This is a genomic window from Sphingopyxis sp., from assembly GCF_965227415.1.
GTDB lineage: Bacteria > Pseudomonadota > Alphaproteobacteria > Sphingomonadales > Sphingomonadaceae > Sphingopyxis.
The window spans coordinates 2,023,308-2,136,439 of sequence record NZ_OZ245749.1; the positions used below are offsets into that span (position 1 = coordinate 2,023,308).

At 63.1% G+C, this 113,132-nt stretch carries 103 protein-coding genes and 4 pseudogenes (1 of these 107 only partly in view); 45 read left to right on the forward strand and 62 right to left on the reverse strand.

Going from position 1 to position 113,132, the window contains the following annotated elements:
- The 5 genes from ACO055_RS09935 to ACO055_RS09955 all read right to left on the reverse strand — a co-directional run.
- Nucleotides 1-936, reverse strand: the 5' portion of a protein-coding gene (locus tag ACO055_RS09935; RefSeq protein WP_058814412.1) for an alpha/beta hydrolase. 6 nt of this gene lie to the left of the window's left edge; 936 of the gene's 942 nt are visible here — the first part of the coding sequence; its start codon is at nucleotides 934-936; its stop codon lies beyond the left edge, outside the window.
- Nucleotides 937-947: 11 nt separating this feature from the next.
- Nucleotides 948-2,120, reverse strand: coding sequence for a serine hydrolase domain-containing protein (locus ACO055_RS09940; RefSeq protein WP_054586760.1), 1,173 nt, complete (start codon nucleotides 2,118-2,120; stop codon nucleotides 948-950).
- Nucleotides 2,117-3,028: an ROK family protein gene (locus ACO055_RS09945; RefSeq protein ID WP_231732801.1), complete on the reverse strand. Its 912-nt coding sequence runs from the start codon at nucleotides 3,026-3,028 to the stop codon at nucleotides 2,117-2,119. The genes ACO055_RS09940 and ACO055_RS09945 overlap by 4 nt, the downstream gene beginning before the upstream one ends.
- An 11-nt stretch (nucleotides 3,029-3,039) precedes the next feature.
- Entirely contained in the window at nucleotides 3,040-4,146 is a 1,107-nt protein-coding gene (locus ACO055_RS09950) for a glycoside hydrolase family 68 protein (protein ID WP_234715714.1), read from the reverse strand.
- A gap of 98 nt (nucleotides 4,147-4,244) precedes the next feature.
- The gene (locus ACO055_RS09955; protein ID WP_054586758.1) at nucleotides 4,245-6,368 is read right to left on the reverse strand and encodes a TonB-dependent receptor; all 2,124 of its coding nucleotides are present in this window, start codon (nucleotides 6,366-6,368) and stop codon (nucleotides 4,245-4,247) included.
- Nucleotides 6,369-6,497: 129 nt separating this feature from the next.
- On the opposite strand from ACO055_RS09955, the gene ACO055_RS09960 reads away from it, so the two are divergent.
- The 3 genes and pseudogenes from ACO055_RS09960 to ACO055_RS09970 all read left to right on the forward strand — a co-directional run bounded on the left by ACO055_RS09960 (nucleotide 6,498) and on the right by ACO055_RS09970 (nucleotide 9,047).
- Entirely contained in the window at nucleotides 6,498-7,967 is a 1,470-nt protein-coding gene (locus tag ACO055_RS09960) for an MFS transporter (protein ID WP_054586757.1), read from the forward strand.
- Nucleotides 7,968-8,054: 87 nt separating this feature from the next.
- Nucleotides 8,055-8,129 (forward strand): annotated as a pseudogene (locus ACO055_RS09965) (LacI family DNA-binding transcriptional regulator); the annotation flags it as partial.
- A gap of 54 nt (nucleotides 8,130-8,183) precedes the next feature.
- Nucleotides 8,184-9,047: a substrate-binding domain-containing protein gene (locus ACO055_RS09970; RefSeq protein ID WP_411342304.1), complete on the forward strand. Its 864-nt coding sequence runs from the start codon at nucleotides 8,184-8,186 to the stop codon at nucleotides 9,045-9,047.
- A 207-nt stretch (nucleotides 9,048-9,254) separates the two neighbouring features.
- On the opposite strand, the gene ACO055_RS09975 is transcribed toward ACO055_RS09970, so the two are convergent.
- The 6 genes from ACO055_RS09975 to ACO055_RS10000 all read right to left on the reverse strand — a co-directional run bounded on the left by ACO055_RS09975 (nucleotide 9,255) and on the right by ACO055_RS10000 (nucleotide 16,370).
- The gene (locus ACO055_RS09975) at nucleotides 9,255-10,130 is read right to left on the reverse strand and encodes a hypothetical protein (protein WP_422062373.1); all 876 of its coding nucleotides are present in this window, start codon (nucleotides 10,128-10,130) and stop codon (nucleotides 9,255-9,257) included.
- A gap of 86 nt (nucleotides 10,131-10,216) precedes the next feature.
- The gene (locus tag ACO055_RS09980; RefSeq protein WP_422062374.1) at nucleotides 10,217-11,269 is read right to left on the reverse strand and encodes a hypothetical protein; all 1,053 of its coding nucleotides are present in this window, start codon (nucleotides 11,267-11,269) and stop codon (nucleotides 10,217-10,219) included.
- 11 nt (nucleotides 11,270-11,280) lie between these two features.
- A complete protein-coding gene (locus tag ACO055_RS09985) occupies nucleotides 11,281-13,248 on the reverse strand; it encodes a hypothetical protein (RefSeq protein WP_422062375.1) in 1,968 nt (655 codons plus the stop codon).
- On the reverse strand, nucleotides 13,248-14,498 hold the full coding sequence (locus tag ACO055_RS09990; protein ID WP_422062450.1) for a metallophosphoesterase family protein: 1,251 nt from the start codon (nucleotides 14,496-14,498) through the stop codon (nucleotides 13,248-13,250). The genes ACO055_RS09985 and ACO055_RS09990 overlap by 1 nt, the downstream gene beginning before the upstream one ends.
- Nucleotides 14,499-14,913: 415 nt before the next feature.
- Nucleotides 14,914-16,071, reverse strand: coding sequence for an ImmA/IrrE family metallo-endopeptidase (locus tag ACO055_RS09995; protein ID WP_422062376.1), 1,158 nt, complete (start codon nucleotides 16,069-16,071; stop codon nucleotides 14,914-14,916).
- Nucleotides 16,068-16,370, reverse strand: coding sequence for a hypothetical protein (locus ACO055_RS10000; protein ID WP_422062377.1), 303 nt, complete (start codon nucleotides 16,368-16,370; stop codon nucleotides 16,068-16,070). Before ACO055_RS10000 ends, ACO055_RS09995 begins: the two co-directional genes overlap by 4 nt.
- A gap of 138 nt (nucleotides 16,371-16,508) precedes the next feature.
- On the opposite strand from ACO055_RS10000, the gene ACO055_RS10005 reads away from it, so the two are divergent.
- Genes ACO055_RS10005 through ACO055_RS10015 form a run of 3 tightly spaced genes read left to right on the forward strand, consistent with a single transcriptional unit; the run spans nucleotide 16,509 to nucleotide 19,332 of the window.
- Complete coding sequence (locus ACO055_RS10005) at nucleotides 16,509-17,600, forward strand: multiubiquitin domain-containing protein (protein WP_422062378.1); 1,092 nt, start codon at nucleotides 16,509-16,511, stop codon at nucleotides 17,598-17,600.
- Nucleotides 17,597-18,970, forward strand: a complete 1,374-nt coding sequence (locus ACO055_RS10010; RefSeq protein ID WP_422062379.1) for a ThiF family adenylyltransferase — start codon at nucleotides 17,597-17,599, stop codon at nucleotides 18,968-18,970. The genes ACO055_RS10005 and ACO055_RS10010 overlap by 4 nt, the downstream gene beginning before the upstream one ends.
- Nucleotides 18,967-19,332: a DUF6527 family protein gene (locus tag ACO055_RS10015; RefSeq protein WP_422062380.1), complete on the forward strand. Its 366-nt coding sequence runs from the start codon at nucleotides 18,967-18,969 to the stop codon at nucleotides 19,330-19,332. Before ACO055_RS10010 ends, ACO055_RS10015 begins: the two co-directional genes overlap by 4 nt.
- 224 nt (nucleotides 19,333-19,556) lie before the next feature.
- Here ACO055_RS10015 and ACO055_RS10020 read toward each other — a convergent pair whose 3' ends face one another.
- From ACO055_RS10020 to ACO055_RS10060, 9 genes are all read right to left on the reverse strand, one after another.
- The gene (locus ACO055_RS10020) at nucleotides 19,557-20,396 is read right to left on the reverse strand and encodes an NYN domain-containing protein (RefSeq protein ID WP_054586724.1); all 840 of its coding nucleotides are present in this window, start codon (nucleotides 20,394-20,396) and stop codon (nucleotides 19,557-19,559) included.
- Nucleotides 20,393-21,316 carry a nucleotidyltransferase and HEPN domain-containing protein gene (locus ACO055_RS10025; protein WP_054586723.1) on the reverse strand — a complete coding sequence of 308 codons (924 nt, stop codon included), beginning with the start codon at nucleotides 21,314-21,316 and terminating at the stop codon, nucleotides 20,393-20,395. Before ACO055_RS10025 ends, ACO055_RS10020 begins: the two co-directional genes overlap by 4 nt.
- 65 nt (nucleotides 21,317-21,381) lie before the next feature.
- Nucleotides 21,382-22,323 (reverse strand): DUF2493 domain-containing protein, encoded by a 942-nt coding sequence (locus tag ACO055_RS10030; protein ID WP_422062381.1) that lies wholly within the window; start codon nucleotides 22,321-22,323, stop codon nucleotides 21,382-21,384.
- A 551-nt stretch (nucleotides 22,324-22,874) separates the two neighbouring features.
- On the reverse strand, nucleotides 22,875-24,131 hold the full coding sequence (locus ACO055_RS10035; protein WP_054586720.1) for a type II toxin-antitoxin system HipA family toxin: 1,257 nt from the start codon (nucleotides 24,129-24,131) through the stop codon (nucleotides 22,875-22,877).
- A complete protein-coding gene (locus ACO055_RS10040) occupies nucleotides 24,128-24,346 on the reverse strand; it encodes a type II toxin-antitoxin system Y4mF family antitoxin (protein ID WP_054586719.1) in 219 nt (72 codons plus the stop codon). The genes ACO055_RS10035 and ACO055_RS10040 overlap by 4 nt, the downstream gene beginning before the upstream one ends.
- A gap of 255 nt (nucleotides 24,347-24,601) precedes the next feature.
- Nucleotides 24,602-25,630: a DUF7146 domain-containing protein gene (locus tag ACO055_RS10045; protein WP_422062382.1), complete on the reverse strand. Its 1,029-nt coding sequence runs from the start codon at nucleotides 25,628-25,630 to the stop codon at nucleotides 24,602-24,604.
- Between the two features lie 200 nt (nucleotides 25,631-25,830).
- On the reverse strand, nucleotides 25,831-27,963 hold the full coding sequence (locus ACO055_RS10050) for a ParB/RepB/Spo0J family partition protein (protein WP_422062383.1): 2,133 nt from the start codon (nucleotides 27,961-27,963) through the stop codon (nucleotides 25,831-25,833).
- 118 nt (nucleotides 27,964-28,081) lie between these two features.
- The gene (locus ACO055_RS10055; RefSeq protein ID WP_054586717.1) at nucleotides 28,082-28,483 is read right to left on the reverse strand and encodes a DUF2958 domain-containing protein; all 402 of its coding nucleotides are present in this window, start codon (nucleotides 28,481-28,483) and stop codon (nucleotides 28,082-28,084) included.
- Complete coding sequence (locus tag ACO055_RS10060; RefSeq protein WP_088473845.1) at nucleotides 28,480-29,478, reverse strand: ArdC family protein; 999 nt, start codon at nucleotides 29,476-29,478, stop codon at nucleotides 28,480-28,482. Before ACO055_RS10060 ends, ACO055_RS10055 begins: the two co-directional genes overlap by 4 nt.
- A gap of 186 nt (nucleotides 29,479-29,664) precedes the next feature.
- On the opposite strand from ACO055_RS10060, the gene ACO055_RS10065 reads away from it, so the two are divergent.
- The 13 genes from ACO055_RS10065 (at nucleotide 29,665) to ACO055_RS10125 (ending at nucleotide 41,667) form a co-directional block, all read left to right on the forward strand.
- The gene (locus tag ACO055_RS10065) at nucleotides 29,665-29,856 is read left to right on the forward strand and encodes a DUF6771 family protein (protein ID WP_054586716.1); all 192 of its coding nucleotides are present in this window, start codon (nucleotides 29,665-29,667) and stop codon (nucleotides 29,854-29,856) included.
- 1 nt (nucleotide 29,857) lies between these two features.
- The gene (locus ACO055_RS10070) at nucleotides 29,858-30,187 is read left to right on the forward strand and encodes a hypothetical protein (RefSeq protein WP_054586715.1); all 330 of its coding nucleotides are present in this window, start codon (nucleotides 29,858-29,860) and stop codon (nucleotides 30,185-30,187) included.
- A gap of 12 nt (nucleotides 30,188-30,199) precedes the next feature.
- Nucleotides 30,200-30,712 carry a DUF159 family protein gene (locus ACO055_RS10075; protein ID WP_054586714.1) on the forward strand — a complete coding sequence of 171 codons (513 nt, stop codon included), beginning with the start codon at nucleotides 30,200-30,202 and terminating at the stop codon, nucleotides 30,710-30,712.
- A 27-nt stretch (nucleotides 30,713-30,739) separates the two neighbouring features.
- Complete coding sequence (locus ACO055_RS10080) at nucleotides 30,740-31,384, forward strand: SOS response-associated peptidase (RefSeq protein ID WP_088473844.1); 645 nt, start codon at nucleotides 30,740-30,742, stop codon at nucleotides 31,382-31,384.
- A gap of 235 nt (nucleotides 31,385-31,619) precedes the next feature.
- Nucleotides 31,620-31,745 carry a hypothetical protein gene (locus ACO055_RS10085; RefSeq protein ID WP_275541966.1) on the forward strand — a complete coding sequence of 42 codons (126 nt, stop codon included), beginning with the start codon at nucleotides 31,620-31,622 and terminating at the stop codon, nucleotides 31,743-31,745.
- A gap of 277 nt (nucleotides 31,746-32,022) precedes the next feature.
- Complete coding sequence (locus tag ACO055_RS10090) at nucleotides 32,023-32,781, forward strand: helix-turn-helix transcriptional regulator (protein WP_084758121.1); 759 nt, start codon at nucleotides 32,023-32,025, stop codon at nucleotides 32,779-32,781.
- Nucleotides 32,782-32,879: 98 nt separating this feature from the next.
- Nucleotides 32,880-33,503, forward strand: a complete 624-nt coding sequence (locus ACO055_RS10095) for an acyl-homoserine-lactone synthase (RefSeq protein WP_054586711.1) — start codon at nucleotides 32,880-32,882, stop codon at nucleotides 33,501-33,503.
- Nucleotides 33,500-34,378: a phytanoyl-CoA dioxygenase family protein gene (locus tag ACO055_RS10100; RefSeq protein WP_088473842.1), complete on the forward strand. Its 879-nt coding sequence runs from the start codon at nucleotides 33,500-33,502 to the stop codon at nucleotides 34,376-34,378. Before ACO055_RS10095 ends, ACO055_RS10100 begins: the two co-directional genes overlap by 4 nt.
- A complete protein-coding gene (locus ACO055_RS10105) occupies nucleotides 34,375-34,986 on the forward strand; it encodes a GntR family transcriptional regulator (RefSeq protein ID WP_054586709.1) in 612 nt (203 codons plus the stop codon). The genes ACO055_RS10100 and ACO055_RS10105 overlap by 4 nt, the downstream gene beginning before the upstream one ends.
- A 157-nt stretch (nucleotides 34,987-35,143) precedes the next feature.
- Nucleotides 35,144-35,848 carry an RNA polymerase sigma factor gene (locus tag ACO055_RS10110; protein WP_088473841.1) on the forward strand — a complete coding sequence of 235 codons (705 nt, stop codon included), beginning with the start codon at nucleotides 35,144-35,146 and terminating at the stop codon, nucleotides 35,846-35,848.
- Nucleotides 35,845-36,834: a FecR family protein gene (locus ACO055_RS10115; RefSeq protein WP_088473840.1), complete on the forward strand. Its 990-nt coding sequence runs from the start codon at nucleotides 35,845-35,847 to the stop codon at nucleotides 36,832-36,834. Before ACO055_RS10110 ends, ACO055_RS10115 begins: the two co-directional genes overlap by 4 nt.
- Nucleotides 36,835-36,934: 100 nt before the next feature.
- On the forward strand, nucleotides 36,935-39,466 hold the full coding sequence (locus tag ACO055_RS10120; RefSeq protein WP_054586707.1) for a TonB-dependent receptor: 2,532 nt from the start codon (nucleotides 36,935-36,937) through the stop codon (nucleotides 39,464-39,466).
- A gap of 11 nt (nucleotides 39,467-39,477) precedes the next feature.
- A complete protein-coding gene (locus ACO055_RS10125) occupies nucleotides 39,478-41,667 on the forward strand; it encodes a prolyl oligopeptidase family serine peptidase (RefSeq protein WP_158213707.1) in 2,190 nt (729 codons plus the stop codon).
- Here ACO055_RS10125 and ACO055_RS10130 read toward each other — a convergent pair.
- Genes ACO055_RS10130 through ACO055_RS10140 form a run of 3 tightly spaced genes read right to left on the reverse strand, consistent with a single transcriptional unit; the run spans nucleotide 41,664 to nucleotide 44,222 of the window.
- Nucleotides 41,664-43,376: an asparagine synthase-related protein gene (locus ACO055_RS10130; RefSeq protein ID WP_054586705.1), complete on the reverse strand. Its 1,713-nt coding sequence runs from the start codon at nucleotides 43,374-43,376 to the stop codon at nucleotides 41,664-41,666. The genes ACO055_RS10125 and ACO055_RS10130 overlap by 4 nt on opposite strands.
- Complete coding sequence (locus ACO055_RS10135) at nucleotides 43,376-44,137, reverse strand: lasso peptide biosynthesis B2 protein (protein ID WP_422058788.1); 762 nt, start codon at nucleotides 44,135-44,137, stop codon at nucleotides 43,376-43,378. The genes ACO055_RS10130 and ACO055_RS10135 overlap by 1 nt, the downstream gene beginning before the upstream one ends.
- Nucleotides 44,082-44,222, reverse strand: coding sequence for a hypothetical protein (locus ACO055_RS10140; RefSeq protein ID WP_158213705.1), 141 nt, complete (start codon nucleotides 44,220-44,222; stop codon nucleotides 44,082-44,084). The genes ACO055_RS10135 and ACO055_RS10140 overlap by 56 nt, the downstream gene beginning before the upstream one ends.
- 441 nt (nucleotides 44,223-44,663) lie before the next feature.
- Here ACO055_RS10140 and ACO055_RS10145 point away from each other — a divergent pair.
- Nucleotides 44,664-44,837, forward strand: a pseudogene (locus tag ACO055_RS10145) (NAD-dependent oxidoreductase); the annotation flags it as partial.
- A 310-nt stretch (nucleotides 44,838-45,147) separates the two neighbouring features.
- On the opposite strand, the gene ACO055_RS10150 reads toward ACO055_RS10145, so the two are convergent.
- Both ACO055_RS10150 and ACO055_RS10155 read right to left on the reverse strand, forming a co-directional pair.
- Nucleotides 45,148-46,320 (reverse strand): CaiB/BaiF CoA transferase family protein, encoded by a 1,173-nt coding sequence (locus tag ACO055_RS10150; protein WP_231732804.1) that lies wholly within the window; start codon nucleotides 46,318-46,320, stop codon nucleotides 45,148-45,150.
- Nucleotides 46,321-46,454: 134 nt separating this feature from the next.
- Nucleotides 46,455-47,612, reverse strand: coding sequence for an acyl-CoA dehydrogenase family protein (locus ACO055_RS10155; RefSeq protein WP_088473838.1), 1,158 nt, complete (start codon nucleotides 47,610-47,612; stop codon nucleotides 46,455-46,457).
- A 274-nt stretch (nucleotides 47,613-47,886) separates the two neighbouring features.
- Here ACO055_RS10155 and ACO055_RS10160 point away from each other — a divergent pair, with 274 nt between their 5' ends.
- On the forward strand, nucleotides 47,887-48,534 hold the full coding sequence (locus ACO055_RS10160) for a TetR family transcriptional regulator (RefSeq protein ID WP_054586702.1): 648 nt from the start codon (nucleotides 47,887-47,889) through the stop codon (nucleotides 48,532-48,534).
- Nucleotides 48,535-48,661: 127 nt separating this feature from the next.
- Here the strand turns inward: ACO055_RS10160 and ACO055_RS10165 are convergent, their stop codons facing one another.
- On the reverse strand, nucleotides 48,662-50,077 hold the full coding sequence (locus tag ACO055_RS10165; protein WP_088473837.1) for an aldehyde dehydrogenase family protein: 1,416 nt from the start codon (nucleotides 50,075-50,077) through the stop codon (nucleotides 48,662-48,664).
- Nucleotides 50,078-50,294: 217 nt separating this feature from the next.
- On the opposite strand from ACO055_RS10165, the gene ACO055_RS10170 reads away from it, so the two are divergent.
- Nucleotides 50,295-51,545, forward strand: a complete 1,251-nt coding sequence (locus ACO055_RS10170) for an acetyl-CoA C-acetyltransferase (protein WP_054586700.1) — start codon at nucleotides 50,295-50,297, stop codon at nucleotides 51,543-51,545.
- A gap of 67 nt (nucleotides 51,546-51,612) precedes the next feature.
- Here the strand turns inward: ACO055_RS10170 and ACO055_RS10175 are convergent, their stop codons facing one another.
- On the reverse strand, nucleotides 51,613-51,990 hold the full coding sequence (locus tag ACO055_RS10175; RefSeq protein ID WP_054586699.1) for an EthD domain-containing protein: 378 nt from the start codon (nucleotides 51,988-51,990) through the stop codon (nucleotides 51,613-51,615).
- A gap of 85 nt (nucleotides 51,991-52,075) precedes the next feature.
- On the opposite strand from ACO055_RS10175, the gene ACO055_RS10180 reads away from it, so the two are divergent.
- Nucleotides 52,076-53,089, forward strand: coding sequence for an NADP-dependent oxidoreductase (locus ACO055_RS10180; protein ID WP_422058789.1), 1,014 nt, complete (start codon nucleotides 52,076-52,078; stop codon nucleotides 53,087-53,089).
- A gap of 38 nt (nucleotides 53,090-53,127) precedes the next feature.
- Here ACO055_RS10180 and ACO055_RS10185 read toward each other — a convergent pair whose 3' ends face one another.
- Nucleotides 53,128-53,925, reverse strand: coding sequence for an enoyl-CoA hydratase/isomerase family protein (locus ACO055_RS10185; RefSeq protein ID WP_422058790.1), 798 nt, complete (start codon nucleotides 53,923-53,925; stop codon nucleotides 53,128-53,130).
- Between the two features lie 236 nt (nucleotides 53,926-54,161).
- On the opposite strand from ACO055_RS10185, the gene ACO055_RS10190 reads away from it, so the two are divergent.
- Nucleotides 54,162-54,959 (forward strand): tyrosine-protein phosphatase, encoded by a 798-nt coding sequence (locus ACO055_RS10190; protein ID WP_054586696.1) that lies wholly within the window; start codon nucleotides 54,162-54,164, stop codon nucleotides 54,957-54,959.
- Nucleotides 54,960-54,970: 11 nt separating this feature from the next.
- Here the strand turns inward: ACO055_RS10190 and ACO055_RS10195 are convergent.
- Nucleotides 54,971-55,778 (reverse strand): annotated as a pseudogene (locus ACO055_RS10195) (SDR family oxidoreductase).
- A 166-nt stretch (nucleotides 55,779-55,944) separates the two neighbouring features.
- Between ACO055_RS10195 and ACO055_RS10200 the strand changes: the two are divergent.
- Genes ACO055_RS10200 through ACO055_RS10210 form a run of 3 tightly spaced genes read left to right on the forward strand, consistent with a single transcriptional unit; the run spans nucleotide 55,945 to nucleotide 59,385 of the window.
- Nucleotides 55,945-57,051, forward strand: coding sequence for an NAD(P)-dependent alcohol dehydrogenase (locus tag ACO055_RS10200; RefSeq protein WP_058537079.1), 1,107 nt, complete (start codon nucleotides 55,945-55,947; stop codon nucleotides 57,049-57,051).
- Nucleotides 57,052-57,064: 13 nt separating this feature from the next.
- Nucleotides 57,065-58,615, forward strand: coding sequence for an acyl-CoA synthetase (locus tag ACO055_RS10205; protein ID WP_058537080.1), 1,551 nt, complete (start codon nucleotides 57,065-57,067; stop codon nucleotides 58,613-58,615).
- A complete protein-coding gene (locus ACO055_RS10210) occupies nucleotides 58,612-59,385 on the forward strand; it encodes an SDR family NAD(P)-dependent oxidoreductase (protein WP_058537081.1) in 774 nt (257 codons plus the stop codon). Before ACO055_RS10205 ends, ACO055_RS10210 begins: the two co-directional genes overlap by 4 nt.
- A gap of 56 nt (nucleotides 59,386-59,441) precedes the next feature.
- Here the strand turns inward: ACO055_RS10210 and ACO055_RS10215 are convergent, their stop codons facing one another.
- Together ACO055_RS10215 and ACO055_RS10220 are read right to left on the reverse strand one after the other, a co-directional pair.
- Complete coding sequence (locus ACO055_RS10215) at nucleotides 59,442-60,218, reverse strand: SDR family NAD(P)-dependent oxidoreductase (RefSeq protein ID WP_054586691.1); 777 nt, start codon at nucleotides 60,216-60,218, stop codon at nucleotides 59,442-59,444.
- Nucleotides 60,219-60,251: 33 nt separating this feature from the next.
- Entirely contained in the window at nucleotides 60,252-62,579 is a 2,328-nt protein-coding gene (locus ACO055_RS10220) for an enoyl-CoA hydratase-related protein (protein ID WP_058537082.1), read from the reverse strand.
- Between the two features lie 204 nt (nucleotides 62,580-62,783).
- Here ACO055_RS10220 and ACO055_RS10225 point away from each other — a divergent pair, with 204 nt between their 5' ends.
- Nucleotides 62,784-63,287, forward strand: coding sequence for a DUF3237 domain-containing protein (locus ACO055_RS10225; protein ID WP_054586689.1), 504 nt, complete (start codon nucleotides 62,784-62,786; stop codon nucleotides 63,285-63,287).
- A gap of 6 nt (nucleotides 63,288-63,293) precedes the next feature.
- Here ACO055_RS10225 and ACO055_RS10230 read toward each other — a convergent pair whose 3' ends face one another.
- The 10 genes from ACO055_RS10230 to ACO055_RS10275 form a co-directional block, all read right to left on the reverse strand.
- On the reverse strand, nucleotides 63,294-64,763 hold the full coding sequence (locus ACO055_RS10230; RefSeq protein ID WP_054586688.1) for a coniferyl aldehyde dehydrogenase: 1,470 nt from the start codon (nucleotides 64,761-64,763) through the stop codon (nucleotides 63,294-63,296).
- 52 nt (nucleotides 64,764-64,815) lie between these two features.
- Nucleotides 64,816-65,922, reverse strand: coding sequence for an acyl-CoA dehydrogenase family protein (locus ACO055_RS10235; RefSeq protein ID WP_158258025.1), 1,107 nt, complete (start codon nucleotides 65,920-65,922; stop codon nucleotides 64,816-64,818).
- Nucleotides 65,923-65,932: 10 nt separating this feature from the next.
- A complete protein-coding gene (locus tag ACO055_RS10240) occupies nucleotides 65,933-67,144 on the reverse strand; it encodes an acyl-CoA dehydrogenase family protein (protein ID WP_105998668.1) in 1,212 nt (403 codons plus the stop codon).
- Nucleotides 67,141-68,130 carry an NAD(P)H-dependent flavin oxidoreductase gene (locus tag ACO055_RS10245; RefSeq protein WP_105998669.1) on the reverse strand — a complete coding sequence of 330 codons (990 nt, stop codon included), beginning with the start codon at nucleotides 68,128-68,130 and terminating at the stop codon, nucleotides 67,141-67,143. The genes ACO055_RS10240 and ACO055_RS10245 overlap by 4 nt, the downstream gene beginning before the upstream one ends.
- Nucleotides 68,131-68,195: 65 nt before the next feature.
- Complete coding sequence (locus tag ACO055_RS10250) at nucleotides 68,196-69,488, reverse strand: cytochrome P450 (RefSeq protein WP_054586684.1); 1,293 nt, start codon at nucleotides 69,486-69,488, stop codon at nucleotides 68,196-68,198.
- A 41-nt stretch (nucleotides 69,489-69,529) separates the two neighbouring features.
- Nucleotides 69,530-70,282 (reverse strand): enoyl-CoA hydratase/isomerase family protein, encoded by a 753-nt coding sequence (locus ACO055_RS10255; protein WP_054586683.1) that lies wholly within the window; start codon nucleotides 70,280-70,282, stop codon nucleotides 69,530-69,532.
- A 218-nt stretch (nucleotides 70,283-70,500) separates the two neighbouring features.
- On the reverse strand, nucleotides 70,501-71,538 hold the full coding sequence (locus ACO055_RS10260) for an alcohol dehydrogenase family protein (RefSeq protein WP_054586682.1): 1,038 nt from the start codon (nucleotides 71,536-71,538) through the stop codon (nucleotides 70,501-70,503).
- Nucleotides 71,539-71,547: 9 nt separating this feature from the next.
- Nucleotides 71,548-72,771: an acyl-CoA dehydrogenase family protein gene (locus ACO055_RS10265; protein WP_088473821.1), complete on the reverse strand. Its 1,224-nt coding sequence runs from the start codon at nucleotides 72,769-72,771 to the stop codon at nucleotides 71,548-71,550.
- Between the two features lie 25 nt (nucleotides 72,772-72,796).
- Complete coding sequence (locus ACO055_RS10270; protein ID WP_054590045.1) at nucleotides 72,797-73,534, reverse strand: SDR family NAD(P)-dependent oxidoreductase; 738 nt, start codon at nucleotides 73,532-73,534, stop codon at nucleotides 72,797-72,799.
- A 12-nt stretch (nucleotides 73,535-73,546) separates the two neighbouring features.
- Entirely contained in the window at nucleotides 73,547-74,572 is a 1,026-nt protein-coding gene (locus ACO055_RS10275; RefSeq protein ID WP_231732605.1) for a phosphotransferase family protein, read from the reverse strand.
- A 112-nt stretch (nucleotides 74,573-74,684) separates the two neighbouring features.
- On the opposite strand from ACO055_RS10275, the gene ACO055_RS10280 reads away from it, so the two are divergent.
- Together ACO055_RS10280 and ACO055_RS10285 are read left to right on the forward strand one after the other, a co-directional pair.
- Nucleotides 74,685-75,533, forward strand: coding sequence for an SDR family NAD(P)-dependent oxidoreductase (locus ACO055_RS10280; protein WP_422058791.1), 849 nt, complete (start codon nucleotides 74,685-74,687; stop codon nucleotides 75,531-75,533).
- A gap of 209 nt (nucleotides 75,534-75,742) precedes the next feature.
- Nucleotides 75,743-77,506, forward strand: a complete 1,764-nt coding sequence (locus tag ACO055_RS10285; protein ID WP_422058792.1) for an N-acyl-D-amino-acid deacylase family protein — start codon at nucleotides 75,743-75,745, stop codon at nucleotides 77,504-77,506.
- 97 nt (nucleotides 77,507-77,603) lie between these two features.
- Here ACO055_RS10285 and ACO055_RS10290 read toward each other — a convergent pair whose 3' ends face one another.
- The 5 genes from ACO055_RS10290 to ACO055_RS10310 all read right to left on the reverse strand — a co-directional run bounded on the left by ACO055_RS10290 (nucleotide 77,604) and on the right by ACO055_RS10310 (nucleotide 83,207).
- Entirely contained in the window at nucleotides 77,604-78,068 is a 465-nt protein-coding gene (locus ACO055_RS10290) for an Lrp/AsnC family transcriptional regulator (protein ID WP_422058793.1), read from the reverse strand.
- On the reverse strand, nucleotides 78,065-78,532 hold the full coding sequence (locus ACO055_RS10295; RefSeq protein ID WP_054586677.1) for an Lrp/AsnC family transcriptional regulator: 468 nt from the start codon (nucleotides 78,530-78,532) through the stop codon (nucleotides 78,065-78,067). The genes ACO055_RS10290 and ACO055_RS10295 overlap by 4 nt, the downstream gene beginning before the upstream one ends.
- A gap of 135 nt (nucleotides 78,533-78,667) precedes the next feature.
- A complete protein-coding gene (locus tag ACO055_RS10300) occupies nucleotides 78,668-79,708 on the reverse strand; it encodes a phosphotransferase family protein (RefSeq protein WP_422062451.1) in 1,041 nt (346 codons plus the stop codon).
- Nucleotides 79,709-79,755: 47 nt separating this feature from the next.
- A complete protein-coding gene (locus ACO055_RS10305; RefSeq protein WP_422058794.1) occupies nucleotides 79,756-82,209 on the reverse strand; it encodes a TonB-dependent receptor in 2,454 nt (817 codons plus the stop codon).
- Nucleotides 82,210-82,649: 440 nt separating this feature from the next.
- On the reverse strand, nucleotides 82,650-83,207 hold the full coding sequence (locus ACO055_RS10310) for a TetR family transcriptional regulator (RefSeq protein ID WP_054586674.1): 558 nt from the start codon (nucleotides 83,205-83,207) through the stop codon (nucleotides 82,650-82,652).
- 535 nt (nucleotides 83,208-83,742) lie between these two features.
- On the opposite strand from ACO055_RS10310, the gene ACO055_RS10315 reads away from it, so the two are divergent.
- Nucleotides 83,743-84,750: a DUF7064 domain-containing protein gene (locus tag ACO055_RS10315; protein WP_058801215.1), complete on the forward strand. Its 1,008-nt coding sequence runs from the start codon at nucleotides 83,743-83,745 to the stop codon at nucleotides 84,748-84,750.
- A 122-nt stretch (nucleotides 84,751-84,872) separates the two neighbouring features.
- On the opposite strand, the gene ACO055_RS10320 is transcribed toward ACO055_RS10315, so the two are convergent.
- Entirely contained in the window at nucleotides 84,873-86,009 is a 1,137-nt protein-coding gene (locus ACO055_RS10320) for a phosphotransferase family protein (protein ID WP_054586672.1), read from the reverse strand.
- A gap of 383 nt (nucleotides 86,010-86,392) precedes the next feature.
- Here ACO055_RS10320 and ACO055_RS10325 point away from each other — a divergent pair, with 383 nt between their 5' ends.
- From ACO055_RS10325 to ACO055_RS10335, 3 genes are read left to right on the forward strand one after another with little or no spacing between them, the layout of a single operon-like run.
- A complete protein-coding gene (locus ACO055_RS10325) occupies nucleotides 86,393-87,400 on the forward strand; it encodes a DUF7065 domain-containing protein (protein WP_058537098.1) in 1,008 nt (335 codons plus the stop codon).
- On the forward strand, nucleotides 87,397-88,527 hold the full coding sequence (locus ACO055_RS10330) for a phosphotransferase family protein (RefSeq protein WP_158213699.1): 1,131 nt from the start codon (nucleotides 87,397-87,399) through the stop codon (nucleotides 88,525-88,527). Before ACO055_RS10325 ends, ACO055_RS10330 begins: the two co-directional genes overlap by 4 nt.
- A gap of 39 nt (nucleotides 88,528-88,566) precedes the next feature.
- Nucleotides 88,567-89,568: a DUF7064 domain-containing protein gene (locus ACO055_RS10335; protein WP_054586669.1), complete on the forward strand. Its 1,002-nt coding sequence runs from the start codon at nucleotides 88,567-88,569 to the stop codon at nucleotides 89,566-89,568.
- Between the two features lie 198 nt (nucleotides 89,569-89,766).
- Here the strand turns inward: ACO055_RS10335 and ACO055_RS10340 are convergent, their stop codons facing one another.
- Both ACO055_RS10340 and ACO055_RS10345 read right to left on the reverse strand, forming a co-directional pair.
- Nucleotides 89,767-90,864 (reverse strand): phosphotransferase family protein, encoded by a 1,098-nt coding sequence (locus ACO055_RS10340; protein WP_058537101.1) that lies wholly within the window; start codon nucleotides 90,862-90,864, stop codon nucleotides 89,767-89,769.
- A gap of 67 nt (nucleotides 90,865-90,931) precedes the next feature.
- Nucleotides 90,932-93,127 carry a TonB-dependent receptor gene (locus tag ACO055_RS10345; protein WP_422058795.1) on the reverse strand — a complete coding sequence of 732 codons (2,196 nt, stop codon included), beginning with the start codon at nucleotides 93,125-93,127 and terminating at the stop codon, nucleotides 90,932-90,934.
- Nucleotides 93,128-93,491: 364 nt separating this feature from the next.
- Here ACO055_RS10345 and ACO055_RS10350 point away from each other — a divergent pair, with 364 nt between their 5' ends.
- Both ACO055_RS10350 and ACO055_RS10355 read left to right on the forward strand, forming a co-directional pair.
- On the forward strand, nucleotides 93,492-93,737 hold the full coding sequence (locus tag ACO055_RS10350; RefSeq protein WP_144036800.1) for a hypothetical protein: 246 nt from the start codon (nucleotides 93,492-93,494) through the stop codon (nucleotides 93,735-93,737).
- 10 nt (nucleotides 93,738-93,747) lie between these two features.
- Nucleotides 93,748-93,945: an ATP-binding protein gene (locus ACO055_RS10355; RefSeq protein WP_419722572.1), complete on the forward strand. Its 198-nt coding sequence runs from the start codon at nucleotides 93,748-93,750 to the stop codon at nucleotides 93,943-93,945.
- Between the two features lie 96 nt (nucleotides 93,946-94,041).
- On the opposite strand, the pseudogene ACO055_RS10360 reads toward ACO055_RS10355, so the two are convergent.
- Nucleotides 94,042-94,359: pseudogene (locus ACO055_RS10360) on the reverse strand (ATP-binding protein); the annotation flags it as partial.
- A 241-nt stretch (nucleotides 94,360-94,600) separates the two neighbouring features.
- On the opposite strand from ACO055_RS10360, the gene ACO055_RS10365 reads away from it, so the two are divergent.
- A complete protein-coding gene (locus tag ACO055_RS10365; RefSeq protein WP_422058796.1) occupies nucleotides 94,601-96,649 on the forward strand; it encodes a transglycosylase domain-containing protein in 2,049 nt (682 codons plus the stop codon).
- Between the two features lie 115 nt (nucleotides 96,650-96,764).
- Here ACO055_RS10365 and ACO055_RS10370 read toward each other — a convergent pair whose 3' ends face one another.
- Nucleotides 96,765-97,097, reverse strand: coding sequence for a hypothetical protein (locus ACO055_RS10370; RefSeq protein ID WP_422058797.1), 333 nt, complete (start codon nucleotides 97,095-97,097; stop codon nucleotides 96,765-96,767).
- Between the two features lie 83 nt (nucleotides 97,098-97,180).
- On the opposite strand from ACO055_RS10370, the gene ACO055_RS10375 reads away from it, so the two are divergent.
- Together ACO055_RS10375 and ACO055_RS10380 are read left to right on the forward strand one after the other, a co-directional pair.
- Nucleotides 97,181-98,107, forward strand: coding sequence for a LysR family transcriptional regulator (locus ACO055_RS10375; RefSeq protein WP_422058798.1), 927 nt, complete (start codon nucleotides 97,181-97,183; stop codon nucleotides 98,105-98,107).
- Nucleotides 98,108-98,220: 113 nt separating this feature from the next.
- Nucleotides 98,221-98,988: a sulfite exporter TauE/SafE family protein gene (locus ACO055_RS10380; protein ID WP_422058799.1), complete on the forward strand. Its 768-nt coding sequence runs from the start codon at nucleotides 98,221-98,223 to the stop codon at nucleotides 98,986-98,988.
- 164 nt (nucleotides 98,989-99,152) lie between these two features.
- Here the strand turns inward: ACO055_RS10380 and ACO055_RS10385 are convergent, their stop codons facing one another.
- Nucleotides 99,153-99,704, reverse strand: a complete 552-nt coding sequence (locus tag ACO055_RS10385) for a hypothetical protein (RefSeq protein ID WP_422058800.1) — start codon at nucleotides 99,702-99,704, stop codon at nucleotides 99,153-99,155.
- Nucleotides 99,705-99,898: 194 nt separating this feature from the next.
- On the opposite strand from ACO055_RS10385, the gene ACO055_RS10390 reads away from it, so the two are divergent.
- Nucleotides 99,899-101,035 carry a beta-ketoacyl-ACP synthase III gene (locus ACO055_RS10390; protein ID WP_422058801.1) on the forward strand — a complete coding sequence of 379 codons (1,137 nt, stop codon included), beginning with the start codon at nucleotides 99,899-99,901 and terminating at the stop codon, nucleotides 101,033-101,035.
- 4 nt (nucleotides 101,036-101,039) lie between these two features.
- Here ACO055_RS10390 and ACO055_RS10395 read toward each other — a convergent pair whose 3' ends face one another.
- The 5 genes from ACO055_RS10395 to hisB form a co-directional block, all read right to left on the reverse strand.
- Entirely contained in the window at nucleotides 101,040-102,116 is a 1,077-nt protein-coding gene (locus tag ACO055_RS10395) for a calcium:proton antiporter (protein WP_422058802.1), read from the reverse strand.
- A gap of 60 nt (nucleotides 102,117-102,176) precedes the next feature.
- A complete protein-coding gene (gene hisF, locus ACO055_RS10400; RefSeq protein ID WP_422058803.1) occupies nucleotides 102,177-102,941 on the reverse strand; it encodes an imidazole glycerol phosphate synthase subunit HisF in 765 nt (254 codons plus the stop codon).
- Nucleotides 102,938-103,663: a 1-(5-phosphoribosyl)-5-[(5-phosphoribosylamino)methylideneamino]imidazole-4-carboxamide isomerase gene (hisA, locus tag ACO055_RS10405; RefSeq protein WP_422062452.1), complete on the reverse strand. Its 726-nt coding sequence runs from the start codon at nucleotides 103,661-103,663 to the stop codon at nucleotides 102,938-102,940. The genes hisF and hisA overlap by 4 nt, the downstream gene beginning before the upstream one ends.
- Before the next feature lie 8 nt (nucleotides 103,664-103,671).
- Nucleotides 103,672-104,277 carry an imidazole glycerol phosphate synthase subunit HisH gene (hisH, locus tag ACO055_RS10410; RefSeq protein ID WP_422058804.1) on the reverse strand — a complete coding sequence of 202 codons (606 nt, stop codon included), beginning with the start codon at nucleotides 104,275-104,277 and terminating at the stop codon, nucleotides 103,672-103,674.
- Between the two features lie 109 nt (nucleotides 104,278-104,386).
- Nucleotides 104,387-104,974, reverse strand: coding sequence for an imidazoleglycerol-phosphate dehydratase HisB (gene hisB / locus ACO055_RS10415; protein WP_422058805.1), 588 nt, complete (start codon nucleotides 104,972-104,974; stop codon nucleotides 104,387-104,389).
- 107 nt (nucleotides 104,975-105,081) lie between these two features.
- On the opposite strand from hisB, the gene ACO055_RS10420 reads away from it, so the two are divergent.
- From ACO055_RS10420 to ACO055_RS10435, 4 genes are read left to right on the forward strand one after another with little or no spacing between them, the layout of a single operon-like run.
- A complete protein-coding gene (locus ACO055_RS10420) occupies nucleotides 105,082-105,561 on the forward strand; it encodes an SspB family protein (protein ID WP_422058806.1) in 480 nt (159 codons plus the stop codon).
- 4 nt (nucleotides 105,562-105,565) lie between these two features.
- Nucleotides 105,566-105,877: a hypothetical protein gene (locus ACO055_RS10425; protein ID WP_422058807.1), complete on the forward strand. Its 312-nt coding sequence runs from the start codon at nucleotides 105,566-105,568 to the stop codon at nucleotides 105,875-105,877.
- Nucleotides 105,874-107,268, forward strand: coding sequence for a class II fumarate hydratase (gene fumC / locus ACO055_RS10430; RefSeq protein ID WP_422058808.1), 1,395 nt, complete (start codon nucleotides 105,874-105,876; stop codon nucleotides 107,266-107,268). Before ACO055_RS10425 ends, fumC begins: the two co-directional genes overlap by 4 nt.
- Before the next feature lie 53 nt (nucleotides 107,269-107,321).
- Entirely contained in the window at nucleotides 107,322-107,699 is a 378-nt protein-coding gene (locus tag ACO055_RS10435; protein WP_422058809.1) for a hypothetical protein, read from the forward strand.
- Nucleotides 107,700-107,710: 11 nt separating this feature from the next.
- Here the strand turns inward: ACO055_RS10435 and ACO055_RS10440 are convergent, their stop codons facing one another.
- A complete protein-coding gene (locus ACO055_RS10440) occupies nucleotides 107,711-108,274 on the reverse strand; it encodes a DUF2585 domain-containing protein (protein WP_422058810.1) in 564 nt (187 codons plus the stop codon).
- Nucleotides 108,275-108,320: 46 nt separating this feature from the next.
- Here ACO055_RS10440 and gmk point away from each other — a divergent pair, with 46 nt between their 5' ends.
- Nucleotides 108,321-108,983 (forward strand): guanylate kinase, encoded by a 663-nt coding sequence (gmk, locus tag ACO055_RS10445; protein ID WP_422058811.1) that lies wholly within the window; start codon nucleotides 108,321-108,323, stop codon nucleotides 108,981-108,983.
- A gap of 113 nt (nucleotides 108,984-109,096) precedes the next feature.
- Here gmk and ACO055_RS10450 read toward each other — a convergent pair whose 3' ends face one another.
- From ACO055_RS10450 to ACO055_RS10465, 4 genes are all read right to left on the reverse strand, one after another.
- Complete coding sequence (locus ACO055_RS10450) at nucleotides 109,097-109,534, reverse strand: acyl-CoA thioesterase (RefSeq protein WP_422058812.1); 438 nt, start codon at nucleotides 109,532-109,534, stop codon at nucleotides 109,097-109,099.
- A 1-nt stretch (nucleotide 109,535) separates the two neighbouring features.
- Nucleotides 109,536-110,318, reverse strand: coding sequence for an SDR family NAD(P)-dependent oxidoreductase (locus ACO055_RS10455; protein ID WP_422058813.1), 783 nt, complete (start codon nucleotides 110,316-110,318; stop codon nucleotides 109,536-109,538).
- A 115-nt stretch (nucleotides 110,319-110,433) separates the two neighbouring features.
- Nucleotides 110,434-111,603 (reverse strand): acetyl-CoA C-acetyltransferase, encoded by a 1,170-nt coding sequence (locus ACO055_RS10460; protein WP_422058814.1) that lies wholly within the window; start codon nucleotides 111,601-111,603, stop codon nucleotides 110,434-110,436.
- A gap of 203 nt (nucleotides 111,604-111,806) precedes the next feature.
- Nucleotides 111,807-112,961: an acyl-CoA dehydrogenase family protein gene (locus tag ACO055_RS10465; protein ID WP_422058815.1), complete on the reverse strand. Its 1,155-nt coding sequence runs from the start codon at nucleotides 112,959-112,961 to the stop codon at nucleotides 111,807-111,809.
- Nucleotides 112,962-113,132 lie beyond the last annotated feature (171 nt).

Below are 113,132 nucleotides of genomic sequence, written 5' to 3' on the forward strand. Positions count from 1 at the left end.
ATTCGCCAGCAAAGCTTGCAGCCGCGCGACGACCTCATCGGTCGCCTCGGCGGCAGCCGGTATGATCCCGGCAAAATGCACGAAACCATGCGTCAGATGATCGAACTCCAGGAGTTCGGAGCGAACCCCCGCATCTCGCAGGCGTCCGGCGTAGGCAACGGCCTCGTCGCGCAGCGGATCGACCGATAGGACGACCGTCAACGCACGCGGCAAGCGCGAGAGATCGTCTGCCTTGAGAGGCGAAAGGCGCGGATCGGCGGTGTCGGCGCCCTGCGCATAATCGGCGACACACACCGTCAGACTCGCGCGGCGGAGCGTCGGATCAGCGTCGCGAACGCGGGACGGATAGTCATTCTCGCCGGCGTCGAGGTCGACGGCCGGGTAGAGCAGGAGCTGTGCATCAAAGGGCCGTCCCTCTTGGGGCTCGTCGCGCATAGCGATGCAGATTGCGGCCGCTAGATTGCCGCCGGCGCTATCGCCGCCGATGATCGCTGGCAAACTATCACCGCCGAGGGACGACCGATTGGCGGCAATCCAGCGCGCGGCCGCGAGGCTGTCGTCAAATCCCGCCGGGAAGGGATGCTCGGGGGCGAGACGATAGCTGCTGGCCACCACCACCATCGAGAGATCCCGGCATAGCCGGCGGATGGTATGATCGACGGTGTCGAGGTCGCCGATGGCCCAGCCGCCGCCGTGAATATAGTGCAGCGTCCCCGTCGGCTCGGTCGATGGACGGTAAATCCGGAGTGGGACCTTGGCGTCGCGCGTTTCGATCTGCCGGTCTTCGATCGAAGCAACGTCTATGCGGCCGCCCGGCCCAACGATCATCGGGATCATCGCGGCAGCCTGCGCCCGAAGCGTCGGATAGTCGACGGGCCCCGGCGGCACGGAAGGCAGTTGGTCGACAAGTTGCTGCAATACTGGGTCGAGCGCCACGATAAACTCCGTCAATAAGTTGGAATGGAAAGGCCGAGGATGCGCGCCAGCGCATCGACGACGCGGTACACTTGTGGGTCCCTGACGCCGGGTTGGCCGGTGCGGTTGCGGACATAGGCAAAGCTGACACCCGAGGATGGGTGGGCAAAGGCGAGCGAGCCCCCCGCCCCGTCATGGCCGAACGATCCCTCGCCGAGCATCGGCTGGATCGCCCATGGCAGCATGAGGCCCGCGCCCCAGGTCGGACCGGCGAAGTCCTGACCGAAAGGCGTTCCCGAAGACACGGTACGACAGGCGTCGCGAAGGCAATCCTCCGAAACAAGCGGAGCCTGACCGACGCTACCGATCGCCTTCGAATAGAGCCGCGCGAGCGAGCGCGCGTCGGCGACACCATTTGCGCCCGCCAGTTCGACGCGCTGCACGGCGGGATCGTTCATGGCGTCGGCGAGACCGCTCATCCGCGCGGGGAAAAGGCCATTCAGCGATATCGCGCGCGCTGCGATCGATGACGGGTCAAGTTCGGGCGTGTCATATTCGGCCGGAACCTCGACGGCGGCAATGGGCGACTGCGCGTCGCCGCTGCGGCCAATCTGTATGTTGAGTTCCAACGGCCCAGCAAGATTGGCGCGGAACCATTCTCCGATGGTCTGGCCGGTCACCCGCCGCATCAGTTCCGACGTGATCCAGCCCACGGTGATCGCATGATAGGCGTGTGCCGTGCCCGGTTCGAACAGCGGAGCTTCCGCCGCAAGCCTTGCTGCCATCGCGGCTATATCGGCCAGGCCTGCGATCGTGATCGGTCCGCTTATCAGGGGAACGCCAGCCTGATGTGCGAGCGCCTTGCGGACACTGATATCGCCCTTGCCGTGCGCCGCGAACTCGGGCCAGTAGTGCGCGAGCGGCAGATCGAGATCGATCCTGCCGTTCGAGACCTGCGACAGGACGCACAGTGCCGATATTCCCTTGGTGACCGAGAAAACGGGGACGGCGGTATTGCGATACCAGGGGGTTTGATCGCTGGCATCTGCCGAGCCGCCCCAGAGATCGAGCACCGGCTGGCCGTCACGATAGATGGCGCAGGCGGCCCCGCGTTCGCCGCCCTCCTGGAAGTTCGCTTCGAATGCGTCGCGGCACGCCGCGAATTGCGGATCGACGGTGCCCTGAATTTGGGAACGGTTGGTCAAAATTTTCCCTCCTTGGTTCGGGCATCGATCAACACGGCTTCGCCGAGCGCGACGGCGCCAAGCGGCCCGGCCCGGTCTCCGAGCGCCGGAAGCGTGACCAGATCTTCGGCCGCGTCGCCCGGGACGAAGGGAAGATAGCCAGCCAGGTCCGCGACGACATGCTGCCAGGCGCGTTCGAGCAGAAAGGAGCGGCCCATGCCGATCCCGCCGCCTATCAGGATTTTCTGCGGGCTCGTTACCAGCAGAAGAGCACCGATCAGCTGGGCCAGGTCGTGCGCGACAAACGACCAGCGCGGATCATCTGCCCGTATTTCCTCGCCCGCCCTGCCGAACCGCGCCTGCAGCGCAGGACCCGACAACAGGCCCTCGATGCAGTCGCCATGAAACGGGCAGCTACCCGAAAACTCGTCGCCGTTTGCGCGCCGCAATCGGAGATGCCCGATCTCGGGATGGAGCGCCCCGTGCACGGGGCGCCCTCCGAGCAGCAAGCCCCCGCCGACGCCGGTGCCGAGCGTCAGATAGCAGAGGCTGTCGAGGCCCTGTCCAGCGCCCCAGCGCCATTCGGCAAGGGCCGCGGCATTGACGTCGGTATCGATACGCCACGGGCAATCCGCGACCGCGCCCAGCGCACCCGCGATATCGGCTCCGCTCCAGCCTGCCTTGGGCGTGGCGAGCATTGTGCCAAAATCCGTTGCACCCGGATCAAGCCGCAGCGGACCGAAAGAAGCTATTCCGAGCGCGGCAAATCCTTCGCGCCGCTTCCACCCTTCGAGCGTGTCGACGAGGGCGCCGAGCGTTTCATTTGGCGTCGTCGTCGCAAATCGCGCGCTCGCCAGAATCTCGCTCCCGCGGGCAAGGACAGCCAGCGCTTTCGTCCCCCCCAGTTCGATGCCGGCGATTGTCTTCATAGGGACCATAGCTATCGCGCGATCCCTGCCTTGTCGCCTGCCAGCCACAGATGAACGAACGGCGCAAACGCGCCGCCGAAGTTCCGGTCATCGCCGCCGCTCCAGTCATCGACAAAGCTCGTGACGGACAAGTCGGGCAGTACGAACCAGCTATAGGCCTGCGCCGGCGCGGCTTCGGGATTGGCGAACACCAGCCCGCTACCATTGACCGGGCGCCAGCCCTCGAAGAGCGCGGGGGATACCATTGCGTAGAGCCCGGTCGGGCCGGCAGGCCCCGACGGCGCAAAAACATGACGCTGCGTCGACCAGAAGAGATAATAAAGGCCGGCGTGGAAAATGATGTGCGGTCGCTCGAGTTCGTTGTTGAGCGTGTCTGCGCTGACGATCGGCGGAAGGAGGGTCCAGCCCTGCTCGCCGCATTGTCGGCGAACAATTCCGATGACGCCGTTATATTCGGACCGCGAGCGCGCCTGCGATCCCGCGAACAGCAGATAATCATCGCCTCCCGCCGGATCACGGAAGAAGGCCGGATCGCGGAACGCCTTGATCTTCCCGACCTCGCTCGGGCCGCCGCAGGTGGACATATAATGCTCGAGGTCGATCGGGACGATTTCTTCCAGCTCGCGCCAATCGCCAAGCCTGGGTGCCTCGCCCGACAGGTCGAGCGTCGCCAACGCTGAAAATAAACGCTGCTCGAAGGTCAAAATCTGCTCGCCGCGACGCCCGGTAGCGGTAAAATATAGGGCGACGGTCGCAAGGTCCGCGGAAGCGACGGCCGACCCCGACCATTCGCGGCTACCGGGTGAAAAGCCGTCTGGCATGGCCGGCCCGAGGTGCCGCCATCCTTCCGCGCTGTGCAGCAGCAGGTGGATGCGTGCATGCCCGTGGCGCTCGTCCGGGTCGGCGAAGCGCGGCGCGCCGAGTGCCATCCACAGCTGCCTGCCACCGGCCAGGATGATCGGCTTTCCGGCCTCGTCCTGCACAGGCCAGGCGTCCCAGACGCCGAGATCGGGAGCGATCGGTGCGAAATCTTCCTCGCTGAGCAGCGGCGCCCGCAGAACGGGCGCTGCGTCGATCGCCTCGATATGATCACCCGTCCAGCGAGCCGGAACCATCATGATAATTTCACTCTCAAATATTCGAAAACCGGACGGACGCGCCGTCGAACATCGGAATCAAATGAGGGGGCGAGCGCCGCTGCGCTCGCCCCTCCTGATCAATCGATGGTGGTGCGCAAGCGCAGGCCGATGGTGCGCGGATAAGGTCCGGCGAGCAGCAGACTGTTGCGAACGAAAGACGGACCGCGTTCGTCGGCGAGATTCTCGCCGAAGATCGAAAGTTCCCAGCGGTCCGTGCGGATTCCCGCACTGGCATTGTAGAGCGAGTAGGGCCGGACGACATAGCCGTCGTACATGACCCGGCTGCTGGTGCGGCTGGCCGCACCGTTGAGGAAGAAGCGCAGGTCGCCGCTGCCGAGCGGCCGCTCGAAATCGGCATCGAGACGATAATTATACTTCGCTGTGCTCGAGAGGCGCTCGCCATTGGCGACGTTGGGAAGCGAGGCGGTGACGGCGGGATAGATGTCGCGGAATTCGCTGTCGTTCCAGTTGGCGACCGCGCCGAGATTGAGGCCATCGATCGGGGTGCGCCACCGCGCTTCGAGATCGACCCCCGTCGTGCGGGCTTTGCCGACGTTCGCGAACGCGGAAACGCCGAACGGCGTGAGACCGAATTGCAGATCCTTGAAGTCGATGCGGTAGACGTTGAGCCCGAGCTGGACGCGGCCGTCGGCGAGCTTCGCCTTGATGCCCGCCTCATAGTTGGTGAGCGTATCGGGAGCGAGCGCGATCGAGGACGGAATTCCCGAGGCCTCGACCAGCGAGGCCTGGAACGGCGTCTGGGTAATGCCGCTCCGGAATCCCGTGCTGACCGTCACGAAGGCGGTCAGATCGTCGGTCGGGAACCAGGAAAGGTTCGCGCGCCACGTCACCTTGTCGGGTTTGGTTTGCCCCGAGCCCGTGCCGGTCAGGATCGAGTCCGCATCGAAGCGTCGATTGTCCTTGTAATAGCGGATGCCGACCAGCGGCACGAGCTTGCCGCCGAACAGATCGTAGCTGATTTCGCCGAAAGCGGAATAGTTGCGGGTCCGCGTATCGTTGAACCCACTGATGGTGAGCGCGGTCAAGTTGGCATCGAAGCTGAAGAGCGCCTTAGCATTCTGGTAGAAACCGCCGACCAGCCAGTGGAACGGACCATCGCCGTTCGAGCGAAGCTGGATTTCCTGCGCGAAGCTGCGCGCATCATAACCGTTGAAGAGCGCGCCGGTGCCGAGCGGTCCGAAGGTCTGTCCGGTCAGATAGCCATATTCGGCATCGAGATAGCTGGTCGAACTGCTGAGGATCGCGGCGCCGGCGTCATATTCGACCGACACGCTGTAGAGATCGAAATTCCCGTTCTCATATCCGCGCGTGGTTCCGCTGAACCACTGCTGGGCAGGCTCAAGCTGGTTGATGCTCTGCGTATAATTCTGGCGCGGTTCCCAGTGCGCGGCCTGCGCCCGGATGCGCAGCGCGTCGGTCGGCTGCCAGAGCAGGACCGCCCGCACGTCGCGGTTGGTGACGTCGTTGGCATTCTTGAACGACGGCCCACCGGTCGCCGGCGTCTCGCTGAAGATATCGACATAGCCGGCACGCTTGTCATAGCCGCCGCTGATGCGGATCGCGAGCCGATCCTTGATCAGCGGCACCGAGATCGCTGCCGACACCCCGTAGTTCAGCGCGCTCGCATCATCCATCTTCGCGATCGTCGCCTCGCCGCGCATCTCGAAATTGTCGAGATCGGGCTCGCGCGTATGGTAGATGATCGTGCCCCCTGCCGAACCCTGCCCATAGAGTGTACCCTGCGGCCCGCGCAGGACCTCGATGCGGTCGATATCGATGAAGCGGAGCGGCGGCGCGATCGGCGAATTGGGAATCGCGAAGGGAACGTCGTCGATATAGTAGCCGATCGGCGAGTCGCCGATGCCGCCCGCGGCTCCCACGCCGCGCAGCGAGAAGGTCTTGATCACCGAGCCGACCTGTTCGCCCGGCGAAGCACCCGGGATCGAGTTCACAAGATCGGTCGTCTCGCGGATTCCGCGCTCTTCGAGCTGCTCGCCGCTGAAGGCCTGGATCGCGAGCGGCGTGTCGATCAGCGACTGCGAGCCCTGGCGCGACGCCGTCACGACGATGTCGCTGTCACTGCTTTCCGTCGTGGAAGCTGCATCTTGCGCCATCACCGGAGTGATCAATGCGATATGTGCAATGCCGGTAAAGGCGGCGGCGGTCAGGCGGCGTGTCATAGGTCCTCTCCCCATAAGCTGCGAATCCGCGATGGAATACGCAATCGATTGCGTGCGGTTTACGCAATCGATTGCGCAGTTGTCAACTCTCTGTTACCCGGCGGCAACGAATGTAGGTGGAGAGCACGCATGACAGGACCGACCGACCTTCCGAAAGGCGCCAAAGTCGGCACTTCGACGAAGCTTTATTACGGGAGCGGTCAAGCCGTCGACGCCATCGTCCAGGCGATCGTCAACACCTTCCTCCTCTTCTATCTCACCGCCGTATGCGGGATGTCGGGGGCTGCCGCCGGCAGCATTTTCCTGATCTCGCTTGGCGTCGACGGGTTGCTCGATCCGTTCATCGGGCGGCTCTCGGACAATTGGCGGTCGCGCTGGGGCCGCCGCCTCCCCTTCATGACGATCGCGCTTCCGCCCATGATGATCGCCTCGGCGCTGCTGTTCACGCTCCCCGCCAATCTCGCCGGCGGCGCCCTCTTCGCTTATGTGCTGGCGCTCAACATCGTCCTGCGTGTCGGCCTGTCGGTTTTCGCGCTCCCTCATTCGGCGCTGACCGCCGAACTCAGCGACGATTATGGCGAGCGCTCGATTATCAGCACCTACCGGGCCCTGTTCATCGTGCTGGGCACCGCGGCCGCGCTTCTCCCCGCCTTCGGCTTCCTGTTCGCCGAAGACGGCGCGCTCCAGACCCGGCCGCCCTACCAGTGGCTCGGGCTCATGACCGCCTGCCTGATCGGCGGGTTCGGGTCGGTCTGCGTGGGGGGGATCTTCAAGACCGTGCGCAGGCTGCCGATGCCGCCCGGCGAGGCGACGGGCACCGGCTTCCTGTCGGACATGGCACAGCTGTTTCGCAATCCGTCCTTCGTGCCGATGTTCGGCGGCGCGGTGCTGGTGCTGGTCGGCCAGGGCGCGACGACGGCGCTCAACCTTCACGCGTACCGCTATTTCTGGGAGCTGCCGACCGCCTATATGCAGCTGCCGCTGCTCGTTCTGCCGCTCGGCATGCTGCTCGGAACCCTCGCCGCAGGCCTCTTGCTGCGGCGCATCGAAAAGCGCGACGGCGTCGTCGGCGCGATCACGCTGCTCGGCGTCTACCAGATCGTCATCACACTGCTCGCCGTCACCGGCGTCATTCCCGCGGGGTCGATGATCGCGGTCGTTCTCGTCGCGATCAGCGGCTTGCTCTTCGGCGGCTGCGGCGCGCTCTGCTTCGTCTGCTTCTACTCGATGATCGCCGACGCGGTCGATGAGCATGATCACCTCTTCGGCGTGCGCCGCGAGGCCCTCTATGCCGCGGCGCTGATGGTCGGAGCCAAGGCTGCCACCGGTCTCGGTGCCTTCCTTTCCGGACTCGGTCTCCAACTCATCGGGTTCGTGGCGCCGGCGAAAGCGAGCGGGATCGTCCCGCCGGATATCGCCACGTCGGTGGGTCTCCTATGGGGCCTCGGCGGCGCGCTGGTCGTGCTCGCGGCCATCCCCTTTCTTCGGCGATACAGGATCGATCGGTCGCATCATGCGGCGGTCCTCGAAAGCCTTGCGGCGCGCAACGCCGATCACAACACGGCACCGAATTTGACGCCGGACCTTGCGCAGGCCTGATCGGCGGTGCAATCGATGGCGTAACGCAGACGGGCGAGTGGAATGGAACTGGAAAAGGTGCGCCCAAAGTCGGGCCGGGCAGTCAAGATGACGGACATTGCGCGGATCGCGGGGGTATCCTCGTCGACCGTGTCGCGGGCGCTTGCCGATCATCCCACCATTCCCGAGGCGACGCGAAATACGATCCAGGCGCTGGCGAGAGAGCATGGCTATGTCGTGAACCGCGCCGCGCGGAACCTGCGCCAGAGCCAGACGCAGACGATCGCCGTCGCGGTCCCGCTTGGCCACGAGCGCGAGCAGCTGATTTCAGACCCCTTCTTCCTGCGCCTGTTCGGACATCTCGCCGACGAGATTTCGCAGCGGCGCTACGACATCCTGCTCGTGCGCGAGCCCTCGCCCGACGCGCATTGGCTAGGGCGCCTCGTTCAGTCGCAGCGCGCCGACGGCTTCATCATCGTCGGGCAGAGCGACCAGCATCAGGCCCTTAACCTTGCGGCCCGCGACTACCGCCCGCTGGTCGTCTTCGGTTCAGAACTGCCAGATCAAATCTATTGCTCCGTCGGCTCCGACAATTTCGAGGGCGGCCGGCTTGCCACGGACCATTTGCTCCGATCCGGCCGCAGGCGCATCCTGTTCCTCGGTCCCGCCGAACTGCCGCAGATCGACCTCCGGCTGGACGGTTACCGGCAGGCGATCGGCGATCATGGCCTGTCGGTCGACGAGAGCTTCGTCCTGCCCGCGCATTTTACGGGACCCTCGGCCCATGACGCGGTGCGCGATCTTCTCGCGCGGGGGGTGGAATTCGACGGCATCTTTGCGGCCTCTGACGGCATCGCGCTGTCCGCGATCCGCGCGCTTGAGAGTGCAGGCATGCGCTGCCCTGACGACATCTCCGTCGTGGGTTTCGACGACAGCGATCTCGCCTCGCAATCCCATCCGGCGCTAACCACCATTCGGCAAGATGTCCCCGGTATCGCGGCGACGATCGTCGATCATCTGTTTCGACGGCTGGAAGGGGAAGGCACCTATTCGTCGACGCTGCCGGTGAGCCTCATCCTCCGGGAATCCGCTCCCGGCTGAAAACACAGATGGCCGTTTGCGGTCAGTCAGCTTCGGATCGCAGTCACACGATAGCTGCCGTTCGTTGCCCGACAAAGTACGGTCGGCAGCCTTATGCGCCCGAACCCCTCTATTCCCGCATTCAGAGGGGCGTCAAAAGCCGGCATACGATCAGCCCCCTCCGACAAAAGGGAGATGCCGTGTCGCTTAAATAACCATCGCCTGAACTCAGAAAATCGCTTTGCCCGGCTTCCTGTGCCGTTGCTGCGTGATGCTCACAGACATCTGCGAACCAGCACCGGCCCGCTTGTTATGCCGAATATTCTCTTCGAGCGTATTTACCGCAATATCCCATGTTCCCGCTGGCGCCAAAGCTTCTAAGCTGAAGTCATTGGCGACGAGAGCCGCAACCATTCCCGGATATCGGCGAGCATGGAAATCCCATGTTGTGAGCGCTTTCGCCCGAACTAACGGTTCTGGGTGAGTCCGCATTAGGCGGTAGATATCGGAGAGGTAACGCACCCCTTCCGGCAGAGCTGGGGAATGATCGCTGACTATCCGATTGGGGAAGGGATATCCGTCACCGGACGCCTCGTGCAGATATTCTAAGGGGCGACTTAAATAGACAAACGAGAAGTCGTCGGTGAAGGGTGCAACCTTGAAAAACCGATTGTACGGCAGACATGAGGAATGGAGCGCGAGGCCAATCAAAGGCAGCCGCTTTTCCGACTGGTAAGCGTCGATAAGGGCTTTTCCATAGAAGGCATCCAGATTCTCAAGCTGATAGTGATTGAACTCTCCAGCGATCAGGACAGCCCGGAACCATATGTCCTGCCCCACCAAGCGGCTGTAAAGATCTTCTGCCGCCTCTGTTAAATACCAGACATAGAAATTGCGGTCTTCGTCATTGCGCGCTTCGACGGGGTTGTAGACCAGCACCGTATCCGAAAACACGATGGTCTTGAATGCCTTATCCCGATGTACATTGAGCTTGTTCAAGATCGCATAGGTACGAGCGACCGAACGGGGATCGCTCTTCGTCATTTCGGAGAAACCGAGAATGTCGATGTACAGCAGAAATCGCGTTGGGGCAGGCTCAGTCATCTTAGCTCACCATCATCGACTTGGTCCTCAAACTCATTAATTTCTACGACCCGTCGCCGCTATGAGGGTTGGTTGTGCCGCTAGTTTCAATCCGCGCCATCGAGCGGGCGCCCAGGGCCAGAACTCAGGTCGTCGACTACGTAGGTCCAACTTTTGCCAAGCGAAGGTGTATCCGTTTCGACATACCTCTCGGGCACGCGACAAACGAGCGTGAAATGTGGCCTGAGCAGTGCTGCGATACCGATGCCAAGCGCATGCGGTTTCGTGCCGAGGCTCAGTCCCACATCGTTGAAACGGGTATCGCTATCGAGCACGGCAATTGCCGAACCGCTTGTCTCAACAACCCCCCCAGCAGGCGTCCGGACCAGTTCTTCGGGCGGCACGTCGAGATTGCTGGCCAGAGCATAGGCCTCGCTATCGCTACGTTCCTCGTAATCCGCTGTGAACCCCGGATTGGGCGTGATCAGAACGTGGCGTTCCGCCTCGTAAGTGCGAATGAATTTCCGCGCCTGAAACGTCTCGAAGCCGATCGAAGCTATGATGCGGATCTTGCGGTCCGGGTTGAGTTCCCCTTCTAAATAGGGGACCGGAAATGAGGCCCACTCGCCATGCGTGAAGGAATGATCTGGAGCCAGTACCGTATTGGCCTGCGACGGCGCGTATTTACCCTCAGAGTAAAAGAATGCGATCGAGCGAACGGCGCCAGCTTTTACCGAGAACCCGAGGATCAGAAGCATATAGTATTTCGGAAGGCATGTCATATCGACAACCAGGTCGATAGGCCGCTGCAATCGGGCCTTTGTAGCCAAAATGAAGCCTATCAGAGCGTCCCGCCAGCCGAAGAAATCCCGAACTGAACCCCCCGGCAGGTCATAAAAATGACGGGCCTTTTGCCGAGCGTGCAGCAACAGTATATCGTCATGAACTTGCCGTCGACCAGACTCTCCAATTTCGTCAAAACGGACAACGGCGGCGGTTTCGAAATCACCTGCCTCGGCGGCGCATATCTCGGTGCAGCGACGTTCCCAGCTCGAAACCAGTAACAGCGCGTCGCCGCGCAGCTTGCTTTCCGCAGTTGGCCGGCAAATCTCGGAAATCGCGAGATGGCCGCGGCGCGAGAGGAGTTCTGGAATAGACATTGTCATTGAATTCAAAGCAGCTTGGGATGATCTGTAGGAATATCACGTGAGATGCGCTGGTAGGCCCGATCAACCAGAGCATCGAGCGTTTCCGCCGATCCTTCACACATCTCGGCAAACTCGGCCATCGGCATGCGTAGTAGGCCATATGGCCCGCGATAGGAGAAACCAAACTCGGGAGCAAAACGGCGATGGAGGTGAAAGGCCAGTTCATGCGCATCATCGTCGTCATTCTGGTCCGGCCTGGCCGGACGCAAAAGCCCGTCGGCTTCGCAGCGGCGCAGGACGCGGGTGATGAAGGCACGGCGTCCCGGAGGCCCACCTTTGTCCTGGTCTAACGCCGACAAGTCAAAGATGAAGTTTCCGCGCTCGGGCGTCGCAAGCGTAGATTCCGCGTTGGGGTTGGACTGCAGTTGCGCTGTCAACTTACCAATAAACTCAACGGCACGGGTCGCCTCCGCCCAGTCGCGTTCGATGATGTTGCGAATGCCGTCGAGCTTGGCGCGGCTCGAGTTCCGTACTCCGACGCGCTGCACATCTTGCGACAGGGGCGTCTCACGCTGCTGGAGATCGGCAACGGCCCGGATCTCCTTTCGGCGCAGCGCCTCGTCATAGATCGACCCGATCAACTCGAGATAGTCGCGGATGCAGAGATTGCTGAGAGATACGATCGTCCGAGCTCCAACATAGGGGATATTGGTGATTCGGAACTCAGCGAAAATCGTGAGCATCGCCGCGACATTCTTGCGGCGCAGATATGCCTGGAGGTTGGCTTCGCGCTCGTCTGCAAGCCGGTGCCCAAGTTTCTCGAGAACGTAGGTCTCGAAGATGGGCGGCACATGGTTGCGCCCCTTTCGGAGGTCGCTGGCACGCGCACGCTCGACAAGCTGCGCAAATTCTGCCGACAACGAGTGAGCGGCTTGATTGGCCAGCAGGGCATTGATCGACACCTTGCCGAGGAGGTCGTCGAGTCCGAAAAAATCACGCGGCAGTTCCGAAAGCGGAACGCTTCGCAAGCCAGGATCCGAATAATAGATGCGCAGCAGACTGACGCCTTCACAGAGCCGGTAAAACTCGGTGCTACCCATATCGTCGAGCAGGAGCTGGGTGCGGTCGGCGTCGCTAAGGGTCTGACTATAATGAACTGTATTGGTTGAATCATAGTCGACCGAGACATAGCTCACGACCCAGAAGAGAGGATTGCGGGTGCTTCTTACCAGTGAATTGAGGAAGCGCTGTTGAGCCGGTTGCAACGTTTCGCAATCGTCGATGCAAATCTTGAGATGGAAGCCGGCGGAGCAGCTACCTTCGGCCGTGCATGCAAGGTCGCGCAGCGCGGAGGCAAGCTCATTGATGAAGACGCCGGGCTGGGTTTCGAGCGAGATCGCGAGGGCATCGTGCACCTGCCCCCGCGTGATCAAGACGTTGAGGCGCTGATGGAGGCGGCGAAAAACAACGGAAAGCCCGTCAAGACCTTGGCAGCCTTCGTCTCCAACCGCTCGTGCCAGCGGCGGATAACGGCCAAGGATCGCGTTCACCAACGCGTCCTCGTCATCCGTGGAGTAGCTGAAGCGCTGAGTGGCTCGCAGCGAGCTTATCGCCTCGCAGATGAGCTGGGCCCCCACGAACTCGATCAATTGCGAAAATATCTCATAGCCGACCAGCTCCGGCGCTGGGCTGTCCGGAAAGCAGAGCGTCCAATCAATCAGCCCGATCGCGGAAGTAAGGAAGTCCGGCAGGCGAAAATAGACCGCCACATAGTCAGGCGGATTCGAGCCGAGCTGATCGCGTACTGTGGGATTGTATAGCCGCTCCCTCCAGTTCACCGCCTTCAGAAGGCTGGTCTTTCCGCTACCGCGGGTACCTGCGACATAGACAGACTTCAGCCCTTCGAGCAGTTGAACGTTCGGGGACAACCAGATCAATGGATGATCGTGGTGTTCGAACCGAGTGGGACGGAAGGGATTGGGCGGCGTCATCAGATGCTCCTCGTGACACGCCAATGAATGCTGGGCCGATCGTAATTCGGAATCTCGAGTGCGCCCAACCACCGAAGCTCAGTAAGCGCGTCATCGAGCTCTCCAGACGGCCAGCCGAGTTGCACCAGTAAATCGCCGCGCGTAGTTACCTTGTCAGGATCGAGGATCTTCATCAATTCGCGCGCCTGCGCCGTGGCGAGACGCAGTCCCTCAGCCGCGGTCCAGGCAGGTATAACGCTTGAGGCGGCAATGCGGCACTGACTTCCGTCGAGGCGATGAGCGATTACGCGGCAGCCGAGCGGAACAGAGTCGCGACTGAAGGCAATTTCGATGACATTATAGCCGTCGCGAAAAAGCGGAGCGGAGATGGAGATAATTGCCGACCGTGTTCGATCGGGAACCCGGATCACCTCGATCGGACTAGTGTGGAGATGTCCGTGCAGATAGATGATGGGCCGATCAAGATTCAGCAGAGCCGTCCGTATTGCGCCGCCATTGATAAGCTCGGAATATGGCGCGATACGAGGCATGGCTTGCGGAAGCAAATTATGGTGCGCGCAGATCACAGGCAGCACCGTCTCTCCCAGATTCGATAGGATTGCATCGAGCATCGCAATGGTGTGCTCATCTATGGCCGGGGTATCGATCTGCTCATACAGCTCTTCAAGTTCGTCGCTCGTGCCGCCCTCGGCCATAAGCTTCCGGATCGCTGGCCCGGCATGTTTCTCGACTATGCTTCCAAGCAGGCGCAGTTGGCCACATCCGCGGCAGCTATTCACGCCGAATATGCGGACCTCGGAGGCATCATCCCCACGCAAGACCGATTCGCAGGGTGCCAATATGCTTGCAGGTGCAAATCCCGCTGCGCCCAGCACGTCATTTATATTCTCGAAGCGGACGTCAGTATCCGGGTCCAAGCGACGATCGACATCGTGGTTGCCAATGATAAGTTTGCAATCGGGATGGCCGGCAGCGGGCCAAGCCTCGGCGAATAGGCGCCGAATATAACGCGCACAATCGCCCAGCGCGGCAGCGTCGCCGCGTGTGGTAAAATCGCCCATGAATGTCACAAAATCGACGGCGCCAGTATCGAGGAGATGGCTCAGGCTTCGGAAGACGGCTTGAAGCGGCGCGGTACCGATGGAGTCGCGTAATGCGGCCGGGAAGCCCGGGTCTTTAGCGTCTACCGGAGATGCGAAGTTCTCAGCGTCAGAGTAATGAATATCGCCAACTTGGACGACGCGAAACACACGCAATTAGAAATGCTCCCCCCGAAGTATTGCGTACTGATGTAGAGCGCCGCTCACGTTTCCGCTAGTGGAGAAACTTTCAACCACCGACCAGTCGTCCACCATCGCGCTAGGGCGCACAAAGGCGGAATGAATATCCTAAACTACGCTAAATCAGGGAAGCGACATAATCGGACCGAACCCATGTTGCGCGCCACCCTTATAGTCTCGGCGATGCTCACGGCCCAACGGATGGCGCAGCCCTGCTTCGACGCACTTCGCCCAAGTGCGGGCGCTTGCCCCGCAAGTACAAGCCTAGCCGGTTACAAACTTTCCGGTTCCCGGGACCAAAAATCGAGCGGACGTGCCGAAGCGTTCCAGAGCACTCGCCGTCCGAGCAAATGGAGCTTATGCTGTGATCTTAGGATGAACCAGATTAGGTTCTACTTTGCAGGTAAATCCTCACCTCTCCGCGGCCTAGCATCTTCGAGAAGCGGCGATACTCATTGTGTTCTCGCTGCCATCTACCTGCCACAATAGCGGGATGGATATTCGCTGCCGCTGCGAGATCGTTGATATCTTCGCTGTCCATACTGCGCGACACACTCTTCGACCACAATTCAGGCGGTATAAGCGCATTCTGCGCAAATGCGTCGGCCTCATCCTCGATTTGATCCGAACTCTTCAGTTCGAGGTCATCGAGAATGAGCGGCGTCGCGTCGCTGAGATGGTGTGAGACGTGGCAGAATTCGTGCAGGAGGGTGAACCAGAAATTATCGACCCTGTCGTACCGCAGCGTCATGGCGATGACGTCAATGCCGTCGTCCCGGCACATCGCGGCGCCATCGAGATAGGTGCCCGGCAGATGCTCGAGGGTCACAAGGACAACGCCCCATTTGCGGAGCAATTCGCGGGCGCGCGCAGGACCATCGGAAGCTGTGCTCAGCTGCGCGAGCGTCCGGGCGGCGTCGGCGCCGCGCTGCTTCTTCTTCGGCTTCGCGATGTCAACTTGATCGGCGAGATGGCGCACGGCCGCAAGCCAGGCGGTAAGCGCCGCTTGATCCGTCTTGGCGTTTGTTCGCTGTGTCCGCGACTTGCGCAGGAATGCGGCCGCTTTTTGTGGGCCGACCATGCGCTTCATGAACGCGGCGTAAGTCTCCTTCGCCTTCATCAGACCCAGGCTGCGTAGCCGTTGCAGGGCGGGCACTGACGGCTCCTTGGGCTCTGCGGCCGGCTCGGGTTCGTCTTGCTGGATCAGCGCATCGGCAGGTATACCGAGATGGCGGTGGAGTGCACGGATCATGTCCAGTGACAATGGCCGCGCGCCCGAAAGCACCTCGGACACGCGCGATCGCGAGCCGATAAAGGGTTCAAGATCGCGCGGTTTCAGCCCGGCCTGTTCCATCCGAAAGCGAATGGCCGCGAGCGGTGTCGGCGCTTCCATGGGATAATTGCGGCGCTCGAAATCCTCCGTGACAAGCGCCAGCATGTCGATATCGTCGCGCGAAGCCTTGTCGGTTTTGTCCCATAGTTTCGCGAGGCGCGCTCTGGCCTTGCGGTAGTCGGCATCGGTCCGGATCGGCGAAACGCTCACGTCTTTTTTCCCGGCCTCACTGCAATCGCCGAATCAAGATCCGAGGCAGTCCCAGCAAATTCCACCACGGCAACATCCTTTCCATAGCTGATAGCAATCGCTGCGCAATGGCAGCCGTCGAGATCGACGATGAGGCGCCCGCGCAGGAAACGCGCCGCGGGAAACGCGGCGCGGCAATCTTCGTCCGACTGCCAGGTGGCCGCTTCAAGCTCTGCGGCCAACGCATGCACCGCATCGCGCAGATTGCATGCAGCGCCTTGCGTCAACGTCAACAGCTCGGGTCTGCCAATCAGCCTCATCGGCGCCTCGCATAGCCGGGAACGAATTGCAAGCAAAATAGCTCCCAAATTGGGATCAACAATAACTGTTGCGAATCGGCACGGGATAGCAGATGATCATCTCGTTCCCATTTCGGGATATAGATGGAGCATCGACAGATGAACAGCGTGAACACCTCTCTCGGCACCTTGATCCGCATCGCCGGCGCGGACCTTGAATTTCGTTCGGTCCACATCGGCGACAACACGCCGACCGGGCACCAGATCGCCCATTTGTCGGGCAGCAAGCCGCCCGACGATGTCGTCGTCCTGCGGATGCTCGACGACGGCGGTCTGGACCTTGTCCGCCCCGACGAAGTGGTTGATGTCAGCGACGGCCAGGCGCGTTTTGTCGTCGGCATCGCCGACCATGTCGCGTTCGCGAAGGTCGATGGCGAGCGGCACCAGTGGCTCGGCGGCGTGATCAGCGGCACCGCGCTGCGCCGCCTCGCCGCAGTGCCCGACGACCACGCGATCCTCCTGGAACGGGTGGACCAGCCCGACAAGGAGATCGCCCCCGACGATCTCGTCAATCTTGATCGCGAAGGCATCGAATCCTTCATCACCCGCAAAAAGAGCTGGAAGCTCAACGTGCACGGTGTCGTGGTCGAATTCGGGACGCCGAGCGTCAAGGTGCGTGACGCCTTGATTGAGGCCAAGTTCGATCCCTCGAAGCCGTGGCAGATTTTCCTGAAGGTCGCGGGCCAGCCGAAGGTCGAAGTGACCCTCGATCAGGAAATCGACCTGACCACGCCGGGCATCGAAAAGTTGCGCCTGATGCCCCGTGCGGTCGACAATGGCGAGGCGCCCGGCGCGCCTCGCCGCACCTTCGCGCTGCTCGAGGAGGATGTGGCGTATCTTGACGGCCTTGCGCTTCGCTGGGAGACGGTCGTCGAAAAGGGACGGCGCTGGCTGGTAATCCGCGACTATCCCTTGCCGCCCGGCTACAGCGTCCCGACGAGCGACCTCGCGCTGGAACTCCCCGAGACCTATCCGCAAGCGCAGATCTACGGCTTCTACGCTTACCCCCCGCTCGCCTTGGCCAGCGGGCGGGCCATTGCCAACACGCAACTGAATGGCGTGATCGACGGCAAGCCCTATGTCGGCTGGTCGCGCTATCGCCCCGGCCAGCCCTGGAACCCGGACGTCGACAACGTGGTGAGCCAGTTCGCGCTGGTCGAAGCCGCACTGCTGAAGGAAGCCGGCGAATGATACCGCGCACCACCTTGGCGATGGCGGGCGTGCACCATGCCGCCCTGCAGCAGCATCTCTTTCCGGGCGACGGTCTCGAAGCGGCAGCGATCCTGCTTTGCGCAAAAGGCGCCGGGCATCGCAGCCGCTACATCGTGCGCGACATTCTGCCCGTGCCGCATGCGGATTGCTTTGAGCGCACGCCCGTTTTCGTTTCCTGGCCGGGCGCGTGGATCGAACAGGCGATCGACCGAGGCGAGAAAGACAATCTGTCGATCGTGCTGGCGCATTCCCATCCGGGCGGATTGCGCGAATTTTCGGCGCAGGACGACGCCAGCGACCAAGCGGTCATCGCATCCCTTTTCCAGGCTTATGGCCGCACGCACGGATCGGCGCTGATGGTGCCGGATGGCGCCATGACGGCTCGCCTCTACGAGCCCGACATGACGGTCCGTCCGATCGACCTCGTAGCCGTGGCCGGCGATAACCTCGCCTTTCACTGGCCCGGCGCCGGGCGGCGGCCCGCTGCATTCACAAGCGGCATGACGGCGGAACTCGGGCGGCTCACCGCAGTGGTGATCGGCGTCTCGGGAACCGGATCCATCGTCGCCGAACAGGCGGCGCGGCTGGGTTTCGGACGCGTCATTCTGATCGATTTCGACAAGGTCGAGCGCCGCAACCTCAATCGCATCCTCCATTCCACGCTCGCCGACGCCGCGGCAGAACTGCTTAAAGTGGCTGGCGCGGCGCGCGCCATCACCGAGTACCGCGGCGAAGGCGTCGCAATTCCGATAGCCGCTTCGATCAACACCCGCGACGCTGTGCTCGCGGCCGCTCAAGGCGATGTGCTTTTCAGCTGCGTCGACACGCTTCTCGCACGCCAGATCGCCGATCTGATGGCGTCTAGCTTCGTCATGCCCCTGTTCGACATGGGGGTCACGATCCCGGCGCGTAGCACAGACGGGGAGGAGGTATCGATCATCGATGCCGTCGGCCGTGTCGACTATGTCCAGCCCGGCGGCTCGACGCTCCAGTCCCGCGGTGTCTACACTCCCGCCAGCGTCCGCGCTGAGTATCTCGCCGACGCCGACCCCGCAGCGCATGCGGTCGAACTCGCCGCCGGATATTTCGACGGGGCAGCCGAAGAAGCTCCTGCCGTGATCTCGCTCAACATGCGTGCCGCGTCCGCCGCGATGAACGAGTTCATCCTTCGGGCCTACCCGTTCCGCCTCGACCCCAATCGCGGCTTCGCCCGCACCAAGTTCAGCCTGGCCGGCGGCGACGAGGATCATTTCTCGGAGGATTATTTCGAAGCGGGCTCCGTCAAGCTACTGGGCCGCGGCGGCCAAGAACCGCTTCTGAACATTCCGGCTCTCGGACCGTTGCCATGACCGGCTGGCGCTGGTGGTCCACGCTCCGCGCGCGGTTTCGCCAGCTGTGGCGGAAAGCGGCGAACCGCAGCGACCCGCATTGGGAAACCCAATGGCTCAATGCTGACATCCTTCCGGACCGGCTCCCCATTCGAACGGTCGTCGTCACGCAGGACGATGGCGAGGCCTGGAGCGTCGGCATGACATGTCCATGCGGCTGCGGCGACGCGATCGAACTCGCCCTGTTCCCCGAAGCCGAACAGCGCTGGCGGCTGAGCGTCGACGCCAAGGGTCGGCCCTCGATCTCGCCGTCGGTTTGGCGACGTACAGGCTGCCGGTCGCATTTCTGGCTCCGAGAAGGCCGCATCTTCTGGTGTCGGTAACCGAAAAGATGGAAACAATACGCAGCAAACCATCGCTCCAATGGCCGATCCCGCGGCACGCCCGTCAACGCGACGTGCAATCGTTCCCGCGGTAAATTGATATCGCGAAAGACCTGCCACATGATGGTTTGGAACGACTGCTATCAGGAAGGGATCAAGGATTGTTCGAGCGTCCGACATCGGGCGCGAAGCGGCCATGTCGCCAAGCAGCTGCAAGATCGCGACTATTGGGATGCCGGTCTCGCCGCTCGGTCTCTGTTTCTCTTGTCGGCGACAAAGCTCTGGCCGCCCTCACCCTTGACGATCTCGAACAGCCCAGTCGCCTCGAAGAGCGCTGGAAAGTTCTTGGCCCCATAATTTCTTGGGTCGATCGGCGCCTGCCGCTTAACTGCGCTACCGGCCGAGGACATCGACGCCCATCCGTCGTCGCGCGCCGACGCCTCGACCGCTCCGCGGAGAATCGTCACCAGTTTGGTGTCCTGCGCGAGTTTCTTGTTGGTCGCCTTAGCGGGCGGCGTACCAGCCTTGGCCGGCTCTTTCGCTTTTGGCGCCTTCGCTACGGCTGGCTCGGCTGGTGTGGTCGGCGCGTCGATGCCTTCGAGGTTGTCGAGATAGAGGAAAGTCGTGCAGGCGTTGACAAAAGGGCTTGGGGTTTTGCGTTCGCCGAAACCGTAGACTTCATGGCCGTTGGCCCGGAGCTGCATGACGAGAGGTGTGAAGTCGGCATCGCTCGACGCGAGGCAGAAGGCGTCGAGCTTTTGCGTGTACAGAAGTTCCATCGCGTCTATCACCAAGGCGATGTCGGTGGCATTCTTTCCGGTGGAATAGTTGAACTGCTGGATCGGCCGGATCGCAAATTCGTGAAGCTTGTCCTTCCAGCCCTTGAGGCTGTCGCTTGCCCAGTTGCCATAGGCGCGCCGAATATTCGCGGTTCCATATTTTGATAGTTCAGCCAGCATGGCTGCGATCTTATTGTGGGAGACATTGTCGGCGTCGATCAGCAATGCGATCTTGCGATCCGCGACTACGCGAGCGCGATCAGATCCATCAGGCGTATCGGTCATCGGCGTAGCGCCTCCTCCAATGCCGCGATCCGCTCCGAGCAGATAGCAAGCACTGCGCGGCCAAGTTCCACGACACGGTCCGACAGCCAGAGCAGGTCTTCACCGCTGATCCTATAATGCTTCGAATAGCGCGCCTTCACATAGGCCTCTTTCAGCTTTTCAAAGCGGGCCCGATCGGCCTTCAAGTCACGTGGCCATGCATCGACGAGACGCATGTCGATCCGCTCTGCCTGCGTCCGGAGAAATCCGAGGTTGTGCACGTGCGGTGTGTAGAAAGTGCAAACCAACAACGCGCAGTGGTAGAGAAATTCCGCAGCTTGGTGGGTATCGAAGGCGGACTCCCGATAACGGCCTTGGCCGCGGGTATAATTCGCGGTGTCTAATCTTCCAGCCGCTGCCGGATACCACTCGTCGAAATACTCCCGCGCCATCGCCAGCGCCTGCTCGGGCGTCTTCGGCTTCGGCTGGTGCAATTCCTTGTCGTCATATTCGTAGAGCGCGATCCCGTCGCGCGCGACGTCCATGAAGAAATAGCGCCCGTGCGCGAGCCCGTCGTTCACCTCCTGTAGCGTGTGGACGATGAAGTTCACCGGCGTGTGCAGCGTCTTGTCGATCGCGAGCTCGCGGGTCAGCCGGTCGTCGAGCTTGGCCCAGAAGTCGACCTTGTCGGTCAGCCTCTTGTCGTTGACGATGATAAGGAGATCGAAGTCCGAGCGATAGCCCTTGGCGGTGTGCGGCTCGTCGACCCAGCCGCCGCGCGCATAGCTGCCGTAGAGGATGATCTTGTCGATCCGCCCCTTCTTCTTCCAGCTCATGGTCCCGAGCGCCAAGGCATCCTCGAATTCTTCGAAGATGATCGCCTTCACGCGCTCGAGCTCGCGCTGCTTGTTGGCCGGGAGATGATCGAGATCGGTACGCATCGCTCGTTCCTTCTGTGGTCACATGCTCGCCCGATGGCAAGCGCGGTCAGGTCCAATTCGGCACCTCATGGTGCCTCGCGGATACGGAAATCCCAGACCGGGATGCCGAACGCGCGCGCCTTGTCGACGAGATTGTCCTGGATGCCGGTGCCCGAGAAAACGATGAGCCCGGCGGGCATGGCGTCGATCAGCCGCTCGTTGCGCTTGAAGGGCGCGGCCTTTTTGTCGCGGTTCCAGTCGGGGCGGAACGCGACCTGCGGAACCTTGCGCGCGTCGGCCCAGCAGGCGGCGGCGCGCTCGGCGCCGGTCAGGGTCGCGCCGTGGAGAAGGACCATGTCGGCATGGCGGGCATGCACCCGGTCGAGCGCCGACCAGATATGCTGATGATCGTTGCAGGAAGGACCGCCCGAAAAAGCGATGCGCGTGCCCTCGGGGATCAAAGCCCTGGCCTTTTCGCGGAGCCTCTTGTCCATGAAGTCGCGGCTGTCGATCACCGCCGCGGTCATCGTCTGGTGACGGATGCGCGAACCGGTGCGCGGGACCCAGGCTTTGCGGGCATGGATGCGATATTGCTCGGCGGCGCATTCGCGGAAAAATTCCATCGCGTCGCGCCGCTCGATGAGGGTGATGCCTTCGGCGATCGCACGCTCGAGTTCGACCGAGCGGATTTCGCTGCCGTCCTGGCCGCGCTGGAGTTCGCGCTGCGCCGCCTCGTTGCGGTCGAGGTCGCGTTCGATGCGGGTGCCTGCGCCATGGAAGAGATTGACGACGCCCCAGAGCAGATCCTCGAGATCGGGTTCGATCCGTGTATCAACAAGACAGCCCGCGAGCGCATCGAAGATGTCGGCGACGGCACCGCTCGCGAGCCGATCGTCGGGAAGGGGGCGACCGTCGGGTTCGTCCTCGAAGGGGCGATAACCATGGAGCTGCATTTCCTCGAGAAGATGCGCGCTCGCGCCGGGTTCGAAGGACGTGTCGGGATAGGGATGGTCGGCATCGTCGGTCATGGCGCTTGGTCTCCGGTTGCGGCCGCGCCTTTCGCGGCCTTCGCGGCGACGCCTCGCGGCACGCGGGGCGGGCCCGCACCGCAAGGGGGCGAGCCCCCGCGCGGCCGAAGCGCCAGCGGAGGATGGCGGCCGAAGGCTATTTTGTTTCGCGATGCAAAGGGGCGCGAGCCCCGGCGGAAAATAGCCGCCCGGCAAGACATTGCGGCGCCCGCCCCCGCGTGCCGCAGTCGCCCTCCAGCGAAGGCCGAAGGCGCGGTCCGGCACAGGGCGATCATGCCGCTACCATGATGTCCCCGATCGCGGCGCCGTCACCGTTCCCGGCGATCGGCAGGCTTCGGGTGATCGGCGGGAAAGGGGCCATGATGGCGGGACGATGATTGCGATGATCGCGGTGATCGCGGTGATCGCGATTATATGGCGATGCCGTGATCGCGCGATGATGCCGATGATCAAAGCGACGTCGACCCTCATGAGCGCGAGCATTCGCTGCTATGGAGTGGATCGTCCGGACAGCCGGAAGTCGTCTTCAAGAGCTCGCTGCGCGCGCCCGGCTAGAGCGCGCCGCCGATCCTGTCGGCGCGCGCGGCGACGAGTGCGGCGAGGTTGTCCAGCACCGACGCTTCGCAGCCCTCTGCGGCAAGGGTCGCGGCAACAGCGGGCGCAGCGTCGCGTATACGGCCTGCGAGTGTGTATACGCGGCGGCGGACGAAGGGGACGCCAAGCTGCATGTCGGCAGCGAAGCGCGCCCATGCGTCCGCATCGAGATTTTCGAGCTGGTTCGCGCGTCCGATGGGCATGGCGAAGCGGGTCGCCACTTCGGGATAATAAGCGGTGACCATCAGGTCGTAGAGCGGTGCCAGATGCGTCGCCGCGTCGCCTTCATCATCTGCGTAGAGAAGGCTGAAATTCTTGCCATGCGCGTCGGCGTTGCCGATGACCGCATTGAAGATGGCGGCGTCGAGCAGACGCAGCAGGTCGCGCGCGGGCGTCGTGCAGGTCCGGCGGACGAGGTCGAAGCAGGCGGCAAAGCCCGGCCCGCCCTCGATCGCATATTTATTCTCGGGCGCGATACCGAGCGCCTGGCAGAAGTCTTCCTGGTGGATACGGCGAATGATGCCGCCCTCAAGGCGCCGGTCGAAGCGTTCGACGAGGAGGTAGGCGATCGCGCCCGCCCGCCGCGGCTCGACCCGGGCAACGTCAAGATCGACCGCCGCCGCGAGACGCATCGCGAAGGCCTCGGTTTCGACGCTATTCTCGAAGCGGGCGATCGCGGGCTTGACGATATGTGTCGTCGGCTGCCCCGGCGGCGGCAAGGCCGGCGCGCCATCGACCAATATGACGGGAAGCTTCGGCTGCGCGCCGGCGAGCGACATGCGGATGCCCTCGTCGCCGACGAGAAAGGGACGGCGCGGAAGCTCTTCCAGAAGCGCCGCCAGCGCGTCCTGATCGAGAGCTTCGGGTGCCGCGGCCGACGGCGCGGGCACCGCCTCCGCTTCCGGCAGAATGACGAGCGCACCGGCGACATCGCCGCCAAGGGCGTCGAGCAGCGCATAGTCATTCTGCCGCGAGACGCCCGCGGCCCGGGCGGCGGCCTCGCGCTGCCCCTCGTCGGGGAGAAGGCCAGCGAAAAAGGGCCGGGTTTGGGCGCGGGTAAAGGCCCCCTCTTGCCGGGGAAGCGATGCCGAAATGGAGCGAAACGCCGGATCGGCGAGCCATTCGTCGTCATAGCGGAACAACATGGTGCCCTCGCCATTGCGGGCCAGATTGCCGACCCGCACGCCATCCCAATAAATGATGAGGACACTCATCCCGTCAGGCCTTCGCTACGCGTGGTCAGCGCAACGACGATGCCGAGCGCGTCGAGGACATGCAGCACCTTGCCGACCTGGAGAGTCGGCTTGCCGGCTTCGAGATCGACGATGAAGCGGATGCCGACGCCCGCCGCGCCCGCGAGTTCGTCTTGGCGGAGCCCTGCCCGCTTGCGCACGCGGCGCACCATCTGCCCTATGCTACCGATATCCATAAATCTTCCCGTTCGGGAATTTTGTAGCAGAGGAGGACCGTCTCTTCAAGTAATTTTACCGATCGGGAATATTATGACTTTGAAAGCGAATGGGGCCTATATAATTCCCGATCGGGAATATCGCACCGCCCCATCTCCGCGAGCCGGCTTCGAGCTGACGGCTCACGCCCGGCAGGCCGATCGATCGCACGACACACAGGAAGGTTGCTACCTAGAGGCGTTGCCACCCCGAGGCAGACGGCCGCAAGGACGGGATCATGTCAGAAGCCCCCTATCCTCGGGCGCGAGTTGCTCCCTCACGCCGACAACAAGGCCCATGATACCAACCGCCATGAGGTCCTCGTTGAAATCGCCGTGGCGCGGATCGAGCGGCAGGACCGCGACGCCTGCCGAGGCCGCGCGTGCGCCGAGCGTTGCCAACGCAGCCGCCCCAGCCGGGTCCCTGTCGCGGGCGACATAGAGGCGGCGCAGCGATTCCGGAAATTCGATGGCAGCGAGATGTGCCGCCGACAGCCCCGCGATCATCGGCATTTCGGGCAGCGCTTCGCGCAGCGACAGGATGGTTTCGATACCCTCGCCGGCAGCCATGACCTCGCCGGCAGCGCCGAAGCGAACGCCGTGCCCGAGAAGATGGCCCAAGGCGCGGCGCGGATCGGCGACGGGCGCCTTGCCGCCCGAAGGCGCCAGCCAGGTGCGATGGACACCGACGACGACGCCCAGATCATCGGTCACCGCGGCGATCATCGCCGGCCAGGCCGACGGCACGTTGGCAGCATCGTCGCGCGAGGCGCGATAATAGCAGCGCGGATGATAGCGCAGCGATCCCGCCGCGGATTCAATGCCAAGGCCGCGCGACGCCAGATAGGCCGAGGCCAGCGTGCCCTCGGCCGTTTTCGATGCCGCCCAGAGCCGCCGCGCCGCCGCTTCCGTTCCCTGCCGGACCTTGCGAGCGCGCAGCGCAGCGCTATCCGGCAGCGGCATGGGCAGGCTCAGAAAGCGCCGCGCCTCGGTAAGCGTATCACGCATCGAAGCGTGGTCGCAGCTCGCGGCGATGATGTCGAGGAGATCGCCATGCTCGCCGCTCGCGGCATCGGTCCATTTGCCGGCCCGACCGCGCGCACCGCTCTCACCGGACAGGAGCACATAGAGGCTGCGACCCGGCGTGCCGCGGATATCGCCGACGAGCCAGTAGCGGCCTTCGCGGCGGCCGTTCGGAAGATAGCGGCGGCAGACGGCCTCGGCATTGTCGGCAGGGCGGACGACGATATCGGAAATGCTGTCCATAAGGCTCTCCGGCGACGAGCGCGGGACGGCGGTCGCCAGCAACGACCGATCCTCGCAAACGGCGCCGGCAGCCCCTGCCGGCAGAGCGGAGGATGGCACAGAGCGCCCGCCCGTTTCAACAATATGCCGCGACGCGCGGCACGCGCCGATCGCCGCGAACGAAAAAAGGGCGGGACGACCGAAGCCGCCCCGCCCAACGCTCATTCGGCGGCCACGGGCATCTCATCCCAGTCGCCGTCACCGTCGCCTTTCCCACCCAGGGCTTCGGTCCCGGTCACCGCCTCGTCCGTTCCAGGAACGGCATCGGCGTGGCCCGCATCCGCGTCACCGCCAACCGCTTCGAGGGCGGGGGTCCGCATCGGCTCGGGGACCCAGCCCGAGTCCTCGAGCAGCTTTTCGGCTTCGCGGGCCATGTCCGGCTTCTTGAGATGGTCGATCATGCCGGCGAACTCGGGCCCGCGCGCTTCGGCGACGTCGGCGAGAAGCCGCGCCTTCGTCACACCCCGGAAGTAACCGTCGGCGGTCGGGCGCCAGCCGGCCGCGACGACATCGAGGTTCACCACGCGCGCGAGCACATGGCTGTGGACGATCCGGCGCTCGACGCCGTGCGCCGAGATGCGCCCGTTCGGATATTTGGGCAGGATCTCGGCCTGCGCATTGACGCCGAGCGAAGCGCAATGCGCGAACAGCATCGCCTGCTCATTGGCATCGAGGGCAAGCAAGGCGTCCCAGAGGTCGGCGTCCCCGGTCGGCAGCTTCTCGCGCCAGGCGGCGTGCCGGGCCTCGATCGACCGGGCGGGGGCGCAGTCGCGCAGCCCGGCGGGCTCGTTGGTGAAATAGACCGTCGATACCGACAGCTTGAGGCAGGTCTCGTGGCTGGTCCGGTAGAAGATCGACAGGACGAGCGCGTGGAGCACCGCGGCGAAGGCGGCCTGCGGGCTGGCCGCAAAGGCATCCTGCAGCGCGAGCGTCCGCCAGGCCGTCAGGTCCGACACGATCCGCTCGGGCAGCGGTTTCAGCGTGTCTTCTTCCGCATCCGCGCCCGACCCATCGCACTCCTCGCCGCCTGCATCGGCGCCGGCTTCGCGATCGGGCTCGTTATCGTTGCTCGGCTCGGCCGCATCCGCAACCTCTTCCTCCTCGGCGGCAGGCTCATCTTCGGCCCGCACGAAGCCGCGGTCGACCCGGATCGTCCCGTCATAGTCGATCGAGACGAATGCGCCGGCGAGCGCCACCTCGGCGTCGTCGAAGATCTGCGGCCGATCGGCGAGCGCACCGATCTCGCATTCGATCGCCTCGAGGCGCGCATGCACCTCCTCGGGAACGTCGGGCTCGTCGGCCCATTTGTGCGACAGCGCGTCCGCCTCCGCTTCGAGCGCGACGACCTGCGCCGCTTCCTCCTCCGTCATCGGCACCTCGCTGCTGCCCAGAGCGCGCAGGCCCCGGGTCGCGCCATAGGGAAAATCGACGAGAGCCTCGACCCACTTCCAGCCTTCGCCGCCGATGCGCTCGGCGATGGCCGCGAGCTTTTCGGACACGAGCCGGTCGAGCAGCGCGGGGTCGGTCAGCCAGCCGCCATCGTCCGCCTCGAAGAGATCGCGCACGATACTGCCGCCTGCCGCAACATAGGCGTCGGCGGACACGAAGCGAACGCGTTTGTCGGCGGCGCGCACGCTGTTCTCGGTCAGCTTGCTGCGAATGAAGGCCGGGGACTTGTTGAAGCTGTGCGCGAGCAGTTCCCAGGTCTGGACCTGCCGCTCATGGTCGTCCGATACCGTGAAGGCCATCAACTGATCCAGGGTCATTTCATCCTCGGCATAGAGCTCGTGCAGCGCCGGGGCGACCGAGGCGAGCTTGAGACGCTGGCGAACGACGGCGGGCGTCGTCATAAAATACGCCGCGATCGCCTCGACTTCGGCGCCCTTGTCCACCATCGCCTGCATCGCGCGGAACTGGTCGAGCGGATGCAGCGCCTCGCGAACGGCGTTTTCGGCATAGCTGTCCTCCTCGGCGAGAATGCCGGCGGTCTGCTGGACGATGCAGGGGACCGGCGCATCCTTCGCGAGCCGCTTCTGCTTCACGAGCAGTTCGAGCGCGCGATAGCGGCGGCCGCCCGCCGGGATTTCGAAGAAGCCGGTCTCCGCGCCTTCATCGGTCCGCTGCGGGCGCACATTGAGGCTCTGCAGCAGGGTGCGGCGCGCGATGTCGTCGGCAAGTTCGCCGATCGACACGCCCGCCTTTACGCGCCGGACGTTCGCCTGGCTGAGGACAAGCCGGTCGAACGGGATATCGCGCGACGGGCTGAGGGTGATCTTTCGTTTTGCACTGGCCATGGCCATTCTCCATGACGGGCCGCCGCGGGACACTCCCTCGGCTGTCAAGCCCGTCACGAGGCCCCGGCCTTCCTCTTCCTCGCGGGTCCGCCACCGGCGGACCCGAAGATCATCCGCGTCACGCGCGCCCCGAGAGGCGGCGCTCCGCGGCAGCGAGGCGCCGCTCGCCCAGCACGACCGAACCCGCGGCGCGGGCCGCCGCGGCGTAGACCGACAGCGGATGCTGGGCCTCGAACAGGAGATCGCGCTCGATGCCGAGCCCGAACGGGAGCCGGACCGCCTCGAGTTCGGCGAGCGAGAAACTTCCGAGTTCGGGGCAACCGAAGCCGAGATCGGCAAGGCCGAACAATATGCCGTCGGGGTCCAACTCGGTGGCCAGCCAGGTCGCGGCGCCGACCGGATTGAAGAAGCGGACCACGGGCCTCGGGTCGGGCTCGCGCAGGCCGCGCCGGACCGCGTCGATGCGGGTGCGGGCGTTGGCGGTGAGCCGGGCGGCGATGTCGGGCGTGAGGAGGCTCATGCCGCGATCCTTCCGCTGACCATGCGGCTCTCGACCCCGTCTGGAAGGACGGACGGTGTGGCTGTCGACGCGGCAGCGCGATGAGCCGGCGGGCCAGCGCGGAAGGCGAGCAGATAGTCGGCGGCCTTCGACGCAGCACTGGCGGTACGCAGGATTGCGCGATGATCCTCGCGGATGATCGCAAGCCAGGAGCCGATATAGTCGGCGTGGCGCACGCTCGGGCTGATACCGAGCGCGGCGCAGACGAACGCGCCCGCCATTTCGGCGATGAGTTCTTCATGACCATAAGGCTTCGAGCCGAAACTGCCGCTCTGATCGCGGGCCAGGCGGCTCTCATGGCCCGTCCAGTGACCGAGTTCGTGAAAGGCGGTCCGGTGCCAATCAACCGGCGCGTAGAAATCCTGCGGATGCGGCACCGCGACGAAATCGTGGCGCGGGCTGTAATAGGCCGATGCGCCGCCGATGCGGACTTCGGCCCCGGTGGCTGCAATCAGCTCGGCTGCCTGCGGAAGGATCAAGCCTTCGGGCACGGGCGGCGCGGCAACATGATATTTGTCGGGCAGGCCATCGCACTGGTCGACCGAAAAAACAGTGAACTGCTTCAGGAAAGAAAAGCCGCCCTTGCATTCGCCCGCCCCGCCGCCGCCGGGCTCGGACGCGTCGGCTGCCGCGCGCCGGGTATAGATGACCCCGATCCCGCGCTCGCCGCGGCGGACACTGCCCCCCAGCGCGAGCGCTTGACGAAAAGTCAGGAAACCATGGCCCCGAAAGCCCCGGCTCATAACCGCATGCCAGAGGGTGAGGATGTTGATGCCGCTGTAGCGCCGGTCGCTCACCACATTATAGGGGAGACCGGCCGCGGCCCGGCCCGCATCCCAAGGCTGAACCCAGGGCAACCGCCCGGCTTCGAGCTCGGCGATGATCCGGCTGGTGATCTCTTCGTAGAGGGTCGCGCGCGCGCCGCGCTGGCGCGATGGTTTGACAGAACAAGACATATCGGTTCTCCGCGGCGGACCGGCGGCGAGCCTCTCTCGCCGCGCCCGATCCGTCCCGGCGTCCGGGCTCCCCTCGGGCTCGCGTGCGGCGGCATCGCCGCCGCACGGCCGACGCACGCCGACGCTGCCCGACCGTGCATCGCTCGCAGCCTTGCCAAAATGTTCTTCCTATGTTCTCTTTGCGGCATGGATAAAATCGATACCGCCCGAGTCGCCGAAACCATTCTTGCCGCCCCCGGCTGGGCGCGCGTCGGGATTACCGCACCGACGAGCCATATCCGGGTCGAGGCGGCGTTCGAACTTGCCCGCGCAATCGTCGAGAGCGTTCGCGCGGGCGCGGAGCCCGCGAGTCCCGACCAGCTCGGGCTTTCGCTGTGACGTGGGCGGCTGGACCAAAGAGGGGCAGCCCCGAGCAACGCACATCTTCGAGGCGGCCGCCTGGTTTCGGGCGATCAAGCCCGTCTGCCGCTGCGGACACAGCGCGACCTTCAACCCCTATGGAATCTGGTGGCGCTTCCAGTGCAAGATGTGGGACGATGATCTCGGCAAGGCACGTGAGAAATTCTGGTGCGTTCGCTGCGGCGCCCGGACCGGCAAGCGCGTTCGCCCGGTGCGGATCGAGCTGGTCGATCCCGGTCCCGACGATATCGCCTTGCCCATGCCCGACGAACGCGAATGGAAGCGGGCGCTCAGCCGCTTCCGTGCATGAGGATTAAAACCCATGGATATCGAAAGCGATGACGCACTCGTCGGCATCGGCAAGATACACCGGGTGATGGTGTGGGACGGCCAGCGCGAGCGCGAGAAGGAAATGCTCTGGGGCCTGCACTCGCGCGACGCCGACATCTTCCAGATTCCGCTGCTCAAGTCCGAGACCGCGATCATCGACCGGCCCTGCCTGCTGCTCGCCAATGCGTTCGGCCTCGTGAAGCGTGGCAAGACGATATATGCGGCCAGCCTGATCACCGACGAGCCCTTCTTCTGCATCGCGGCGGTCTGGCGGCCAGCGCACCGCCTTTGGCCAGAAAGTTTCGCCGCGCTCACCGTTCCGGCCTATGACGATCTGGCGCCGCACAAGGACCGGCATGTTGCCGTGGTGCGCCCCGAGGACTGGTTCGATTGGCTGATGGGGACGCGGCCGCCGCTGGACATATTGCAGCCCTTCCCCAAGAACAGCTTCAGCATCATGCCGCCGATTCAGCAGAATTTCGACGAGCTCTTAGGAGCGGCCTGACCGGAAACACGGCAAGGAGGCGCGATCATGTGCAATCTGGTGACGCTCAAGGCCTCGGTCGACGAGGTCGCGTCGGCCTTCGGTGCGCGCCGCCCGCTCACCAACGCGCAGCCCGGCGACGTCTATCCCGGCGGGCAGGGGTTCGTCGTGCGCGAGGATGGCGGCGCGCGCGCGCTCGAGGCGATGACCTGGGGGTTTCCGGTCCGGCTCAAGCATATGAAGGCGACCAGCAAGCCGAAGCCCGTAAACAATGCGCGCGACGACAAACTGATGAGCTTCTGGCGTACCTGGTTCACCAACCCGGCGCAGCGCTGCCTCATCCCCTTCACCGCCTTCGCCGAGGCCGAAGGCGAAAAGGGCCGGATGACGCAGACATGGATCAGCCCCACCGACCAGCCACTCGCTGCCTGCGCCGGTCTCTGGCGCCCGAGCGACGAATGGGGCGATTGCTACACGATGGTGATGGTCGATGCGACGAAGGAGCTTTTCGATGTCCACGACCGGATGCCGGTCATCCTGCAGGCCTCCGATCATGACCGATGGCTGCGCGCGGAACCCGCAGACGCCATGATGCTCGTCACCCAATATCCCGCAGAGCGGCTTCCCGTAGAACGCACCGACATTCCCTGGTTCAGCCGGAAGCCGCCGACCGGCTCACCCACGCTCTTCTAGCGGGCTAAGAATAGGCTATTTTATCATGGAAGGCGTAGCGTAAACCGCATGTTGACTCTTCCGGATTACCGGCTAGCACCCACCAACTTTCGAATCGTCGACTGCGACCCAAGACGATTCGAGGGGGGGACGATTTTCGATGCGGCTCCTTGCCATCGAAAGCCGGGAGGGCCTCGCCGAAAGGCGAGGCCTTTTTCGTCTGTCCTACAATGCGCATCGCTGCCATGCCGTCCCGATGCCTCGCGAACCCAAATGGAAGCACCGCGCCATCGCGATCGAGTTCTGGCTGCTGACGACGCTCGTCGCGGGATCGTTCGTCGCCGGGATCGTCGGCGCGATCCGGGCAGTCGCCCGTAATTGAACCCGGTTCACTAGCGCGCCCCGGTCGGCAGTATGGCACATGAAGTGTCAGACTGGATCCATCTCTCGGGCCTCGAAGCTTTACGCGGCTTATCTGGATGTTAGACCATCTACGCCGATCGATTGTAGCGCCGAGGCCGCGAAAACAGCGACCCGCCGCGCAATGTCAGGACCCGTCGGACCATTGTCGAACCTCGTGCGCCGCGGAGAGGAACCGCTGGCGCGCGACCCAAGGGAGCGGACCGCGGACAGCCGGGTCGGGAACGCGTCAGCGGCCGATGATCGATGTGAAGCATTTTCATCTGACGGAGGAGCTCGCCCACGAAATTTCAGGCGCGGGACAGCAGGAACAACTTTTTGCAGCGCTGGCGAACGCGGCCGAGCGCATGGGTTTCGACCATTTCGCTCTCGCCTTCGACCGGCGCGGCGGCGAGGCCGCATCGATGCTCGTCCATAATTATCCCGAAGCCTGGGCCAAGATCTACATCGGCCTCGACCTCAGTGCGACAGACCCGATCCGCCGGGCCGGTGAACGTGCGGTCACCGGGTTCGCGTGGCGCAACGTCGAGCACTATATCCCCCTCTCGCGCAGCGACCGGCAGTTGATGAATGTCGCGCGAGCGAGCGGTGTCGGCGACGGCTTCACCGTTCCGCGACACCTGCCGGGCGAAGCCATGGGCTCCTGCTCCTTCGCGGTCGGCCCGCACACCGATCTGCCGTGCCATATGCTCAACGTCGCCGAAATCATCGGCGCGATTGCGATCGCGAGAGCGCGCGACTTCATGGGTGCGGCAGCCCCGCGGCCGCGATCGGTCCTCACCGAGCGCCAGCGCGAATGTGTGCTCTGGTCGGCGCGCGGCAAGACGGCGGGCGAAATCGCCGACATTCTCGGGATCAGCCAGGAAACGGTGGTCCGCCACCTCAAGATGGCCCGCGACCGCTATTCGGTCCACTGCCGCTCGATGCTGATCCTCTGCGCTCTGTACGACGGCCTGATCGGCTTTTCAGACGTCTATGACTGGTGGCGTCCCGACTGAGGCGAGCGCCAAAAGGCGAAAGGCTTGCCCAGAAATGGGCATAGCCGACCCGCGAGATTGATGGTCTGACTCGGGCATCCAGCAACCAAGGATGACCTATGACCGATCAATCCACGCGGGCGCAGGCTGCGCCCGGCGACGCGGCGCTGCGCGCCATGTTCGCAGCCCGAAAGCAGGTTTTCATCGATCTTCTGAAGTGGGATCTTCCCGCTCTCGATGGGCGTTTCGAGCTCGACCAGTTCGATAATCCGCATGCTCGATATCTGATTCTGCTTGATCCGGACGATCTGCGCCACCGGGCATCGGCGCGGTTGCTGCCGACGACCGCACCGCATCTCCTCGGCGATCTCTATCCCCATCTCTGCCCCGACGGCGCGCCATCCGGCGAGGCGGTCTGGGAAATCAGCCGCTTCTGCCTCGACCCCGCGCAATCGGCCGCCGAGCGTCTCGACGCCCGCAACCAGCTCGTCAGCGCGCTTGCGGACCATGCCCTCCACAATGGCATCCGCGAATATGTCGGGATCGCGGAGGCGCGCTGGTTCGCGAAGATCAGCGGTTTCGGCTGGTCCTGCCGCGCGCTCGGTCCCGCTCTCCCGGGCAGCGCCGGCCCGATCCTCGCGTTCGGCATCCGGATCGACGCCGACACGCTTCCCGGCCTGCAACGAACGGGGACATGGACGCCGCTCGGGCTCAAGCTCGAAGGTGGGGAACTTGCACCATGACGGCGGATCTCACCCAGGCCGACCTTTCCACCCGCCTCGTCGGCGAACTTCGCGGCAACGGCTTTTGCATCCTGCATGAGCGGGCGAGCGCGACCGTACACGCCCTCGCCAGCGATCTCGATCCGGTCTTTGCCGAGACGCCCTTTTGCGAGGGCGACTTCTACGGCCGGCGAACGAAGCGGTTCGGCAGCCTGCTGCGGCGCTCGCGGCACGTGGCCGATCTGGTGCTCGACCCCGTCATCCTTTCCGCCGTCGAAGCAATCCTCGGGCCGGGATGCGAGCGCATGCAGCTGAACCTCGCCCAGGCGATCGAGATTCACCCCGGCGAAGTGCGGCAGTTCCCGCACCGCGACCAGGACATGTGGCGCGGCGCAGACGGAACCCAGGAATATCTCGTCAACATCCTCTGGCCGCTGACCTCCTTCACGAAGGAGAATGGCGCGACACAGATTTTCCCCGAAAGCCAAGGCGTCACCGGCATGGCGAAAGAGGATCCCGGCCCTCCTATATATGCCGAATGCGAACCCGGCGCGGCGATCTGCTTTCTCGGATCGACCGCGCACGGCGCCGGCGCGAACCGTAGCAAGAATGTCCGGCGCGGCGTGCTCGTCAGCTACAGCCTTGGCTGGCTCAAACCCTATGAAAATCTGTGGCTGACCTACCCGCCCGACGTCGCGCGGCACTTCCCGCCGGAGCTCGCGGCGCTCGCAGGCTGTGCGCAGCACCGCCCCAACCTCGGCAACTATGAAGGCCAGTGCCCCTCGATCCTCCTGCAAGGCGAACCGTCCGGCCCGATAGGCGCGGTCGACGCGCTGCGTCCCGACCAGGCCGATGCCGTCGCCGATTTCGCTGCGACCGAAAGGAGCGGCCGATGAGTCCCGCGCACGTATTCGAGCCGACCTATGAAGCAATCAAGCGGCGCCTGATGGGGGGTATATGGCCCACAGGCGCGCGGATCGAAGCCGCGCGGGTGGCCGACGAGCTTGGCGTCAGCCTCACACCGGTGCGCGACAGCCTCTTTCGGCTGGATGGCGAACGCATGGTCGATTTCAGGCCGGGAGAGGGATTTCACGTCCATTATCTTGCCGAGACAGAGTTTCGCGACCTGCTCGAGCTTCACCTGATCCTGCTGCTCGCCGCCGTCGCGACCACGCCCAAAGGCTTTGCAGCCTCGGTGTCGGCCGACCAGCCCTATCCCGACCGGTTCGCTGACCTGTTCCTCGCCATCGCCGAACGATCGTCGAACGGCGAAATCGTCGCGAGTATCGCGGCGATCGGCGACCGGTTGCAGTTTTCGAGGCAATTCGACGCGGCGATCCTTTCGGAAGTCGAAGCCGAATATCAGCGGATCGAGACCGCGGTCGCCGAAGCCGCACCGCAAGCCGAGCTTCGGGGCCTGCTGCTCGGCTATCATGAAAGGCGAGCGCACGAATCGGCACGCTATGCTCGCGCGCTCGGCAACCATCCGGGGCGCGATGTTTGAGCAGTCGGAGCCATCGCCCGATCCTTTTGCTTGTCAGCACCGCCCGAAATTGACATGATTCCAGAGCGGAGGAGCATGTCTGGCAGCTCCTTCGCGGAATATTTCGCCAGTCATCAATCACGCCAGTCCCTGACCGGACCGGCGGCCCAACCGGACCATGGCCCGCGCGAGCGGCCAGACGGCGGCACAGCACTGGAAGAGCAAGCCCGGCCGCGGCCGGACGCTTTCGCTCGTGCCGGCCGGGACTACCGCCTTGTCTTCCTGTACCTGCCGCGACCGTGCGCCGCCGCGTCACCCCTTTTCACCGTCCTCGGCCTGCCATGTGCATCCGGCCGACCGGCCGCCGCAGTGCAGACAGCGGCCAGAGGCCGGCCAGGATCTCGAGGCGGCCTATCGAGCGCACCGCACGTCGCTCTTTCATTTCCTGCGCCGCAAGGCGGGCGCCGAGGAAGCGCCCGATCTTGTTCAGGAAGTCTTTGCGCGCGCGGCGGGCAGCGAGCAGCGGTACCAGCTCGCCAATCCGGGCGGTTTCCTGCGTCGTATCGCCCAGAACCTGCTTATCGATCGCGCCAGGCGCCAGAAATCGTCGCGCGCGACCTTCTTTCCGCTGCGCGATGAGAGTGAAGGCGCCACGCCCGCCGCGCAGGAGTGGGATCTCGAAGCCGCCGATCTGCTTCGGCTCTATGAAGCGGCCGTTGATGCCCTGCCGCCAAAGACCCGCCGCGTCTTCCTCATGCACCGGGTGGACGAGCTCTCTTATCGCGAGATACATGAGGCGCTCGGCATCAGCATCGCGACGGTGGAATATCATATGATGAGAGCGCTCGCTCAGATCTCGAAGGTGGTGGACGAGGGTCAATGACCAAAGCAGGTGACGGCGACTATTCGCTCGACGAGATCGCGCGCGCATGGCTGATCAAGATGCGCGGCGAAGATGCAGCCGCGCTCCGCGGCGAGTTCGATGCCTGGCTGAACGGGTCGGCCGAAAACCGCGAGGCCTATCGGCGCGCCGAGCAGCGCATGGCGGCGCTCGCCATTCTCAAGACATCGGAGCGTCACGGGAGCGCGCATGCCGAGGCGCGGCGCGGCCGGATCAAAAAGTGGCTGCCGTGGGGCGCAGCAGCGACGGCGCTCGCGCTCCTGATCGTCGCGATCGGTGCCGGGGGCGCTCCGCTTCCCGGTCAGCGGGGCGGCAGCTCGGCCGCCTTTGCCGCCGAGCCGCTGGAGACACGGCGCGGCGAAATACGGACCTTCCGGCTTGCCGACGGGTCGAGCGCGACGCTCGACACCGACAGCCGGCTCGACGTCGCCGTGGGGACAGACGCGCGAAGAGTGCGTCTGGTCAGGGGCCGGGTTCGTCTCTCGGTGGCCGGGCAGGACGTCCCCCTGCGCATTGACGCCGGACGCGGCACCGCAAGCGCGAATGATGCCGAGATCGACCTCAGTCTCGACGAGGCCGGCACGGTCACCGCAATGCTGCGGCGCGGTGCGGCCGAGGTCCGCACCGATGCGGTGGCGGACCAGGTCACGCCGCTTCGCGAAGGCGCGGCGCTGGCCTATCGGTCCGACGGAACATTGGCGCCAAAAGCCGGACCTCCGCCGGCCCTTCCGGCACACTGGCCCGATGGCTGGGCCGAATATCGCTCGATCCGGCTCGACCGGCTTGTCGCCGAAGCCAATCGCTACGCCGCGGTTCCGATCATGATCGAAGACAGCGCGATCGCGGCGCGCGAGGTATCGGGGCGCTTCCAGATCAGCAAGACCGAGCCATTCGCGGAGCGCATAGCGACCCTCTTAGATCTGCGGGTCGAGCGCCGAGCGGACGCACTCTACCTCCGCCGCCGATAATTTTTTCACCGACTGGCTAAGGGCACCTCCTTCGTCCCGTCAACTCACCCCCAACTGACCGCCTTGCCCGATGCACGGCGGAATTTTTGGGGGAGTGACTATGTTGATCAAGTCTCGTTCGCTGGCCGCGCTACTCGCCGGTGTTGCTGCCTGTTGTTCGCCAATCGCCGCGATGGCGACAGAGCAAGAGCGCCAGTCTTACGATATGCCCGCGCAGGATCTGGGCGAGGCTCTGCGCCGAGCCGCCGATCTCGCCGACATCGAACTCTATGCCTCTTCGCGCGACCTTGAAGGGAAGACCGCTCCTGCCTTGAAGGGCCAGTTCACGCCGCGCGAAGCCGTCGAGACCCTCCTTGCGGGAAGCGGGCTCATCGCACGCTTCGACGACCGCGCGGTTATCATCCGCAATGGCTTTTCGGCTGAAATCCCGTCTTCGGCCGAGCCGGAAACCATCATCGTCACCGGCTCGCGCATCGCAGGCGCGCCTGCGCCGGCGCCCGTTATCGAAGTGACGGCGGAGGATATCCGCAACGCCGGCCATGCCGATCTCGGCGAGGTTGCGCGCAGCCTGCCGCAGAATTTCGGGGGCGGCCAGAACCCAGGGATCGGGTCGGGGCAAGGAGTCCAGAACCAGAATGTCAACGTCAACGGCGCGTCGACCTTCAACCTTCGGGGTATCGGTCCCAGCGCCACGCTGACTTTGCTGAACGGAAACCGTTTTGCCTATAGCGGTACACAGAGCGTGATCGACATCAGCGCGATCCCGACGGCAGCGGTCGAGCGGATCGAGGTCGTCACCGACGGCGCGTCGGCCATTTATGGCGCCGACGCGGTCGCCGGCGTCGTCAACATCCTCCTCCGCAAGGATTATGAGGGCATCACAACGAGCGCGCGGATCGGCGGGTCGACCGACGGCGGCAATTTCCAGCAACAATATAATATCGTCGGCGGGGCCAAATGGTCGGGCGGGGGCTTTCTCGCCACCTATGATTTTTTCGACAACAGCGCGATCCTGGCGCGGGACCGCAGCTATGCCGTGACCAGCAATCCGCTCTCTACTTTCTATCCCGAACTGCGGCGCCATAGCGCCTTGTTCAGCGGCCATCAGGACCTCGCACCCGGCCTCGGCATCAAGGCCGACCTGATCTACAAGCGCGGCGACATGACCTCGGTGCGCGGACTGTTCGCCGACCGGCCGATCACGACGCGCGGGATCGTGGTGCATAATGAGTTCGAGACCTTCGGCGTCGCGCCGACGCTCGAAGCTTATCTTGGCGGCGGCTGGAGCACGCGCGTTTCGGGCTTCTACGGCACGGACAAGACCTATGGGGTCACGCAGAATTTCACCAATGGCGTTGCGCCCCCTTCGATCCGGATCTTCAACAATCGCAGTCTGAGTATCGAGGCGGGGGTCGAAGGCCCGCTTTTCGCGCTGCCGGCGGGCGATGTCCGCCTCGCGGCAGGCGGCGGCTGGCGCAGCAATCACCTTAACGCCCTGATCGCGGGCCGGGCCTTCGCACCCACGCGCGAGAACCGCTATGCCTATGGCGAGCTCTTCGTCCCGCTCGCCAGTCCCGATCAAAAGCTGCCCTTCGCGCACCGCGCCTCGATCACGGCAGCAATGCGCTTCGAGGATTATTCCGATTCCGGGAGCATCGTCGTGCCCAAGCTCGGCTTCGTCTATGCGCCGGTCCCGGAGCTCAGCCTCGGCATTTCGTGGGGCAAGTCGTTCAAGATGCCGACGCTCAACCAGCAGTATAGCGGATATACGCCGGTCCTCCTGTCCGTGACCGGCTATGGATCGATGTTTCCGGCCGGATCGACCTATGTCTATCTCGGCGGTCCCAATCCGGATGTCGGCCCCGAGCGATCCGAGAATGTGACATTGAGCGCGACCTTCCGCCCGTCGAGCCGGTTGCAGATCGTGACAAGCCTCTTCCGGATCGACTATCGCGACCGGGTCGCGCCGCCATTCGGATCGCCACTCGGGGTTCTCACCAATCCGCTGTTTGCCGATCTCGTCACCTTCAATCCGTCGCCGACGTTGCTGGCCGCCGCGATCGCGGGGGCCTCGGACCCGCTCGGCAATGCCACCACCGGACCCTATGACCCGGCCAATGTCATCGCGCTGATCGACGGGCGCGACCTCAATATCGCCTCGCAGCGCTATCAGGGCGCGGACCTGTCGCTGCGCTACCGCGCACCGATCGGTGCGCAGATGCTGACACTGATCGCAAGCGGCACCTGGCTCGACAGTCGGCAGCAATTGTTGCCGGGCCTTCCGGTGACCGATCTGGCCGGCACCATCTTCAATTCGCCGCACTTTCGCGCGCGGGGTGGCGCAACCTTCGGAAATGAGGACTTCACTCTCGCCTCCTTCGTCAGCTTCACCGGCGGCGTCACCGATCGGCGCCGCACAATTCCCGTCAAGGTGGCGTCGGTCGCGACGCTTGACCTTTCGGCGCGTGTCAAAATCGGCGCATTGGGCGAGATCAGCGTCAACGCCCTCAATATCTTCAATGCAAAACCCGAGATGACGGCAGTGGCATCGCCGAGCGACACCCCCTTCGATTCGACAAATTATTCGGCGGTGGGGCGTTTCCTCGGCATCACGATCAGCCGCGACTGGTGAGGAGGATGTCCATGCGGAATAGCCTCCGAGCCGGCCTCCCGGCCGCGGCGATCCTTGCCGTCGCGGTGCTCTCCCCTGTCGCCCCGGCAGGGGAGAGCAAGGGCAGGCCCTGGACTCTCGAGGACATCCTCACCGTCCCGGAGGTGAAGGACATCGCCCTGTCGGGAGATGGCAAGCTTGCCATCTACGCGGTCGAGATTGCCGACCTCGCTGCCGACAAGCCGCGATCCCATATCCGCATCCTCGACATCGCTGCCACCCGGCAAAGAACCATAGTGACCGTCGACAGCGCCAAGTCGCTGCGGCGCATCCCCGGCACAGCGGACTGGAGCGCCCTCCTCGACCTCGGGGCGGGCCTGCAGCTCTATCGGATTACGCCCGGCGGCATGGTGCAGCCGCTGATCGTGAACCCGGCGACCGTTCCTGTCGGGAAAGCGGACATGTCTTTTCCGATCGGCGGCGGTGTGCGCCCGTCATCGGTAGGCGTTCTAGACTATGACTGGTCCCCCGGCGGCGCCTGGCTCTGGTATTCGCAGCTCAGAGCATTGCCGAACGCGCCTCGCGTCCGATTCGACGCGGAGGTCAGCGCTCTGAAAAGCCGGCGCCGGTCTACGATAGACGTCGAGATCGACTATTTCCTGCGCGGACCCGACGGGAAAACCACCCTGATGCTGAGCAGGCCATCGAAGGACCGGATGGCGACGCGTGGCGGGGGGCAGATTCTCTGGCGCGGCGATGAGGTTCAATTCCGGGTGGAGACACCCGATGGCTCGGAAGGCGGTCGGTTCGAGATGCGCGCCTGGAATCGGCTGAGCGGAACGATACGCACGCTGGGTGTCGAGCATAATCTGGAGACAATCGCGCTCCTCAGGGGACCGCGCGGCGGCGAACTCGCGACGAGCGGCCTGGCGAAAACGCTGGACCTCGTGGAAACGGGCCCGGACGGGGAACGGCACAGCTACGGTGCGGTCGCATTCACCATAGGCGATCCCCGCGCGGCTGCGCCCCAGGCGAGCCGCGACGGAAAAAAGCTGGTTCTCGGAACCCGCGATCTCGATGCGGCCCGCTACGGGCTGGCCGTCGTCTCGAGCGATGACGTGCGAAGGGTGGAGAGCGAACACAGCCTCACTCGCTGCGCCTATGATAACGCGCTTCTTTTCGCGGTCTGCGTCGAAGAGGGAATCGCCACACCGCCGAGGCTTGTGAAAATCGACCTGAGGGATGGCCGCATCTTCCGGCTCCTGTCGGTCTCGGCGGAGCATGACGCGATCGCTCCCCTCACCATCCTTCCCCGGGTCTGGACCAACCGCGATGGGTATGAAGCCCGCGGCTTTGTCGTCCTCCCCCGCGGCTACCAAAAGGGAAAGCCCTACCCGGCCGTCATCGTTACCCATGGGTCCGATGCCGACGACCGGTTCGCCGCGCCCGGTTTCCAATGGAACTACCCGGTCCAGCTGCTCGCCGAGAGAGGTTATGTGGTGCTGCTGATCAATGACCCCTCCCCCCTGCAATCGGAGGAGCTGATGGCGGCCAGCAAGGCATGGGTTCGCGGCAGCGGGCCGCCGGATTCAGAGACTCTGCAGCGGTTGCTGTGGATCGAAGGCGTCCACATCTTCGAGGATGCCGTCGACGAAATGGCCATCGAGGGTCTCGTCGATCGGGATCGGGTGGGCATCGCCGGCTACAGCCGCGGCTCGCAGATGGTCAATGTCGCGGTGACCCGGTCGCCCCTGTTTCGCGCCGCATCGAGCGGCGATGGCGGCTATCTCGAACCGGCGGGATATGCGACCGCCGGCTCGAGCTATGATGCGGTTTATGGCGGCGCACCGCTGAGCGACGCCATAATCAGCTATCGCCGTTTCGCTCCGTCGCTGAACGCCAACAGAGTTTGCGCAGCCCTGCTACAGCAGGTTGCCTCGGCATCGCCGTCGCAGATCGAATTGTTCGAAGCGTTGCGCGCGGCGAAAGCGCCGACGCAGATCAGTCATTATTCCGGCGCTACGGCAGCGTCTGACGAAACCCATGTCTTCTACCGGCCGTCGAACCGGTCGCTCGCGATGCGGGAGAATATCGCCTGGTTTAACTATTGGCTTCTGGACAAAAATGATACCGACGGCCCCTTCCCGAAACAGGCCGAAAGCTGGGGCAAGCTCGCGCGCGATCGGCCCGATCGTTGCCGCGCGGCGAACGGGCCCGGTTAGGATCCGCTCCACCAGCGCACCCAATTTTCGGCGGCGGCGAATTCGAGGATACGCTGAATTCGCTCGACGCCGCGCCAGGTGGGATCCTCGGCGCGATCGAGAAGCGCGGGATCGAAAATACCCTCGGAAGCCAATAGGCCGTTGCGGAGGCGGTCGTGAAGGCGGTCCCTGTTGCGGCGGTATATCAGGAGATCAAACCCGCCGGGACCGCCCTTGCTGGTGCGGGCGGTGACAAGCGACGTAAGCGCGCTGTCGAAGGCGCGGCGCGCGACCGCGCGATTCCGTCCGCCGGATACCCACATCCAGGTCGGAATCGACAGACAGAGTTCCATCAGGGGCTGCGATATGAGCGGCGCGACATGGGGCGGCGACACCGCGCGCGGATAGAGCTCGATGCTCTTTTGGGTTCGCATCAGATAGGCTGCATGAACGGTCTTTCCGGGCAGAATGTCACGCGGCGGCCGGAGCCAAGGGTGCGTGGCCCCGGCGGCCCGTGCCACCCTCGCGGCGTCCGGCTGCAGCCCCGCTGCGTTGAACCGGATCTGATGCCGTCCCCCGTGGCGGCGATGGCGATCCCAGGCATGGCGCAGGACCGTGCGTCGGTCGGCGCCGGTCAGCAGGCATATGTCGCGCAGCGTGGTTCCGAGCCGTGCGGACGGGCCCTCCGCCAGGACGCGATCGAGAAGGGGAATGGTGCTCCGCAGGCTGCACAGAACAGCGTCGCCGCCATTGCCGGTAAAATAAGCATCTACCGGCATTTCTCTGGCTAACCGTTCGTGGATCGCCTCGTTCGTCTGGCGCCCGATCGGCACGATCGGCCAGGGATGATTGGGCGCGGAGGCGCGGCCGACGTCGATATCGCCAATTTCGCGCTGCACTTCGCGAATATTGAGCCCGAGATGCGTCGCCATGGCCAGCGCATATCGTCGTTCGTCGCCATCGGCATCGGGCCCGAACAGGGTCAGACACGTCAGCCCGCGCGCGGCAGGTGCGGCGCCGGCGGCGACGATCGATGAGTCGAGACCTCCGGATACGCCCAGCAATATCGACGAGAAGCAGCGCGACCATGTCCCCGCGACCCCGCAAACGATGTTGCGCAGGTCCTCAGCGAAAGTCTCGAAGTCCTTGTTCGCGCGCGGCGTGACATGGTCCCATGGGGTCCACCAGCTCTCGAGTGCCACCTTGCCATCGGCAACGGCAAGGCATTCGCCGGCTATCAGTTCCTCGATCCCCTCGATACATGTGCGACGCCCGCGCGCGTCGCCGCTTGAAAGCACGCGCGCGACTTCGCCCAAATCGACGGCGCCGGAACCCGGCGAAGCGAGTTCCGTGATATCGCCGGCGATGCTTATTCCGTCGGCCTCCCGTTTTACGTAGCAGGGCAGCGCGCCGGACGGGTCCCGGAATATCGTCACCGCCCCGTTCCGGCCGATATGAACAAAAACATAGCCGCCCCAAAAATCCGTCAGCAGCTTTCGTCCTTTTTCGGCCGTGAGGACTTGGCCGGGGCACTCAATGGCAGGCGGCACCGCGCTAAATTTTTCGAACAGGCGACCAATGATGATGCTCCGCGCATCCACGTGCTGCAGCGGCTCGCGCGACCAAACCGCCACATTTCCGCAACTGAAATCAGCCGCACCGCGAGCTTGCGAGCGACGACGCAAACCATCCTCTGCGAAAGCGATCTCGATGCGAAATCCACCGGTCATCAGACCGCCAAGATCGGCTTGTAGCGAAGGATGACATCGAGCGGGTCGGTCAGCACCGCTTCGCCAGCCTGAACCCAGCAATGGGCAGCAAAGGGCAATGTCACGCCAAAGACAAGACGGGCGTCGCACCTCGCGCGCGCAAGGATCCGGCGCATCGCAATGCCCCGCTCGAGGCACCGATCCGTGGCAAGCGCGTAACGCCGGGCACGGTGAAACGCGGCGGCGACACGAATATAGGTCTCTTGCCGACTCTCGGGAGAATGTTTTTCGAGGCGCTCACCCATCCGCCGCGTGATCTCGAAAACCGGAATACGGCCAATGTCAAAGCGCGCTCGCCTTTGGGCCGCAATCGCCCTGAGGGTATCGAGCCGAGGCGTATCGGGGAGAGGCTGGTCGATGAGGCTCGCTGTGACGGCCGGCGGCAGGGGCAGATTCCCGATAGCCAATCCGCCAGCGGGACCGATGAGCTGCTGATCAAGCAGAACAGCCTGTTCGTCGTCGCTGGCGCGCTGGTCGAGGAAATGCGCAAAAGCTTGCGACGTCCGCCCCTGGATCAGGAAATAGCGGCCAGCAGGCAAGTCCAGAAACACATATTCGCTTTCGAAGCGGCAAAAGTGCAGCCCTGGCCGGATGTCGTAAGATGGGTCCATGCGATGGCTGTGCCAGAGGTACGGCGCGCCGCAGCGCGGCGCGCCGCCCTGAGGGTCAGTCTTCAGCGGTGATGCCGCCGACGAGCAGGAAGTGCTCGTTGGTATCTTCATCGCGGGGACCGACCGGTTCGATGCCTCGGGTCTCGACGCCGACGGCGCCGAGGTCGATCAGGTCACTGCTGTCCTGCTGTTTCATCACATCTTCCTTCCGAAATCGCGACCGAAATGAGTCGCACTTGGGAAGTTATGCCTCGGAAATTCCGGCCGCTATTTAATAATCTGAAAATAATCGAGCATCGTTTTCAAAAAAAGAGTGACCGCGCAAAGGAAACGCACATCGGGGCACGAACCGCTACCTTTAGCTTGCGCCTGGACATACGTAGCGGAACCCGGTCACACGCCTGCAAATGTGGCGTGACCGCGATCATGCGTTTGATCGGGAGATGTGCAACTCCAACTGGCACCGGAACTGGATGTATCTTTGCCGCACAGGGTTACGTACAAACGCCGAGGCGCGCATCGAACCTCGGTCCCGAAAACGCCTCTGCGATCATCAAAGGAAGCATGATTTCGGCACAGGCCCGTTTTGACAACGGCCAGTTGCGCGCGTCCTTTCTGACTACCGACGATGGCAAAGAACGCAGTGCTGCCGTCCATCATCGGTACGCCGGCGAACCGGGCGGACATGCCGGATGCTGACCTGAGCGACTGGATTTCGCCCCAGGCGGCCGCTCGCGTCGTCGCCTTTCTGCTTTCAGACGAGGCGGCGAGCATTACCGGAGCCCAGCTCAAACTCTCCATGGGGCAATGAGCCAATCGCACGGCGGTGTGCCGGTTTGGCCGGCGCAGCGGCGCGATCAAGCCGCATCGATCTTGCCGGGAGTGCGAGCCTTGCGCGGCAAGGTCAGAGCTTGGCGGCGATCGTCATCAAAATGGCGCCCCAAACGAGGAAGGTGACGGCGTAAACCGCAATACAGTCAGCCTCTTGGCGCAGTCTGGCGCGCATGATCTTCTCTCCTGCTCCTTGCCCCGCCCTTGTTTCGGGCGGTGGCTTCACACAATGCCGTCATCGCGCGGAATCTGGCTTCGGATGCGGGATTCGAGGCCCGCACCAAAAGCGGTCATCCGGAGATGGATCGGCGGATTTCTTCGCTCTGTTCGCCTATCGCCGGGGCGACCTTGCCGGCTCCTCCCAGCGATACGCCAAAGCGGACAGGATGCCCCATCCGGAAGCACCGTCCTTCGGTGGGATGCTCATAGGCTTCGAAGAAGCCGGTGGCGGCAAGATGCGGATCATTCATGATGTCGGCGAGGTCACGGACAGGCTGAGCCGGGATTTGCGCGGCATGGCAGCGCGCAACGAGGTCGGCGGTCGTGAAGCCTGGCGTCAACCTTGCTATTTCGCGGTAAAGGAGCGGGAGATTGCGCCCCCGCGCCTTGCGGGTTGCGAACGCGTCCTGATCGAGGAAGCCCGGATTGCCAAGCAGTTCGAATATCCGCGACCAGCTTTCGTCGGTGTAAGCGACGATGCTCACGTAGCCGTCGGAGGTCGGGAAAGGCTGGCGATCGGGATCGATCTGGCGAAAATAGCCAACCGGAGCATTGGGAGGGTCGAAGGCCAGACCGCCGAGATGCTCAAGCAGCATGAAATTGGTGAAGACCTCGAACATCGGAATTTCAACGAGCTGACCCTCGCCAGTCCGCATGTGATGGATAATGGCGGCGAGCACCGCGTGCGCCCCATGAAGACCGGCGACCTTGTCGGCGATCAGCGAGGGCAGATAGCGCGCGCGCGGATCGCCATCGACGCGGGGGAGAAGCGTTGCCGTCCCCGACGCTGCCTGGATGACGTCGTCATAGGCCTGTAGATCGGCATAGGGGCCATCCTGACCGAAGCCGACGCAATGCGCATAAATGATATCGGGCTTGATCGCCTTTACCGCTTCATAGTCCAAGCCGAGACGTTCGGCGGCTTTGCCCCTGACATTGAGAACGAACACATCCGCATCCGACAGAAGCTTCTTCATCGTCTCGAGGTCGGCAGCGGTCTTGAGATCGAGGGCGATCGATTGCTTGCTGCCGTTGATTGCCATGAAAGCAGGCGCCATGCCGTGGGTCGCGGCCGCCTTGCCCGACCAGCGAAAAGAGTCCCCGCTTCCCGGCACTTCGACCTTGATGACGTCGGCGCCGAGCTCAGCGAGAATATGGGTGCAATAGGGTCCGAAGACGACGGTTGTGAGATCGACGACCTTCAAGCCCGTAAGCATCGCCTTGCCGTCCGCCATTCCCATCATATGCTATTCTCGCTGCCATACCGTAAAGTCACAGCATTTTAATTACCCAATTAATGATGCGCGATCAAGCTGAACCGTCGCGCCTCCCGGCGTGACATGCGCCGAAACATGACGGCACGGAGCGCGACCGACGCTCAGCGAGCGGAGTCGATGGCGCGCCAGACCAGATTCTTCTGAATTTCCGTGGTCCCCCCGTAGATCGTTTGCGCGCGCTCGAAGAAATAGGAAGCCGTGGCGACCGCGGCAAACTCGGGAATGAGCGGCGTCGCCTCATGCCAGTCGGAACGAGAGCGATCGAAAAAGGGCGCCGCATATTCCCCTGCCCGGTCGATATACAGCTCGGTGATCAACTGCGCGGCCTGCGTGCAACCGATCTTCAGACTTGCGACGGTGGCGGCATCGCTTCCATGCACAAGTGCCTTCAGAACCTGCTGTTCGAGCACCATCACCGTAAATTCTGCATCGGCAAGCCGCCGGGCGAAGGCGCGGTCGCCCGCGACCATCGTGCGGAGGGTCGCAAGGTCGCGCTTCTTGCGGCCAACATGCGCGTAAGAGAGGCGCTCATTCTTGAGAAGGACGTTTGCATAATGCCACGCGCGCCCCTCCTCCCCGATGCGGTTTGCGGCGGGAACACGGACGTCGGTAAAGAAGACCTGGTTCAGCTCATGCGCGCCATCGATCGAAACGATCGGCCGCACGCTGATGCCTTCGCAATTCATCGGGGCGCAGATGAGCGATATGCCGTCCTGCTTTCTTTCTTCGTGCGAGGTCCGGCAGAGGCAGAAAATCCAGTCCGCGATGTGGGCGCCGCTTGTCCATATCTTGGAGCCATTCAGAATATAATCGTCGCCATCGCGTACCGCCGAAAAGGCGAGACTGGCGAGGTCGGACCCCGCGTCGGGTTCCGAATAGCCTTGCGCCCAGAAGGAGCGCGACGAGAGGATGTCGGGCAGCCAGCGCTGCTGTTGTTCGGGCGTGCCGAACGCACAGATGATCGGCCCGATATAGATGAGGCCCATCGGAACCAGGTTCGGCGCGCCCGCCAGCTCCATTTCCTCTTCGAACAGATAGCGTTCGACCGGCGTCCATCCCGTGCCTCCGAACTCGCGGGGCCAGCTGGCAGCCAACCAGCCACGGGCCTGGAGCGCCTGCTGTGCGGCTTCATAATCCTGACGGCCGAGAAACTGACCGGTGCGAACCTTGTTCAGGACAGAAGGCGGGAACTCGGTTTCGAAGAAGCGGCGAACCTCGGCCTGGAACGCCCTGTCGGCGCGGCTGAACTTCAGGTCCATGGCCTCACTCTCCTCACTTTTTCAATTGCGATGGACCAGCAATTAATCGCATAGATAATTTCAGGCAAGCGTCGCGCAGCCCATCTATATCTGGCGAACGCTGTGGAGGTTATCGCCTGGACCGGCTGGCAAATAGGACCAGCGCCGCCGCCACAGGGCGTGTGAATATATTGTTCGATCAATTAATTTACGCCATATCCGAACGGCTAGCCGCAAGCTGCGGCGGGCCGATTGCAGGGGATGGTCGTGCCGGGACGACCACAGGGAGTGACGAATGAAGGTGCAGATCGAGGCGGAAGGCGGTTCGTCGACAGCGGAGTCTCGCGAGCGACTGCTGGAAGCGGCGGGACAATTGATGGCCGAGCGGGGTACGACCGATATTTCGTTGAGCGAAATTGCTGCGCGGAGCGGGGTCAATTCTGCGCTGGTCAAATATTATTTCGGCAACAAGGCGGGCATGCTGATGGCGCTGCTTCGCCGCCGCCTGGGTCAGGGAATGGCGGACCTGCAGCAGCTGCTGAAAATGGATATTTCGCCGCAGGACAAGTTGCGCATCCACATCAGCGGCATGGTCAACACCTATTATCAATATCCCTATGTCAACCGGCTGATGCACGAGCTGGCCAACGAGCCGTCGGGCGATTATGGCAAGCAGATCGCCGAGGAAATCAGCCTGCCGGTCGCCAAGGCGCAGCGCGCGATTCTGGAAGAAGGCCGGGCCAAGGGCATCTTCCGCGAGGTCGATCCTCTGGTCTTCTATTTCATGATCGTCGGGGCCTGCGACCAGCTGTTCCATTCACGCCACCAGGCGCGACATGTGTTCGGCCTTGAGGAGATCAACGACGATCTCAAACGCCGCTACGTATCGGAGCTCTGCAACAACCTTATCAGGGGAATCTCGGCCGACCCGCGCGCGAACTGACGGCGCGCCGCCCCGGTTGAGCTCCGCGGGAAGGACGCAAGGCGCCGCGGCCCAGGCGTGGCGCCTCCAGCCGCAGCCGCACGATTCTGCCCCCTCGCGCCGAGACCGACGCCAAGCTCCGCTGGACCTATTTGGCGATCGTAATCGTCTGGGGCACCGTGAACTCGAGCAGTCCCTCCTTGCCGTTCTCGACGCCGATCCCCGATTGCTTGTGACCCGCGAAGGGCGTCCAGGGCATGATGTAGAGCGTGTCGTTGATCCACACGGTTCCCGTCTCGAGACGCGACGCGATGTCCGCTGCGGCCTCCGTGTCGGCTGACCAGATCGAGCCGCCGAGACCATATTCGCAGGCGTTGGCACGAGCGACCACCTCGTCGATGTCGCGGAACTTCAGCAGCGGGAGGACCGGGCCAAAAGCCTCCTCCTGCACCACGCGGCTATCCTCGGGTGGGTTGTCGACGATCGCGAGTGGTACGAAGAAGCCAGTTCCTTCGGGAACGTCGCCGCCGGCAAGGAAGCGCAGCCCCTGCTGCTTGGCGTCCTCGATGAGATTCTTGACACGTTCGAACTGGGGGCGGTTCTGGATCGGTCCGAAATTGCTTCCCTGGTCGAGCCCGTCGCCGACCTTCGCGGCGCGCGCGCGCGCGACAAGTGCATCCGCCACCTTGTCATACACATCTTCGTGCACATACATCCGCTTCGTCGCGATGCAGATCTGGCCGCTGTTCGCGAAGGCCGAGAAGAAGAGCTTGTCGGCCACCTCATCCAGCGCCACATCGGGCATGACAATTGCCGCATCATTGCCCCCGAGCTCAAGGGTCACCCGCTTGAGGCCTTTGGACGCGGTTTCCATGACGCGCTTGCCAGTCGCGGTCGAGCCTGTGAAACTGATCTTGTCGATGCCCTCATGCGCGGTCAGCCAAGGGCCAAGGCGATCGCCGCCGCTGATCACGTTGAACACGCCTGGCGGAAGATGCTCGCGAAGAAGCTCGGCCAACTTGAGCATCGTGAGCGGTGTAAAGGGCGAAGGCTTGAGCACCAGGGTATTGCCGGTAAGCAGCGCCGGTGCGATCTTCCATACGGCGAGATTGACCGGGAAGTTCCAGGGTACGATGCCCGCGACCACCCCGAGCGGGACGTGGCGCGTTTCGGACCGTTTTGAAGCGCTATCCTCGGTGACGGTAACCGGAATGTCCTGCTTCGATACCTCATTGGCCCAATAGGCGGCGAAGGCGATCTCCTGCGCCGCGCCGTCGAGCGGGCGTCCCTGCTCAAGCGTAAACAGACGGGCGAAGTCGGCCTGGTGCTCGGTCAGAACCTCGCCAATCCTGGCCACCGCGCGCCGCCGCTCCTCGATCGGTGTAGCACGCCAGCCGGGAAAGGCCGCGCGGGCGGCGGCCACGGCGTCATCCAACTGCTTTTCCGAGCAGTCGGGAGCTTTGGCAACGATCTCCTCGGTTGCCGGATTGATGACATCGATCGTCTCGCTCGACGAGACGGCCTTGCCGCCGATCGTCATCGTGAAGCTATCGAAAAAGCTCATCCGGATTTTCTCCCATCAGGTGGCCGCAAACAATTGGCTCTATTTAATCATTCAATTGATTATGCGACGAGGCAAGCGTTTTTTGCATGCAGCCTCGCTGCCGGTCGGGCTCCCGAGCCCTCCGTCCGCACCGACCAATTCGCTTGATCGAAGCGAGGGATTAAATTAATCGCTCGACTAATTCTGGATCGGACCAACTTCTTGCAAGGATGCTTTCATGACTGAAGCCTATATCATCGACGCCGTCCGCACCCCGCGCGGGATCGGCAAGCCCGGCAAGGGCGCGCTTTCGCACCTTCACCCGCAGCATCTTGCCGCGACGGTGCTCGCTGCGATCCGCGACCGCAATAATCTCGACACATCAACGGTCGACGACATCGTCTGGTCGACGTCGAGCCAGGTCGGCAAGCAGGGCGGTGACCTCGGCCGCATGGCGGCGCTTTCGGCGGGCTATGACATCAAGGCGAGCGGCACGACGCTCGACCGCTTCTGCGGCGGCGGCATCAGTTCGGTGAACTTCGCGGCGGCGTCGGTGATGTCGGGTATGGAAGATTGCGTGATCGCCGGCGGCACCGAAATGATGAGCTTTACCGCCAGCCACGCCGCTGAGCAGGCCAACGCCGGCCTTGCCCCCCAGATGATGGGATCGGGTCATGAAGCGCTCGACACGCTCCACCCGCAATCGCACCAGGGAATTTGCGGCGACGCGATCGCGACGATGGAAGGCATCAGCCGCGAGGCTCTCGATGCGCTCGCGCTCGTCAGCCAGCAGCGCGCCGACAAGGCGATCAAGGAAGGCCGTTTCAGCAAGTCGGTCGTCCCCGTCCTTAACCCAGACGGCAGCGTTGCGCTCGACCGCGAGGAGTTTCCGCGCCCCGAAACGACCGCCGAAGGGCTTGCCGCGCTGAAGCCCAGCTTCAGCGGCCTGGCCGATTTCGATCTTGGCGGCGGGGTGACCTTCCGCAAGCAGATCAACCGCCGCTATCCCGACCTCGAAATCCAGCATTTCCATCATGCGGGCAATTCGTCGGGCGTCGTCGACGGCGCCGCGGCGATCCTGCTCACGTCGCAAGCCTATGCCGAGAAGAACGGCCTGACCCCGCGCGCGCGCATCGTCGCTTATGCCAATATCGGCGACGACCCGACGCTGATGCTCAACGCCCCGGCCCCGGCGGCGAAGAAGGTGCTCGAAAAGGCGGGGCTGACCAAGGACGACATCGACGTCTGGGAAATCAACGAGGCCTTCTCGGTCGTTGCCGAGAAGTTCATCCGCGACCTGGATCTGGATCGTGAAAAGGTCAACATCAACGGCGGTTCGATGGCGCTCGGTCACCCGATCGGCGCGACCGGCTCGATCCTGATCGGCACCGCGCTCGACGAACTCGAACGCTCGGGCGGCCGCTATGGCCTGGTCACCATGTGCGCCGCCGGCGGCATGGCGCCGGCGATCATCATCGAAAGGCTTTGACGTCGAAGCTTTGGCTGACGGATTGGAGCCGATAACAAATAGCGGCGGGCGGCGCATTCGCCCGCCGCTATCCATTGCTGATGATGTCGTGCCCCTGAACCCAGAAGATGGGCGAGTTGGGAAGGTCGATGAACCTTTTCTCGTCGGCGAGCAGCAGCCTGCCTGCGGCGCGTCCTGCCTCGGTCATACCCGCCGCTCGCACGGCAGCCGCGCTATCGTACCAAAGCTCGGCAATACCGTCGTAGGGCGGAAGCTCGCAGCCGCGGCCAGCCAAAGCACGGGTAAGCCCGTCGTCGTCAAGGGCGTGCGACTGGACATAGCGGCGGATGCCAAGCGTCTCGGCAACGCTGCGAACAAGCGGTGCATGTTGATTGAGCCAATAGTCCTGAAATTCGGACAATGTGAGAGCGGGCAACCGCCGCAGGCAGAATTTGATGGCAATCATGGTCAGACTTTCTTGTGAAAGGGTCGCCGCGCGCCCCGGATGGGAATTGGCTCTGGTCGCTGTCCCGCGCTTAAGGAGATAGGATATGAAGAACCGCCAATGGATATTGAAGCGCCGTCCGCAAGGCGCGCCTGGCGCTGCGGACCTGGAACTGCGGGAAACGCCCATAGGCCCGCTCGCGGACGGAGAGATATTGGTTCGCAACCTCTATCTTTCGCTTGATCCGACGAACCGGCTCTGGATGAGCGATCGCGACCAATATCTGCCTCCGGTCGGTGTGGGCGACGTCATGCGCGGCGGCACGATCGGGGTCGTCGAGGCTTCGCGCTCGGACCGCTTTCGCGTCGGGGACCTCGTCCTGCCATCGACCGGCGGTTGGGAGCTTTACTCGATAGCGAATGAGCGCGGATCGCGTCGTATCGCGCCGCAGGCTGGAGTTCCGCTGACGGCCTATTTGTCGGTCCTCGGGGCGACGGGACTGACGGCCTATTTCGGGCTGCTGGACATCTGCAAGCCTCGGGAAGGCGAAGTCCTGGCGGTGTCCGCGGCGGCGGGTGCCGTCGGCTCGATCGTCGGTCAAATCGGCCGCATCAAGGGCGCGCAAGTGGTCGGGATTGCCGGCGGCCCGGAAAAATGCGGCTGGCTTACCGAGACGCTGGGGTTTGATTCGGCGATCGACTATCGCAACGAGGATGTCGGTGTCGCGCTCGACCGGCTGTACCCGACAGGTATCGACATGAATTTCGAAAATGTCGGCGGTCCGATCATGGATGCCGTTTTCTCGCGTCTCCGCAAGGATGGCCGCATGGCGCTGTGCGGAATGATCTCCGCCTACAATGAGGACGGGCCAATGCCGGGGCCGCGCGACTTCGGGCGAATCCTCATGCAGCGCCTGACCGTTCGAGGCTTCATCGTGATCGATTATCTTCGCCAGGCGCCTGGAGCATTCGCCGACCTCTCGTCGTGGATTGCCGAGGGCCGGCTTGCCTGGAAGGATCATGTCGTCGACGGGCTCGAGGAGGCGGTGGTCGCGCTCGACCTGCTGTTTACAGGGGGCAACGACGGAAAGCTCGTCGTCAGAGTTTCGCCGGAGCCCTGACGCCTGACGCCTGACGCCTGACGCTGCGCACAGCCCCTTCATCGCATCGTTTCAAGTCCGACATCGCCTTCTGCGAACTGGAAGAGCGCCTCCGGCAGCGCCTCGCCGGTGAGGCCAAGCTCGCCAAACCGGCAAGCTTCCGCGGCCAGCCTCTCCCGGTCTTCGTCAGTGGCCGTCAGGCGCAGGATCGCGGACACCGCGGCGGTCGAACGGCCGGCGAACATGCCGGCCAATTCGAGGGCACGATCGAGCGCACAGGGGACCACTTCATCGACAAGGCCGGCCGCCAGCGCCTGGCTGGCCGTCATGACGTCGCCGCGGAGCATGAACAGGCGGGCCCGATGGCGTCCGACCAGTCGCGACAGCCGCTGCGTTCCCCCTCCGCCGGGGAAGATGTCGAGGCGAATTTCGGGAAGGCCGATCGCGGTGGCGGCGGGCGATGCGATCCGCATGGTGCAGGCGAGTGCAATTTCGAAGCCGCCGCCCATGCACAGACCGTCGATCGCGGCGATCACCGGCTTTTCGGCGGCGTCGAGAATCGCGCCGAGTTCGGCGAATGCGCTGGTCGCAAAGGCTTGCGGATCGACGCTTCCCATGCCTACGCGTTCAAGCGAAGTTGCAATTTGCCGGACGTCGGCGTGGCGGATGAAGATGCCGTCCTGACCGCCTGTGAGAATGATCGCTCGTGTTTCGGCCGCCGCGAGGAGGGGCCTGATCGCCGCGACAAGGTCCGCCGCACCGCCGTTCGAGATGGTGCCGTGCGGCGGATTGGCGAAGCGCACGACGGCTACGTCTTCGGCGCTTTCGACCTGAACGCGAAGCGGCTTGCCTGTCATCCGCGGACCTTTTCCATTGCTGATCCGGTGAGCTAGCATCCCCCGACCGGGTTGCACAATCAATTAATCAATCACATAATAAGGCTGGGGCGGGTTCTTCCGGTCTGGCATGAGCGGGGATGGAGCCCGGGCACCGGGCGATGACGCCAAAGTCGAAGGGAATGGCGTCACATATTGGAAACCCGAGACTGGTTGATAAACGCGGCGCACGGGCGCACCTTTTTGTGGGATATCATATGACCGAGACTGTCGTGATCGAAGAGGACCGGCTGGTCGCACTTGCCGGCGGCCAGAACTTTCGGGAGGTCGGCGGCTATCCGGCCCGCGATGGCAGGGTTTTGAAGCGACGGCTGATATGGCGGTCCGCCCGGCTGGACGAGTTGACGAGCGACGATATCCGCAACGAATCGCTCGACGCGATTTCCACGATCGCAGACCTGCGCCTGGCCAGCGAGCGCGCGCTCCATCCGACCGTTCCGGCTTTTGCGGAAAAGCGCACTACCTTGGTCTGGGACGAGGGCGATATCGATCTTTCAGGCGATCAGCGGTTGTTTGCGCGCGACCTCAAGCCCGATGATTATGCCGAAGCAGTGCGGCATTTCTACCGAAGCCTGGCCGACAGGCACGCGACGCATCTCGCCAGCCTGTATCGCCATATCGCCGCAGGCAGCCTGCCGGTGCTCATCCACTGCTCGGCCGGGAAGGACCGCACCGGCATCGCCATCGCACTATTGCTCGATCTCATCGGAATTCGCCGGGAATATATCATCGCGGACTATTGCAAGACGGCCGAACTGCTCGACTGGAAACGCCTGACCGCGAGTGCGGCGGCGGCGGGCATGCAAGGAAAGTGGATGGAACGTCTGGCGCCCGATGCGCTCGAAATCCTTATGCGCGCCGATCGCAGCTATATCGAGGCTGCCTTTCGCGAACTGGAGTGGCGGCATGGCTCGATATCCAGCTTCGCGAAGGACGTCCTCGGCCTCTCGGATAGCGATCTTGGCCGGCTACAGGACAACCTCCTCGAAGGCTGACCGGTCCTTGCCTATCGCGGCGGGACAGTGAGGGCGTCTGCCGACGCGTCACCGAGCACAGAACCTCCGTCACAATCGAGAATTGCTCCGGTGATATATTTTGCATTGGGGGTGCAAAGAAATACCGCGAGATCGGCGATGTCGCGCTTGACGCCATAGTCGCGCAGCGGAATCCGTTTCTTCAACGCCGCGGTCGCAGCCTCCGATGGGGTCAGCCTGCGCATGCCTTCGGTATGGCCGATTGGCCCCGGAGCGATGGCGTTTACGCGAACGCCGGCTGGCCCCCACTCCATCGCGAGCGTCTGGGTCAGATTGTTGATCCCTGCCTTTGCCGCGCCGGCATGCGCCTGGAACATCGTCGGGCGAACGGCTTGCCCCGCCGTAATCGCGATGAGCGACGCGCCAGGTTTGCGCAAATGGTCGAACGCGGCGCGCATCACGTTGAAAGTGCCCAGAAGGTCGATGTCTATGACCGTCTTGAACGCGTTTGCGGACATGCCAATCACCGGTGCCAGAAAATTTCCAGCGGCACCGGAAACGACGAAGTCGATCTCCCCGAACCGTTCGACCGTCGCAGCGAAGGCTGCGTCCACCGCCTCGAAATCGCGAACATCGGCGGCGAGCCCCATTGCCCGCGCACCACCCGGAAATGCTCCTGGCGGCTGCACTCACCCGCTCGGCATCGCGGCTTATGAGGCTTATGTTCGCCCCGAGTTCGGCGAATCGCCCAGCAATCGCGAGATTGATGCCGCCTGACCCTCCGGCGACGAACAATGTCCTGTTCTTGAAAATATCCTCACGAAACGCGTCCCCGGCCACCGTCAGTCTCCCTCACACTCTTCGCGTCAGCGCCCCATCACGAGCATCAGAGAATTTCATTAGTTGATTGATTATTTTTTTGCCAATTGATAATTCCACGCGAATAATGATCGCCGCCGCCCCTTTCGACAATGGACGAACGGCGACGGCGCGTGGGAGATGGAGCATGGCCAAGCAAGCAGTCGCCGCGGTAGCCCGCACCCCGGGAGGCCGGTGGGATATCGAGGATATCATGCTCGAAGATCCGCGGCCGGGCGAGATATTGGTCCGCATAGCGGGCGTCGGCCTCTGCCATACCGACCTTGCCTTTGGCGGAAGTCTCCAGATCATGAAGGCGCCGGCGGTGCTTGGCCATGAAGGGTCGGGTATCGTCGAGCGCGTCGGCGAGGGGGTGTCGAAGGTGCGCCCTGGCGATCATGTCGTACTGACCTTCAACAGCTGCGGCGAATGCCCCCGGTGCGATGAGGGCCGGCCGGCCTATTGTGTTCGCTTCGCACAAATGAACTATGGCGGCTGCCGAGTGGACGGAAGCCGGACGCTCTGTGTCGGCGAAGAACCCGCAAGTGCGAACTTCTTCGGCCAGTCGTCATTCGCATCCTATGCACTTGCCAATGAACGCAACACCGTCCGCGTCGACCCAGCGCTGCCGATCGAGTTGCTTGGCCCGCTGGGTTGCGGTGTCCAGACGGGCGTGGGCGCGGTGATGAACTCGCTCGCCTGCCCCAAAGGCTCGTCGCTTCTTGTGATCGGCGCCGGCGCGGTGGGGCTGAGTGCGGTCCTCGGCGCCAAGGTCCAGGAATGTGCCACCATCCTCGTTGTCGAGCCGCGGGAGGAACGCCGGGCCCTGGCGCTCGAACTTGGTGCGACGCACGTCATCGATCCGGCCTCCGCCGACTTTGCGACGGCAATCCGCGAAATCGTCCCGGTCGGGGTCGATTATGCGTTCGACACGACAGGCCGGCGAGAGGTCATCGAATCCGCGATGACTGCATTGGCGCCGCGCGCGACCTTCGGACTTGTCGGAATCGCAAGCCCCGCCGACGATCGGCTGGGTCTTTCGATCAACCAACTGGTCGGTGCGGGTCATATCGTGATGGGCATCATCGAAGGCGATAGCCTACCCGATATGTTCATCCCGCGCATGATCGAGCTCTACAAGGCGGGAGAGCTGCCTTTCGACCGTCTCGTTCGCAGATATCCGCTATCGCAGATCAACGAAGCCATTGCCGACCAGCACGCCGGACGGTGCGTGAAGGCCGTGATGATCCCCTGAGAGGACGGACACTATGCATCCCTCGATCCATGCCCGCTCGACGCCCCACAAGCCCGCCCTGATCATGGCCGAAACGGGCGAGGCGCTGCGCTATTCCGATCTCGACCGCCGCTCGAACCAGGGCGCGCAGCTATTTAGGGCCCTCGGACTGGCTCCCGGCTCGACGATCGCGATGTGCCTTCCCAATTCGCCCGCTTTTTACGAGATCGCCTGGGCTGCCCAGCGTGCAGGCCTCTACTTCGTCACCATCTCCAACAAGCTCCAGGCTGACGAAGTCGAATATATATTGCGCGACAGCGGCGCCCGGATCTTCATCATTTCGGCCGCGCAAGGCGAGGTCGCGGCGGAAATCGCGCGACGCGACCTCGATATCGACCTGTTCGCAACAGGCGGCCGGATCGCAGGCTATCTCGATTTCGAGTCCGAGCGCAGTGCAATGCCCCCAGTCCCGGTCGCCGACGAACAGGCGGGCTATGACATGCTCTATTCGTCGGGCACGACGGGACGGCCGAAAGGCATCAAGCCGAGCCCGATCTGCGGCGAGGCCATCGACAAGCCGGACTCGGTCGTCATGGTGGCGACGCAACTCTACGGCGCGTCGGCGGACAGCATCTATCTCTGCCCTGCACCCATTTATCATGCGGCACCGCTCCGCTGGACGATGGCGATGATGCGCCTTGGCGCCACCGTCGTTCTCATGGAGCGCTTTGCACCCGAGACGGCGCTCGCCGCCATCGCGCGATACAAGGTGACGATTGCGCAATTCGTGCCGACCCATTTCATCCGCATGCTCAAGATGCCGGAGGGCGAGCGCGCCGCCCATGACGTCTCGTCGCTGAGCACCGTGGTCCACGCCGCCGCCCCCTGCCCGGTCCCGGTCAAGGAAGCGATGATGGACTGGTTCGGTCCGATCATTCATGAATATTACAGTGGATCCGAAGGCAATGGCGGGACCTTCATCGGGCCTCAGGAGTGGCTCGCTCACAAGGGCTCGGTCGGCAGGCCCCTGACGACGAAGCTCCACATTTGCGACGAAGAAGGGCGGGAGCTTCCGCCTCGGCAGGAAGGCACGATCTATTTCAGCGGCGGGCCGCGGTTCGAGTATCACAACGACGCGGCCAAGACCGACGAGTCGCGGCATGCGGAGGGATGGACGACGCTCGGCGACATCGGCTGGGTCGACGAGGAAGGCTATCTCTATCTCACCGACCGCAAGAGCTTCATGATCATCTCGGGTGGGGTGAACATCTATCCACAGGAGATCGAGAATCTGCTGGTGACACATCCAAAGGTCGCGGACGTCGCCGTGATCGGCGGACCGGACGAAGAGATGGGCGAGCGCGTGATCGCGGTCGTTCAGCCCGTCCATTGGTCCGACGCCGGTGACGCGCTTGCGGCCGAACTCATGGCGCTCGCGCGCGAGAAGCTCAGTCACGTCAAGGCACCTCGTCAGATCGACTTCTCGAAAGCGCTCCCCCGGCTCGACACCGGCAAGCTCTACAAACGCCTCATCCGCGACGAATATTGGGCTAGGGACAAGGCTGCCGGAGCCGCATCGCGATGACCGCCGCTCCGAAGGATGCCTCGCTTCTCGCGGGCCAGTCTGCTATCGTCACCGGGGCCTCGTCGGGGCTCGGCTACCGCTTTGCCAAAACGCTCGCAGCGGCGGGTGCCGCCGTTACGGTCGTCGGCCGACGTATCGAACGCCTCGAAGCGCTGGTCGCCGAGATAGAGACGGCGGGCGGCAGAGCGACCGCCGTCGCAGCCGATGTCGCTGACCCGGGGCAAATCGTCGAGGCGGTCGACAAGGCGCAGGCGGCGTTCGGACCAACCGGGATCCTCATCAACAACGCCGGCATTCCCGATGCGCAGCTCGCAACGCGCATGCCGCTCGATCTCATCGATCGCGTGCTCGACGTGAACGTGCGTGCGCCCTTCCTCTTCGCGCGCGAGGTTGCAACGCGGCTCATCGAGGCCAGGCAACATGGGCGGATCGTCAATATAGCCTCGATAGCGGCCTTTGTGGCGCCCAGGCAGGGCGCCGCCCTTTACGCGACGAGCAAGGCTGCGGTCGTGCGGATGAGCGAAGCCCTGGCGATCGAATGGGCGCGCTTTCATATCAACGTCAATTGCATTGCCCCGGGCTCGTTCGATTCCGAGATGATGGACGGGATGCGGTCCCGGACCGGCGACGCCTTTATCGGCACCTTTCCGCGCAAGCGGCTGGGTTTGCCGGAGCAACTTGACTCAAGCTTGCTCTATTTGGTGTCGCCCGCCTCGGAAGCGGTCACCGGGACGATCCTCAAGGTCGACGACGGCCAGTTCCTGCGCTGACCGCATGCTTAACGACCTCCGGAGCCAAAGCGGGAGAGGCAAGTCGCAAGGATGTCTCATAGCGATTGTCCATCATCGACGGTGATGACCGTACCGGTTATCCCGAGCGATGCGTCCGAGCAGAGAAACAGCAACGGCGCGTGGAGATCGCTCGCCGGGCGCAAGCGGGCGCGCGGAAAGGAAGCGATATATGCCTGCCCCGCTTCGCTTCCGACCATCTCCGCCGTCATCTCGGACTCAAAATAGCCAGGCTGGATGACATTCACATTGATGCCGCGCCGCGCCCATTCGCGCGCAAATGCCTTGGCCATATGGCGCGCAGCGGCCTTGGTCGCGCCGTAAACGGACGCCGCGGGCAGCGCCCGCTCGGCCGTAATGGAGCCGATGATGACGACTCGGCCATGCTCGCGCTCGCGGCTTCCCGCTGCCACGAGCCGCCGCGCTCCTTCGGTGGCGGTCAGGAAGGCGCCCCGGACGTTGACAGCGAGCAGATCGTCGACATGCGAGGCGGTGAGGTGCAGGGCCGCGTTATCGCTCGCGATACCCGCATTGGCGACAATCGTGTCGACAGTTCCGAAAGCTGCCTCGGCTGCATCATAGGCCGCTATTGTCGAGGCTTCGTCCGTGACATCGAGGGCCACGGCGAGCGCCTCGCCGCCCTGCCCCCTGATCGCATCGACCTCTGCCTCGAGCCGGTCGACACGCCGCGCCGCAAGGACCACCTTAGCGCCGGCCTCAGCGAGCACGCGCGCAAAGCCCGCGCCAAGTCCGGACGAAGCGCCGGTCACGAGCGCCACGCGCCCGGTCAGATCAAAAGCTGTCGCCACACCCATTCCCCCTCTCCTTCCCGGCAGACCCCGAGAAACCTATCGGCCCTTCCAGACCGGTGGCCGCTTCTGGGCGAACGCGAGCGGCCCCTCGCGCACATCGTCCGACCGGAAGAGCGCTCCGATCGCCGGATATCGCGTCTGGTTCCCATAGGCGGCCGCGAGGTCGCTTTCGTCCAAGCCTTTCATGACGGCCTCCTTCGAAGCCCGGATCGACATCGGGCTGCACGCGGCGATGTCATCGGCCCAACGCCGCGCCGCTGCGAGCAGTTCGTCTTGCGGCACCACTTCATTGACGAAGCCAAGCGACAGACCTTCAGCGGCCGATACGCGGCGGGCGGTGAGGATCATGCCCATGGCCTGCTTGAGGCCGATCTGCCGAGGCAGACGGTGGAGCCCCCCCGCAAGAGCGGCGAGGCCAACCTTGGGCTCGGGAAGAGCGAAAACGGCGCCTTCGGCCGCGATGATGAGGTCGCAGGCCAATGCAATCTCGAAGCCGCCACCCATGGCAATACCATTTACCGCGGCGATGACGGGCTTGTTGTTGTCCCAGCGCGCGGTGAGGCCGGCAAATCCCTTGGTCGGTGTCTCGAGCGGCAAACCCGCAGCCATCGACTGCGCGGTGAACTTGAGGTCATTACCCGACGAAAAGGCCTTGTCACCGGCCCCCGTCAGGATGGCCACCCACTGATCGGGATCAGCCTGGAAGTCGTCGAAAACCTCGGCCAGCTCCTCGTTCGCATATGGCGTCAACGCATTCATCGCGTCGGGGCGGTTGATCGTGACCAGAGTGATCGGCCCGTCGCGCTCGACGAGACAGAAGCGGCGCGGTGCCGCGCGCCGGTCGCGCTTCTCGCCTGCCTCCCATATCCGGGCGCCAAAGGCATCGGTGCGGATATGGCCGGACGTGCCGATGGGATTGGCGTCGAGCGAGGAGAGGACCAAGATCGATCGATCATCGTCACGCCGCACCTTCGCGATCGTTCGCTGGCCATCTGCGGTGCGCGCGATCACGACGCCGTGGAGGACCTCGCCCTTCGGCGTATAAATGATCGTGTGCGTTTCGACGGTGGCAGCGCCCTCATAGGTCTCTGTAAATTCGGGCACGGAGCCGCGCAACGCGTCCGCCCTGGCCTGAACCGAATAGTCCGGGCTCAAAGTCTTTTCCGGGGGCCGCGTCGAGATCAACAGCGCATGATGTTTGGATACGACGCCACCCTGGCCGTAGAGAAGGCCTGTGGTTCCCTTTCCGGCCCGCAGCTCCCGGACCATCGCGCAGACGCCGTGGCTCATATAATTGTTCATCGGGCCGCCAAAGAAGGTCAGCCCGCCGGTCACCGTCGGCTTGACGTCCGGCCGCAGCTTCAGCGTCTTGAGCGCCATCTTGGGCACAATCGGAAAGCAGCTGTACAGTTCCGCCAGATCGATCGCGGAGGCATCGCCGCCAGCGATCTCGACTGCCTGCTCCAGAACCACGCGCTGCGCGGTCGACTGGTCATAGCGGTCGCGTTCCAGATAATCCCCGGGCTCCTGCGCTGCCGCGCCATCCCAGATATAGATCAGCCGCTCTTCGGGAATCCCGTTGGCGAGGGCCCATTCGAGGCTTGCCACGACGATCGCGGCCGCCTGGTTGACCGAAGGGTTCGCGACCATGAGCTTGGGATAGGGAAAGGCCACCAGCCGGTTGCTCTCCGAAGGCGTGCCGATCTCTGCCGCTCCCGGCGCGGAACGCAACCATGCGGTTTCATTGGACGCGGCTACCTTGGCATAGTCCGCCCAGAGTTCGGCGGCAGCGGCGCGGCCCTCGGCCGGGGTCTGCCCGCGGGCGGCCTGGAAGGCGTTCTCATAGAGCGGGTAGATATGAACGGGCGCAGTCATTCCGAGCTTTTTCGAGGCCTTGCGCATCGGAAGCGAGGCGAAGTCGACCGCGACGGTTTCCTCTTTGGGAGCGAGCGGGGTCCAGTCGAGCTTCGCCTTGGCCTTGCGCGCCTTGCCCATCGCATTGACGGCCTCACCGCCCACGATCGCGGCAACGGCGCTGTCACCCCGCGCGATACGGAGTGCTGCCTCGTGCAGGAGGCGAATAGGCGTTTCGCCGCCCATGCTGGCATTTTGGGCACGGGCGGGGCCGATCGAGAGCTTCTCGCAAAGAAGAGCTACGGGGTCGCGGTAGCGCCAGGTGACCTGTCCGACGAGATCCATCGAGTCCAGCGCGCCGAGAACGGCCGGCGTTTCCGCCGCCGCGCGGCGCAGCGCTTCTGCCATCAGCGCCACAGGTTCGAGCGCCTTGCCCGGGTCATCCGGGCGATCCACAATCTCGCCGACGGCGATGATCACGGGCGTCTGCGCTGCTGCTGTCCCTTTCATCTCAGCTGTCTCCCATCCTTATACGTCCGGCTCGCCACTTGCGCGCGCAGCGTCTTCCTAAAACCGATCGATAGGCAAGCGGACGTCAGGTGGCAAGTTAATTGGTCAATTGATTATTATCGCGGCCCGTCTTAGGATACGACGCTGCCCGCTTCCAAACGACAGCCCGTAGCAGCCGAGCATTCCAACTTGATGGAGAAGAGCATGCACCTTGAACCCCTGCTGCGCATGCGCGTCGATCTGGGCAACCGCTATCCGATCGGACCGATACCAAAGGGTCGCCGCAACGTGTGGCAGCTGGGCGGCGGCACCGTCGAAGGCCCACGTATCAAGGGCACGGTCGCGCCTGTCGGAGGCGAGTTCGAGTTGATCGACCAGGAGGGCGTCTTTCACATCGACGTTCGGCTCGTCATCGTCACCCACGACATGGCGAACATCTTCGTCCAATATTTCGGGGTCGCCAACACGACGCCGCAGGCTGCGGCCAAATACAAGGCCGGCGAGACGGTCGATTTCGGCGAGACCTATTTTGCGACGCAGCCCCGCTTCGAAACCAGCCACGCGCGCTATTCCTGGCTGAACCATGTGATGGCGGTCGCCGAGGGTCGGGGGGACGGGAGGGCCGTCGAATATCTCATGTACCAATGCGTCCCCGATCAGTCGATTGGTCTGGCGCGCGCGGACAGCGTGTTCAAATTCGACGGCTAGCTCCTTCTACCGGGCGCCCGCTCCGATCTGCTTGTCGACGAAGGCGCGAAGCTTGGCGCCATAGGGCGGCCTGAAAAGCTTCATCGGCCCCAGATCCCTGCCGAGCTGAGTGTGGATCGCCTTGCGATGGCTGAATTCGCGAAAGCCGTCGATCCCGTGATAGGCACCCATACCCGAAGGCCCGATGCCGCCGAAAGGCAGATTTTCCTGCGCGCAATGCATGATCACGTCATTGACGCACACACCGCCCGAGGTCGTGGCATCGATGATGCGATCGCGTTCGCCCGCTTCCGATCCAAAATAGTAAAGCGCAAGCGGCCGGTCGTGCGCATTGATCTCCGCCACAACCTCCTCGGCGCTGTCATATGCAACGACCGGCAGAAGCGGCCCGAATATCTCGTCCTGCATCACCGCCATGTCGCGGGTCGCATCGAGAATGAGTGTCGGAGGTATCCGGCGATGCTCCTGCTGTTCGAACGTCTCGCCAGCGGGGTTGATCTCGACGATCGTGGCACCCTTCTCACGCGCGTCCGCGACATAGCCGCGCACGCGCTCGAAGTGCCTGTCCGATATCATGGCCGTGTAGTCAGGATTATCCTTGAGGGAGCCGAACATCGCCTCGGTCGCCTGCCGTGCCTCGGTGACAAAGCTGTCGCGTAGCCCACGAGGCACGAATATATGATCAGGCGCCAGGCATATTTGACCGGCGTTCAGGGTTTTTCCGGCCATGATCCGCGCTGCGGCGACGGGCATGTCCACGCTCGCACCGAGGATCACAGGGCTCTTCCCGCCAAGCTCGAGCGTCAGGGGCACGAGATTCTCCGCGGCAGCGCGCATCACATGCTTTGCGACCGAGCCGGCGCCGGTGAATATCAGGTGATCGAAGGGCAACGCCGCGAAGGCGGCCCCCACATCGGCACCGCCTGTCACGACCGCGACCTCGTCAGGCGCGAAATATTCGGCGATCGATTGCTGGAGCAGATCCGACGTTCGCGGCGTGAATTCCGACGGCTTGATCAGCGCCCGGTTCCCGGCAGCCAGAACGCCGGCAAGCGGAGAGAAGACGAGACCCACCGGAAAGTTCCACGGCGCGATGATGCCGATCACGCCTTTGGGCTGGAACCGGATTTCCGACCGGGCGCCGAAGAGGCCGAGCAACCTCGGTTCGACCGGCCGTCGTTCGCTGCGCATCCATTTGCGCAGATTGGCCCGACAGTCGCGCAGCGCGCCAAGCGGACTCATGATGTCGGTGATAGCCGATGCGTGGCGCGACCGGTTGCCGAAATCGGCATTGATTGCCTCTTCGAACCGCGCGGAATAGTCGCGAAGCAAGGCAGCACAGCGATCGAGCCGGTCAATTCGCAAATCCGCGCTCGCCTGACCGTCCGCAATATGGGCCTTGCGCTGACGCTGTAGCAACTGCTCGAGAGCAGCGCTATCGGTGGCCATCGTGTCAGCGCGTAAGCTCTTGGTCATTTTTGGTACCTTCCATAGCTTCTGAAACGGGAAGCTGACGCTTCCCCCCTGTTCACGCAGCGGCGACTACCCTGCCGATTTCACGCAGATGATAGTCCGTGTTGCCGAACAGACCGTCGATCGTGAGAATATGTTTGAGATAATGACCGACCGGAAGCTCGTCGGTCATGCCGATGCCGCCGTGGATCTGTACGGCCCCCTGCGCGATCTCGCGCCCCAGCCTGCCAACCTGCGCCTTCAATACCGAAATATCCCGGCTCGTTGCCCGTCCGCTGTCGGCCAGCGCCGCGATATAGAGAAGCGACGCTCGCGCCTTGACATAGGCAATCTTCATATCGGCGAGCCGGTGCGCGATCGCTTGAAAGCTTCCGATCGGCCGACCGAATTGCTCGCGCGTGCCCGCGAAGTCTGCGGTGGTTGCCATCAGGACGGCCATGGCCCCGACGGCTTCGGCGGCGAGTGCGAGCCGGGCATCCGCGAGCAAGGCCTCCAGCTCCGCATCGGCGCCCGCCATGATGGCAGCCCTGTCGACCGCGACGTCATGGAGCAGGATATCCGCAACGGGCCTGCCATCGAGCGCGCGATATCGCCGCACTTCGATGCCTTCGGCATCGGCGGGCACTGCGGCCAGGCAGACCGCCTTCGTCTCCGAGAGCGCCGAGATGAGCAGCACCCCTGCTTCTCCGCCTCCAAGAACGAGTTTTTTGCTACCCCGGATGCGCGGACCGGCCTCACCTTCATAGAGTTTGGTCGACAGCGTCGAAGAGGCGCCGGTGCCGCTACCTTCCTCATGGGCGAAGGCGCCGCGCAAAGCTCCGGTGCCAATATCGGCAATCCATTGCGGCACCGGTCCCGCGGGATCGAAGCGAGCGAGCGCCCGGCCCGTGAGGATCACCGAGGGAAGCAAAGGCTCGATGACCAGATGGCGACCGAAGAGCTCCGATATCGCCACAATGTCGGAGGCCGAACCGCCCAGTCCCCCGCAGGCTTCGGGAAGCGGCATCGCGACAATCCCCATATCGACGAGTTCGCTCCAGATTCCGGTTTCCGCCTGACCAGCCATGATGCGTCGGCGCAATTCAAAGGCGTAACGCTGATCGAGCAGCCGGGAGAGGCTGTCGCGGAGCATGACCTGCTCATCGGAGAATTCGAAATTCATGGCCTCTGCCTCAGGCGCGAAGGGTCTGGAGATTGCGGGAGATGAGGTCCCGCTGGACCTCGTTGCTGCCGGCATAGATGGAAGCGGCCCGGGTATTCAGATAATAGGGCATCGCCACGAGGCTGAAGGGATCGCCCAGGGGTTGAACGCCGGACCCGACCTCAAGGGCTTCCAATTGCAACGGCAGCGCGTCGATCCCGGCAACACGCGTCATCATGATCGACAGCAGCTGCGAGAGTTCCGAACTCATCACCTTGTTGAGCGACGGCATCGCGGGATCGTCGGCGAGGGCGTGGCCGCTTAGCACCAGCTTCTCGACATGCTCGAAGGACGCGACTTCGGCTTCGAGTTCCCCAAGGTCGCGCTGGAATACCGGATCCTCGCTGAGGGGTCCGCCAAAGGACGCCGTTGCATCCCTCGCCGCGGCCCGGATCGCATCGAGTTTGCGCCTGATCGCCGGGCTATGCGCAGCGCCGCCCCGCTCATGCTTGAGCAGCGCCTTGGCGACGCTCCAGCCTTCATTCTCGGCGCCCACGCGGCCCGCCTGGGGGACGCGGACGTTATCGAAAAATACTTCGCATTGCTCGGCCACACCATCGAGGCCGATGATGGGACGGATGTGCATGCCGGGATAGTCGGTCCGGTCGAGGAGGAGAAAGGTAATGCCCTGCTGCTTCTTGCCGTCCCGGTTCGTGCGCACGAGCATGAACATCTTGTTGGCCTTGTGGGCGAGGGTCGTCCATGTCTTCTGGCCGTTGATGATATAATCGTCACCGTCGGCCAGGGCCGAGCATGACAGGGCGGCAAGATCAGAACCGGCACTCGGTTCGGAATAGCCCTGGGTCCAGTAATCCTTGCCCGAAAGGATCCCGGGGAGATGCTGGCGCTTTTGTTCGGGCGTGCCAAGCTCCATGAGCAGGGGGCCGACCATGATCAGGCCGTTGGGCAGGAGCGGCGGCAGATCGCGCTTCCAATGCTCCTCGGAGAAAATATAGCGTTGCTCAAGCGACCAACCGGTCCCGCCATATTCGACGGGCCAGGCCGGGGCGGCCCAGCCGCGCGCATATAGAAGGCGGTGCCATTCCATTGTCGCCTCGAACGGCGCGAAAACGCTTGTGGTCTTCCGCCCCGCCTCGCGGATCGCGTCGGTGGGTGCCGTATCGAGAAACGCGCAGACTTCCTCGCGAAACGCTTCGAGCGATGGATCGAAATCGACGTTCATGACGTGAGCGCTCCAGGCATCATCGCCGCCAGCCGCTTCGCGATGATCGACTCGGCCTCGCCCATGATCCGGTCGATGAGTTCGTGACACGTCGGGATATCATGGATGAGACCCTGAACCATGCCAGCCGTCCATATCCCATGATCGGGATCGCCGCGGTCCAGCCCTTCCTTCCCGCGCGCGCCCTTGACGAGATGCGCGATCGCTTCGAAGGGCTTTCCTTCCCGTTCGGCCGCAATGACTTCGGCTGAAACGCTGTTCTTTGCGACGCGCGCGGTGTTGCGATAGCTGCGGAAGATCAGGTCGGTCCCCCTCTCGTCGTTATCGACCATGGCGCGCTTGATATCGTCGTGGATGGGGGCTTCCTTGGTCGCACAGAAGCGCGTCCCCATGTTGATACCGTCAGCGCCGAGCGCCAAGGCTGCCACCAGCCCGCGCCCATCGCCGAATCCGCCCGATGCGAGCATAGGAACCTTGATCTTGTCGGCAGCGGCGGGAATCAGGATAAGCCCGGGAATATCATCCTCGCCCGGATGCCCGGCGCATTCGAAGCCATCGATCGAAATGGCATCGACGCCCATGCGTTCGGCGGAGAGGGCGTGCCGGACAGCCGTGCACTTATGGAGCACGATGATGCCATGCGCCTTGAAATCGTCGACATGCTCTTGTGGCTTGTAGCCTGCGGTTTCGACGATCCTGGTGCCGCTGTCGATGATCGCCTTGCGATAGTCGGCATAGGGCGGGGGATTAATCGACGGCAGGATCGTCAAATTGACGCCGAATGGCTTGTCGGTAAGCTCCCGGCATCTCTCGATCTCGGCGCGCAGCGCATCGGGAGACGGCTGGGTGAGCGCGGTGATGATTCCGAGGCCACCGGCATTGGAAACCGCCGCAGCCATCTCTGCGGTTCCCACCCACATCATGCCGCCCTGGACGATCGGATGCTCGATCCCGAGCAAGTCGGTTATGCGTGTTCTGATTCCCATTCCCGTATCCGTCCTGCGAATATGCTGTCGTCTCTCTGCCACGCCGCCGCGCGTCGACCCGCCGATCAACTCTGAGTGAAGCGGATCGGAAGGCGTTTCGGCCCGCTGACCAGCGTCGCCTGGGTCCAGGCCGGTTCGCCGGCGATTTCGAGCGATTCGATCCGGGGCAGAAGTTCCTCGAACAGGGTCTTCATCTCGAGGCGCGCGAGATGCTGGCCGACACATAGATGGGGCCCGTAACCGAATGCGATCTGCTTGTTTGCCGGGCGGTCGAGCCGGAACTCGAACGGATCGTCGAACACCGCCTCGTCACGGTTTGCCGACATATAGGACAGCATGACCCAGTCCCCGGCCTTATACTGGTGGCCATTCACCTCATGATCCCGGGCAACGGCGCGCATGAAATGCTTCACCGGCGTGACCCAGCGAATCGCCTCATCGACGAGAGCCGGGATCAGGTCGGGATTGGCCTTCACCTCGGCGAGCAAGGCGGGCCGCTCCGCGAGGGCCCAGATCGCACCGGCCGTCGAGGCGGAGGTGGTGTCGTGCCCGGCGGTCGCGACCAGGATGTAAAAGTCGTTGGCAGCGCGCTCGTCGATCGGCTTGCCGTCGATCATGGCGTTCGCGATGATGGTCGCTAGATCGTCGCGCGGCTCGGCGCGGCGGCTCGCCGTGATATTGGAGAAATAGGCGTGGAAGTCCGCCACGACGGCCCCGAACACCTTTATGGCGGTATCCGGATCCGCCATGGCATCGGCTTTTCGACTGAGTTCCGGATCGCGGGCGCCGAAAAGTTGCTGGGTCAGCATCAGCATGCGCTGTTCGTCCTCTTCGGGAACGCCAAGGATGCTCATGATGACGTGCAACGGATAATGCAGGGCCACATCGGCGACAAAGTCGCATTCGCCGCCGAGCCCCATCATCCGATCGACATGCGCGCGCGCGATCTCGCGAATGTCGTCCGTGAGCTTCTTGACATTGCCTGGCATGAACCAGGATTGGACCAGCGATCGATAGGCACGATGCTCTGCTCCGTCCATGTTGACCATGTTACGGGTGAGGTGCGGACAGCCGGTCGCATTCTCCACCGCCTTGAGCATCGGACTTCCGATGAGAACCGTCGAAAGATCGCCGTTGCGGAAAATGTCGGGCTGGCGCTCTATGTCCATGATGTCGCCATGTCGGCTCACGAGCCAGAAGGGATCGACACCGGCGGTATCGACAAGCGAAACGGGCTGGTGGCCACGAAGCCAGGCAAGGTCGGCGTGCAGGGTCGCGGGGTCGCCGAACGACGCCGGGTTCACAAGCCGGGCCGCCATTTCGGCTGGCGCGGCCAGGTCTTGGGTTTCATTGCTCATCGTCACTCACTCCCGATCGACCAGCGCTCCAGATGGCGCGGTCATGCTTTGCGTTTTGAAAAGGCCGCGATACGTTCGCCCATGTCGGGTCCGACGCCTGCGCTGTTGCGGACTTCGTGTGCGAGGCCGAGATGCAGCGGGACATTGTCCGTTTCAGCGAGCAGTCGCTTATAGGCGGCAATGCTGAAAGCCGAATTTTCAGCGATCATCGACGCGATCGCATCGACCCGCTCCAGAAACTCAGTATCCTCGAAGCAGGACGCCGCCAGTCCGATCTCCGCCGCCTCCCGGCCATCGATCGTGCGTGCGGTGAACATCATCTCGCGCGCCTTGGCCTGGCCCACCAGACGGGGCAGCCGCTGGCTCATTCCCCACACAGGCGTGAGCGCCCATTTGGCGTGCGTGTCCGCGAACCGCGCGCTCCGGGCGGCGAGAATGAAATCACTGGCCAGCGCCAACTCGAGCGCGCCGGTGTAACAATGACCGTGCACCGCCGCGATAACCGCCTGGGGCAGATTCGCGAGACGCTCGAGCACCGAAGATTGAAAAGAGACATCATGCGCTGCATCGCCAGACGCGATGTCCTGCAGATCATGCCCCGCAGAAAAACATTTTCCCGCGCCACGCACGATGACGCTGCGAACAGTTTCGGCCTCGCCCGCGAGCCGCGCGACATGATCTTCAAGCCGCCGAAACATGTCGTTGTTGATCGCGTTGAGCCGGTCCTCACGGTTGAGGATGATATGTGCGGTTGGCCCGTCGACCCGCAACTCTACCGACAATCCCGATGCCATGGCGTCCTCTCCGCGAGCGATTCGACAATTAATTAATTGCTCGATTATTAGATACACAAATGCGTTCGCCCGATCAACTGCATAGCTCTGCGGTCAATGCGAACGGTTTTGCCGGCGAAGCGCCGCAAGCAGAGGCGCGCATTTTTTGCCGTGTCGCCCCCCCTTTCCGCGTGCGGTCAGCAGGGGCGCGCCGGACTCAGATCCAGCCAGTTGCGTCTTCAGGGCTCGAGGATGATCTTCAGGGTTCCCGCCTCCCGGCGGTCGAACATCGCATAGGCTTCGGCGCCGTCTCGCAGCGGCAGCCGATTGGAGACATAGGTTTCCGGCTTGAGACGCCCCGCCTGGACAAGTGGAAAAAGGGTCGGCAATTCTTCGGGGACCGAGCAGGTCCCGACCCGGAATGTGAGCCCTGCCGCGAACGCGCGTTCGAGCGGAAAGGCGAAACGGCGCGATTGCTGCACACCGATTACCGAGACGGTGCCGCGCGCCCTTACCAAGCGTAATGCCATATCGACCGTCGCGTCGCTCCCGACCACCTCGACGACGGAATCGAGTTTACGTCCTTTCGTCGCCTCCCGGATCACGGCGACGGCTTCGTCAGGGTGCAGAGCGACGGCGCCCGCCGCTGCCGCCAGCGCGCGCCTTTCTGGAACGGGATCGATGGCATATACGATATGGGCGCCCAGCACGAAGGCGGAGTCGACCGTCATGAGGCCGATCGGCCCCAAACCAATTACGGCGACGCTGCTCCCCGGGGCGATATCGGCGCTGCGCGCACCGAACCAGGCGGTCGAAAGGGCGTCTGTCATCAGCAGCGCCTGCTCTTCCGATATCCCTTCCGGGATCAGCACCGCATTGGCGTCCGCGCTGGGGACGCGAACGGCCTCGGCCTGCGAACCTTGAAGCGCGGCGGACAACCCGTAGCAGGCCGCTGCGCCATTCTCGCACCCGATCACATTGCCCGACAGGCAGGGTCGGCAGGCGCCGCAGCCCGCTGCTGCGGGGATCATGACCCGGTCACCGACGCGGAGCCGCGAGACGGCGCGTCCGGTTTCGACCACTTCGCCGACCGCTTCGTGACCGACACAAAAGCCCCGATCCTCGGAAAATCCGTGACCATGATAAATGTGTAGGTCGCTTCCGCAGATCGAGCAGGCGGTGACCCGAACGATGGCGTCGCCCGCCTCGACCGGCATCGGATCGGCCATGCTTTCGTAGCGGATATCCCCTGCCCCGTGATAAAGCAGCGCCTTCATGCCGGCCTCCTACTTCGCCATCGCCGAATATTCGGCGATCTTCTGCTTCCCGAGCTGCGACATGTGCACCTCGTCGGGACCGTCCGCGATGCGCAGATAGCGATTGAGGGTGAAGAAGTAGGCGATCGGGGTGTCGTCGCTTACGCCCATTCCGCCATGAACCTGGATGGCCCGATCCGCGACGGTTTGCGCCATTTGCGGAGCGATCACCTTGATGGCCGCGATCAGATCCTTGGCAACCTTGTTGCCATAGCGGTCCATGGCGTCGGCAGCCTTGAGCGTGAGCAGGCGCGACATCTCGATTTCACAGAAGCTGCGTGCGACGTCCTGGCGGATGCTACTTTGATCGGCGAGCTTCTTTCCAAAAGCGACGCGGCTGTTCGCGCGGCGCGCCATGATCTCGAGCGCGCGCTGCGCCTGGCCGATCGAACGCATGCAGTGGTGAATACGTCCCGGCCCGAGACGCCCTTGCGCGATCTCGAACCCCCGCCCCTCACCAAGAATGAGATTTTCCTTCGGTACGCGTACATTGTCGAAGCGCAGTTCGCACTCGCCGCCCGGCGAGTTCATCGATCCGAAGACGGTCTGGTTGCGCACGACCGTGATCCCTGCCGTATCTCGCGGCACGAGGATCTGCGAATGTTGGGCATGGCGGGGAGCATCGAAGTCGGTCTTTCCCATCACGATGAAGATCGCGCAATCGGGGTGCATCGCATTCGAAATCCACCACTTCCGGCCGTTGATGACATAGTCGTCGCCGTCGGGCTTGATGGACAGCTCAAGATTGGTGGCATCGGATGAGGCGACCTGCGGCTCGGTCATCACATAGGCCGAGCGAATCTCCCCGTCGAGCAGGGGCTGAAGCCACTGCTGCTGCTGATCGGGGGTCCCGAATTTCGCGAGCACTTCCATATTGCCCGTGTCGGGCGCGGAGCAATTGAACACCTGGCTCGACCACGGCGATCGGCCCATCACCTCGGCAAGTGGAGCATATTCAAGATTGCTGAGCCCGGGCGAGAAGCGGCCATATTCGTGTGGGAGGAAGAGGTTCCACAAGCCCTGAGCACGCGCCTCGGCCTTGAGGGCGGGCATTCCAGGCCACTCCTGCCACAGATTCCTCTGGTCGTGGATGAAGTGGTAATACTCTTCCTCATTGGGGTAGATATGCGCATCCATGAACGTTTCGACCCTCTGCAGGAGGTCACGGACCTTTTCGCTATGTTCGAACTGCATGTGTATCTCCTGTCAGAATGGCAAATCAGAGCGTCAGGCCACCATCGACGACCAGCGTGTGGCCGGTGACGTAGGAAGCGAGCGGGGATGCGAGGAATATGGCGGCACCCGCCATATCGGCGGGCGTCCCCATGCGTCGCTGCGCGATCGTGGCGAGCGCGCCGTCGAGACGAGCGGAATTCTGGGTCGTGATCCGTGTCAATTTGGTATCGACGAGCCCCGGAGCGAGACCATTCACCCGAATCCCGTCACCGGCAAAAGCCTGGCCCAGCGTTTTGGTCAGACTGATCGCGGCCGCTTTGGACGCGGCATAAGCCGGGTTTCCGATATTGCCGCGCAAGCCGGACGTCGAGCTCACGATAATAATCGACCCGCCGGACGCCGAAAGCAGTGGCCGGAACTTGCGCGCGCAATGCATCAGGCTGTCGATATTGACCGCCATGACACGATCCCACCCTTCGCGCTCGAACTCCTGGCGCCGATATAATACGGTTCCCTGCGACAAAATGAGGGAGTCCAGCGTGTCGAAGGGAATCTCCGCCGTCTCGATAGCCTCGGGCGTCCCGACATCGACGCAATGATAGCCCAGTCCTTCAAGGTCGGACCCTTCATCGGCGCTGTAGTCGGACGCAGAGGCGCGCGTCCCCCAGATATGAACATTGGCGCCGCGGGCGCGAAACCCTTGGGCTATGCCGTTGCCGATCCCGCTCGATCCGCCGACGACGAGAATATTGCGTCCGCTAAAATCGGTATCGTCGATCATCATCTTTCCTTTTCAACGAATGATGCTGAGGGCGCGCTCGAACAGAGCGAGCGTGTGCGCGTGAAGCCGTTCGCCGGTTTCTCGCGGCGCCTTTCCGGCACAGGCCCGCGCAAAGCTCCCTTCCAGAATGATGCCCAACTTGTAGCAGGCGAGCACGATGTACCAGTCGAGAGCCGCGAGATCCCGGCCGCTTGACGCTGCGTAATGCGCCGCGAGGTCGGCAGGAGATGCAAGATCGGTGAGCTGATTTGCCATGGCGTCCGTGGCGAAGGATGAGCCATCGGTCGGCCATGTCGCGATCAGCCAGCCGAGGTCGAGCAGGGGGTCGCCAATCGTGCTCAATTCCCAATCAACGAGGGCTGCGAGTTCCCCGCTGTCCGGCCGGATCATCACATTTGCAAGATGCGCATCTCCGTGGATGATCCCCGGTTGAAATGAGCTTGGGCGATGGCGATCGAGCCAGGCCGCCACCGCGTCCACCCCCGGGATGGCGCCAGGCCCCGGCCACCCGGCTAGATCGGCATAGCTTTCAAGCTGGCGGCGCCAACGCCCCACCTGGCGTTCCAGGAAATTCTCGGGCTTTCCAAAATCCGCGAGGCCGACCGCCCGATAATCGAGCGCGCCGAGTGCGGCGATCGCCTCGACCACGGCGAGGCCCATGCGGCGGCGCAGCAGCGGCTCGCGAGCGTGCAAGGCGGGGAGCCCGGACATCGGGTTGAAGCCATCGACCGGCTGCATGAGATAGAAAGCAGCGCCAAGGATCGTCTCGTCGCTAGATCCGGCGATGAAGCCAGGGTGAGGAACATCGCTACCGCGCAGTGCCTCGAGGACGCGCATTTCGCGGCGCATCGTCTCATTGGATCCCGCGCGCAGGACCGGCGGCGGCCGGCGGAGAACAAATTCGGACGGCCCGCGATGGAAGCGGAGGAGAATATTCTGGGTTCCGCCAGCCAGAAGCCGGACGCCGGAAATCGAGCCACTTCCAAGGCTCCGGGCTTCCATCCAGCGATCAAGCGAAACAAGATCGACACCCTCCACCGCGCCCTCCGATATTTAATTAATTGCTTGTATAATCGCATTTGACGGCCGCGCATGTCAATGCCAATCCGGAGGCGCGAATGGCGGCGAAGCACGGAAGCGCGCGCGCAATTTGCGCGACGCCGTCGATTGGCTCGATGGCGCTTCTCAGTTTTCGATCATGGAGGTGATGGTGAATTCGATCGAATTGGAGGGCCGCGTTGCGATCGTGACGGGCGCGGGAAGCGGGATAGGCCTTGCCGTGGCAAAGCAATTGCTTGCCGCCGGCGCCGAGGTACTTGCGACCGATATCGATGCCTCTCGCCTTGAGTGGTGCGATGGCACCAAGGGAACGCACGCCTGCCGGCATGACGTGACAAGCGAAGCCGATTGGGAGACGGCGATCGGCTTCGCCGAAAAGCTCGGCCGGCTCGACATTCTCGTGAACAACGCCGGCATCATGCTCGACACGCCTTTTGCGACCGCTCCTCTCGACGATCTGAGAAGGCAATATCGGATCAATGTCGAGGGTCCGTTCATGGGGATGCAGATGGCACTGCCGCTTTTGTCGATGCGTCGTCAGGCGGACGGCACGTCAACCGCCGCCATCGTCAATATCTCATCAATCTATGGGACGGTGGCAGGGGACCGTTATGCCGCTTATAGCGCGAGCAAGGGCGCAATCCGTATGTTGAGCAAGGCTGTCGCGGTCGAACTGGCCGAGCGTGCCGTAAGAGTGAATACAGTGTTGCCGGGTCCGACGGCAACCAGGCTCGGCGCCCATCACGAGAGACCTACCGCCGCGAACGGCGAACCAGCGTCGGTGGAGCAGGTTGTTGCCGCATGGAACAGCAAGATTCCCGTGGGCCGGATGGGCAATGTCGATGACATCGCGCCGTTGGTCGCGTTCTTGGCAAGCGACGGCGCACGCTACATCACGGGTTCCGAGTTCATCGTCGATGGTGGCTACACCGCGGTTTGAGCATCCCGTCGGCGCATCGGCCTGCCCCTTTCGCGCAAAGGGAGGGTCGAAACGCCATCAAGACAGTCCAGACCGGCCATGACATCATTTCCCATTATATTTGACTCAATGGTGGATCGCATAATATAGATACTTGCATCATTTTTGTCGAATTTGAGAACCAAATGCCGACCATAATGTCGAGCAACACAGAGAGATGGGAGAATGGGATGCCTAAGTTTGACACGCTCATCAAAGGTGGCACGATCGTCGATGGCACGGGCTCGCCGCGGTTCGTGGGCGATATCGGAATCAAAGACGGGATCATAACGGACATTGGCGCCGGGATCAGCGGCGACGCGAGCGATGTCATCGACGGCACCGGGAAGATCGTCGCGCCGGGGGTGATCGACGCCCATACGCATTATGACGCTCAACTGCACTGGGATCCCTATGCCACAAACTCTGGCTGGCATGGCACCACGACAATCGGCGTGGGAAATTGCGGTTTTGGCTTTGCCCCCTGCCATCCGCAGGACCGGGAGCGCTACATGCAGATGATGGAGACCACCGAACAGGTTCCCGTAAATGCGATGCGGACAGCGCTCGGCTGGGACTGGGTCAGCTTCCCCGAATGGATCGAGCATCTCAAGCGGGTGCCCAAGGGGGTCAACGTCGCCAGCTATGTTCCCCTCAATCCGCTCCTAATCTATGTGATGGGCCTCGAAGCAGCGAAAAGCCGTCCGGCAACTGCGGAAGAGCGGGAGCGCATGAAGCAGGAACTGCACGCCGCCATGGACGCGGGCGCAATCGGCTTCGGCTTTTCCTACCAGGGCGAGCATAACACCCACATCGACTGTGACGGCACCCCGATGCCGAGCGACACGATGAGCCGCGAGGACATTCTGGCGCTCGCGGAAGTGCTTCGCGAGCGCGGCGAAGGCTCGATCCAGGCCCTCGTCGATACCCCGGGTGCGCGCTTCGGTGAGATCGCGCTAGAGGTTGCACGGGTGTCGGGCCGGCCCGTCCTCCACAATGTCGTCATCGTCAACGACTTTCTGCCCACTTATCATGAGGAAGTCCTCGCTCTGGTCGACAAGGCGCGGGAAGAGGGGCTGGAAATCTTCACCCAGACCCTGACCACGCGCGGCTGGAACGAATTCAAACCGATGGACTGGGATATTTGGAACATCATCCCCGAGTTCCGCGAATTCACCTTCGCGGGCGATCGCGCGGCAAAAGTCGCAAAAGCGGCGGACGAGAATTATCGCACGCGCTTGCGCAACGTGTACAGGCCTGAACTGCTCGCACCGGCCGGCGGACCGCTCGAGCATTATGTCCTGAACGACGCTTGTGGCGTCGCCCCATGGAACCAGTATGAAGGCAAGTCGGTCGGCGAAATCGCGGCCGCCGTTGGCAATCGGCCCACGATCGACGTGTTTATGGATATCGTGGTCGATACCAATGCCGACAGCGATTTCCTCGTGGCCGAAGGCATGAGCTTTGACGACGAGAAAGTCGCACAGGTTCTCAAACATCCGTTCACCATTCCGGGAACCTCGGACGGCGGAGCGCATGTGAAATTCTGGGCTGGCGGTCAATATTCGACGGACGCGATCATCTGGATGGTTCGCGAGACCGGGTTGATGACGCTTGAGGAAATGCACTACAAGCTCAGCGCGGTTCCGGCAGAAGTGCTCGGACTCCACAACCGGGGCACGCTGGCAGCGGGGCAAGCGGCCGATCTTTTCATCTACGACTATGAGGCGCTCGACTATCCGCGGCTCAAATATGAGATCGCCCATGATCTTCCCGATGGCGACTGGCGGCGCGTCTGCAAGCCCCAGGGCATCGAGCGGGTGATGGTGAATGGCGAGACGACCTTCGTCAATGGCACCGAGTGCACTGGTGCGACACCGGGCCGACTGGTCGGGTCGGGCGGTGCCGACATGGATGAGCAGCTGATGCATCCAATGGCGATCGCCGCAGAATGATAGTGAATCTCCGGAAGGGGGCGCAGGCCGTCCCCTTCCACAGGGTCGCTAGTGCGGAGCCCGTGAGCCCGAGTCCCGGCACCTCGGCCGGGTGGGGTCAGCGTTTTCTGGAGACCAGGGCGATATCGAGATTGTGCTTGGCGACCGAGACGATCTCGACCGTTTCTACCCGGTGTACGCCGGATCGCCGCCGTAAATGCATGTGAATAATATCTGCCACGGCCTGACGACTTTGCGCCGCCACGAGCAGAACGATATTGAAGCGTCCTGTCATCAAGGCAGCAAAACTCACTTCGTCGAACCTGGCCATCGCCTCGACCACGTCGCGCGCCGTTTCGGGAGATGTCTGAACCCGCACAAGAACAGCGGTCGTCATTCCCAATGCGGCTGAATCAGCCACCGCCGTGATCTTCGCAGCGCCCGAATCGGACAGCTTCTTCAGGCGTTTACGGACCGCAGTGTCCGAGATACCCAACAGGCGCGCCGCTTCGCGGTTACTGATGCGCGCATCTTCGGCGAGGAGGCCAATGATACGCTGGTCCAGATCATCGAGGCGCATCATTCGGATCCCAGCTTTCCAAAGCGGGGATCCAGTTTCACGATCTCCAGCGCCGTATTGACCTCGTAGGAGGCGATGCCTTCGATCTTCGCAATCTGCTCGTCGACGATCCGCTGGAGCGCAGCGCCATCGGGCGCATTTATATTGGCGAAGATGTCCGGGCTGCTCATCGCCACCGAAACACTGGTGCATGCATCGAGCTTGGCGAGGTCTTCAGCGACATTTTCGGGCGTGCGGCCTTCGACATTGAGATCGACCAAAGCGAACACCGAATAACCCAGAGCGCGCATATCGCGCTGCATCATGACGCGCAGGATATTGGCATCCTCGAGCGCCCGGATCCGGTTCGCCACAGTAGGTTCGGAAACGCCGAGTGTTTCCCCGATGTCCTTGTTCGTTCTGCTCGGATTTTCCTGAAGCGCGGCAATGATCGCCCGATTGAGATCGTCGAGGATGTCGCTGCTCATGGATATCGCCCGTTTCCAGTTAGCCCGCTCCGGCGGATGCCGGCCGCGTCTCCGTATCGGTTGTCAGCGCAGCACGCCAGCCCGGAAGTTTGCTCGCAATTTCCGGAGCCGAGCACGGACTTGGGCGGCTCCGGCTTAACGGCCCTCCCCAACCGCCCAAATCGCTTCCATGCCAGCGAGGAACTCATCGCGCAGACCCTCGGGGAAATTGCGCGACATCGACAGTTGGACGACCAGAAGCGGCAGCGTCACCGCCCTGCGGAAAAACTCGAAATGCTCGACCCTGCGACCCGTCACGCTTTCATAATGGGCCACCCAGCTCGCGTCATCCGGAATCCTGGCGGCGACTTCGGGCGCCGACACGGCTCGATAATAGGAATTTGCCATACATTGCATGGCAATGTCGTAAGCCGGAGCAACGATACCCGCGAGTTCCCAGTCGATGATCGCGCGTACCTCGTCGCCTTCGAGCATGTAATTGCCGAGACTTGGATCCCCATGGATCAGCGCCAGGTCATCATGATGAATATCGGGCTGGTTCGCAAACAGCCAGGACCGCAACCGCTGGAGCCGCTCGCGATGCGGCGGCTGCACCCACTCGACGGTCTCCCAATACCAGTGGATATAGCGTTCGAAATGGGTCCGGCCCGCAGCCTGGCGAACGCAGGACGCGACCGCGCTGCCCTGCCAGTCGGCGCCATGCACGCTGCCTAGGGCCCGGAAAATCGATGCGATCCGCCGCTCGCGCACATCGGGCGCCGCGTCGCCGATCAGCCCGGCGCTGAAGGGCGACGCGTGCGCGACATCGCCTTCGACCTTCTCCATGATGAAGCCCGGCAGCCCGAGCACGGCGCCGTCGGGGTCGATCCAGCGCGCGCGCGGAACCGCAAGCCCGGCATCGGCCAGACGCGCCTGCAGTTCATATTGCTGCCTGATGCCATAGTCGAAGAATATGCGGCCCTCGTTGCGGAGCGGCGCATAGCGCAACACGAGCGGCTCGACCTTGCCCTCCAATATTGCATCGAACACGACAACGCCGCTCGACGCGCCCGCATTGGCGCCGCCACCGCGAACATTGGCGATTTCCACCGGCCCCGCGATGTCCGGCTGCTGTGCCAGGAAGCGGGCAATGTCCGCCGGGTCTATATCGGTAAAGTCCGGCTTGGTCGCCCGCATCACGCTCGCGATAACGTCCGGTTTCGGTGTCTCCGCCATCGCGCGCCTCAGTTCGCGCCGAGCTTCATCGACAGGCGGATGCCATAGGTCCGTGGCGGCGAGAATTGTCCGGAAACATAGGCCCCCGTTGCCGCTGCGACGCGGCTGTAGGCATAAAGCTTGTTCGTGATATTCTCGGCGAACAATTGCGCCTGGAACCGATCGCCCGGCGACGACCAGCTCAGGCGGGCATTCAAGATCCAATAAGGCGCTTCGCGGGTTTGCGATTGGAAGGGCGCCTCCCCATTGAACACATCATGGAAGATTTGGCTGGTGTAGGCCGCTTCGCCCCGGAGGGTGAAGGCGCCGGCGTTCGCGGTCTCTATCCGCTGCTGCGCTCCGAAGTTGAGCTTCCATTCGGGGGCCCGGATAAGGCGGTTCCCTTTGATGTCGAGCGTCGCAAGGCCGAGCGGGTCCTGGAGAAGCTGGCTGCCATATTCGCTGTGGATCCACGAACCGGACCCATCGAGCGAGAATCCGGCAAGGCCGCGCGGCGCGAGCATATACTCGGCCTCGATGCCGTAAAGCGTCGCATCGGCGGCATTCCTGATCGTCGAGGAATTGTTGAGATAGGTCGTGAACTGGATGTCGCTGAAATCATAATAGAAGCCCGCCAAATTGACGCGCAGCTGATTGTCGGCGAGCGTCGACTTGAGCCCGGCTTCGTAGGACCAGAGGATTTCGGGGTTGAAACTCCCCGTGCATTCCGCCGGATTGAACCCCCCGGCCTTGTAGCCCCGCGACACCTTTCCGTAGAGCATCGCGCGATCCGAGAGGTCGAAATCCACCCCGGCCGTTCCGGTCCACGCGGTCCAGCTCTTCTTCGACTGGGTTTCGCACAAGGCCGCAGTCGGTACGAAGTTGGAGTGGAGCCGCCGGAAGACGTCCTTTTCATCGCGCGTGTAGCGAAGGCCCGCGGTCACCCGCAACCGATCCGCGATCCGGTAGGTGACTTGACCGAAGCCCGCCAGCGAGGAGCTTTTCTGCTCGGCACCGAAGCCCAGAAAGGCGACGGGCGTCGGTTGCCCGCCATAAAGGGTATTGCCGAGCAGCGGATCGGACCCGAGGAGGAGGAGATTGGGGATGAGAGGCTGCGACAGGTCGAAGACCGGTGGCGGTGCCGCGGTGCCCAGGCTGGCGGAGGCAATGATGAGATCGCCGAGCGAGGGCAGATAGATGTCCGCTTTCAGACTTGCGCGATCGTGCAGGTAAAAGACTCCTGCGAGCCAGTCCAGCCGGTCGTCGAACGCCTTCCCCGAGATATTCACTTCCTGCGTGAACTGCTTCGAGGTTTGCTGGATCGGATCCTCGTAGAGAATGGCCGCACTGCTGCCGTCATTGTCGGTCTGGATGAACAATTTGCTGAACCGATAAGCCGTGATCGACTTCAGCGATACATTCCCGATGTCCCAGTCGAGTGTCGCACTGGCCCCGCGAAGATTGACTTCGGTCCGCGACGGAAAGTCATTGGCAATGCGGGTCGATTTGGTGGGATCGCCTCCACGCAGCCCGGGCTCCGAGAGGCCAAACAGGTCGGAGATGCTTCGATTCCCCAGCAGCGCGAGGTCCGAGGGCGACAGGAGGCCGGGAATTCCGGCGAGCGCGGTTCCCGGAAGGGAGAAAATTCCGGTCGGCGTTTCGGGTGAGATGCTCGACGGCGTCGGGAGCGCATCGATGAACTGCTGTACCGCGGACGTAACCTGCCGTGACATGTCGCCGCGCAAGGTCAGCTTGATGTCGCTCGACGGCTCGATAAGCAGCGCAGCCTGGCCGCTCAGATGGTCGTTGGCATCGTACCGCTTGCCGTCGAAGACATTGAAGCGGTAGCCGTCTCTCCGGTCATATTTCACCGAGACCCGTGCTGCCACCTTGTCCGGCACGATCGCACCGGTTGCCCCGGCTTCCACCGCGACGCGATCGTAATTTCCATAAGTGAAGGCAAGATTGGCAGCCGTGTCGTAGGACGGCGGCTTGGTGATGTAATTGATCGTCCCGCCGGTCGAATTGCGACCGTACAGGGTACCTTGCGGGCCACGCAGAACTTCGATGCGCTCGAGGTCGAAGCTGGGGACGCTCTGGGCAAAGAGCTGACCCATGTAGACGCCGTCCTGGAACGTCGCGACCGTCGGCTCGCCGGCCGTAACCGTCAGGTCGGAGCCGATGCCGCGCATCGAAAGTTGCGAGTAGCCGGTAAGCTGGGCGAACACCAGCGACGGAACATTGTACTGCAACTGCTGAACGCCGTTGATCTGCTGCTGCTCCAGCGTCTCGGATGTGAAGGCGCTGACCGCAACGGGCGTGCGCTGGAGCGACTCGCTTCGCTTCTGGGCCGTGACGATGATTTCGCCCAGCTGCGACGATTCGTCGGCCGCAGGCGCTTCGGGCGCCGTTTGGGCCCGCGCTGCCCCAGCCCATGCCAACACGCCGATCGACGCACAAAGTGCCAGTGCCTTGCTCCGCATTCCAATTCCCTCCAGGAAGCCGTCTCGCGGCTCGCCGTCGGCAGCGCTGCTGCCGCGTCGATGGAGCCTGAGACGCGATGATGAGGGGATGAGGCCATCCGCGATAGCGCGCGCCGATCGATGCATCTGCCCATCCGGTCTCTTGCCGTAGCGCATTGTCAGCCTCCTCCCATTGACCGCCGGAGATTGCCTCCGTGCATTCGCGACCCCGAAGGTTCGCGAGCTTCATAGTGGTGGCATCATTAGGATTAATGTCAACGCAAAATATATATACGATCGTCCATATAGTTATAATTCGACCTTAGAGCGCCATCAGGGGTTGGGGCAAGCTTCTCCCGCGGCGCGTTCCTGCGCCTTGCTGTTCCGGGCATGGCAAAAGGAGACGTACGGCACGGCCGACGCCTTCGATATCGATCGGGCCAGTGCTGACCGGCAGTCGGCTAAGTTGCGGGACGCAGGCTCTTCACCACGGCGTTGGCGAGATAATTCGAATATCCTTGCTTCATGGGCTCGTCGATCGCGCCGATGCCGAAGATATGCTGCATTTGATAACGGCCATGGAAGAATTGATCGCAGGCACCGACGATGTGAAAATAAAGATGAAGCGGATCGACCTTTGCGAAAACTCCCGAGGCCTGCCCTTCGGCGAGGATGTTCCGGAGAATCGTTGCCGCCCGCTTGCTGAACTCCTCCGCGATCAGCGGACCGTAGGTTTCGGGCTCTTCGGTGACGAGTTGGTGGGTCAGCGGGTTGATGAACGGGTAAGTGAAATAGCTGTCGATCATCCCGCGAACGAAGCCCGACAGCTTCTCTTCAGGCGACAATTGTCGCTGCGAGAAGGCATCGAGCTTTGATATGTCGCCGCCCAGAACCGAGCGAAGCAACTCCATCATCAGCCCCGCCTTGTTGCCGAAATAGTAGCTGATCAGAGCAGAATTGAGATCGGCCCGCCGTGCAATATCGGCGAGCGAAACATCAATTGATCCTCGCTCAACCATGAGATTGGCCGTTGCCTCAACCAGCCGATCGCGCGGCGGGGTTTCCGGCTCGGCTGTCTTGGCCCGTCGGCCTCTTGGTTTCATCGCAGGCGCCCTCATCGATCTCCCCAGCGCTTCCTGAATTCGGTCCTGTCGTGCCGACAGGACTCAAGCATACCAGCCGCACCGGCTTTAACAATGGCATAGCGACCGCCTGGGCCGCGCGGCGATGCCAGTATTGCACTTGGAGACCGCGGCGCAGTCTCGCAGGTAGACCAGGCTCGAAAATGGCTTGAGGCGATAAAAACATCTCATGCTCTGTATCAGCGGTTCCCCGAGCCGCTCCGTCCTCGCTTTGCGCCACATCGCAAGATTGCCCACCTGGAGCCCTTGGCGCGCGGAATGACCGCACCGCCGAGATGCAAACTTGTCATCATTTAATTAATCGAGTAATTCTAGGCTCGGACCGCGGCCGGCTCGATCCTGCGAAGATCGGGTTTTGATCCCGAATCCTGAGGCCTCGAGATGTTGAAGGTCAAAAATAGTGGAGAGACCGATGAGCCTGTATTCTGCGATTGATTTGCCCCATCACCCTGGAAATCATCCGTTCTGGCAGGAATCCTGGGTATTGGTGTTTCGTGATCCGGACACTGGCCTCGTCGGCTTCCTGCGCACGGGATCCTATGTGAATCAGAAGACCACGCAGACGCATTGGGGGATGGCATTCCCCGACGGAACCCGCTTCCGTCGCCACCTGCTCGACCGTCCTCTGGAGGCAGGCGATCGAACCGATGTCATGGCCAGTTCCGGAACGATGCGATTCACGATTCCCGATATGGAATATTGTCGCTTCGAGGCGTTCGACGACGATGCGGAAGCGGACCTGCGCATCTATGATTGGTATCCTTCGCAGGAATGGGAGGTGGTCGGAGGACCGGGTCATGGAACATTGACTTCGGGAGGCGACGATCATGGCCACCCGGAAAGCGCCGGCCGGGTGGAAGGCCGCGTCCGGATCGGCGACCGGGTGGTCACGATCGAGAATGGCATCGGCTACCGCGATCATGGCTACGGACCGCGCCCGCTACCGATGTTTCGCTCGGCGCGCTGGCATGCCGGCACGGTGGGCGAGAAGCTGAGCTACTCGCTGCTCACGATGCAGGCCGAGGATGGCGCCTTCGCCAAGATGGGCTATGTGATGCTCGATGGAAAGCGCGAGCCTATCCGGGATTTCCATACCGTCAATTGCACGCTGGGCGACGGCCTCTCGTCGATCGGCGGCTGGACTGTGGCGCAGCTCGAGAACGGCCAGACCCTTCGTATCGACGTCGAAGCTGTCGATGGCGTCGTGACTTCCACAGACCTCAACAATGGCGGTCCGAACTCTTCTCCGGCAGGGATCGAAGTTCTGTCTATCCCCAGGTGGCAAGGCCTGGAGGGCGTGTGCGATTTCAACATGATCGATAATGCCCATCGCGGCAATCAGGCGGTGTCGCACCTCTTTCTCGCCAACACGAACGACGGAATTTCCCAGCGGGGATTTGACCCCTCCTGGCTCCGCTAAAAAAGGCAGGCGACCGCATATGTAACTGCTGCGGTCGCCGCAGCCGCAAGGACTCGCGATCTCGCGAGCGTCGCAGTGCGGAGAGGACGCTCGGGGTCGAGCGAACAAGTGGACCCTAAATTTCAGTCGATCGTGCCCGACGGCGGCAGCAAAATCTCCAGTCCGACCCTGGCGGCCAAATCCGCGGCGATCTTCGGCCCGCGTTCGATGACTGGCAACAACTGGCGCAATATGGGCTCCGGGAAATGCCGGAACGTCAGCACGTTGATGACCGCCAGCCGATAGGCCGTAAACAGCTCGAAATAGGGCATGTTGCGAAGCTTGCGCCCCGACAGTCGCTCATATTCTGCAATCCGCTGCTGATAACTCAGCGTCCCTTCCAGAGCCGGGACATCATTCTGGATGATCTGGTCGCCCATATGCGTGAAACAGACATCGCATTCGGGCGTCCCGAGAAAGCTCATCTCCCAATCGACCACGGCCGACACCGCAGTCCCGAGATAGAGATAATTGCCGAAGTTCGCGTCGCCATGACACAGGACCGTATCAATGTCGGCCGGCTCATTTGCGACAAGCCAATCCCGGAGCGGTCGCAGCGCTTCGAGATAGGGCTTGCAGTCGGCATATTCGAGCGAATCCCAATACCAATTTACCTCGCGCTCGATCGGACGCGCACCCGCCGCGCGCTTTTCCAGCCATTCGAGCCCGAGCGCCCGCCAGTCCAGCGCATGCACGCGCGCGAGCGCTTCGAGATAGCCCAGTTGCATCTCGCGCCGCGCTGCCGGCTCAGCGTCGGCGATGATGCCCGAAGTCATCCAGGTCATCGGCGCGCTCGCCCCCTCGACCATTCCCATCACATAGCCCGGGCGACCGAGAAGGTTGCCGTCCGGATCGAGCCAGATCTGTGGCGGAACCGGCACATCGGTGGCTTCAAGCGCGCGCTGCAGGTTGAACTGCGCGGTGACGTCATAGGCGTGGAACAGGCCGCGCGTCGGCATGAAACGCAAGACGAGACCCGACGAGCGCGGCTCGCCGTCTTCGGTCCAGCTTGCCTCGAACAGAAGAGTTCCGTTCGAACCACCCGCAGCTGTGCCGACTTCGCGCACGTTGGCGACTCGGACGTCCGAGACTCCCGCCTGCGCGCCGATAAACTGCATGAGCCGGTCGCCCCATTGATCGGGAGTGGTTTCGGCGAACCGCGCACCACGCTGATGCTTGACGATAGCTGCGCCAATCTGATCGACATCGAGTTCCGACATGACTCTCCCGTTTCTGTTCTGCCGCGCGGCCGGCTCTCGACCGCAGGTTGGCGCCCATCGCCCAGGCGGGATCCTCGGGCGATCATCCGCGGTGCTCGAACGATTGTGCCATGTTTCGTGACCGCAGACGACGCTCCCGCAACGAGGGCGAAGCACCATCGGGCCCATTGAGCAGCGAAAGTCAACGGATAATTAATTGAATACCTAAAAAATTCGTGGCGCGTGCCCGCTGCCCGCTCCTCCGCCGCAACGCACCGTTAAACCCGCCGCAGCAGCAGCCCTGTTGACGGCGGAAAGAAAATATAATTGGATGAGTAATTAATGAACGAACGATCCCCGGGTTTCGAGGAATCGCGCGCAATGCGCAATGAAGGGACGAGGCCATGGAAATTTCGAAACTGTCACCGCTGCCGGATGATGTCGAGCTTCCGCACGATCCTGGGGAAGATCCGCAATGGCAGGAAAGCATTGTCCTTGGCTGGGCCGATCCCTCCCAGGAAATCGGCGGCTTCATCCGGATCGGCCATCAACCGAACCTCGGCCTTACCCGGTCCTGCTTTGGCGTGACCTCGCGTAACGGGCTCAACTATTCCCGCACAGCTGAAGGGCTTCCCCTTCGCGAAGCCGACCGGTCCGTCGACACGTTCCATGCCGATGGTTTCCAGTCCGCCACATTCGGCGTCCGCTCAAGCCGGTGGCGTGCCAGCGACGAGAATGTCGATCTCGATATCCAGGTCCGCGATGTGCACGCACCCTATGATTTCTGGGACCTCACTGGCATGCGGAACGAAACGAGCCGCGTGATGGCAGCCAATCATCTCCAGGCCGGCGGCACTTTTTCGGGGTCCGTTCGGATCGGCGACGAGCCCGAGCGCGCCATTTCGGGCTTTACCTATCGCGACCATAGCTGGGGCCCACGGCACATGGATAACCCCAATGCCGACATGTATGCCGCCTGGTGGCTCGTGGGCTCGCTTGGTGAGGATTTTTCTTTTGGCTTCGGCGGCGGGCGCATGCGCTCCGGGCTCGAAAGTCTTTTCGGCTATATCGTAAAGGATGGCGAAGTGGACACCGCCGTGATCGAGGATGCGTCCGTGCTGATGGCATTTGACGGGCTATCCAATCGGGGCGGAACCGTCGTGGCCGTTTCGGAAAAATTTGGCCGGCTGACGTTCGAGGCCGAAGGATATGGCAATGTCTGGCTTGAACTTGGTCAGAAGCATTTCGAGATGGCGATGCCATGCACAATACGTTGCGGCAATCGCACGGGCGGTGGCCTCATCGACACGATCTTGAACCCACGCAATGGGACCGATCGTCCGACCTTCGTGGCGAGCGGCAGACTCGACAACGGTCTTTACCGCAGCCGGGCCGGGTTGAATCATCCATGAGCGGCTCGCAGACGATCGACCGCGAGGCGATGCGGAAAGGCCTTCAGGCCTGGTTGCGGCAGAAATTCGCCGATCTGGGCGACCTGACCTTGTCGCCCCTGCGTTTTCCCAGCGGCACGGGTAATTCCGCTGAAACGATGTTCGCTACCATGGCTTATGAAGCCGATGGCGAACATCGTGAACGCGCACTCGTCATCAGGCGACAACTCGCCGGGACGGACCTCTTCCTGGACGCCGATATCAGGCTGCCGCACCGGATGATGGAGGCGCTCGCGCTCCACCCCCATATTCCTGCCCCGCGCGCGCTCGGTGTCGAACCCGACCCGGCGCCGATAGGGAGCCCCTTCCTCGTGATGGAGGCGATCGAAGGACGGGTCGTTGACCAGGTGCCGAATTATAACGTCGAAGGGTGGCTCGCCGATTTGCCGATCGAACAGCGACGCGAGATATGGCTGCGAGCGATCGGAACGCTGGCGCGGCTCCACCGGATCGACTGGCGGCAAGGCTTTTCCTTTCTGGACGACCGCCAGCGGGGCGAACCCGGCATCGATCAGTTCCTTGCCTGGACCAGAGACTGGTATATCTGGGCCAAAGCTGGTCGCCGGCTCGAAGTTGCCGACGCCGCCCTCGACTATCTCATGGCAAACAAGCCCCGGGACACCGATGTCAGCGTCCTTTGGGGCGATCCGACACCTGCCAATATGATGTTCGGACCCGACCTCAGCGTAGCAGCCCTGATCGACTTCGAAATGGCTTCCCTCGGTCCCGGCGAAGCAGATCTCGCATGGTGGCTCGAGGCCGAGGAAAATTTCTCGACGCTGTCGGGGGTAGCGCGGCTCGAGGGTCTGCCAAGCCGCGCCGAGATCATCGCCCATTACGAAGCCGAACGCGGTCGGCCGGTTGCCGATCTGGACTATTATTCGATGCTCGCCTGGTTCCGCATGAACATCGTGGGAATTCGCTTCTCGGATCGCCTCGTCGGCGAAGGGCGGATGCCAGCGGGGACGGACGTGCTGACAAACAATCCCGCGACGATGCTGATGGCGCGCAAACTCGGTATGCCGGACGCATCGCCGGGCGAAGGTTTCATGGCGATGGTCAATGGCATGGCCGGTGCGGGGGCGTGATCTTTAGTCATTACAAACAGAAAAGAAGGGATTGAGGTAATGGAAGCCGTGTTCTCGGATCATTGGGATTGCCCGCACCAGTTCAGCGACGAACCTAGCTGGCAGGAGAGCGATTGCTACTGGTTCTATGATGTCAAATTGGGCGTGGGAGGCTTCCATCGCATCGGCCAGAAGCCGAACAAGGGCACGGGCCAGCTGATGCTGTTCGTCTTCAAGACGGGCGGTGAACGATTTGTCCTCAACAGCGCCCCGCGCAACGAGGTAAAATTAGGTGCGGACGCGCGCCAGTCCCGCAAGCAGGTCGTTGGCAGCCACACGGCCGAGGCTCTCGGCGACGGCAGGATGCGCTACACCTGGGACGAGCCTGAGTCTTCGGCTGATATCGAATTTTACGAGAGCTTCTATACACCGCGCAACTGGCCGTCGGGCAAGAATACAGAGCATTTCGAAGAAGCTACCAATTCCGATGGTCACCTCGAATGCGGCGGCCGCATTCGCGGGAAAGTCCGAATTGGCGACAATGAATATGAAATTGACGCTCTTGCCCATCGCGACCGGTCATGGGGGAAGCGCAGCGACAGCGCGCCCATGATGCATCGATATCGCATGTACACCGGCACCTGTGGTTCCGAACTCAGCTTCGCGGGCTTCTTTCTCGATTTCAACGAAACGACCCCGATGACAATGGGCTTCGTCGATCGCAACGGCAAGCAGGAGGCGATCACCAACCTGCGGGTTGCCGTGACCTTTGATTATGATGGCCTGACTCCGCTCGGGAGCATCGGCATCATGACGCTTGAGTCCGGCGAGCAGCTCAGGATCGAATCCAAGGTCGTTCAGGGGTTCCTCACACCTCTGCCGGCGATGGGCACATTCTCGCAGGACAATATCTCGACCTTTGAATATGGCGGGAAAACAGGGTTCGTCGATCTCGAAATGTGCACGAACCCTGGCCGGGGTTCATATATCCCGAACCAGGCGGACGTCAGTTTTCTTGCGATTGCCGAGGGGCTCAGCAAGGCCGAGGATTATATTATTTGAAATCGATGTGGGTTGCCGGCGCCCGGAAAACGGCGCCGGCACGGCGACGCCCAGCGGGCAATCGCGTTTGAGAATGCGCGAAAGTGCCGGACCCGATGCTAATGATAGAGGGGCCGCGCAGCTGGCAAGCTGCGCGGCCCCTGTCCATTGTGTTGCTTCTCGGGCCGGGTGCTGTCCGCCATGCCCCGATCCACGGCGTCAATCGCCGTATATGCGTTTCGCGTTGGCGAGTTCGGCATGAAGGTGGGCGAGATAATAGGTCCAGACCTGTTCGAAGGCTGGCTGGAAGCTCCGCCCCGATAGCAGGATGCACTGCGTCTTGAAGAGAGGAAACAGTTTGAAAAAGTCATAATGTTCCGCCGGAGCGCCGGCCTCTTCCTCGAACCGAGCAAGATATTCTGCCTCGGTCGGTGTCCCGTCGACATGCTTGTCGAGCTGTTTCATCGTCTCGGTGAGGAAGACGATGAGCGCAAGATCGGCCTCATTATGGCCGAGATAGGCGAGTTCCCAATCGAGCACAGCCGCAAGCCGCCCGTCGCGAAACATCACATTCGCGATCTGCGAATCGCCCTGTACAAGCGTTCCCTCGCGAACGGCTGGCTGGTGCGCCACCATCCAGCGGTGAGCCTCGACGATGGGCTCGAGCTTCGGATCGTCCGGCTCGGAGCTTAGCCTTGCTTCCGCGAGGAACCAGTTGAGTTCGCGTTCGATATCGGTTTCACCGCTGCCGCGCGCGAGCAGATGCGGCAGTTCGTCGCGTCCGATCGCCTCGCGGCGCAGGCGACCATGAAAGCCAGCGGCCTCGAGCATCATCGCCTTGCGCGCTTCCGGACTGACGTCGGCGAGCGGCCCCTTGGAGTACATTGCGGACGCGGGAGGCGTGCCCTCGATCCGCGCCATGACGAAGGACGGATAGCCGACAGCGGAACCGTCCGCGTCAAGCCATAGCGGCTCGGGCACGGGCAGACCGCGCTTGTATGCCGCGACGAGAGTCAGGAACTCGTCAGAAAAGCTCTTCTGCTTGATCATGGTCGTGCCAGGTGCGTAACGCGCGACCATGTCTTCCCGGCGACGCTCGCCGCTCCGCCCGAACTCGGCCGTGAACAACAGAATGCCGTTGCTGGCACCGGATGATTGCGGGACAATGAAATTGCTGAGCGTGACGGGGCCTTCGATGCCGGGCTGCGCAGCAATGAAGGCTGCCAGCCGATCTGCGTCAATTTCCGGGTAGCCCGACTTCGCAGCCGCGACCGACTTGTCGTAGAACCCCTGCAATTCTTCAGTTTCCGCACTCATTTCAAATCAACTTTCCGTGTTCAATATTCTTCGGCGACGGGCCGGCCCGCAGGCCGGCCCTGGTGCCTCAGCGGATTTTCAGTGCCAGTTCCACACCATAGGTGCGTGGCGGATTATAGACCCCCGTGACCCCATTGAGCTGCACCACAGTCCCCTGGATATAATTTGTCTTGGTGATGTTCCGGACAAAGCCACGCACGGTGACCAAATCATTGGGTTCGTACGTCACGAATGCATTATACAGTTCATATGCATTCTGCCGCAGCGAGGGATCATTATATTCGCGGAGGCGGTATCCGCTTGTGAAATAGGCCTCGCCGCGAAGCGTGATCTTGCCCGAGCCGACGGGAAATTCGAGTTGCGTTCCGATCGTACCGGACGCACCCGGAGCCTTGTTGAGAGCCCGTCCCGCCAAATCGGTACCATCGGGCTCGCCAAAGATCGCGCCACCCGTCGACAGGAAGCGCTTATATTCGCTGTGGACGAAGCTCGCGTTGCCATCGAAGCTCAGCATATCATTGACCTGCAGCCGCCCGTCGATGTCCAGCCCGTAGATCTCGCTTTTCGGAGCGCCTACGACATTGGTCCCGAATATCGTCGACTGCTCGACCGAGATATTCTTGTAATCATAGTAGAAGGCCGCAAAATTCAGTGTCGCGCGCCTGTCAAGAAACCGCGCCTTGAGTCCCGTCTCGATGGCGTTGACCGTTTCCGGTTTATATTGATTGCCGCAGGTACTGTTGGAAAAGCCGCCGGACTTGTGCCCACGCGACAGCTGCCCATAGGCCATGACATCGTCCGACAGATCATGCTGCAGGCCTATGCGTCCCGTAGCCGACCAGTCGGTCACGCGCTGAAGCGGTGCGCCCGGACTGCAATCGGTCTGAACGACCGTGCCGCCGGGAAGCTGGAACGTCACCAACAGATCATTTTGCGACCGCTCGTAAAGACCCCGGACGCCACCAAACAGCCGGGTAGCGTCGCTCACGCTGATCGTGGCATCTGCGAATATGGAGGCGCTTTCGCGCTTCGAGCGGCCGTTGGACACACGGATGAGTGCGGACGGGCTGCCAAGCAGCCGACCGTCGAGGGTAACTGAGCCGGTCGTTCGGTTGATTTCATTATAGTAAAAGGCCCCCACCAGCCAGTCCACCGGCCCACTGTCGCCCTTGAGGTTGAATTCCTGTGAGAAGGTCGAAACCCGGACACCCTGGGCGATCGGAATGGTCAGATTTGCAAAGATCGGGTCATTCGGATTTCCTTGCGCCAACGAGTCCAGCGAATTGTAATTGACGCGCAGGCGAGAAGCGCCGGTGATCGAGACAAGACTTACGTTGCCGCCGAGATCGAACGTGTTTTTCAGCGATGCCAGCGCGATGGACCGATTGCCGTCAAAAATGAGCGGGGAGTTCAACCGGCGAGGGGTGACGATCGTATCCTGGATCGGCAAGGACAGGCGATTGAGGTCATAGGGCTGACGCACCGGGCCGTTGCTGGCTTCGCGCCGGTAGGTCAGGCGCGCTTCCATATACCACCCGGGCGACACGTCGGCGTCGATGCCGAAGCGGCCACCGATGTAGCGCAGATCGTCGAGATCCTGGCCGGTCTGGAGATTCTTGACATAGCCGTCTCGTTGGCCACCTTCGATGTAGAGCCGCGCGCGCACTCCGTCGCTAAGCGGGCCGCTGACATAAGCCGAGCCTTTGAGGTCGTCATAATTCCCGTAGCCCGCCGTAACGCCCGCTTCGAACTCGCGGGTAGGCGCCGCCGATATGAAGTTGACGATACCCGCCGTGGAATTCTTGCCGTAAAGTGTCCCTTGCGGGCCACGCAGCACTTCGATCCCGCCAAGGTCGAACTGGCCGAGGCCAGCGCCCTGAGGGCTCGAAAGATAGACGCCGTCGAGATGCAAGGAGACCGAATTTTCGCCCGCGCCGGTCGTGAAGGTGGTGCCGACGCCGCGAATGGAAATGTTGGAGTTGCCGGAAACAGGGTCGAACTTGAGGCCCGCAACCGCCCCCTGAAGCTCTTCAAGACCGCCAATCTGGCGATCCTCGATCATGCCCGCGTCGAGCGCGTTAATTACTGCAGGAACATCTTGGAGATTCTGGGACCGCTTCTGAGCTGTCACAATAATTTCGTTTAGCCCCGTCGAACTTCCATCGGTGTTGGCCGAGGCATCACGGCTTGCTGGCGCCTCGCTTCCCTCGATAGTGTCAGCCGCGCTGGCAGACGTCGATACACCGAGCATGATGCCCGCCATTGCCAACGCGGACACTGTGGCAAGCTGGTTTGATCGATTAATCACTTCAGTCTCTCCCTTCCCATTCGCGCGTCTCGGCGCGCATCCTTATTTTTGCGGGCTGTGATCTTTGAGGCGCAGACATGCAGCGTGCCCAGCGGCTAAGCGGTAGGCGCCGCACACACGGCTAAAATCTTCAAAAATATATGATTTTCCATCCTCCCGTCGACTAGCTCAAGCCAGCCCCGAAATCCGCATAGTTTCAACTGGTCTGCGCCAGCATTCAGGCATAAATCCCCCAAGTGGTCATAATTGTCAATATAATAACGTTTTCGCCCAGTTTGCTTTTCAATTCGCCCCTTGAGTTGGGCTGATTGATCGGAAAATGAAGTTTGATCGCAACCCCGCAAAGCGCTCGATCCTGATTTGCCGGCAGACTTGTCCGCGCCGGAAACGCAGCATCCGCCACATCAGAAATGGCGACACGCCGCTAAGAGGGACCTGGGCCGGCAAGATCGGGACCTTGGCAAAGCAGTTGTTACGGCTCGACCTGATGCTGCTCGATAAGCTTGGATATCCGCCCTTCAGACGAAGGGAGGGCGCTGCTCCCTCTGATCAGCAAGGCCTATGAGCGCTTCAGTGTGCACATCACTACAAACCCCGCGTTAGCAGACTGGCCCATCATCTTCGGTGATCCCAAGATGGCTACGGCGCTGCTCGACCGCGCGATCTCGTCAGGACCGGGGAGGAAAGCCAGCGATGTCAAACGGCGTTCAAAAGGGACCCCCGATCGGCGTCGAAGAGGGACCCCTTTTTCGGATATGATGCTGGTTAGTTGAGGGTCGCCTTGCGCTGCGTGCGGCGGAGGGCGGGCGTAGCCCGACCGGAGGCGCGCGCAGCGCAAGATAGATTTTTGAAGGCGCCGAAGGTGGCGGTCAGCTGCGGTTTTTGAAGCGCCAGCTGTCGTTGCCCGTCTCGATGATATCGCAGTGGTGGGTGACGCGGTCGAGCAGCGCCGTAGTCATCTTGGGATCACCGAAGACGGTGGGCCACTCGCCGAAGGCGAGGTTGGTGGTGATGATGACGCTGGTGCGCTCATAAAGCTTGCTGATGAGGTGGAACAGCAACTGCCCTCCGGAGCGGGCGAACGGCAGATAACCGAGCTCGTCGAGCACGATCAGGTCGAGCCGCGACAGCTGCGCCGCCAGGGTCCCGCCCTTGCCGATCCGGGTCTCCTCTTCGAGGCGTGTCACCATCGACGCGAGCCTTTGTGCCGTGGGCACGAGGTTTTTACGCCCTAGAATCCGGTGATTGCTGGGTGATTGCTGGTTGGATTACCACTGGGATTATTCCCCATAAAATCTATATTTTACAATATTTTAATTGAATAGGGGCATGAAATCTGGTATTTCCGCTATCGCCGCCGCTGAACGCTCGATAGGTTGCAAGCGATTTGCTTATACTGTGTTGCTAGTATAATACGGGATGCCGACCATGTTCCCATTCCGCAAAAAACCCGCCGCAGCCTCGCCACCCCCCGCCGAAACGGCCGGCGCGTCCTTTCCCGATGCGGGCATCGCCGCCGCCGCGCCGCCGCCGCGGCCCGAGACGCGGCGGCGCAAGTGGGCGCGCCGCATCTCGCGCGGCTTCGCGATCTTCTCGATCATCTTCATCCTGCTCGTCGGCTGGCTCGCGCTGACCGCGCCGCTGTCAAAGTCGCTCGAACCGATCGCGCCGCCCGAAATCACCTTGCTGGCGTCCGACGGCACGCCGATCGCCCGCATGGGGGCGATCGTCGACAAGCCGGTCGATGTGGGCAAGCTGCCCAGGCATGTCACCGGCGCGTTCATCGCGATCGAGGACCGGCGCTTCTACAGCCATTGGGGCGTCGATCCGCGCAGCATCGCGCGCGCCATATGGGCGAATGTATCGGGCGGGCGGTCGCAGGGCGGCAGCACGATCACCCAGCAGCTGGCGAAATTCACGTTCCTGACGCCCAAGAAGACGCTGGGACGCAAGGCGCGCGAAGCACTGATCGCTTTCTGGATCGAGGCCTGGCTGTCGAAGGACGACATCCTCGATCGCTATCTGTCGAACGCCTATTTCGGCGACAACACCTATGGACTGCGCGCCGCGTCACTCCATTATTTCTCGCGCCAGCCCGAGAAGCTGACGCCCGCGCAGGCCGCGATGCTCGCGGGGCTGGTGCAGGCACCGTCGAGGCTGGCGCCGACGAAGAACCCCGACCTGGCTGCCAAACGCATGAAGCTGGTGGTGCAGGCGATGGTCGACACCGGCTATATGACCCAAGCCGAGGCGAAAGCGTTGCGCACGCCGCGCGTCGACGTGCGGTCGCGCAACGACTTGCCGACCGGGACCTATTTCGCCGACTGGGCGCTACCCGAGGCCCGCAAACTCAGCGACGTCGGCTATTCACGCCAGACGATCCGCACGACGCTCGACGCGCGGCTGCAGGGTATCGCACGCCGCGTCACCGCCAACTCGGGGGTTGGCAAGGCGCAGGTCGCGCTGGTTGCCATGCGCCCGAACGGCGAGGTCGTCGCTATGGTCGGCGGGCGCGACTATGCCGCCTCGCCCTTCAATCGTGTCACGCAGGCGCGGCGCCAGCCAGGATCGACGTTCAAGCTGTTCGTCTATCTCGCCGCGCTGAAGGACGGCAAGGAACCTGACGATTTGATCGACAACCAGCCGATCACGGTCGGCTCATACCAGCCGAAAAATGCCGGAGGCGCCTATTCGGACACCATCACGCTGGAGGATGGCTTCGCTTCGTCGAGCAATGTCGCCGCGGTGCGGCTGCTGCGCGAGGTTGGCGACGACAAGGTGATCCGCATGGCGCGCGACCTGGGCGTCACGTCCCCGCTCGCGCGCGGCGATCCCAGCCTTGCGCTGGGAACGTCGAGCATGACCTTGCTCGAACTCACCGCCGCCTATGCGGCGGTGGCAGCGAACGCCTATCCGGTCGTTCCGCACGCCTTCAAGGAAGAGGAAAACGGCTGGTTCGAAAATCTGTTTTTCGGGCCCGAGCATTTCGGATCGCGCGTCCATGACGACATCGAAGAGTTGCTTCGCGCCGCGGTCAATCGCGGCACCGGACGGGCAGCGCGGCTGCCGCAAGCCAATTTCGGCAAGACCGGCACCAGCCAGGACAGCCGCGACGCGCTGTTCGTCGGCTATGCCAATGGCCTGGTCGTCGGCATCTGGGTCGGCAACGACGACAATTCGCCGCTGCACGGTGTCGTCGGGGGCGGCTTGCCGGCGCGGATCTGGCGCGATTTCATGGTCCAGGCGAACGGCAAGCGGGCGCCCGCGAAGGCGCCGCCCGGGCGCGAAACCGACCCCGGCGGCCCCGTCCAGCAACTCGACGTTCCCGACATTCCGGCGATCCCGGTCGCCGACAAGACGAGCATCGAGGTGAAGGACGGCAATGCGGTGATCAGCACCGAAATCGGCGGCACGCGCGTCGATTTGCGGCTGCCGGTCGGCGATCGACCATCCGAGACAGCGCCGCCTCCTCCGTAACGCTCAGAAGCGCCCACAAAACAAATGGGGCGGCCTCGTTATGAGTACCGCCCCAGTTAGTGGGGTCCGCCTGGAGAGGGAGAGGGCGGACCGGAGATTGGTGTTCAGGCTTGTCTTAGCGAGCAGCCATCTTGCTGTCGGTTGCTTCTTCGACGCCGGCGAGCTTCAGCGCGGCGCGGAACTGCTTGGCAGCAGCGCGTTCGTTGCCGGCTTCGCAAAGCTTCTTGCCGGTCGAGACGAAGCGCTTCGCATTCGCCTGCTTGCTGGCGTCGGTGCCGTTCGCGGCGACATAGGCCTGCTCGGCGAGCGTCGAGCAGCGATAGTCGCTGCTGTCCTGCGCATAAGCCGGCGAAGTGGTGGCGACGAGGCCGCCGAAAGCGAGAGCCGAGCCCGCGACGATCGCGAAAGCAGCGGGGAAGCGGCGGAATGAGGAGATCTGATAGGCCATGGGAGAGGTTCCTTTCGTTTCGTTGTGCAACCTTTTTAGTTGCTGTTGCGCACATAGATAATCCTCTATAATCTGCAAGTGCTTTGAAGCAGGATTTAACAATCCCCCATGGGGCGCTCGACGGGATCGAAGCTTTCCTGCGTGTCGCGGAAAGGCGTAGCTTTTCCGCCGCTGCCAGCGACCTCGGCGTTTCGCCGTCAGCGATCAGTCAGACGATCAAGGGGCTGGAAGCGCGTATCGGCGCGCCGCTGTTCATGCGCACGACGCGTAGCGTCGGCCTGACGCAGGCGGGCGAGATGTTCCTCGAGCGCGCCGCGCCCGCCTATTCGGGGATTGCCGACGCCTATGAGGCCGCACGCAACCTGGGCAACCGGCCGGCCGGACGGCTGCGCATCAACCTGATGCGCGGGGCGGTCCAGCCACTGTTCGAGCCGATCATCGCGGGCTTTTGCGAAACCTATCCGGAGATCGAGTTGGAAATCTACGCCGACGACGCGCTCTCCGACCTCAGCGCGGGCGGCTTCGACGCTGGCGTGCGGATGGGCGAATCGCTCGATGCCGATGTGATCGCTGTCCGCCTGACCGGTCCTTTCCGCTTCGTTGTCGCTGGAACCCCCGCCTATTTCGAAAAATACGGCCGACCCGAGGCGCCCGAGGATTTGCGCCATCACCGCTGTGTGCGGTTCCGCCTGGCGTCGGGCGGGCTGATGCCCTGGACCTTCGAAAAGGGAAATCGCGAGTTCGATGTCGCCGTGAGTGGACCGGTGATCGTCAACGACTGGATCGCCGCGACCGTGGCGATGCGCAGCGGCATCGCGATGATCATGACCGCCGAACCGGTCGCGAAAGCGATGGTCGAGGCGGGTGAGGTCGAACTGACGCTCACCGACTATGCCAGCTCGACGTCGGGCCTTTTCCTCTATTACCCAAGCCGCAAGCAGGTGATGCCAAAGCTGCGCGCCTTCATCGACTATGTACGCGAATTCCTGCCCGACAACGTCACGGGATAACGCCGCCATCGGGCGCAGAAACAAATCCCTTCATCGCCAGCAGAAAAATTGGGCTGGCGATTCCCCGAAAAAGGCGCCAGCCCGTTCTCAATTAAAAAACTTGGGATGAAGACATGCATGAAATCGCGTCCATAGACTTCACGGCGCTATGGCCCTTCATCCTGATCGGTTTCGCAGCGCAGCTCGTCGACGGCGCGCTCGGCATGGCGTTCGGCGTCATCTGCAACACCTTGCTCGTCGCCGTGCTCGGCGTCCCGCCTGCGGTCGCTTCGGCGCGCATCCACGTTGTCGAAGTGTTCACGACCGGCGTCTCGGGGATCAGCCACCTGCTCCACCGCAATATCGAATGGTCGCTGTTCTGGCGGCTGCTGATTCCGGGTGTGACCGGCGGCGTGCTGGGCGCCTATGTGCTGACGTCGTTCCACGCCGACATCGTCAAACCGTTCGTGCTCGCGTATCTCGCGCTGATCGGTATCTGGCTGCTCGTGCGCGGCCTGCTCTATCCGCCCAAGGTCCAGAAGCCGACGGTCATCGCGCCGCTCGGCCTGGTCGGCGGCTTCCTCGATGCGGCGGGCGGCGGCGGCTGGGGTCCGGTCGTGACGTCGAACCTGCTGGTGCAGGGCGCCGAACCGCGCAAGGTCGTCGGCACCGTCAACAGCGTCGAATTCTTCCTCACGCTCGCCGTCTCGGCGACCTTCATCTGGAATCTGGGTTTTGCCGATGTGGCCGGTGCGACGCTCGGCCTGCTGATCGGCGGCGTCCTGGCCGCGCCGCTCGGCGCCTTCATGGCGAAGCGTTTTTCGGTCAAGCTGATGCTGACGCTGGTCGGCGTGGTGTTGACCGCGACGAGCGCCTTTGGCCTGTACCGGGCGTTGCTGTGATATCTACCTGACGGCGACTTTCGATCGGCGGCTGACCTGTCTGTCATCGTCACCGCGGACTTGATCCGGGGTCCATCGAACAGCCATTGCGCAGATGGGTCCTGGATCAGGTCCGGGATGACGAAAGCGGGGAATGGACGCTTTCTACCCCCAGCCTGCCGCGCTCAATTCGCGGGCTTGGTTTCGTCGATCTTGTCGACCCATTCGGGATAAAAGCTCGGCTCGCGCGCCGACCAGCCGGGCGCGGTGGCGGCGGCTTCGCTGATCGACTGGAGCAGCAGCTTGCGCTTGTCGGGATGCAGGTGCGGCAGCGACGCCGCAGCGCAAAAAGCGCCCGGCAGCCACGGCCGCGCATGCGCGCCGAGCAGTCGTTCGTAAAGGAAGCGATAGGGCGCAAAGGCGTGCAGCCGGTCCTGACCCAGATCGAAGGCCGACACCGCAACGAGCGGCGCCATGAAACCTTCGAGCGAGTCGAGCCCGCTGTCGTCGGGAATATGCGCGCGAATTTCGGGAATGCGTTGATACACTTTGGCCTGCACGCGGATCGCGGTTTCCTCGACCATATCGCGCGACCAGCGCGAAATCGCGTCGTCGCGTTCGAGCCCGATGTCGAGCGAGCGGCGGATGTACCGCTGCGTCGATGCGGGAAAAGCCGCAAATTCCTTGATCTCCGATATCGACAGATCGCCTGCTGCCGGTCCCGAACGCGTCGCCATGGTCGTGCTCCCGCACGGCGCCCAGGGAGCCATCCCCCCGGAGGCCTGCATCAGACAGTCTGCCACCAAAATGGTTAGTGGCCGGTTAACCATCGCGTCGGGTTATGTTCAGCCTGTGTGAGGGGCGTTGCGTGCTGCGGCGACCGGGCCTAATCAGCGAGCCTTCGAAAAACAAAAGACACGCGAGAGCCATCATGTCGCAAACACCGCAGCCGGTCATTTCCTCGACCGGCCTTTTCACCCCCGCCGAACGCATCTCCAACGAAGAACTTGTCGCGAGTTTTAACCAGTATGTTGCGCTGCATAATAGGGAAAATGCAGCGGCGATCGCATCGGGCGAGATCGATGAACTCGCTGAATCGAGTGTCGAATTCATCGAGAAAGCCAGCGGCATCGGATCGCGTTTCGTCGTCGACAAGGCCGGTATCCTCGACCCCGAACATATGGCGCCGCGGATCGCCGAACGCGGCAACGACGAGCTGTCGATCCTCGCCGAAATCGGTGTCCTCGCCGCAAAGGAGGCACTCGCGCGGGCCGGACGCGATGCCGGCGACGTCGATGCGGTGCTGTGCGCGGCGTCGAACATGCAGCGCGCCTACCCCGCAATGGCGGTCGAGATCCAGGACGCGCTCGGCATCGACGGATTTGGTTTCGACATGAATGTCGCCTGTTCTTCGGCGACGTTCGGCATCCAGACCGCCGCCGACTATATCCGCGCCGGGCATGCCAGGAGCGTGCTCGTCGTGAACCCGGAAATCTGTTCGGGGCACCTCAACTGGCGCGACCGCGACAGCCATTTCATCTTCGGCGACGTCGCAACCGCAATCCTGGTCGAGGACAGGAGTATCGCGCCGGCCGGGCATTGGGACATCCTCGGTACCAAGCTGAAGACGGTCTTTTCGAACAACATCCGCAACAATTTCGGCTTCCTCAACCGCGGCCATGGCGGGATCGACCAGTCGGGACCGAAGAGCGACAAGCTGTTCGTCCAGGAAGGGCGCAAGGTGTTCAAGGAAGTCGTGCCGATGGTCGCGAACATGATCGTCGAGCAGATGGAAGTATTGGGGCTGAAAGGCAGCGACATGCGCCGGCTGTGGCTCCACCAGGCGAACACCAACATGAACCGGCTGATCGCGCACCGCGTGCTGGGGCACGAAGCGAGCGAGGACGAAAGCCCGACGGTGCTCGACACCTATGGCAACACATCGAGCGCGGGTTCGATCATCGCCTTCCACCTCCATCACGAGGATATGGCGGCAGGCGACACCGGTCTGATCTGTTCGTTCGGCGCGGGCTATTCGGCGGGAACGGTGTTCGTCCGGAAGACCTGACACCTCAGGGAATGAAGGTGAGCACGAGATAGACGGCGAAGATCGTCAGATGGATCGCGCCCTGCAGCACCGTCGTCCGCCCATTGGCCAGCGTCTGTGACGCGACGATCAGCGACAGGAACAGCAACACCGTCGATTTGCCGTCGAGACCGAGCGCCACCGGAATGCCCGTGACGATCGACAGCAAGGCGACGGCTGGGATCGTCAGCCCGATCGTCGCGAGCGCTGACCCGAGTGCGAGGTTGAGGCTGGTCTGAAGCCGGTCGGCGCGCGCCGCGCGGATCGCGGCAACGCTTTCGGGCGCCAGAACGAGCGCTGCGATCACAACGCCCAATACGGCAGCCGGAGCGCCGATCGCGACCAGCCCCGCACCGATCGTCGGTGACAAGAGCTTTGCGCCCACGACGACCGCGACGAGGCTGAACAGCAGCATGACCAGCGACAGCAATGTGCGCTGCATCGTGGGCGGCGCCGCGTGCGCTTCGGGATCGTCTTTTTGATCTTCATCGGCGGGCAGGAAATAATCGCGGTGCCGCACCGTCTGCACCAGCGCAAAGGTCGCATAAAGCCACAGCGAGATCGCAGCGACGGAACCGAGCTGCACCGGCGAATAATGCGGCCCCGCCACGCTCGAGGTGAAATTGGGCAGCACCAGTGTCAGCACCGTCAGCGCGGTCAGCGTCGCGAGAGCGGCACCGATACCGGTACGCTGGAATCTTTGCTCGCGATGCTTGATCCCGCCGGTCATCAGGCACAGCCCCATCAAGAGATTGAGGATGATCATCACCGCCGCGAAAACCGTGTCGCGTGGAAGCCCCGCCGCCTTGACGGGATCGGCCTGCATCAGCGTCAGGATCAGGCCGACCTCGATCACCGTCACTGCAAGCGCGAGGATCAGCGAGCCGAAAGGCTCACCGACGCGGTGCGCGATGACTTCGGCGTGATGCACTGCCGCGATCACTGCGCCGGCGACCGCGAGCCCCAGCAACAGGGTCGGCATCGTCACCGCAAGTCCCAACAGCGCGACGAAGATCGCGAGCGGCGGGACGAGATCGGTCAGGTGAACGCGGAACAGGGTCATGCGAGCGACTATGCGGGCTCGGTCCCGCCGCGTCCAGCGCCGCAGCGCGAAAACCGCTGTTCAATGCGCGCGGACGGGCAATCCAGCGGCGGCCAGGCGCGCGTGCGCGTCGGCGATCGTCGCTTCGCCGAAGTGGAAGATGCTAGCGGCGAGCACCGCGCTGGCATGTCCTTCGAGCACGCCGGCGACGAGGTGGTCGAGATTACCGACGCCGCCGCTCGCGATCACAGGGACGCTGACGGCATCGGCGATCGCGCGGATCAGCGCGAGATCATAGCCGTCCTTCGTCCCGTCGCGGTCCATGCTGGTCACCAGCAATTCGCCCGCGCCCAATTGGGCGAGGCGGACGGCATGGTCGAGCGCGTCGATGCCGGTGGGCTTGCGCCCGCCATGCGTGAAAATCTCCCATCGGCCGTCCTCGATCCGCCGCGCGTCGATGCTGCCGACCGCGCACTGGCTGCCGAAGCGGTCGGCGATGTCGGCGACGAGTTCGGGGCGGGCGACTGCGGCGCTATTCACCGCAACCTTGTCGGCCCCCGCGAGCAGAAGCGCGCGCGCATCGTCGGCGCTGCGCACCCCGCCGCCGACGGTCAACGGCATGAAACAGACCTCGGCGGTGCGGCTGACCATGTCGAGCAACGTGCCGCGCCCTTGGTGGCTGGCCGAAATGTCGAGGAAACACAGTTCGTCGGCGCCCGCCGCGTCATAAGCGCGGGCAGCCTCGACCGGGTCGCCCGCATCGCGCAGATCGACGAAGTTCACGCCCTTGACGACGCGGCCGTCGGCGACGTCGAGGCAGGGGATGACGCGGACGCGGACGGTCATGCCGCCCCTGCCGCGATCGCTTCGGCCAGATCGAGCCTGCCGTCATAGAGCGCGCGGCCGGTGATCACGCCTTCGATGCCGTCGGCGACATGCGGGCGCAGCGCGTGGATGTCGCCGATGTCCGCGACGCCGCCACTGGCGATGACCGGAATATCGACGGCTCGCGCCAACGCCACCGTCGCCTCGACATTGCAGCCCTTGAGCAGGCCGTCGCGGCCCACATCGGTGAACAGCAAAGCCGATACGCCGGCATCTTCGAACCGGCGCGCCAGATCCTCGACGCGGACGTCGGACACATCGGCCCAGCCCTCGGTCGCGACCAGGCCGTCGCGGGCGTCGACCCCGACGACAATCCGGCCCGGCAGCTCGCGGGCGGCGGATTTGACGAATTCGGGGTGCTTGAGCGCTGCGGTGCCGATGATCACCCGGTCGACGCCGAGCGCCAGCCAGCGATCGACGCCCGCGCGGTCGCGGATGCCGCCGCCGACCTGGACCTTGCCCGGAAAGGCCGCGATGATGCTCTCGACAGCGCCGCCGTTGACGGTGGCACCCGCAAAGGCGCCGTCAAGATCGACGACGTGCAAGTGGCTCGCGCCCGCATCGGCGAACAGCCGCGCCTGCGCTGCCGGATCGTCACCATAGACGGTCGCGCGCGCCATATCGCCTTCGGCCAGCCGCACCACCTGCCCGCCCTTGAGGTCGATCGCGGGGAAAATGGTCAGGCCAAAATCTACGGGCGCCACGTCAGGAACCTTTCGAGCGTCGCGAGGCCATAGGCCTGGCTCTTTTCGGGGTGATACTGGACGCCGACCATATTGTCCTTTGCCACCGCAGCCACAAAGGGCGCGCCATGGCTGCTCGTCGCGGCGACATCGACGGCGTCGCCGAAATGATAGCCGTGGAGAAAATATGCCTCGCCCGCCGCGATCACCGGATGCGCAAAACCCGGGACGACATCGTTCCACCCCATGTGCGGAATACGCAGGCCCGGCGCGGGATCGAACGGGCGCACCGTACCGCCAATCCAGCCCAGCCCCGCGTGGCGGCCATGCTCCTCGCCCGCATCCGCAAGCAATTGCATGCCGACGCAGATGCCAAGGAAAGGTGCGCCGTCGCGGCGCACGCGGCGCTCCATCGCTTCGACCAGCCCCTCGATCGCGGACAGCCCGTTCATGCAGGCGGCGAACGCCCCGACACCTGGCAGGACGATCCGATCGGCCTTCGCAACGACGTCCGGATCGGCGGTGACGGCGACATCATCCGCGCCCGCCGCGACGAGCGCATTATGCACCGAGCGAAGATTGCCCGCGCCATAATCGATCAGGGCAAGGGTCACTGTATCCCCGTCCCGCTTTCGGGAGGGGTTAGGCGAGGGCATGTCCGACTGCTGGCGACGACCTGAAACAGGCCCTCCCCCGACCCCTCCCGCAAGCGGGAGGGGAGAATCACAACACGCCCTTCGTGCTGGGAATCGCATCGCCCTTGCGTGGATCGATCTCGACCGCCTGGCGCAATGCACGCGCGAGCGCCTTGTACATGCTCTCGGCGATGTGATGGTTGTTCTCGCCGTACAGCGTCTCGATGTGCAGCGTGATACCGGCAGTTTGCGCGAAGCTATGGAACCAGTGCGGGAACATTTCGGTGTCCATCTCGCCGAGCCGCGGCTGCGAGAAGGTCGATTTATAGACGCAGTGCGGGCGCCCCGAAATGTCGAGCACGCACCGCGTCAGCGTCTCGTCCATCGGCGCATGCGCTTCGCCGTAGCGCGCGATACCGCGCTTGTCGCCGAGCGCCTGCGCCACCGCTTCACCGAGCGCGAGCGCGCTGTCCTCGACGGTGTGGTGCTGGTCGATGTGGAGGTCGCCCTTCACCGTCATCGCAATATCGATCAACGAATGGCGCGACAATTGCTCGACCATATGGTCGAGAAAACCGATGCCGGTGGACACCGAATAATCGCCCGTTCCGTCAAGATTGACGGCGATCGCAATATCCGTTTCCTTGGTCGTGCGCTGGACGGTGGCGGTTCGCATGCCGACGCCATAGCAGCGACTTTTCGCCATGCAAGGTGACTCTGGGCCGCTCGATCGCCCCTGACCCCCCTTGACCCGCGCGCGTCGCCCGTTCATCCCCCTGCCCCATGAGTGACGATGTACGCGACAGCCTGATTCCCTATGACGAAATCGTGCAGGACGCCCTGCGCGCCGTGGTCGGTCGTGTGCTGAGCCAGATCGAGGGCTATGACAGCCTGCCCGGCGAGCATCATTTCTATATCACGTTCAAGACGCAGGCGGCCGGGGTCGACATTCCGGCGCATCTGACCGCGAAATTCCCCGACGAGATGACGATCGTGCTGCAGAACCGCTTTTGGGACCTGACGGTCGAAGACGATCATTTCGCCGTCGGCCTGTCGTTCAACCAGACCCCATCGATGCTGACGATCCCTTATGCGGCGATTACCGCCTTCGTCGATCCGTCGGTCGATTTCGGCCTGCAGTTCCAGGTCGATGACGACGCCGATGCGCCCGAGCGACATGACGAAGCCGACAACGACCGCCCCGACGTCGCGACCGAGGACGGCTCGAACGTCGTGACCGTGGACTTCGGCAAGAAGAAATAGCGCGATGGCCAAGATGTGGCCACCGACGCGCTTCTGGCAATATTGGGCCCTTGCGGGCATGCTCGTCCTGACCGCTGCCTTCTGGTGGGCGGTCGAAGGCTATGCCTATTTCAAAGGCGGCTATGCCCAGGCGCAGATTGCCGACGGACTGCTGCGCTTCAGCCTGATCATATTGACTCCGGCGCTCGTTCTGGTCTGGCTGATCGCCGCCTGGCTCCGCCGCCGCGTCGGTGAGACCGGCTATTGGCAGTTGCTGGGCATGGTCGCGATGATCTGGGCCGGCGCGGTCCTGGTGACAAGGATGCTGCTGACATGAACATGCGCGTCGAAAGCGACAGCATCGGCGAGATCGACGTTTCCGCCGACGCCTATTGGGGCGCGCAGACCGAGCGCAGTCGGCACAATTTCGCGTTCCCGCCGCACGAGCGCATGCCGATGCCCATCGTCCACGCGCTCGCGCGGATCAAGGGCGCGGCGGCGCGCGTCAATCGCAGCCATGGGCTCGATGCGGGGCTGGCCGACGCCATCGCCACAGCAGCCAATGCCGTGGTCGGCGGACAGTATGATGACCAGTTCCCGCTCGCGATCTGGCAGACGGGCAGCGGCACCCAGTCGAACATGAACGCGAACGAGGTGATCGCGGGGATCGCCAACGAAAATCTCGCGGGAACGCGCGGCGGCAAATCGCCGGTTCATCCCAACGACCATGTCAACATGGGCCAGTCGTCGAACGACAGCTTCCCGACCGCGCTGCACGTCGCGGTCGCGGTCGAAACGACGGTGCGGCTGATCCCCGCGCTGATCACGCTGACCGACGCGCTCGCCGCGAAGGTCGAGGCATGGGGCGATATCGTCAAGATCGGGCGCACCCATTTGCAGGACGCGACCCCGCTGACGCTGGGGCAGGAGTTTTCGGGCTATGTCGCGCAGCTGATCGCGTGCCGCGCGCGGATCGAGGGGGCGCTGACACACAATATCTGCAAGCTCGCGCAGGGCGGCACGGCGGTCGGCACGGGGCTCAATGCGCCGGCGGGGTTCGACGAGGCGATGGCCGACGAGCTCGCGAAAAGTACCGGCATCGCCTTTGAACCGGCGCGCAACAAGTTCGAGGCGCTCGCGTCGAACGACGGTCTCGTCTTCTTTTCGGGCGCGCTGAACACCCTCGCCGTCGCGCTGACCAAGATCGCGAACGACATCCGCCTGCTCGGGTCGGGACCCCGCGCAGGGTTCGGCGAAATCGACCTGCCGGCGAACGAACCCGGCAGCTCGATCATGCCGGGCAAGGTCAATCCGACCCAGTGCGAAATGCTGACGATGGTCGCTGCGCAAGTGATCGGCAACCATCAGGCCGTCACCGTCGGCGGTCTGCAGGGGCATCTGGAACTCAATGTCTTCAAGCCCCTGATCGGATCGAATGTGCTGCGCTCGATCGAACTTCTGAGCATCGGCATGGCGGGTTTCACCGAACATTGCGTCGTCGGGATCGAGCCGAATCGCGCCCGTATCGACGAGCTGATGAACCGCTCGCTGATGCTCGTCACCGCACTCGCGCCCGAAATCGGATACGACAAGGCGGCGAAGATCGCGAAGCACGCGCACGAGACCGGATCGACCTTGCGCGACGCGGCGCTCGATCTCGGCTATGTCGACGGCGCGATGTTCGACCGCGTGGTCGATCCGCGTACGATGCTGGGCCCCGAAAGCTGAATGGGAACCCGAAAGCCTCTCTGCGGATTGATGGGGAAGAAGGAGATACGGGCATGATAGGCAAGATCGTTGGCGGCGTTCTGGGAAGCGCAATCGGACGTGAGAAGGGCAATCATCCCGTCGCCGGGGCCGTCATCGGCGCAGGCGCGCTATTCGCTGCGCGGCGGCTGTTCCCGCAGCGCTATGCGGCGATCGCCGCCTGGGCCGCGGCGGGCTATCTTACCAAGAAATGGGCGGATCGCGCCGAAGCACGGCTGAAGGCCGAAGACGCGCATGTGGTCGACCCGGCGCTCACGGATGCCGGTGTCGTCGACACCTATGCGGGAACTGCGCCCCAAAGCGCGGACACGCCCGATGGTCAAACGATGGGCGACGCGTTGCCGCCGTCAATCCCGGTCGAAGCGAACGTACGCAGCGGCGCGCTGCACTGAGCTTGAGAGGTCTAGGCGCCCGCTTGCCACTCCTTCACCGCCTCGATCGGTGACACAAGCATCAGGACGTTAAGCGTCAGATTGTCGCGGATCGCCCACAGGGTGAACAGTTCGAACACGATCGCGATCGCGACGGTCACCCACCAGCGCATCCGGCTGGCGGCAAGAAACCCCAGGATCATGAAGCCTGTGTCGCTGACCGAATTGAGGATCGAGTCGCCCGAATAGCCGAACGCCATCGTGACTTCGCGATAGCGGTCGATGATGATCGGCGAATTTTCCAGAACCTCCCACGCCCCCTCGATCCCGATCGCGAGCGCCAGCGCGACCCACAGCGGCTGGCGCGGCAGCAGCCAGCGCGACAGGCCGAAGAAGATGAAGCCGTGGATGACATGGCTGAAGCTGTACCAGTCCGAAATCTGCTGGCTGTTCTGGTTCGACTGCACGACGCCATGCCAGAGGCTGACCGTCCCGCACGGGCAGATCGGCGGCCGCCCCATTGCGAACAGGATCGCGGCCAGCAACGCCAACAACGCCGCCACGACCAGCCAACCCTTTCTTGAAATCCCCGCCATCCGTCCTGCCCCTTGACCGCTGCCCCTCATCGGGCGAATAGCGCGCATGACCGAAAGCGTCCATCTGAACCGCCGCGGCGTATTGTTCGTCCTGTCTTCGCCTTCCGGTGCGGGCAAAACAACGATCTCGCGGATGATGCTCGAGGCCGATGGCGAGATTGCGCTATCGATCTCCGCAACCACCCGCCCGCCGCGTCCGGGCGAGAAGGATGGCGTCGATTATCATTTCGTCGATACCGACACCTTCAAGCAGATGGCGGCCAACGGCGAATTCCTTGAATGGGCCCATGTCTTCGGACATCGGTACGGGACACCGCGCGCGCGCGTCGACGAACTGCTCGATGCAGGCAAGGATGTGCTGTTCGATATCGACTGGCAGGGCGCGCAGCAGCTGTATCAGGAAGCCGGACCCGACGTGGTGCGCGTCTTCGTGCTGCCCCCGACGATGGACGAGCTCGAACGGCGCCTGCGCGCGCGCAAGACCGACAGCGACGAGGTCATCGCCGCCCGCATGGCGCGCGCAGCGAACGAGATCAGCCACTGGGACGGCTATGACTATGTGCTGATCAACGACGCGGTCGAGGATTGTTATGGCGAAGTGATGGCGATCCTGCGCGCCGAGCGGCTGAAGCGCCGCCGCCAGATCGGGCTGATCGGCTTCGCGCGCGACCTGATCCGGTCGGTGCCGGACGCCGATACGAAATTATAACGTCGACGTAACAGAGCTGCGTGTCCCCGCGAAGGCCAGGACCCATCTCCGGTCGGCTCGAACTTGCACCGGCAGATGATGGCCCCCCGCCTTCGCGGGGGAAAACTGCATTTTTAAGCCGGCTTCGTCAGCTTCGTTTCCAGCTCGGCGACCATTTCAGCGCGGAGCGGCTTGGCCTGACCGTCGGTGCGGCACACGACGACAGTGTCGCAGCTCGCGATTGCGCGGCCGTTCTGGAACATCGCCTGGACGATTGTCCAGCTTGAGGTGCCGATGCGGCCAATGCCGCTGGTGATCGTCACCGGGTCGGGGAAATTGCCTTCGCCCAGATAGTTGATCTCGACCATCGCGACCATCGTGCGTTCGTTCGCCGGCCGTTCGGTCAGCGGCCGTACCTCGCGGTTGAGCAAGACGCGGCCGCTTTCGAACAGGGCGGCAAAGGCCACATTGTTGAGGTGGCCGTTGATATCCATGTCCTGAAACCGCGTCTGCAACTCGATGTGCGCGGGGTAGCTGGCGGCGTCGAGCCGCCAGCTTTCCGGTTTCGGCATATCAGCGCGGGCCCATGCGGATACCGCCGTCGAGGCGAACGTCCTCGCCGTTGAAATAGCCATTCTCGATCATCGTGAGCGCAAGGCCGGCATATTCGGCGGGGTTGCCGAGGCGCTTCGGGTTGAGCACCGAGGCACCCAGCGCGTCGCGGACATTCTGCGGCGCGCCGGCGAGCAGCGGGGTGTCGAAGATGCCCGGCAGGATCGTGTTGACGCGAATGCTCTCGCTCGCCAGGTCGCGCGCGATCGGGATCGTCATGCCGACGACGCCGCCCTTCGATGCTGAATAGGCCGCCTGGCCGATCTGGCCATCCTCGGCGGCGACCGATGCGGTGTTGACGATCGCACCGCGCTCGCCGTCTTCCATCGGATCGAGCGTCATCATGCCTGCCGCCGACTTTGCGATGCAGCGGAACGTGCCGACGAGGTTGATCTGGATGATCCAGTTGAAGGCATCGAGCGGGAAATGCTTGATGCTGCCGTCTTCCTTCGAACGGCTCGCGGTCTTGATCGCATTGCCGGTGCCCGCGCAATTGACGAGGATGCGCTCCTGCCCGATCGCGTCGCGCGACTTGGCGAAAGCGGCGTCGACCGACGCGTCGTCTGTGACATTGCATTCGCAGAAAACGCCGCCGAGTTCGGCTGCAAGCGCTGTGCCCTTTTCTTCCTGCAGGTCGAAGATCGCGACCTTTACGCCCTTGGCCGCCAGCGCGCGCGCGGTCGCGGCGCCAAGGCCCGAGGCGCCGCCGGTGACAACGGCGGATACGGTGGAATCGAGTTTCATATTTATCTCCGTTTCAGCCCTCTCCGTCAGGGGAGGGTTTGGGTGGGGCATGTTGGGAGGATACACATACAGGCCCTCCCCCGACCCCTCCCGCAAGCGGGAGGGGCGATTCTTTTCAAAGCCGCTCGATGATCGTGACGTTGGCCTGGCCGCCGCCTTCGCACATCGTCTGCAGCCCATATTTGCCGCCGGTTGCGTCGAGCACGCCGAGCAGGGTCGACATCAGCTTGGTGCCGCTGGCGCCCAGCGGATGGCCGAGCGCGATCGCGCCGCCATGCTGGTTGAGCTTCGCATGATCGGCGCCGAGATATTTGAGCCAGGCGAGCGGCACGGGCGCAAAAGCCTCGTTGACCTCATAGGCGTCGATATCGCCGATCGTCATGCCCGCCTTTTTGAGCGCGCGTTCGGTGGCGAACAAAGGTTCTTCGAGCATGATGATCGGGTCGCCCGCAGTCACCGAGATATGGTGGATGCGCGCGCGCGGGGTCAGGCCATGGTCTTTCAGCGCCTGTTCGGACACCACGAGTGCGGCCGAGGCGCCGTCGCAGATCTGCGAGCTGGTCGCGGCGGTGATCGAGCCGCCTTCCTGAAGGATCTTGACCCCGGCAATGCCGTCTAGCGTCGCGTCGAAGCGGATACCTTCGTCGACCAGGTGCATCTGGCGACCTTCGGGCGTGTCGATCTCGACGCCCACGATCTCGCGCTTGAAATGGCCCGCCTCGGTCGCGGCCTTGCCGCGGCGATGGCTTTCGAGCGCATAGGCGTCGAGGTCGGCCTTGGTCAGGCCGTGCTTCTTGACGATCATTTCGGCGCCCATGAACTGGCTGAACATGATGCCGGGATATTTTTCCTCGAGCCGCTCCGACTTATAATGCCCGAGCCCTTCCTTCATGAAGAGCGTCGCGACGCTGCCCATGGGGACGCGCGTCATGCTTTCGATGCCGCTCGCGAGGACGATGTCTTGCGTCCCCGACATCACCGCCTGCGCCGCGAACTGAATCGCCTGCTGCGACGATCCACACTGGCGATCGATGGTCACTGCGGGAATCGAGTCGGGCAGTTTCGAGGCGAGCACCGCGTTGCGGCCGACGTCCATCGTCTGCTGCCCGCCCTGCGACACACAGCCGGTGATGACGTCGTCGATAGCCTTCGTATCGAAATCGTTGCGGTCGGCGATCGCATCGAACACCGCAGCGCCCAGATCGACGGGGTGAACGCCGGCAAGCCGGCCGCCGCGCTTGCCGCCAGCGGTGCGGACGGCGTCGACGATATAAGCAGTAGCCATGGGGATAGTCCTTTCAAATCCAATTCCCCTCTCCCTTTGAGGGAGAGGGTTGCGGAGACTCGGCGGCTCGTCCGCCTAGTCGAAGCTGGGTGAGGGGGTGCAACGTCGCATGATGCAGCGAAGGTAAGCCTCCCTCACAAGACTTGCTAGGCGGCAAGCCGCCAAGCCAAGTCTTTCTCTCCCTTGAAGGGAGAGAAAATTCGTCAGAGCTTCCGCCCGATCAGTTCCTTCATGATTTCGTTCGTGCCGCCAAAGATGCGCGTCACGCGCGCCGCGCGCCAGGCGCGGGCGATCGGATATTCGTTCATATAGCCTGCGCCGCCGTGGAGCTGGAGGCATTTGTCCATGATCTCCCACTGAAGCTCGGTGTGCCACAGCTTCGCCGCGGCGCCCTCTTCGGGGGTCAGTTCCTTCTTAAAGTGACGCGCCAGCGCCCAGTCGAGGTGCGCCCACCCGACCTGCAGCTTGGTCTTCAAATCGGCAAGCACGAAGCGCGTGTTCTGGAAATCGAGGATCGGCTTGCCGAATGCCTTGCGGTCGCGGGTAAACTCGACCGTGTCGTCGAAGGCACGCTGCGCCGACGCCTGCGCCGATACCGCGATCGACAGCCGCTCCTGCGGCAACTCGCTCATCAGATAGATGAAGCCCTTGCCCTCTTCGCCAAGGCAGTTGGTGATCGGCACGCGCACGTCGTTGAAGAACATCTCCGACGTATCGGCCTCGTCCTGCCCGATCTTGTCGAGATTGCGGCCGCGCTGATACCCTTCGCGATCGGCCTCGACCAGGACGATCGACACGCCCTTCCACGCCGGCTGGATATCGGTATCGGTCTTGACGCAAACCAGGATCAGGTCGGCGTTCTGGCCGTTGGTGATATAGGTTTTCGACCCGTTGATGACATAGTGGTTGCCATCCTTTTTCGCGGTCGTGCGCATCCCCTGAAGGTCGGAGCCGGTGCCCGGCTCGGTCATCGCGATCGCCGTGATCACTTCGCCCGCAACCATCTTGGGCAGCCAGTGCTTCTTCTGCTCTTCGCTGCCATATTTGACGATATAGCTGGTGACGATGTCCGACTGGAGCGAGAAGCCGGTGGTCACGCGGCCGTGATAGGCGCTTTCCTCATCGACGATCGCGTTATAGCCGAAATCGAGGCCGAGCCCGCCATATTCCTCGGGCACCGTCGGACACAGCATGCCGAGCTCGCCCGCTTTCGGCCAGATCGATTTGGGAACGATGCCGTCGTCGGCCCATTGCGCCGCATTCGGAGCGACTTCCTTTTCCAGGAACTGGCGCACCGTCGCGCGGAACGCCTCATGATCGTCGGTGTAAGCGGTGCGCGAGAGGTTATCGAGCGACATGGTCTTCTTCTCCCTTGGGGCAGCCGAACGCGAGCGGGGAGTCGGCCGCATTTTCGAACGCCAACAGACCTTACGTTTACGTGCACGTCAAGTGGAAAGACGCTACGGCCAGAACTCTTGGCTCGTTGCTCCATCATTCCTCGTCACCCCGAACTTGATCCGGGATCCATT

Coding starts and splice junctions, on each gene's coding strand:
- ACO055_RS09945 (WP_231732801.1), bottom strand. CDS start 3,028: ATGAAGACAATCGCCGGCATCGAACTGGGGGGGACGAAAGCGCTGGCT.
- ACO055_RS09950 (WP_234715714.1), bottom strand. CDS start 4,146: ATGATGGTTCCGGCTCGCTGGACGGGTGATCATATCGAGGCGATCGAC.
- ACO055_RS09955 (WP_054586758.1), bottom strand. CDS start 6,368: ATGACACGCCGCCTGACCGCCGCCGCCTTTACCGGCATTGCACATATC.
- ACO055_RS09960 (WP_054586757.1), top strand. CDS start 6,498: ATGACAGGACCGACCGACCTTCCGAAAGGCGCCAAAGTCGGCACTTCG.
- ACO055_RS09975 (WP_422062373.1), bottom strand. CDS start 10,130: ATGACTGAGCCTGCCCCAACGCGATTTCTGCTGTACATCGACATTCTC.
- ACO055_RS09980 (WP_422062374.1), bottom strand. CDS start 11,269: ATGTCTATTCCAGAACTCCTCTCGCGCCGCGGCCATCTCGCGATTTCC.
- ACO055_RS09985 (WP_422062375.1), bottom strand. CDS start 13,248: ATGACGCCGCCCAATCCCTTCCGTCCCACTCGGTTCGAACACCACGAT.
- ACO055_RS10000 (WP_422062377.1), bottom strand. CDS start 16,370: ATGAGGCTGATTGGCAGACCCGAGCTGTTGACGTTGACGCAAGGCGCT.
- ACO055_RS10005 (WP_422062378.1), top strand. CDS start 16,509: ATGAACAGCGTGAACACCTCTCTCGGCACCTTGATCCGCATCGCCGGC.
- ACO055_RS10010 (WP_422062379.1), top strand. CDS start 17,597: ATGATACCGCGCACCACCTTGGCGATGGCGGGCGTGCACCATGCCGCC.
- ACO055_RS10015 (WP_422062380.1), top strand. CDS start 18,967: ATGACCGGCTGGCGCTGGTGGTCCACGCTCCGCGCGCGGTTTCGCCAG.
- ACO055_RS10020 (WP_054586724.1), bottom strand. CDS start 20,396: ATGACCGATACGCCTGATGGATCTGATCGCGCTCGCGTAGTCGCGGAT.
- ACO055_RS10025 (WP_054586723.1), bottom strand. CDS start 21,316: ATGCGTACCGATCTCGATCATCTCCCGGCCAACAAGCAGCGCGAGCTC.
- ACO055_RS10030 (WP_422062381.1), bottom strand. CDS start 22,323: ATGACCGACGATGCCGACCATCCCTATCCCGACACGTCCTTCGAACCC.
- ACO055_RS10035 (WP_054586720.1), bottom strand. CDS start 24,131: ATGAGTGTCCTCATCATTTATTGGGATGGCGTGCGGGTCGGCAATCTG.
- ACO055_RS10040 (WP_054586719.1), bottom strand. CDS start 24,346: ATGGATATCGGTAGCATAGGGCAGATGGTGCGCCGCGTGCGCAAGCGG.
- ACO055_RS10045 (WP_422062382.1), bottom strand. CDS start 25,630: ATGGACAGCATTTCCGATATCGTCGTCCGCCCTGCCGACAATGCCGAG.
- ACO055_RS10050 (WP_422062383.1), bottom strand. CDS start 27,963: ATGGCCAGTGCAAAACGAAAGATCACCCTCAGCCCGTCGCGCGATATC.
- ACO055_RS10055 (WP_054586717.1), bottom strand. CDS start 28,483: ATGAGCCTCCTCACGCCCGACATCGCCGCCCGGCTCACCGCCAACGCC.
- ACO055_RS10060 (WP_088473845.1), bottom strand. CDS start 29,478: ATGTCTTGTTCTGTCAAACCATCGCGCCAGCGCGGCGCGCGCGCGACC.
- ACO055_RS10065 (WP_054586716.1), top strand. CDS start 29,665: ATGGATAAAATCGATACCGCCCGAGTCGCCGAAACCATTCTTGCCGCC.
- ACO055_RS10075 (WP_054586714.1), top strand. CDS start 30,200: ATGGATATCGAAAGCGATGACGCACTCGTCGGCATCGGCAAGATACAC.
- ACO055_RS10080 (WP_088473844.1), top strand. CDS start 30,740: ATGTGCAATCTGGTGACGCTCAAGGCCTCGGTCGACGAGGTCGCGTCG.
- ACO055_RS10085 (WP_275541966.1), top strand. CDS start 31,620: ATGCCTCGCGAACCCAAATGGAAGCACCGCGCCATCGCGATCGAGTTC.
- ACO055_RS10090 (WP_084758121.1), top strand. CDS start 32,023: ATGATCGATGTGAAGCATTTTCATCTGACGGAGGAGCTCGCCCACGAA.
- ACO055_RS10095 (WP_054586711.1), top strand. CDS start 32,880: ATGACCGATCAATCCACGCGGGCGCAGGCTGCGCCCGGCGACGCGGCG.
- ACO055_RS10100 (WP_088473842.1), top strand. CDS start 33,500: ATGACGGCGGATCTCACCCAGGCCGACCTTTCCACCCGCCTCGTCGGC.
- ACO055_RS10105 (WP_054586709.1), top strand. CDS start 34,375: ATGAGTCCCGCGCACGTATTCGAGCCGACCTATGAAGCAATCAAGCGG.
- ACO055_RS10110 (WP_088473841.1), top strand. CDS start 35,144: ATGGCCCGCGCGAGCGGCCAGACGGCGGCACAGCACTGGAAGAGCAAG.
- ACO055_RS10115 (WP_088473840.1), top strand. CDS start 35,845: ATGACCAAAGCAGGTGACGGCGACTATTCGCTCGACGAGATCGCGCGC.
- ACO055_RS10120 (WP_054586707.1), top strand. CDS start 36,935: ATGTTGATCAAGTCTCGTTCGCTGGCCGCGCTACTCGCCGGTGTTGCT.
- ACO055_RS10125 (WP_158213707.1), top strand. CDS start 39,478: ATGCGGAATAGCCTCCGAGCCGGCCTCCCGGCCGCGGCGATCCTTGCC.
- ACO055_RS10130 (WP_054586705.1), bottom strand. CDS start 43,376: ATGACCGGTGGATTTCGCATCGAGATCGCTTTCGCAGAGGATGGTTTG.
- ACO055_RS10135 (WP_422058788.1), bottom strand. CDS start 44,137: ATGAAGATACCAACGAGCACTTCCTGCTCGTCGGCGGCATCACCGCTG.
- ACO055_RS10140 (WP_158213705.1), bottom strand. CDS start 44,222: ATGAAACAGCAGGACAGCAGTGACCTGATCGACCTCGGCGCCGTCGGC.
- ACO055_RS10150 (WP_231732804.1), bottom strand. CDS start 46,320: ATGATGGGAATGGCGGACGGCAAGGCGATGCTTACGGGCTTGAAGGTC.
- ACO055_RS10155 (WP_088473838.1), bottom strand. CDS start 47,612: ATGGACCTGAAGTTCAGCCGCGCCGACAGGGCGTTCCAGGCCGAGGTT.
- ACO055_RS10160 (WP_054586702.1), top strand. CDS start 47,887: ATGAAGGTGCAGATCGAGGCGGAAGGCGGTTCGTCGACAGCGGAGTCT.
- ACO055_RS10165 (WP_088473837.1), bottom strand. CDS start 50,077: ATGAGCTTTTTCGATAGCTTCACGATGACGATCGGCGGCAAGGCCGTC.
- ACO055_RS10170 (WP_054586700.1), top strand. CDS start 50,295: ATGACTGAAGCCTATATCATCGACGCCGTCCGCACCCCGCGCGGGATC.
- ACO055_RS10175 (WP_054586699.1), bottom strand. CDS start 51,990: ATGATTGCCATCAAATTCTGCCTGCGGCGGTTGCCCGCTCTCACATTG.
- ACO055_RS10180 (WP_422058789.1), top strand. CDS start 52,076: ATGAAGAACCGCCAATGGATATTGAAGCGCCGTCCGCAAGGCGCGCCT.
- ACO055_RS10185 (WP_422058790.1), bottom strand. CDS start 53,925: ATGACAGGCAAGCCGCTTCGCGTTCAGGTCGAAAGCGCCGAAGACGTA.
- ACO055_RS10190 (WP_054586696.1), top strand. CDS start 54,162: ATGACCGAGACTGTCGTGATCGAAGAGGACCGGCTGGTCGCACTTGCC.
- ACO055_RS10200 (WP_058537079.1), top strand. CDS start 55,945: ATGGCCAAGCAAGCAGTCGCCGCGGTAGCCCGCACCCCGGGAGGCCGG.
- ACO055_RS10205 (WP_058537080.1), top strand. CDS start 57,065: ATGCATCCCTCGATCCATGCCCGCTCGACGCCCCACAAGCCCGCCCTG.
- ACO055_RS10210 (WP_058537081.1), top strand. CDS start 58,612: ATGACCGCCGCTCCGAAGGATGCCTCGCTTCTCGCGGGCCAGTCTGCT.
- ACO055_RS10215 (WP_054586691.1), bottom strand. CDS start 60,218: ATGGGTGTGGCGACAGCTTTTGATCTGACCGGGCGCGTGGCGCTCGTG.
- ACO055_RS10220 (WP_058537082.1), bottom strand. CDS start 62,579: ATGAAAGGGACAGCAGCAGCGCAGACGCCCGTGATCATCGCCGTCGGC.
- ACO055_RS10225 (WP_054586689.1), top strand. CDS start 62,784: ATGCACCTTGAACCCCTGCTGCGCATGCGCGTCGATCTGGGCAACCGC.
- ACO055_RS10230 (WP_054586688.1), bottom strand. CDS start 64,763: ATGACCAAGAGCTTACGCGCTGACACGATGGCCACCGATAGCGCTGCT.
- ACO055_RS10235 (WP_158258025.1), bottom strand. CDS start 65,922: ATGAATTTCGAATTCTCCGATGAGCAGGTCATGCTCCGCGACAGCCTC.
- ACO055_RS10240 (WP_105998668.1), bottom strand. CDS start 67,144: ATGAACGTCGATTTCGATCCATCGCTCGAAGCGTTTCGCGAGGAAGTC.
- ACO055_RS10245 (WP_105998669.1), bottom strand. CDS start 68,130: ATGGGAATCAGAACACGCATAACCGACTTGCTCGGGATCGAGCATCCG.
- ACO055_RS10250 (WP_054586684.1), bottom strand. CDS start 69,488: ATGAGCAATGAAACCCAAGACCTGGCCGCGCCAGCCGAAATGGCGGCC.
- ACO055_RS10255 (WP_054586683.1), bottom strand. CDS start 70,282: ATGGCATCGGGATTGTCGGTAGAGTTGCGGGTCGACGGGCCAACCGCA.
- ACO055_RS10260 (WP_054586682.1), bottom strand. CDS start 71,538: ATGAAGGCGCTGCTTTATCACGGGGCAGGGGATATCCGCTACGAAAGC.
- ACO055_RS10265 (WP_088473821.1), bottom strand. CDS start 72,771: ATGCAGTTCGAACATAGCGAAAAGGTCCGTGACCTCCTGCAGAGGGTC.
- ACO055_RS10270 (WP_054590045.1), bottom strand. CDS start 73,534: ATGATCGACGATACCGATTTTAGCGGACGCAATATTCTCGTCGTCGGC.
- ACO055_RS10285 (WP_422058792.1), top strand. CDS start 75,743: ATGCCTAAGTTTGACACGCTCATCAAAGGTGGCACGATCGTCGATGGC.
- ACO055_RS10290 (WP_422058793.1), bottom strand. CDS start 78,068: ATGATGCGCCTCGATGATCTGGACCAGCGTATCATTGGCCTCCTCGCC.
- ACO055_RS10295 (WP_054586677.1), bottom strand. CDS start 78,532: ATGAGCAGCGACATCCTCGACGATCTCAATCGGGCGATCATTGCCGCG.
- ACO055_RS10300 (WP_422062451.1), bottom strand. CDS start 79,708: ATGCGGGCGACCAAGCCGGACTTTACCGATATAGACCCGGCGGACATT.
- ACO055_RS10305 (WP_422058794.1), bottom strand. CDS start 82,209: ATGCGGAGCAAGGCACTGGCACTTTGTGCGTCGATCGGCGTGTTGGCA.
- ACO055_RS10310 (WP_054586674.1), bottom strand. CDS start 83,207: ATGGTTGAGCGAGGATCAATTGATGTTTCGCTCGCCGATATTGCACGG.
- ACO055_RS10315 (WP_058801215.1), top strand. CDS start 83,743: ATGAGCCTGTATTCTGCGATTGATTTGCCCCATCACCCTGGAAATCAT.
- ACO055_RS10320 (WP_054586672.1), bottom strand. CDS start 86,009: ATGTCGGAACTCGATGTCGATCAGATTGGCGCAGCTATCGTCAAGCAT.
- ACO055_RS10325 (WP_058537098.1), top strand. CDS start 86,393: ATGGAAATTTCGAAACTGTCACCGCTGCCGGATGATGTCGAGCTTCCG.
- ACO055_RS10330 (WP_158213699.1), top strand. CDS start 87,397: ATGAGCGGCTCGCAGACGATCGACCGCGAGGCGATGCGGAAAGGCCTT.
- ACO055_RS10335 (WP_054586669.1), top strand. CDS start 88,567: ATGGAAGCCGTGTTCTCGGATCATTGGGATTGCCCGCACCAGTTCAGC.
- ACO055_RS10340 (WP_058537101.1), bottom strand. CDS start 90,864: ATGAGTGCGGAAACTGAAGAATTGCAGGGGTTCTACGACAAGTCGGTC.
- ACO055_RS10345 (WP_422058795.1), bottom strand. CDS start 93,127: ATGGCGGGCATCATGCTCGGTGTATCGACGTCTGCCAGCGCGGCTGAC.
- ACO055_RS10350 (WP_144036800.1), top strand. CDS start 93,492: ATGAAGTTTGATCGCAACCCCGCAAAGCGCTCGATCCTGATTTGCCGG.
- ACO055_RS10365 (WP_422058796.1), top strand. CDS start 94,601: ATGTTCCCATTCCGCAAAAAACCCGCCGCAGCCTCGCCACCCCCCGCC.
- ACO055_RS10370 (WP_422058797.1), bottom strand. CDS start 97,097: ATGGCCTATCAGATCTCCTCATTCCGCCGCTTCCCCGCTGCTTTCGCG.
- ACO055_RS10380 (WP_422058799.1), top strand. CDS start 98,221: ATGCATGAAATCGCGTCCATAGACTTCACGGCGCTATGGCCCTTCATC.
- ACO055_RS10385 (WP_422058800.1), bottom strand. CDS start 99,704: ATGGCGACGCGTTCGGGACCGGCAGCAGGCGATCTGTCGATATCGGAG.
- ACO055_RS10390 (WP_422058801.1), top strand. CDS start 99,899: ATGTCGCAAACACCGCAGCCGGTCATTTCCTCGACCGGCCTTTTCACC.
- ACO055_RS10395 (WP_422058802.1), bottom strand. CDS start 102,116: ATGACCCTGTTCCGCGTTCACCTGACCGATCTCGTCCCGCCGCTCGCG.
- hisF (WP_422058803.1), bottom strand. CDS start 102,941: ATGACCGTCCGCGTCCGCGTCATCCCCTGCCTCGACGTCGCCGACGGC.
- hisB (WP_422058805.1), bottom strand. CDS start 104,974: ATGCGAACCGCCACCGTCCAGCGCACGACCAAGGAAACGGATATTGCG.
- ACO055_RS10420 (WP_422058806.1), top strand. CDS start 105,082: ATGAGTGACGATGTACGCGACAGCCTGATTCCCTATGACGAAATCGTG.
- ACO055_RS10425 (WP_422058807.1), top strand. CDS start 105,566: ATGGCCAAGATGTGGCCACCGACGCGCTTCTGGCAATATTGGGCCCTT.
- fumC (WP_422058808.1), top strand. CDS start 105,874: ATGAACATGCGCGTCGAAAGCGACAGCATCGGCGAGATCGACGTTTCC.
- ACO055_RS10435 (WP_422058809.1), top strand. CDS start 107,322: ATGATAGGCAAGATCGTTGGCGGCGTTCTGGGAAGCGCAATCGGACGT.
- ACO055_RS10440 (WP_422058810.1), bottom strand. CDS start 108,274: ATGGCGGGGATTTCAAGAAAGGGTTGGCTGGTCGTGGCGGCGTTGTTG.
- gmk (WP_422058811.1), top strand. CDS start 108,321: ATGACCGAAAGCGTCCATCTGAACCGCCGCGGCGTATTGTTCGTCCTG.
- ACO055_RS10450 (WP_422058812.1), bottom strand. CDS start 109,534: ATGCCGAAACCGGAAAGCTGGCGGCTCGACGCCGCCAGCTACCCCGCG.
- ACO055_RS10455 (WP_422058813.1), bottom strand. CDS start 110,318: ATGAAACTCGATTCCACCGTATCCGCCGTTGTCACCGGCGGCGCCTCG.
- ACO055_RS10460 (WP_422058814.1), bottom strand. CDS start 111,603: ATGGCTACTGCTTATATCGTCGACGCCGTCCGCACCGCTGGCGGCAAG.
- ACO055_RS10465 (WP_422058815.1), bottom strand. CDS start 112,961: ATGTCGCTCGATAACCTCTCGCGCACCGCTTACACCGACGATCATGAG.